Source organism: Pseudomonas sp. N2-3-1-14, assembly GCF_041228395.1.
Lineage (GTDB): Bacteria > Pseudomonadota > Gammaproteobacteria > Pseudomonadales > Pseudomonadaceae > Aquipseudomonas.
Genome location: NZ_CP166199.1, coordinates 5,564,026 through 5,677,004 on the forward strand (window position 1 = coordinate 5,564,026; position 112,979 = coordinate 5,677,004).

At 57.4% G+C, this 112,979-nt stretch carries 116 protein-coding genes and 3 pseudogenes (2 of these 119 only partly in view); 36 read left to right on the top strand and 83 right to left on the bottom strand.

Translation table 11 applies throughout. The features are described from left to right. Both AB5I78_RS25765 and AB5I78_RS25770 read left to right on the top strand, forming a co-directional pair. Positions 1-271, top strand: partial view of a nucleotide pyrophosphohydrolase gene (locus AB5I78_RS25765; RefSeq protein WP_369302430.1) — the 3' portion only. 113 nt of this gene lie to the left of the window's left edge; only the last 271 of its 384 coding nucleotides appear in the window; its start codon lies off the left edge, out of view; it ends in the stop codon at positions 269-271. Positions 272-295: 24 nt separating this feature from the next. Beyond that, positions 296-2,167: a DNA/RNA helicase domain-containing protein gene (locus tag AB5I78_RS25770; protein WP_369302429.1), complete on the top strand. Its 1,872-nt coding sequence runs from the start codon at positions 296-298 to the stop codon at positions 2,165-2,167. Between the two features lie 46 nt (positions 2,168-2,213). Here the strand turns inward: AB5I78_RS25770 and AB5I78_RS25775 are convergent, their stop codons facing one another. Then, a complete protein-coding gene (locus AB5I78_RS25775) occupies positions 2,214-2,450 on the bottom strand; it encodes a hypothetical protein (protein ID WP_369302428.1) in 237 nt (78 codons plus the stop codon). A gap of 298 nt (positions 2,451-2,748) precedes the next feature. Here AB5I78_RS25775 and ycaC point away from each other — a divergent pair, with 298 nt between their 5' ends. Next, entirely contained in the window at positions 2,749-3,381 is a 633-nt protein-coding gene (gene ycaC / locus AB5I78_RS25780) for an isochorismate family cysteine hydrolase YcaC (protein ID WP_242201397.1), read from the top strand. A 155-nt stretch (positions 3,382-3,536) separates the two neighbouring features. Here the strand turns inward: ycaC and AB5I78_RS25785 are convergent, their stop codons facing one another. The 7 genes from AB5I78_RS25785 to AB5I78_RS25815 form a co-directional block, all read right to left on the bottom strand. Next, positions 3,537-4,694: a glutathionylspermidine synthase family protein gene (locus AB5I78_RS25785; RefSeq protein ID WP_369302427.1), complete on the bottom strand. Its 1,158-nt coding sequence runs from the start codon at positions 4,692-4,694 to the stop codon at positions 3,537-3,539. A gap of 12 nt (positions 4,695-4,706) precedes the next feature. Then, positions 4,707-5,420, bottom strand: a complete 714-nt coding sequence (locus tag AB5I78_RS25790) for a DUF1190 domain-containing protein (RefSeq protein ID WP_159960212.1) — start codon at positions 5,418-5,420, stop codon at positions 4,707-4,709. A gap of 18 nt (positions 5,421-5,438) precedes the next feature. Continuing rightward, positions 5,439-5,867 (bottom strand): DUF350 domain-containing protein, encoded by a 429-nt coding sequence (locus AB5I78_RS25795; protein WP_106580265.1) that lies wholly within the window; start codon positions 5,865-5,867, stop codon positions 5,439-5,441. 15 nt (positions 5,868-5,882) lie between these two features. Then, positions 5,883-6,557 carry a DUF2491 family protein gene (locus AB5I78_RS25800; protein ID WP_369302426.1) on the bottom strand — a complete coding sequence of 225 codons (675 nt, stop codon included), beginning with the start codon at positions 6,555-6,557 and terminating at the stop codon, positions 5,883-5,885. 160 nt (positions 6,558-6,717) lie between these two features. Then, positions 6,718-7,278, bottom strand: coding sequence for a rhomboid family intramembrane serine protease (locus AB5I78_RS25805; protein WP_369302425.1), 561 nt, complete (start codon positions 7,276-7,278; stop codon positions 6,718-6,720). 57 nt (positions 7,279-7,335) lie between these two features. Next, complete coding sequence (locus tag AB5I78_RS25810) at positions 7,336-8,034, bottom strand: PspA/IM30 family protein (RefSeq protein ID WP_145162567.1); 699 nt, start codon at positions 8,032-8,034, stop codon at positions 7,336-7,338. A 17-nt stretch (positions 8,035-8,051) separates the two neighbouring features. Next, a complete protein-coding gene (locus tag AB5I78_RS25815) occupies positions 8,052-8,633 on the bottom strand; it encodes a YjfI family protein (RefSeq protein WP_145162716.1) in 582 nt (193 codons plus the stop codon). A gap of 606 nt (positions 8,634-9,239) precedes the next feature. Between AB5I78_RS25815 and AB5I78_RS25820 the strand changes: the two genes are divergently transcribed. The 13 genes and pseudogenes from AB5I78_RS25820 (at position 9,240) to AB5I78_RS25880 (ending at position 22,562) form a co-directional block, all read left to right on the top strand. After that, positions 9,240-12,407 (top strand): hypothetical protein, encoded by a 3,168-nt coding sequence (locus AB5I78_RS25820; protein WP_369302424.1) that lies wholly within the window; start codon positions 9,240-9,242, stop codon positions 12,405-12,407. A gap of 277 nt (positions 12,408-12,684) precedes the next feature. Beyond that, positions 12,685-13,329 carry an NAD(P)H-dependent oxidoreductase gene (locus AB5I78_RS25825; RefSeq protein WP_369302423.1) on the top strand — a complete coding sequence of 215 codons (645 nt, stop codon included), beginning with the start codon at positions 12,685-12,687 and terminating at the stop codon, positions 13,327-13,329. After that, positions 13,268-13,648, top strand: coding sequence for a MerR family transcriptional regulator (locus AB5I78_RS25830; RefSeq protein ID WP_369302422.1), 381 nt, complete (start codon positions 13,268-13,270; stop codon positions 13,646-13,648). The genes AB5I78_RS25825 and AB5I78_RS25830 overlap by 62 nt, the downstream gene beginning before the upstream one ends. A 136-nt stretch (positions 13,649-13,784) precedes the next feature. Continuing rightward, positions 13,785-13,928: a hypothetical protein gene (locus tag AB5I78_RS25835; RefSeq protein WP_369302421.1), complete on the top strand. Its 144-nt coding sequence runs from the start codon at positions 13,785-13,787 to the stop codon at positions 13,926-13,928. A gap of 120 nt (positions 13,929-14,048) precedes the next feature. Further along, on the top strand, positions 14,049-14,402 hold the full coding sequence (locus tag AB5I78_RS25840) for a hypothetical protein (protein WP_369302420.1): 354 nt from the start codon (positions 14,049-14,051) through the stop codon (positions 14,400-14,402). Positions 14,403-14,589: 187 nt separating this feature from the next. Next, a pseudogene (locus tag AB5I78_RS25845) lies at positions 14,590-14,715 on the top strand (RHS repeat domain-containing protein); the annotation flags it as partial. A gap of 14 nt (positions 14,716-14,729) precedes the next feature. After that, entirely contained in the window at positions 14,730-14,876 is a 147-nt protein-coding gene (locus tag AB5I78_RS25850; protein WP_369302419.1) for a polymorphic toxin type 47 domain-containing protein, read from the top strand. 652 nt (positions 14,877-15,528) lie between these two features. Further along, the gene (locus AB5I78_RS25855; protein ID WP_262208837.1) at positions 15,529-15,942 is read left to right on the top strand and encodes a hypothetical protein; all 414 of its coding nucleotides are present in this window, start codon (positions 15,529-15,531) and stop codon (positions 15,940-15,942) included. 226 nt (positions 15,943-16,168) lie between these two features. Beyond that, positions 16,169-17,299: a Fic family protein gene (locus tag AB5I78_RS25860; protein WP_369302418.1), complete on the top strand. Its 1,131-nt coding sequence runs from the start codon at positions 16,169-16,171 to the stop codon at positions 17,297-17,299. A gap of 85 nt (positions 17,300-17,384) precedes the next feature. Further along, positions 17,385-17,627: an exodeoxyribonuclease VII small subunit gene (locus tag AB5I78_RS25865; RefSeq protein ID WP_003176346.1), complete on the top strand. Its 243-nt coding sequence runs from the start codon at positions 17,385-17,387 to the stop codon at positions 17,625-17,627. Then, complete coding sequence (gene ispA, locus AB5I78_RS25870) at positions 17,624-18,511, top strand: (2E,6E)-farnesyl diphosphate synthase (protein WP_369302417.1); 888 nt, start codon at positions 17,624-17,626, stop codon at positions 18,509-18,511. Before AB5I78_RS25865 ends, ispA begins: the two co-directional genes overlap by 4 nt. 110 nt (positions 18,512-18,621) lie before the next feature. Then, the gene (gene dxs / locus AB5I78_RS25875) at positions 18,622-20,520 is read left to right on the top strand and encodes a 1-deoxy-D-xylulose-5-phosphate synthase (RefSeq protein WP_242201379.1); all 1,899 of its coding nucleotides are present in this window, start codon (positions 18,622-18,624) and stop codon (positions 20,518-20,520) included. Positions 20,521-20,660: 140 nt separating this feature from the next. Then, positions 20,661-22,562, top strand: a complete 1,902-nt coding sequence (locus tag AB5I78_RS25880; protein ID WP_369302416.1) for a TonB-dependent receptor domain-containing protein — start codon at positions 20,661-20,663, stop codon at positions 22,560-22,562. Between the two features lie 106 nt (positions 22,563-22,668). On the opposite strand, the gene AB5I78_RS25885 is transcribed toward AB5I78_RS25880, so the two are convergent. From AB5I78_RS25885 to nrdR, 12 genes are all read right to left on the bottom strand, one after another. Continuing rightward, positions 22,669-23,028 (bottom strand): transcriptional regulator, encoded by a 360-nt coding sequence (locus AB5I78_RS25885; RefSeq protein WP_145162603.1) that lies wholly within the window; start codon positions 23,026-23,028, stop codon positions 22,669-22,671. A gap of 127 nt (positions 23,029-23,155) precedes the next feature. Further along, positions 23,156-23,956 carry a cobalamin-binding protein gene (locus tag AB5I78_RS25890; protein WP_369302415.1) on the bottom strand — a complete coding sequence of 267 codons (801 nt, stop codon included), beginning with the start codon at positions 23,954-23,956 and terminating at the stop codon, positions 23,156-23,158. Next, a complete protein-coding gene (locus AB5I78_RS25895; RefSeq protein WP_369302414.1) occupies positions 23,953-24,372 on the bottom strand; it encodes an MFS transporter in 420 nt (139 codons plus the stop codon). The genes AB5I78_RS25890 and AB5I78_RS25895 overlap by 4 nt, the downstream gene beginning before the upstream one ends. Continuing rightward, positions 24,369-24,986, bottom strand: a complete 618-nt coding sequence (ribA, locus tag AB5I78_RS25900) for a GTP cyclohydrolase II (RefSeq protein ID WP_017135999.1) — start codon at positions 24,984-24,986, stop codon at positions 24,369-24,371. Before ribA ends, AB5I78_RS25895 begins: the two co-directional genes overlap by 4 nt. Positions 24,987-25,115: 129 nt before the next feature. Further along, positions 25,116-25,841 (bottom strand): substrate-binding periplasmic protein, encoded by a 726-nt coding sequence (locus AB5I78_RS25905; protein WP_369302413.1) that lies wholly within the window; start codon positions 25,839-25,841, stop codon positions 25,116-25,118. Between the two features lie 57 nt (positions 25,842-25,898). Then, on the bottom strand, positions 25,899-26,864 hold the full coding sequence (gene thiL, locus AB5I78_RS25910; RefSeq protein ID WP_369302412.1) for a thiamine-phosphate kinase: 966 nt from the start codon (positions 26,862-26,864) through the stop codon (positions 25,899-25,901). Positions 26,865-26,882: 18 nt separating this feature from the next. After that, positions 26,883-27,383 (bottom strand): transcription antitermination factor NusB, encoded by a 501-nt coding sequence (gene nusB, locus AB5I78_RS25915; RefSeq protein ID WP_017135996.1) that lies wholly within the window; start codon positions 27,381-27,383, stop codon positions 26,883-26,885. Then, positions 27,380-27,856: a 6,7-dimethyl-8-ribityllumazine synthase gene (ribE, locus tag AB5I78_RS25920; protein ID WP_003194576.1), complete on the bottom strand. Its 477-nt coding sequence runs from the start codon at positions 27,854-27,856 to the stop codon at positions 27,380-27,382. Before ribE ends, nusB begins: the two co-directional genes overlap by 4 nt. A gap of 88 nt (positions 27,857-27,944) precedes the next feature. Beyond that, positions 27,945-29,036 (bottom strand): bifunctional 3,4-dihydroxy-2-butanone-4-phosphate synthase/GTP cyclohydrolase II, encoded by a 1,092-nt coding sequence (gene ribBA, locus AB5I78_RS25925; RefSeq protein ID WP_242201374.1) that lies wholly within the window; start codon positions 29,034-29,036, stop codon positions 27,945-27,947. A gap of 15 nt (positions 29,037-29,051) precedes the next feature. After that, the gene (locus tag AB5I78_RS25930) at positions 29,052-29,714 is read right to left on the bottom strand and encodes a riboflavin synthase (protein WP_145162620.1); all 663 of its coding nucleotides are present in this window, start codon (positions 29,712-29,714) and stop codon (positions 29,052-29,054) included. Positions 29,715-29,762: 48 nt separating this feature from the next. After that, entirely contained in the window at positions 29,763-30,899 is a 1,137-nt protein-coding gene (ribD, locus tag AB5I78_RS25935) for a bifunctional diaminohydroxyphosphoribosylaminopyrimidine deaminase/5-amino-6-(5-phosphoribosylamino)uracil reductase RibD (protein ID WP_369302411.1), read from the bottom strand. Continuing rightward, the gene (gene nrdR, locus AB5I78_RS25940; protein WP_164487963.1) at positions 30,896-31,366 is read right to left on the bottom strand and encodes a transcriptional regulator NrdR; all 471 of its coding nucleotides are present in this window, start codon (positions 31,364-31,366) and stop codon (positions 30,896-30,898) included. Before nrdR ends, ribD begins: the two co-directional genes overlap by 4 nt. Before the next feature lie 139 nt (positions 31,367-31,505). Here nrdR and AB5I78_RS25945 point away from each other — a divergent pair, with 139 nt between their 5' ends. From AB5I78_RS25945 to trxA, 3 genes are all read left to right on the top strand, one after another. Continuing rightward, entirely contained in the window at positions 31,506-31,961 is a 456-nt protein-coding gene (locus AB5I78_RS25945) for a YbaY family lipoprotein (protein ID WP_145162626.1), read from the top strand. Then, entirely contained in the window at positions 31,958-32,614 is a 657-nt protein-coding gene (locus AB5I78_RS25950) for a methyltransferase (RefSeq protein WP_369302410.1), read from the top strand. The genes AB5I78_RS25945 and AB5I78_RS25950 overlap by 4 nt, the downstream gene beginning before the upstream one ends. A gap of 126 nt (positions 32,615-32,740) precedes the next feature. Next, a complete protein-coding gene (gene trxA / locus AB5I78_RS25955) occupies positions 32,741-33,613 on the top strand; it encodes a thioredoxin (RefSeq protein ID WP_145162632.1) in 873 nt (290 codons plus the stop codon). On the opposite strand, the gene AB5I78_RS25960 is transcribed toward trxA, so the two are convergent. Beyond that, entirely contained in the window at positions 33,610-33,951 is a 342-nt protein-coding gene (locus AB5I78_RS25960; protein ID WP_369302409.1) for a hypothetical protein, read from the bottom strand. The genes trxA and AB5I78_RS25960 overlap by 4 nt on opposite strands. 130 nt (positions 33,952-34,081) lie before the next feature. Between AB5I78_RS25960 and AB5I78_RS25965 the strand changes: the two genes are divergently transcribed. From AB5I78_RS25965 to AB5I78_RS25985, 5 genes are all read left to right on the top strand, one after another. Beyond that, on the top strand, positions 34,082-34,687 hold the full coding sequence (locus tag AB5I78_RS25965; protein WP_369302408.1) for a DUF2796 domain-containing protein: 606 nt from the start codon (positions 34,082-34,084) through the stop codon (positions 34,685-34,687). A 149-nt stretch (positions 34,688-34,836) separates the two neighbouring features. Further along, positions 34,837-35,547, top strand: coding sequence for an ABC transporter ATP-binding protein (locus AB5I78_RS25970; protein WP_369302407.1), 711 nt, complete (start codon positions 34,837-34,839; stop codon positions 35,545-35,547). A 1-nt stretch (position 35,548) separates the two neighbouring features. After that, a complete protein-coding gene (locus tag AB5I78_RS25975) occupies positions 35,549-36,814 on the top strand; it encodes an ABC transporter permease (RefSeq protein ID WP_262208822.1) in 1,266 nt (421 codons plus the stop codon). An 11-nt stretch (positions 36,815-36,825) separates the two neighbouring features. Further along, the gene (locus AB5I78_RS25980) at positions 36,826-37,347 is read left to right on the top strand and encodes a DUF3299 domain-containing protein (protein WP_242201336.1); all 522 of its coding nucleotides are present in this window, start codon (positions 36,826-36,828) and stop codon (positions 37,345-37,347) included. A 95-nt stretch (positions 37,348-37,442) separates the two neighbouring features. Continuing rightward, complete coding sequence (locus AB5I78_RS25985) at positions 37,443-38,141, top strand: OmpW family protein (protein ID WP_145162650.1); 699 nt, start codon at positions 37,443-37,445, stop codon at positions 38,139-38,141. A gap of 168 nt (positions 38,142-38,309) precedes the next feature. Here the strand turns inward: AB5I78_RS25985 and AB5I78_RS25990 are convergent, their stop codons facing one another. Beyond that, a complete protein-coding gene (locus AB5I78_RS25990; RefSeq protein ID WP_017135982.1) occupies positions 38,310-39,194 on the bottom strand; it encodes a sugar nucleotide-binding protein in 885 nt (294 codons plus the stop codon). A 166-nt stretch (positions 39,195-39,360) separates the two neighbouring features. On the opposite strand from AB5I78_RS25990, the gene AB5I78_RS25995 reads away from it, so the two are divergent. Beyond that, positions 39,361-43,608, top strand: coding sequence for a DEAD/DEAH box helicase (locus tag AB5I78_RS25995; protein ID WP_369302406.1), 4,248 nt, complete (start codon positions 39,361-39,363; stop codon positions 43,606-43,608). A 119-nt stretch (positions 43,609-43,727) separates the two neighbouring features. On the opposite strand, the gene AB5I78_RS26000 is transcribed toward AB5I78_RS25995, so the two are convergent. Next, entirely contained in the window at positions 43,728-45,857 is a 2,130-nt protein-coding gene (locus tag AB5I78_RS26000; RefSeq protein ID WP_369302405.1) for a mechanosensitive ion channel family protein, read from the bottom strand. Positions 45,858-46,034: 177 nt separating this feature from the next. Between AB5I78_RS26000 and AB5I78_RS26005 the strand changes: the two genes are divergently transcribed. The 5 genes from AB5I78_RS26005 to AB5I78_RS26025 all read left to right on the top strand — a co-directional run bounded on the left by AB5I78_RS26005 (position 46,035) and on the right by AB5I78_RS26025 (position 51,352). Then, a complete protein-coding gene (locus AB5I78_RS26005) occupies positions 46,035-47,237 on the top strand; it encodes an MFS transporter (RefSeq protein ID WP_369302404.1) in 1,203 nt (400 codons plus the stop codon). A gap of 210 nt (positions 47,238-47,447) precedes the next feature. Next, positions 47,448-48,374, top strand: a complete 927-nt coding sequence (locus AB5I78_RS26010) for a DUF72 domain-containing protein (protein ID WP_369302403.1) — start codon at positions 47,448-47,450, stop codon at positions 48,372-48,374. After that, entirely contained in the window at positions 48,371-49,147 is a 777-nt protein-coding gene (locus AB5I78_RS26015; RefSeq protein ID WP_242201324.1) for an endonuclease/exonuclease/phosphatase family protein, read from the top strand. The genes AB5I78_RS26010 and AB5I78_RS26015 overlap by 4 nt, the downstream gene beginning before the upstream one ends. Then, positions 49,144-50,406 (top strand): cardiolipin synthase ClsB, encoded by a 1,263-nt coding sequence (gene clsB / locus AB5I78_RS26020; protein ID WP_369302402.1) that lies wholly within the window; start codon positions 49,144-49,146, stop codon positions 50,404-50,406. Before AB5I78_RS26015 ends, clsB begins: the two co-directional genes overlap by 4 nt. Further along, positions 50,396-51,352, top strand: coding sequence for a lysylphosphatidylglycerol synthase domain-containing protein (locus AB5I78_RS26025; protein ID WP_369302401.1), 957 nt, complete (start codon positions 50,396-50,398; stop codon positions 51,350-51,352). Before clsB ends, AB5I78_RS26025 begins: the two co-directional genes overlap by 11 nt. A gap of 110 nt (positions 51,353-51,462) precedes the next feature. Here AB5I78_RS26025 and AB5I78_RS26030 read toward each other — a convergent pair whose 3' ends face one another. Both AB5I78_RS26030 and AB5I78_RS26035 read right to left on the bottom strand, forming a co-directional pair. Further along, positions 51,463-52,218, bottom strand: a complete 756-nt coding sequence (locus tag AB5I78_RS26030) for a S9 family peptidase (protein ID WP_145162677.1) — start codon at positions 52,216-52,218, stop codon at positions 51,463-51,465. Further along, positions 52,208-53,317: a DUF3182 family protein gene (locus tag AB5I78_RS26035; protein ID WP_369302400.1), complete on the bottom strand. Its 1,110-nt coding sequence runs from the start codon at positions 53,315-53,317 to the stop codon at positions 52,208-52,210. The genes AB5I78_RS26030 and AB5I78_RS26035 overlap by 11 nt, the downstream gene beginning before the upstream one ends. A 239-nt stretch (positions 53,318-53,556) precedes the next feature. Between AB5I78_RS26035 and AB5I78_RS26040 the strand changes: the two genes are divergently transcribed. Beyond that, positions 53,557-54,120, top strand: a complete 564-nt coding sequence (locus AB5I78_RS26040; RefSeq protein WP_369302399.1) for a cysteine hydrolase family protein — start codon at positions 53,557-53,559, stop codon at positions 54,118-54,120. Between the two features lie 21 nt (positions 54,121-54,141). Here AB5I78_RS26040 and tam read toward each other — a convergent pair. Continuing rightward, a pseudogene (gene tam / locus AB5I78_RS26045) lies at positions 54,142-54,895 on the bottom strand (trans-aconitate 2-methyltransferase). A 101-nt stretch (positions 54,896-54,996) separates the two neighbouring features. Between tam and AB5I78_RS26050 the strand changes: the two are divergent. Continuing rightward, positions 54,997-55,905, top strand: a complete 909-nt coding sequence (locus AB5I78_RS26050; RefSeq protein WP_369302397.1) for a LysR family transcriptional regulator — start codon at positions 54,997-54,999, stop codon at positions 55,903-55,905. A gap of 432 nt (positions 55,906-56,337) precedes the next feature. On the opposite strand, the gene AB5I78_RS26055 is transcribed toward AB5I78_RS26050, so the two are convergent. The 4 genes from AB5I78_RS26055 to AB5I78_RS26070 all read right to left on the bottom strand — a co-directional run bounded on the left by AB5I78_RS26055 (position 56,338) and on the right by AB5I78_RS26070 (position 63,729). Further along, entirely contained in the window at positions 56,338-58,212 is a 1,875-nt protein-coding gene (locus AB5I78_RS26055; protein WP_369302396.1) for a UvrD-helicase domain-containing protein, read from the bottom strand. Then, a complete protein-coding gene (locus AB5I78_RS26060; protein ID WP_369302395.1) occupies positions 58,209-60,518 on the bottom strand; it encodes an AAA family ATPase in 2,310 nt (769 codons plus the stop codon). The genes AB5I78_RS26055 and AB5I78_RS26060 overlap by 4 nt, the downstream gene beginning before the upstream one ends. Positions 60,519-60,740: 222 nt before the next feature. Further along, entirely contained in the window at positions 60,741-63,170 is a 2,430-nt protein-coding gene (locus tag AB5I78_RS26065; RefSeq protein ID WP_369302394.1) for a DEAD/DEAH box helicase, read from the bottom strand. Positions 63,171-63,423: 253 nt separating this feature from the next. Beyond that, the gene (locus AB5I78_RS26070; protein WP_369302393.1) at positions 63,424-63,729 is read right to left on the bottom strand and encodes a DUF3732 domain-containing protein; all 306 of its coding nucleotides are present in this window, start codon (positions 63,727-63,729) and stop codon (positions 63,424-63,426) included. A gap of 36 nt (positions 63,730-63,765) precedes the next feature. Here AB5I78_RS26070 and AB5I78_RS26075 point away from each other — a divergent pair. Further along, a pseudogene (locus tag AB5I78_RS26075) lies at positions 63,766-63,849 on the top strand (AAA family ATPase); the annotation flags it as partial. A 297-nt stretch (positions 63,850-64,146) separates the two neighbouring features. On the opposite strand, the gene AB5I78_RS26080 reads toward AB5I78_RS26075, so the two are convergent. Then, entirely contained in the window at positions 64,147-64,446 is a 300-nt protein-coding gene (locus AB5I78_RS26080) for a hypothetical protein (protein ID WP_369302392.1), read from the bottom strand. Positions 64,447-64,986: 540 nt separating this feature from the next. Between AB5I78_RS26080 and AB5I78_RS26085 the strand changes: the two genes are divergently transcribed. Further along, a complete protein-coding gene (locus AB5I78_RS26085) occupies positions 64,987-65,982 on the top strand; it encodes a hypothetical protein (RefSeq protein ID WP_369302391.1) in 996 nt (331 codons plus the stop codon). A 157-nt stretch (positions 65,983-66,139) separates the two neighbouring features. Here the strand turns inward: AB5I78_RS26085 and AB5I78_RS26090 are convergent, their stop codons facing one another. The 3 genes from AB5I78_RS26090 to AB5I78_RS26100 form a co-directional block, all read right to left on the bottom strand. Beyond that, positions 66,140-67,069 (bottom strand): hypothetical protein, encoded by a 930-nt coding sequence (locus tag AB5I78_RS26090; RefSeq protein WP_369302390.1) that lies wholly within the window; start codon positions 67,067-67,069, stop codon positions 66,140-66,142. Next, positions 67,066-68,514, bottom strand: coding sequence for an AAA family ATPase (locus tag AB5I78_RS26095; RefSeq protein ID WP_369302389.1), 1,449 nt, complete (start codon positions 68,512-68,514; stop codon positions 67,066-67,068). The genes AB5I78_RS26090 and AB5I78_RS26095 overlap by 4 nt, the downstream gene beginning before the upstream one ends. A 233-nt stretch (positions 68,515-68,747) precedes the next feature. Next, positions 68,748-69,224, bottom strand: a complete 477-nt coding sequence (locus AB5I78_RS26100; protein WP_369302388.1) for a hypothetical protein — start codon at positions 69,222-69,224, stop codon at positions 68,748-68,750. A 521-nt stretch (positions 69,225-69,745) separates the two neighbouring features. Between AB5I78_RS26100 and AB5I78_RS26105 the strand changes: the two genes are divergently transcribed. Next, positions 69,746-70,021, top strand: coding sequence for a helix-turn-helix domain-containing protein (locus AB5I78_RS26105; protein WP_369302387.1), 276 nt, complete (start codon positions 69,746-69,748; stop codon positions 70,019-70,021). Position 70,022: 1 nt separating this feature from the next. Here AB5I78_RS26105 and AB5I78_RS26110 read toward each other — a convergent pair whose 3' ends face one another. From AB5I78_RS26110 to AB5I78_RS26140, 7 genes are all read right to left on the bottom strand, one after another. Then, positions 70,023-70,487, bottom strand: coding sequence for a hypothetical protein (locus tag AB5I78_RS26110; protein WP_369302386.1), 465 nt, complete (start codon positions 70,485-70,487; stop codon positions 70,023-70,025). Then, entirely contained in the window at positions 70,480-71,124 is a 645-nt protein-coding gene (locus AB5I78_RS26115) for a hypothetical protein (RefSeq protein WP_370004166.1), read from the bottom strand. Before AB5I78_RS26115 ends, AB5I78_RS26110 begins: the two co-directional genes overlap by 8 nt. Next, positions 71,121-72,548 carry an integrase gene (locus AB5I78_RS26120; RefSeq protein WP_370004168.1) on the bottom strand — a complete coding sequence of 476 codons (1,428 nt, stop codon included), beginning with the start codon at positions 72,546-72,548 and terminating at the stop codon, positions 71,121-71,123. The genes AB5I78_RS26115 and AB5I78_RS26120 overlap by 4 nt, the downstream gene beginning before the upstream one ends. Beyond that, a complete protein-coding gene (locus tag AB5I78_RS26125) occupies positions 72,541-74,103 on the bottom strand; it encodes a site-specific integrase (protein WP_369302384.1) in 1,563 nt (520 codons plus the stop codon). The genes AB5I78_RS26120 and AB5I78_RS26125 overlap by 8 nt, the downstream gene beginning before the upstream one ends. Then, positions 74,096-75,382: a tyrosine-type recombinase/integrase gene (locus AB5I78_RS26130; protein WP_369302383.1), complete on the bottom strand. Its 1,287-nt coding sequence runs from the start codon at positions 75,380-75,382 to the stop codon at positions 74,096-74,098. Before AB5I78_RS26130 ends, AB5I78_RS26125 begins: the two co-directional genes overlap by 8 nt. A 132-nt stretch (positions 75,383-75,514) precedes the next feature. Next, positions 75,515-76,042, bottom strand: coding sequence for a single-stranded DNA-binding protein (locus AB5I78_RS26135; RefSeq protein ID WP_010467282.1), 528 nt, complete (start codon positions 76,040-76,042; stop codon positions 75,515-75,517). A gap of 9 nt (positions 76,043-76,051) precedes the next feature. Beyond that, positions 76,052-77,446 carry an MFS transporter gene (locus AB5I78_RS26140; protein WP_369302382.1) on the bottom strand — a complete coding sequence of 465 codons (1,395 nt, stop codon included), beginning with the start codon at positions 77,444-77,446 and terminating at the stop codon, positions 76,052-76,054. A 178-nt stretch (positions 77,447-77,624) separates the two neighbouring features. Between AB5I78_RS26140 and uvrA the strand changes: the two genes are divergently transcribed. After that, a complete protein-coding gene (uvrA, locus tag AB5I78_RS26145) occupies positions 77,625-80,459 on the top strand; it encodes an excinuclease ABC subunit UvrA (RefSeq protein WP_369302381.1) in 2,835 nt (944 codons plus the stop codon). Between the two features lie 66 nt (positions 80,460-80,525). On the opposite strand, the gene bfr is transcribed toward uvrA, so the two are convergent. From bfr to secE, 42 genes are all read right to left on the bottom strand, one after another. After that, positions 80,526-80,990: a bacterioferritin gene (bfr, locus tag AB5I78_RS26150; protein WP_015886133.1), complete on the bottom strand. Its 465-nt coding sequence runs from the start codon at positions 80,988-80,990 to the stop codon at positions 80,526-80,528. Positions 80,991-81,145: 155 nt separating this feature from the next. Beyond that, a complete protein-coding gene (locus AB5I78_RS26155; protein ID WP_145162697.1) occupies positions 81,146-82,594 on the bottom strand; it encodes a catalase in 1,449 nt (482 codons plus the stop codon). Positions 82,595-82,835: 241 nt separating this feature from the next. After that, the gene (rplQ, locus tag AB5I78_RS26160) at positions 82,836-83,222 is read right to left on the bottom strand and encodes a 50S ribosomal protein L17 (RefSeq protein ID WP_003176402.1); all 387 of its coding nucleotides are present in this window, start codon (positions 83,220-83,222) and stop codon (positions 82,836-82,838) included. A 41-nt stretch (positions 83,223-83,263) separates the two neighbouring features. Continuing rightward, a complete protein-coding gene (rpoA, locus tag AB5I78_RS26165) occupies positions 83,264-84,265 on the bottom strand; it encodes a DNA-directed RNA polymerase subunit alpha (RefSeq protein WP_003176403.1) in 1,002 nt (333 codons plus the stop codon). A gap of 22 nt (positions 84,266-84,287) precedes the next feature. After that, positions 84,288-84,908 carry a 30S ribosomal protein S4 gene (rpsD, locus tag AB5I78_RS26170; RefSeq protein WP_003210056.1) on the bottom strand — a complete coding sequence of 207 codons (621 nt, stop codon included), beginning with the start codon at positions 84,906-84,908 and terminating at the stop codon, positions 84,288-84,290. 18 nt (positions 84,909-84,926) lie between these two features. Continuing rightward, positions 84,927-85,316, bottom strand: a complete 390-nt coding sequence (gene rpsK / locus AB5I78_RS26175) for a 30S ribosomal protein S11 (protein ID WP_002555466.1) — start codon at positions 85,314-85,316, stop codon at positions 84,927-84,929. A 30-nt stretch (positions 85,317-85,346) separates the two neighbouring features. Then, positions 85,347-85,703, bottom strand: coding sequence for a 30S ribosomal protein S13 (gene rpsM, locus AB5I78_RS26180; protein ID WP_024077676.1), 357 nt, complete (start codon positions 85,701-85,703; stop codon positions 85,347-85,349). Between the two features lie 129 nt (positions 85,704-85,832). Continuing rightward, the gene (gene rpmJ / locus AB5I78_RS26185; protein ID WP_002555468.1) at positions 85,833-85,949 is read right to left on the bottom strand and encodes a 50S ribosomal protein L36; all 117 of its coding nucleotides are present in this window, start codon (positions 85,947-85,949) and stop codon (positions 85,833-85,835) included. Between the two features lie 27 nt (positions 85,950-85,976). After that, positions 85,977-87,305 carry a preprotein translocase subunit SecY gene (gene secY, locus AB5I78_RS26190; protein WP_016969470.1) on the bottom strand — a complete coding sequence of 443 codons (1,329 nt, stop codon included), beginning with the start codon at positions 87,303-87,305 and terminating at the stop codon, positions 85,977-85,979. Continuing rightward, positions 87,306-87,743: a 50S ribosomal protein L15 gene (gene rplO, locus AB5I78_RS26195; RefSeq protein WP_003176407.1), complete on the bottom strand. Its 438-nt coding sequence runs from the start codon at positions 87,741-87,743 to the stop codon at positions 87,306-87,308. A 3-nt stretch (positions 87,744-87,746) separates the two neighbouring features. Next, entirely contained in the window at positions 87,747-87,923 is a 177-nt protein-coding gene (rpmD, locus tag AB5I78_RS26200; RefSeq protein WP_003176408.1) for a 50S ribosomal protein L30, read from the bottom strand. A 2-nt stretch (positions 87,924-87,925) separates the two neighbouring features. Then, a complete protein-coding gene (rpsE, locus tag AB5I78_RS26205; RefSeq protein WP_003176409.1) occupies positions 87,926-88,426 on the bottom strand; it encodes a 30S ribosomal protein S5 in 501 nt (166 codons plus the stop codon). A gap of 3 nt (positions 88,427-88,429) precedes the next feature. Then, a complete protein-coding gene (gene rplR / locus AB5I78_RS26210; protein WP_003186037.1) occupies positions 88,430-88,780 on the bottom strand; it encodes a 50S ribosomal protein L18 in 351 nt (116 codons plus the stop codon). 10 nt (positions 88,781-88,790) lie between these two features. Further along, positions 88,791-89,324 carry a 50S ribosomal protein L6 gene (gene rplF, locus AB5I78_RS26215; protein ID WP_003176412.1) on the bottom strand — a complete coding sequence of 178 codons (534 nt, stop codon included), beginning with the start codon at positions 89,322-89,324 and terminating at the stop codon, positions 88,791-88,793. A 12-nt stretch (positions 89,325-89,336) separates the two neighbouring features. Further along, positions 89,337-89,729 (bottom strand): 30S ribosomal protein S8, encoded by a 393-nt coding sequence (gene rpsH / locus AB5I78_RS26220; RefSeq protein WP_010566853.1) that lies wholly within the window; start codon positions 89,727-89,729, stop codon positions 89,337-89,339. Between the two features lie 208 nt (positions 89,730-89,937). Further along, positions 89,938-90,243: a 30S ribosomal protein S14 gene (gene rpsN, locus AB5I78_RS26225; RefSeq protein WP_003176414.1), complete on the bottom strand. Its 306-nt coding sequence runs from the start codon at positions 90,241-90,243 to the stop codon at positions 89,938-89,940. A gap of 13 nt (positions 90,244-90,256) precedes the next feature. Beyond that, entirely contained in the window at positions 90,257-90,796 is a 540-nt protein-coding gene (gene rplE / locus AB5I78_RS26230) for a 50S ribosomal protein L5 (RefSeq protein ID WP_003194642.1), read from the bottom strand. Positions 90,797-90,818: 22 nt separating this feature from the next. After that, a complete protein-coding gene (gene rplX / locus AB5I78_RS26235) occupies positions 90,819-91,133 on the bottom strand; it encodes a 50S ribosomal protein L24 (RefSeq protein ID WP_007896770.1) in 315 nt (104 codons plus the stop codon). An 11-nt stretch (positions 91,134-91,144) separates the two neighbouring features. Continuing rightward, positions 91,145-91,513 carry a 50S ribosomal protein L14 gene (gene rplN, locus AB5I78_RS26240; protein ID WP_002555479.1) on the bottom strand — a complete coding sequence of 123 codons (369 nt, stop codon included), beginning with the start codon at positions 91,511-91,513 and terminating at the stop codon, positions 91,145-91,147. 23 nt (positions 91,514-91,536) lie between these two features. Then, positions 91,537-91,803: a 30S ribosomal protein S17 gene (gene rpsQ, locus AB5I78_RS26245; RefSeq protein ID WP_003176419.1), complete on the bottom strand. Its 267-nt coding sequence runs from the start codon at positions 91,801-91,803 to the stop codon at positions 91,537-91,539. 2 nt (positions 91,804-91,805) lie between these two features. Next, entirely contained in the window at positions 91,806-91,997 is a 192-nt protein-coding gene (gene rpmC, locus AB5I78_RS26250) for a 50S ribosomal protein L29 (protein ID WP_002555481.1), read from the bottom strand. Then, positions 91,997-92,410, bottom strand: a complete 414-nt coding sequence (gene rplP, locus AB5I78_RS26255; RefSeq protein WP_003232424.1) for a 50S ribosomal protein L16 — start codon at positions 92,408-92,410, stop codon at positions 91,997-91,999. The genes rpmC and rplP overlap by 1 nt, the downstream gene beginning before the upstream one ends. Before the next feature lie 12 nt (positions 92,411-92,422). Next, complete coding sequence (gene rpsC / locus AB5I78_RS26260) at positions 92,423-93,109, bottom strand: 30S ribosomal protein S3 (RefSeq protein ID WP_003176422.1); 687 nt, start codon at positions 93,107-93,109, stop codon at positions 92,423-92,425. A 13-nt stretch (positions 93,110-93,122) separates the two neighbouring features. Next, positions 93,123-93,455 (bottom strand): 50S ribosomal protein L22, encoded by a 333-nt coding sequence (gene rplV / locus AB5I78_RS26265; RefSeq protein WP_003103908.1) that lies wholly within the window; start codon positions 93,453-93,455, stop codon positions 93,123-93,125. A gap of 11 nt (positions 93,456-93,466) precedes the next feature. Then, positions 93,467-93,742 carry a 30S ribosomal protein S19 gene (rpsS, locus tag AB5I78_RS26270; RefSeq protein WP_002555486.1) on the bottom strand — a complete coding sequence of 92 codons (276 nt, stop codon included), beginning with the start codon at positions 93,740-93,742 and terminating at the stop codon, positions 93,467-93,469. Positions 93,743-93,758: 16 nt separating this feature from the next. Beyond that, complete coding sequence (gene rplB, locus AB5I78_RS26275; protein ID WP_003210080.1) at positions 93,759-94,583, bottom strand: 50S ribosomal protein L2; 825 nt, start codon at positions 94,581-94,583, stop codon at positions 93,759-93,761. A 14-nt stretch (positions 94,584-94,597) separates the two neighbouring features. Beyond that, on the bottom strand, positions 94,598-94,897 hold the full coding sequence (gene rplW / locus AB5I78_RS26280; RefSeq protein WP_002555488.1) for a 50S ribosomal protein L23: 300 nt from the start codon (positions 94,895-94,897) through the stop codon (positions 94,598-94,600). Next, positions 94,894-95,496, bottom strand: a complete 603-nt coding sequence (rplD, locus tag AB5I78_RS26285; protein WP_017135963.1) for a 50S ribosomal protein L4 — start codon at positions 95,494-95,496, stop codon at positions 94,894-94,896. The genes rplW and rplD overlap by 4 nt, the downstream gene beginning before the upstream one ends. 12 nt (positions 95,497-95,508) lie before the next feature. Continuing rightward, entirely contained in the window at positions 95,509-96,144 is a 636-nt protein-coding gene (gene rplC, locus AB5I78_RS26290) for a 50S ribosomal protein L3 (protein WP_003194649.1), read from the bottom strand. A gap of 81 nt (positions 96,145-96,225) precedes the next feature. Beyond that, positions 96,226-96,537: a 30S ribosomal protein S10 gene (rpsJ, locus tag AB5I78_RS26295; RefSeq protein WP_003186070.1), complete on the bottom strand. Its 312-nt coding sequence runs from the start codon at positions 96,535-96,537 to the stop codon at positions 96,226-96,228. A gap of 159 nt (positions 96,538-96,696) precedes the next feature. After that, the gene (gene tuf, locus AB5I78_RS26300; RefSeq protein WP_003176426.1) at positions 96,697-97,890 is read right to left on the bottom strand and encodes an elongation factor Tu; all 1,194 of its coding nucleotides are present in this window, start codon (positions 97,888-97,890) and stop codon (positions 96,697-96,699) included. Between the two features lie 30 nt (positions 97,891-97,920). Then, positions 97,921-100,026, bottom strand: coding sequence for an elongation factor G (fusA, locus tag AB5I78_RS26305; protein WP_106580215.1), 2,106 nt, complete (start codon positions 100,024-100,026; stop codon positions 97,921-97,923). Positions 100,027-100,056: 30 nt separating this feature from the next. Further along, on the bottom strand, positions 100,057-100,527 hold the full coding sequence (gene rpsG, locus AB5I78_RS26310) for a 30S ribosomal protein S7 (protein ID WP_002555493.1): 471 nt from the start codon (positions 100,525-100,527) through the stop codon (positions 100,057-100,059). Between the two features lie 118 nt (positions 100,528-100,645). After that, positions 100,646-101,017, bottom strand: coding sequence for a 30S ribosomal protein S12 (gene rpsL / locus AB5I78_RS26315; RefSeq protein ID WP_002555494.1), 372 nt, complete (start codon positions 101,015-101,017; stop codon positions 100,646-100,648). Between the two features lie 213 nt (positions 101,018-101,230). Next, complete coding sequence (rpoC, locus tag AB5I78_RS26320; RefSeq protein ID WP_015886137.1) at positions 101,231-105,430, bottom strand: DNA-directed RNA polymerase subunit beta'; 4,200 nt, start codon at positions 105,428-105,430, stop codon at positions 101,231-101,233. Positions 105,431-105,494: 64 nt separating this feature from the next. After that, positions 105,495-109,568: a DNA-directed RNA polymerase subunit beta gene (gene rpoB, locus AB5I78_RS26325; RefSeq protein ID WP_053258275.1), complete on the bottom strand. Its 4,074-nt coding sequence runs from the start codon at positions 109,566-109,568 to the stop codon at positions 105,495-105,497. Between the two features lie 220 nt (positions 109,569-109,788). Then, positions 109,789-110,154, bottom strand: coding sequence for a 50S ribosomal protein L7/L12 (rplL, locus tag AB5I78_RS26330; RefSeq protein ID WP_010566858.1), 366 nt, complete (start codon positions 110,152-110,154; stop codon positions 109,789-109,791). A 78-nt stretch (positions 110,155-110,232) separates the two neighbouring features. After that, entirely contained in the window at positions 110,233-110,733 is a 501-nt protein-coding gene (rplJ, locus tag AB5I78_RS26335) for a 50S ribosomal protein L10 (RefSeq protein WP_010174464.1), read from the bottom strand. A gap of 199 nt (positions 110,734-110,932) precedes the next feature. After that, the gene (rplA, locus tag AB5I78_RS26340; RefSeq protein WP_003232403.1) at positions 110,933-111,628 is read right to left on the bottom strand and encodes a 50S ribosomal protein L1; all 696 of its coding nucleotides are present in this window, start codon (positions 111,626-111,628) and stop codon (positions 110,933-110,935) included. Next, positions 111,628-112,059, bottom strand: coding sequence for a 50S ribosomal protein L11 (rplK, locus tag AB5I78_RS26345; protein ID WP_003176435.1), 432 nt, complete (start codon positions 112,057-112,059; stop codon positions 111,628-111,630). The genes rplA and rplK overlap by 1 nt, the downstream gene beginning before the upstream one ends. A gap of 117 nt (positions 112,060-112,176) precedes the next feature. Beyond that, positions 112,177-112,710 (bottom strand): transcription termination/antitermination protein NusG, encoded by a 534-nt coding sequence (gene nusG, locus AB5I78_RS26350; RefSeq protein WP_003176436.1) that lies wholly within the window; start codon positions 112,708-112,710, stop codon positions 112,177-112,179. 9 nt (positions 112,711-112,719) lie between these two features. Continuing rightward, on the bottom strand, positions 112,720-112,979 hold the 3' portion of the coding sequence (secE, locus tag AB5I78_RS26355) for a preprotein translocase subunit SecE (protein ID WP_003194658.1). Its footprint extends 109 nt past the window's final position; only the last 260 of its 369 coding nucleotides appear in the window; its start codon lies off the right edge, out of view; it ends in the stop codon at positions 112,720-112,722.

The window sequence follows — 112,979 nt, forward strand, 5'->3', positions numbered from 1 at the left end:
CCTTCTATTGGCACTGACGGGTGAAGTGGGCGAACTCTGCGAGATTTTCCAATGGATGAGTGAGGCCGACTCCGTGGAAGCGGCAAAGCGTCCTGAAACAGCACAAGCCGTAAAAGACGAACTCGCAGACGTCCTTATGTACCTGGTCCGCCTGGCCAGTGTGCTGGATGTCGATCTGAACGAGGCCACCAAAAGCAAACTCGCGCTTAACGGTTTGAAGTACCCAGTCGATAAAGCCAAAAGCTCCAGCAAAAAATACGACCAACTCTGACATACCACGCGCTAAGGATTTCTCGTGATCGTTTACGCTGCGACCAAACAGCAATTCCTCAAAGACAACGATAACGACGACATCGAAGAGGTCATTCTCAGGCACTACAAAGAAGCCACGGGCAAGCGCGTTGGGGCATCGGAGATAAAATCCTGGCAGGGCTCGCTGACGTACATGGCGAAGGTGCTCCGGGATGAGGAACTACCGAATGACGCCGGATTGGCTATTGAACTGCACATTCCCCAATCCTCTAAGCGTATCGATTTTTTGATGACTGGCAGGGATGCAAATCAAGGTAAGAACGCTGTCCTGATTGAGTTAAAGCAGTGGAGTAAATCGACAGCGACCACTAAGGACGCAATCGTCAAAACCGCCTTGGGTGGCGGCATAGTGGAAACCATCCATCCTTCTTACCAGGTCTGGTCGTACGCCGCATTGCTGGAAGGCTTCAACGAGGCGGTCTATGACAAAAGCATTGAGGTCCGTCCCTGCGCTTATCTTCACAACTATGTCAGTGACGGAGTCATAAATTCGGCGCATTACGAGGCGTACATAAGCAAAGCTCCGCTCTTCCTCAAAGGACCGGATGAGCTAGAAAAGCTGCGCGCTTTTCTCAAGACACACATCCTTCACGGTGATAACAAGGAAATACTCTATGAGCTTTCCAACGGAAAAATTCGCCCGTCGAAGGCTTTGGCTGACGCACTTAAAGGACTTCTGAAAGGTCAGCCGGAATTCATATTGATCGATGATCAAAAAGCGACGTTTGAATCCGCACTTGCAGCGGCGAGCACTGCTTCTGAGGCTGCGCCGAAGGTGATTATCATCGAGGGCGGCCCAGGGACGGGCAAAACAGTCCTGGCAATCAACTTGCTCGTGAGGCTCACAAGCCTTGGGTTACTCAGCAAGTACGTATCAAAGAATGCTGCGCCAAGAAAAGTCTATGAAAGCAAATTGGTGGGTACGGTAAAACGTAGTCACTTCTCGAATCTATTCTCAGGCTCAGGCGCCTTCATCGATACCGCCCCCAACACCTTTGATGCGCTCATTGTCGACGAAGCCCACCGGCTGAACGAAAAAAGCGGGCTTTACGCAAATTTGGGTGAAAACCAAATCAAGGAATTGATCGAGTCGGCCAAGTGCTCAGTATTTTTCATCGATGAAGATCAACGAGTCACCCTGAATGACATTGGCAGCAAACAGGCCATCCGCGCCTTTGCAAAAGCAAAAGGGGCTGAGGTCGAGGAATACACGCTGTCATCACAGTTTCGTTGCAGTGGGTCCGATGGCTACTTGGCTTGGCTGGACGACGTACTGGATATCCGTGCAACTGCCAACCCACTGCTTGATAACAGCGAATATGAATTCAAAATATTCGACACGCCTCAAGCCATGCATACGGCCATCGAGCAAAAGAACCACGGCAACAAAGCCCGAGTGGTAGCCGGCTATTGCTGGCCGTGGCGCAGCAAGAAGGATGCTCGAGAGTCCGACATCGTCATAGGCAGCGACTACGAACGCCAATGGAATCTGGACCAGGATGGCAGTTTGTGGATCATTGCGGAGAATTCGGTTGATCAGGTCGGGTGTATCCATACTTGCCAGGGTCTGGAAGTCGATTACATCGGCGTGATTATCGGCCCAGATCTCATCGTACGGGATGGACACGTTCTTACCTCGGCTCTTGAGCGAGATAAAAATGACAAGTCCATTCGAGGATGGAAAAAGATGATGAAGGAGCAACCCGATCTGGCCAAAGGGGAAACGGACCTGATCATCAAGAACACGTACCGGACCTTAATGACTCGGGGAATGAAGGGCTGCTACCTCTACTGCACAGATCCTGAAACTGCTCAGTACTTTGCGGGCCGGCTGACAAATCAAAACCACAATTGATAGCTCGTTGGCGCTTGCTTCGATTACACGAAGCAAGCGCCTCGTATCACCTCAGCTGCAAACACTCCACAGCCCGATCCGCCACCAGCTTCGCCATCTCCACCAAATGCGTCACCGCCCGATGCGGCGCTCCCAGCGGTTCACCAAGCACTTGCGACGTAGCCACCGCACACTGCAGCAACTCAGCCACCCGCACCCAGGCATCCTCGAAGCTCAGCTCTTCATTAACAGTAAATGGCTTAGTCACAGCCGATGAGGGCAAACCCGAAACAACATTTTCCATGGCACAACTCCTATCAAAAAGTGTGTACCAATCGATTCCGGGCGACTAAACCCGATCACTGAATAGGCAGTGACGGTCCGCAGCCTAGTCGCGGGATTTTGCTGGCGCAAGCCGCTCGGATTCTCTAGGAAACGTCCTGCAAATGAAAGGGACCGGTACTGCTGGCTCTTCAACCACTGTCACCTTTGAGTTGACAGTAAGACTCACCCCACCCGATTTATCCCCCACGCCCCACCCATTAATCTGTGCCCATGTTGAACGCAACGCCAACCAACCCAACCAAAAAAGGATTTCAACCATGAGCACTCCAACCCTCAGCCGCTTGAACAAAGACGACGCCGTAGTTCTGCTGGTCGACCACCAAACCGGTCTGATCTCGCTGGTGCAGGACTTCTCCCCCAACGAGTTCAAGAACAACGTGCTGGCCCTGGCCGACCTGGCCAAGTTCTTCAACTTGCCGACGATCCTCACCACCAGTTTCGAGCAAGGCCCTAACGGCCCGTTGGTGCCGGAGCTGAAGGAAATGTTCCCGGAAGCGCCGTATATCGCTCGCCCTGGTCAGATTAATGCGTGGGATAACGCGGACTTCGTTAAGGCGGTCAAGGCGACTGGGCGCAAGCAGATCATCATTGCGGGTGTGGTGACGGATGTGTGTGTGGCGTTCCCGACGTTGTCGGCGCTGGCGGAGGGGTTTGAGGTGTTTGTGGTGACGGATGCGTCGGGCACCTTCAATACCACGGTGCAGCAGGCGGCGTGGAGCCGCATGACGCAGGCCGGTGCGCAGTTGATGAATTGGTTTTCGGTGGCGTGTGAGTTGCAGGGTGACTGGCGCAATGACATGGAAGGGTTGGGGAATTTGTTGTCTCAGCGGATTCCTAACTATCGGAATTTGATGAATGGGTATGCGGCGGTGACGGCGCGTCAGGGCTGAGGTTGAGAGCCCCCTCAAAAAACTGTGGGAGTGGGTTTGCCCGCGATGGCGGTGAGTCAGTCGATATATTCGGCGGCTGAGACACCGTCTTCGCGGGCAAGCCCGCTCCCACATTTGTTCTTTGCTGCTTTGAGTATTGGGGCAAGCCCGCGCGATCAGTCGAGGATCAGGTGCGGGAGAAACCGGCTAGAGTCCTTGGTGATCAAACTGTTGTCTTCGCGCACGCCGATGCCGGCGGCTTGATCGCCGATCACCCAGGAGCCGATCAGCGTGTAGCTGTCACCAAAGCGCGGCAGCGGCGCAAACTCCTGGAGGATAAACGGCGCATCCGTGTAGGGGCCGTCTTCTTTTACGATCAGGCCGTCGGCGGTGTGCAGTTCAATGTTGGCGCCTTCGCGGGAGAAGAACGGCTTGCGCACCCAGCCCTTTGGCACGGCTTTGCCGGGGTCGGTATCCAGGTGGGACGCGAGCAGGTTAGGGTGGCCTTTGTTGAATTCCCACAGCAGCGGCAGGATGCCTTTGTTGGAGAGGATGGATTTCCAGGCGGGCTCGAAGAACTGGGTATCGCACTGGGCAATCGCGGCGCCGAAGGGCTCGTGGAAGATGAATTCCCAGGCGTGCAGTTTGAACAGGTGCGGGATCCAGCGATCTTCGAGGTCGACGAAACGGCCATCACTGGTCAGGCCGATGTCTTCGATGTCGATGTGGCGTGATTCGATGCCGACTTTTTCTGCGACCAGGCGCAGGTAGTCGGTGGTGCCTTTGTCTTCGACCGAGTCTTTCATCGAGGCGAAGTAGAACGGCTGGTTGACCTGCAATTGGGCGAAGGCCTGATGCAGTTTGGTGTCGATGCTGTTGAACTGGTCAGCGTGCTTGGGCAGCAGGCCGCGTTCGATGCATTGTTCCAGCCAGCCCCATTGAAACGCCGCCGCCTCGTAGAGGCTGGTCGGTGTGTCGTAGTTGAGTTCCAGCAGCTTGGCGGGCCCGGTGCCGTTGTAGGAGAAGTCCATGCGCCCGTACAGGTGCGGGTGGCCTTCGAGCCATGAGGTTCGGATCATGTCGAAGAACGGCGCGGGAATGCTCAGCCGCTCAAGCAATTCTTCGCTCTGCACCACGCGTGCCACGAGGTCCATGCACATGTCATGGATCTCGGTAGTCGGGTCTTCGAGGTCGCGCTCGATTTGCTCGAGCGTGAATTGGTAGTACGCGCTCTCGTCCCAGTAGGGTTCGTCGTCGATGGTGTGGAACAGGAAGCCGAGGCTGTCGGCGGTCTGTTTCCAGTCATCACGCTCTGCGCAGTGGATCTTTTTCATGGCCCGGTTTCCTTAACTGCTCGACCCGCCGCCGCCCCAGCCGCTGCGGGCGCTGGCTTTGCTGCCAAAGCCGCCACGGGAGGTCGAGGACGCCACGGACACCGGCTTGCTGGAGGAGCGCAGCGTGTTGGTGTAATTGCTGCTGCCGTACCTGGCCTGGTTGGACCGGCCGAATGTCGCCCCATTCGAGACCCGCTGGTTGAGCGTCGAAGAACCGTAATCGCCGCGATCATCGCGGTAGCGGTACACCGGTTCGGAGCGGTAGCTGTTGCGATTGTTGCTGAGCATGTTGCCGATCAAAAGGCCCGTCAGCAGACTGCTGGTGGAGAAGCCTGAGCCGCCGCTGTTCGCTTGGGCGCCGCCGACTTGCGCGTTGGCCGCATCGACCTGGGATTGCGTCACCTGGCCGGCGGCGGTCAGTTCGAAACCGCCCAGTTTGGGGATGAACTTGCCGTTGGAGTCCTGCTGACACCAGTTGGCGACAAAGTCGGCATCGCAATCGGCCTGGCTGTCGTACACCGGGGCAATGCGCCGATGCTCGGCCATGGCCGTCATGTAGGCGTCCGAGCACACGTCCACTGGAAGCTTTTCATCGGCGCATTGCTGAACCGACTGGAAGTTGTACTTCTTTTGCAAATCGTAGGTTTTTTCGGTCGGCCCGCAGCCGGATATCGCCATCGCGACCGACGCTGCCAGCGACAACTGGACGTACTTGCTTCGTTTCATCGGGAGCTCCGTGCGCGATCAGTTCTGGGTAGGCGTCATGCACGCGGCATTCAACATGCCGACGCTGATGGACACGGCGGCCACGTAGATGCCGGCGGCGAGTTCGCCATTCTTGATGCGCTCGGACGTGCCTTTGAGCACCAGGCTGGTCAGCAGAAACGCCAACAGTTGGACGACGGCGGCAATCACCGCCCAGACGACGAAGTCGAGGAGGCTGATCGAGTAGGCAATCACGTTGCTGGCCGGAATGGCGAAACCGATGATAGCGCCGCCCAAGGCGACCGCAGCCGACACGTTACCCGCACGGATCAGTTCGAACTCCTTGTGTGGCGTGATGCGGGTGTAGATGAACTGGAAGAGTGCGAACAGCACAGCCGCACCGAGGATGTAGGTGACAAAGCCAAACACAGCAGCTTTGTTCAGGGAGATAGAGAGAGCTTCCAGCATGGGGGTTTTCCTTTTTTAAAGCGTAGTCAGGTCGGTTGTGTACAGCGAAATGCCCAGCGACGTACTCAGGCTGACGGTGCCCTCTGCGTCTTCTTCGACGGAAAACAGCAGAAACTCGCGACGATCAGTCAGACCGGTGTCGCGGGCGTACAGCATCGAACGGTGCTCGACGCTGTAGGCGTCCTCGGGGTTTACAACCTGTTCGGTCATCGCCACCAACTCTGTCTGGCCAGCCTCGCTGCCCCACACACGGGTGTACTCCACGCCGTTGTGGGTGTAGGTCGGCAGCCCGATCAGGCTTTGTGGCCCGGCCAGCCGACGCAGTTCCGCTTCACTGCTGATGGTGACGACACTGAGGTAATTGAACAGGATCACCGACTCGACCTGCCCGGCGATCTCGCCGGTGGTGTGCACCTGCAGCCAGTAATCTTCGTCGTTCATGTAATAGCGCGACAGCCAGGTCGACTGGCCGAGATCAACGGTGCCGTTGGCCCAGATTTCCTGGGAGCCGGGGATCACTACCGTGGTTTTTTCATCGAGCAACAATTTCAGGCGCGCGTCGAACATCACGCCTTTGCCGGGTACCAGGCCCAGTGGGCCGGTGACCGGCTGGGTGTTGCCGGCTGTCCATTGCGACGCTGTATTCGCTTTCGGGGCCTCAAGCCCCATCAATTGTTTAAACCATCCCATTGGAGATTTCCTTGAGGCGAGCGGAGGCGATGCGGAAGCGGGGAAAGAGGGAGGCGGCGCGCAGGCGCAACAAAAGAAACATCGACATTTGGCCCCTGACTCCCTGGGTATTTGATTGCGGATGACAAGATCGCCTGGGCGTGTGGAGGCTCAAGTGCGTTCACCCGGCATTAAACCTGCTGCGCGGCGAGGATAGAAGTACCTTGGCTGCAATAAACCCGGCGAACGCGCCAAAGAAGTGCCCCTCGAACGAGATCCCCTGACGAGGCAGGAAACCCACGACCAGGCCACCATACAGCACCGCTACAACACCGGCCGTTATCAGGTTGCTCCAGCTTCGGTGGAACCAGGCGCGAGACAAAAGGTAAGCCCATAGGCCGAATACCCAGCCGCTGGCACCGATATGTACGCCGCTGAAACCGAACAGCCAGACCAGCGAACCGCCCAGCAAAATAATGATCGCACTGACGGCAATGAACCGATGGATTCCTTCGACAATGACCAAGGTGCCCAGGACCAAAAAGGCAATCAGGTTTGCGCTCAGATGAGCAAACGACGCGTGCAAAAACGGTGAGGTGAGGATGCCGAGCAGCCCCTGCACCGTTCTCGGGATCAGGCCGAATGCCATGAGGCTGTAACCGGTCGCCACATTGACCAGTTGCAGCGCGACCATCAACAGCGCCACGCCTGCGATTGTCTTGAAACCCTTCAGGGCATCCATCCTGACCTCGATGTAAAAAAAGAAGGGCAGCGCCTGCCCTTCTTGCTTCGGCGCGGCTTACTCAGCCGACTTTTGCTTCAGGCGTTCCAGAATCGCATTGGCGCTGCCTGTGTCCGGCGTGATGCCGGCGTCGCGCAGCTTGCGCTCCAGGTCGGTGCCCGTGGATGCCTCAGCCAGTTCATCCTGGGCTTGCAGTTCAGCGGCACGTTGCTGCTGTTTGGCCTGCAAGCGATTCAGGGTACCGACGGCGGTTTCCAGCTTGCCGTTGGCGCCACCACTGGCGATGGACGCACTGACCTGGGCCTTCTGTACGCTTTCGCGCGCCTTGGCCATGTCCACTTGCTGGCGCAGGCTTTTGATCCGGCTTTCGGCTTTGGTGATGTCCTTGCGCATGCCGTCGGCGTAACCGCCGAACTCGGTGGCCTGCTTTTGCTCGACGTCACGTTCGTTGGTCAGGGTCGAAATGGCTTCGGCCACTTCCATGGCCAGGTCTTCACGATTGGCCTGGATAGCGGCCATGGCCTTGGACTCCAGGTCCTTGATCTTGGCGTCGTACTCGCCAACGCGATCAGTCGCCAGTTTGTGCTTGGCCATGATGCTCACCAGCTCACGCTTGGCGTTGGCCAGCGCCGTGTCGGCGTCGCGAATTTCCTGGTCGAGGATGCGCAGGGCTTGTTGGTCGACGATCGATTCGCCGACTTCGCTGGCACCGCCACGCAGCGCGGTGAACAATTTGCTCCAGATGGACTGAGTCATTGGATACTCCCGAATACTTAATTGAAGAAACGTTCGAAGGCTTCGCTGGCGCGCTGCACGTTGTCGACCAGGGTTTTCACCTCAGTCACGATGTTGGTCAGGCTGGAGTCGGAGCTCAACGCACCGAACATGTTGTAAACAACTTGGCCGTTAGGCATGGACTCGATGCCGATCGACGAAAGCGGGAACATTTCGCGGCTGCGCAGCACCGCGTCATTGAATGCCGTTACGTCATTGATGGACTCGACGTCGACCAGCACGGTGTCCACGATGATCTGTTCGCCGACCACCGCGATGTAAATCGGCAAGCCACCGAAGTCGTTCATTTCCAGCTTGATGCTGGACTCGGCGCCCTGAACGAGAGAAAGCGTAATGTCGTTGGAAACCACTTCATCCAAGGCCTGAAGCGCTGTGAAGAGGCGATCGATATTCCAGTTAGTACCTGCGCTCATGAAATTCTCCGACATGAATGAGCCAGCCAGAATCGGTTGGCGAAGCTGTTTCTCCATTTGCTTGAGCAGGCTTCGGTTTTCGGGAAGCACCCAAGTCTCGTGTTTCACATAACCGGCGGCCGTCAGGCCCGCGCGCATCTGCTTCATGTAAAAGCTCGATGGTTTTTTCGCGGGCGACTTCAAGCGCTCTCCCTTGCGGCTTGCTGAATCAGGATCGGGCCCTGCTGGCGGGCTCGATGGAGAGCTGCTTTTCATGGTGCTGACCTCGTTGTGAAAAACTCACGCGTGAGAAAATCTACAGGCAATGTTGGCGATGCTCAATAGCTCACGCGTGAGATTTTTCCTGGTTCGTTGTGCCTGTCAAAAAGTACCCTCCGCTTAAGAATGTCTCTGCCGGCATTGAAATCTGATGAACGGTTCTTTGGCGGGAGCGGCGCACCACCACCCAGCTTGCCGCGCTCTACGTTAAGCCCGCGTTGAACGTCAGGCTCTTTTGCCAATACCCGCCCTACTCCATAAATGTTCCGAAATAACCTCGCCGTTGTGAATTGTTGTGAAGGCTTTGCGAATGGGCTAATAGTCCGTGCTAAGTTCCGTGACGTCATCTTTCACAGCAGCAACGCCCAGCGGCCAACCAACTAAGGCCGCCCTCTCGTTATTCAATAAACCGCCTCGGGTAAGTTACCTTGGAAGTTGTGCGGCCCTGCGCGTTTTAAAAGTGGCAGGCGTAATAATTAGATCAGGAGAAGTACCATGGTAGCGAAGGTAGAAACGACCCCAAAGGACGCAGCGGTCACTCAAAAAAGCTCCGTCGCTGCCTGGGAAAAATCCGTCGAAAAAGCATCAGCACCCAAGGACGAGTTGGGTAAAGGCCAGAAACGCCCCGAAGGTGATACCCGCTCGGCCCAGCAAATTATTGATGACAAGCCGCTGCTCGCCCAGCTCGGTAATCAAAGCGGGGTGAAGGACAACCTTAAAAAGCAGGTCGGCGATTTTGAGAAAGACGCGGACGCCGCCTATCGCGCCTCCAAAGTGCTGGAGCATGTCGAATACATCGACGAAGACGGCAAGCTGACCGATGGCAAGGATGTGGGCAACAACAGCATCGACGGCTTCACCAAAGATGGCGAGGCGCGGCATGGCACTGAGGCGGGCCGGCTGCAGGATTTCGGCAAGTATGGCTATTCCAGCCTGCGCGGCGAGGTGGTGAAGTCGGATTTGGGCGACCAGCAGAAGCGCCCCGACGGTGACACGCGCTCGGCCAAGGAGATTATCGACGCCACACCGCTGCTGAAAAACCTCGGCAATCAGAGTGACGTGAAGGATAACCTCAAGAAGCAAGTGGGCGATTTCGAGAACGACGCCGACGCCGCGTACCGCGCCACCCAGGTGCTGGAACATGTGGTGAGCATCGATGAAAACGGCCATTTGCTCACTGGCGTCGACGCCAGGAATAAAGACAACGACAGCATCGACGGTTTCACCAAAGACAAGGAAGCCCGCCATGGCACCGAGGCCGGGCGCTTGCAGGATTTCGGCAAGTACGGCTATTCGAGCCTCAAAGGCGACCTGATGCACGTCAAAGACGCGACGCACACCGACAAGGCCGCGCCGCCCGATGAGCCCGAAGACGTGCAGGCCCTGCGCGACAAGTACAACATCCCGACCTTCGGCGCCGAAGGCCTGATGGACATGGAGTTGCCCAACGACAAGACCGTGGGCGGCCAGACGGCCGAGAACTTTGTGCAGGGCATCCGCGATGACATCAAGAGCGGCAAGCTGGCCGAAGACTCGGATGAAGCCAAGATCGTCAAGCTGATGGACGCCCAGGCCGCGCTGGACAACGGCTACGACCTGTACGGCTACGCGGAGAGCATCAACCTGGGCAGCGGCACTTACCGTGAGACGGATAAGACGCCGACGCAGTTGAACGGCAAAGACGTCAAAGAGATGGTCGACGAGGACAAACTCGCCAAAGAAATTTCCACGTTGATGGGCAAGGAAGGGATTAAGGATCGCTACGACGCAGAACTACAGAAAAGTGTCGGTAGTTTGTCGCAAGATCGGTTGAATGAAGTGCGCGAACAAGTATTCCCGGCCCTCTTCAAAGACGGCACCCGTGATGCCAACTTGAACTTCGAAGAATATGTCATCGCGATGAACGACTCGGGCGATCCGAAGAAATCGGAGATGGCCGAGTTGGACGTAGACCGCTATTTCGAGTCGCTGCGCATTCTCGAACCGGACAGCTACACCGCACGCAAACAGACGTTCGACCAGAACATGATGACGCACCAGCTCAACACCTACATGGAAAACCCCGATAAGGTCTCGCCGGAAAATACCGAAAGTGGGCTGAAGGCCTCGTTCACGATGATCAAGGGCGGTATCAACGCCGCCCTGGGTGGCCTGGACAAGGGCGACAAAGCCTACGACATGTACAAAAAGATGAAGGATGAGATCGACATCCTCGACGGCCATATCAAAGGGCTGACACCGGCAGAGAACAAACAGATCGCAGCGGCCATTCGTCTCGCGGCTGCCAGCGGCGACCCGAAAGCCATCGACAAGGTGGTCGACACTCAATTGAAGGGCCTGGGCGCTAATCGCGAAGCGGCCGCTGGCTCCCTGAAGACAGTGCTGCACACCGCCAGCTCCACCGGCGGGCTCAGTGCCATGGCGGGCACCATGAACCTGGTCAGCGGCGCGCTGCAGCTCGCCAATGGCGGCGGCAACATGACCGACGACCAGAAGATCGCCGCCGCGAAAGACCTGGTCGCCGGCTTGAGCTTCACCAACGACTTCCTCAAGTTCGGTTCGAACATTGTGGAAACCCTGGGCGGCACCAAACCCTATGAACCTGACGTGGACAAAGACGGTAAAGGCCCGGCAAAAATCAAGGCCACTGAATGGCTCGGCCTGATCGATGAGAACCTCCCGGACATCTGGGGCAAGAAAACCACTGAAAAATCTGACGCGCTGGCCGCATCCATCAGCACCCGCGTCAAGGAAGCTTCCGACACCCTCAAGAAACTCGACGTGGGCAACCTCTCGGCCGATGAGGTGAAGGAGTACGACAGCGCCGCCAAAACCCTGGGCGAACACATGGGCGTCAAGGACCTCCCCGGCAAAGGTACGCCGGCTTCAAAATCCGAAATTGCGATCGCCTCCGGGCGCTCGTTCCTGCGGTTTATGGGCGGCTCCGGCCTGGACTTGACCGGCGGCGTGATGGACATCGTTTCCGGCGCGCGCAAACTGAAAAACGCCAAGACCGCACTGGAAAAAACTGACGCTGCCTTCACGCTGGGTGGAGGTGCGTCCGGTACGGGTATGGCGATCGCCAATACCATCGCGATGTTCGCCCCCAAAGGTGCTCACCTGGCAGGCAAACTGGCCGGTGATGTTGCCGCGACGGTGATACGCGGGCTCGCCATCGGCGCGCGAGTGGCGGGTCCGGTTTTCGCCGTGGCGGGTGTGATCTTCGGGGTCGCAGGCACCCTGATTGCCGAGGCGGTCGAGCATGCCAAAATGCAAAAACTCACCGACTCCCAAGGCAAGTTCTTCAAAGACCTCGCCGACGCCGGCGTGACCAAGGACGACTGGGGCGACAAGCTCGAATACGCGCGCTATGCCACCTACATGTACGGCGGCCGCGACACGCCGGACGACAAGTCGATGTTCGAGTATCAGTCGGACGAGTGGAAACACTTCCAGGAAACCGAGGACAAAAAAGGCAGCTCGCTGGCGCGACTGGCGCCCTACCTGCACAAAGACAGCGACCCGGACAGCAAAAACCTGTGGGAAAAATTCCTCGCAGGCGGCACCAGCTCCAGCGGGCCGCATGGCAGTGAACGGCACACCGACGACTGGCGGCCTTGGGGCAGCACGGACATGGAAACGGGGAGCAAGCACACGGCTTGATGTTGCGTAGGCATTTATCAGCCAAGCCCATGCTGTTCAATCAAGCGTAAATCCCTGTGGGAGCGGGCTTGCCCGCGAAAGCGCTGGCTCAGTCAACATCATTGTTTGCTGGGCCGACGTCTTCGCGGGCAAGCCCGCTCCCACAGTTGATCTTCGCTGCGTGGCGTATTGCGTTCGCCTAACTGAGCGGCCTTGAGGCGCGGTATGGTCCGGCGCTTGACTCTCCCCTATACGGCACACCCTACCCTGAAAGCCCCCATTTTCAGGACCTCACCCCATGCCCCAGCGCATCCTGGTCATCCTCGGCCACCCTTGCGGCACGAGCTTCTGCTCAGCCTTGGCCGATGCCTACATCCACAGTGCAAAAATCGCCGGCCACCAGGTACGCGTTCTACCCTTGGGCGACCTCACTTTCGACCCCGTGCTTCACCACGGCTACACACAGATCCAACCATTGGAACCTGACTTGCTCAGCGCCCAGTCCGACATCCTCTGGGCCACCCATCTGGCATTCGTTTTCCCGATCTGGTGGGGTGGTATCCCGGCGTTATTGAAAGGGTTCATCGACCGTATTTTCCTACCCGGCTTTGCCTTTAAATACCGCGAAGGCAAGTCGTTTCCTGACAAGCTGCTGCTCGGCAGAACCGCGCACGTGTTGGTGACCCTGGACACACCGCCGTGGTATTACCGCTGGTTCTACCGCATGCCCGGCATTCATCAGGTGCGCAGCACCACACTGGCGTTTTGCGGCATCAAGCCGACCAAGACGTTGATGTTCGGGCCGGTGTTGGGCTCTACGCCAGCGCAGCGGGCAAAGTGGCTGACTCAGGCGGGCGGACTAATGGGAAAAGGGAGTTTTCATGTACATCGGCAAAGCCGCGCAACTGTCGGGCACGACCATCAAGGCGATTCGTCACTATGAAGCGATAGGCCTGTTGCCAGCGCCGCAGCGGGAGGGGCGTTATCGGGTCTATTCGGCGCAAAGTGTCGAGCTGCTGGCGTTGATCAAGTGCGCCCAGCAGTTGGGGTTCAAGCTCAAGGAGTTGCAGGGAATTCTGCACGGGCACGAGGGCGATGTTTTGCCTTGGGAGCGTGCAGACCAGGCTATCGCCAGCAAGAAGCGCGAACTGGCCGGGCAGATTGCCAGGTTGCAGCAGATGCAAGCGGAGTTGATGGCGTTTGAAGCGCAGCTCAAGGGCGCGCAGGGGCAGTGCCCGTCAATAAGCATTTTCGCTAGTTGAGGTAGCCGTTAGCCTTGAGTTGACACCGACTTTTTCGCTCTCTGCGCAGTCCCTTTCTGATTTTTCCAGCCGTTCATCCAGGCGCTTTTTCCTGCGGCATGCTCCGACGCCTTGCCCTTTTGCCGAGACGTCACGGATGACCCACGCCGCCCACATTGCCTTTATCGAACATGAGCTCAATGGCTTCCATCAGAGCCTGGCGGAGTATCGCCGGCAGATGGGCGCCTGGTATGCGCGGGCGCTGGATTCGGTCAGCCATGCAGAGGACAGCACCAATTAACATGGGAAAGATAATCGGAGAAGGATACAAACGGGACGGCTACGAATATGGAAAACAGAAAAAAGCCAGATTTTTTTTGAATGAAGACGGAAACCCCATAACAGCCTTTACGGATTTCGAATGAAAATTAAACCAAGCCTTTCAACAATCCAAGGTCTGCTTTTTACATATTGCATCGAAAATGCAAGAAACCCTGACAGAGAGGAGCTTATTGCTTTCACAGATGTTAACAACTCGAAAGAGCTTAAAGACCTGTTTGACAAGCTGACCAGACCAGAATTTATCAGATATAAACATGAAGAAAGACAGCGACACATCCAGACCCTAGAATACTTTTTAAATACTGAGGAAACATTCGAAGCTGTTTTTTACCTTTTTGACACTTACTTCAATGAAGAAATCATTGATAAAAGACAGTTCATGAAAGTATTGCTTGAGTGCCTTATACGTTACAACTTAGAAGCAAACGCATAAACCGTAACGTTGTTGGCGAGCGAGCTTGCTCGCGTTGGGCTGCGAAGCAGCCCCAATAAACCCTACGCGTGTCCCAAGCCAAACCCAGGGCAAGCCTGCTCGCCACAATAAGCCTGCTCATCACAACAAACCTACTCACCAGATACCAAGGTTCACCCTCAAAAAACGAGTGAACCCGGCGCCCAATCAATTCGTCACCGAATATCGCGACAACTGTCAGCACCGGCTAATTAGTATCCCCCAACCCAACGGGCAAACAGCCAGCTACCGCTATGACCCATTTGGTCGGCGCATCAGTAAAACCGTCGACAACATATAGATAACCCTTTGCTGGTCCCGAGTACCAACGGCCCACGCTCACCTCATATTGGCTACCAGACTGCCGGAAAGCGCGGTAACGGAGGTGCCAAAAGAGGCCATATCTTGCTGAACCTAACCCCCGTCAACCGCTACAGGATTGGTATTGCACAATGAGTTACCTAGAAGCAGAGATCGACGAAAGCTTAGAAAACTTAGGTATTCAGAGTAGAAAACTTGCCCCCAAAGACTTAGATATATTAATCGCATCTCTTGGCAACGTGTTTTTCTGAAAGAGTGCCAACCATCTTGATCCAACTCAGTTACGGGTTAACCGCACGGAGTACAACCCTGATTTCTGGCAAGAGGTATCAAAGCACATTCAAAGTGATCAGTTGATTTTCGTTGTGTTCGACACGTCCTATAGAGCATGGGAAATCGCCTCTCCCCAACAACTTGAGCGTATTTTATCTGATACCACTGGATACCCATTCTGGATGACGGACATGAGCTTTGGATTTTTGATCTACATGGACGACCATGATTGCGTTAGTTGGGCTTATCCCTGGAAAAACAACTTTCCCTCACGCAGCCATCAGCAACCCCGACACCGAACAAAACGGCAAATGAAAATACGTATCCAACCGCACCAACCTCCACCCGCCCAGTTTTTTAAACACCTCTCCAGCACCGAATCGCTGATCGCCCAGGCAAACATCACCACTACTATCGCGCGGTCCTCCAACGCAGGGTTCATATGAGAGCCGGCGAGAAATAAAACAAACCGTATCCCCCTCTTTATGCCAAAAAGACTTCTGAAGGACGACAAATGATTACTCTACTGAAAAAGTCATCAGACCCTATAACAAACCACTATAAAAAAGGAAAAGTGATAGCACTCAATAAGCATGCAAATGATGATGTGATATTTCTCATTGAGGGAACAGCTATAAACTGTTTTGTCAGCCACTGCCCCTACACTATCGAAGTTGGAGAAACCTACGACATAGAACTCACCCTAAACCTTTCCGACGACTACGAGATTGAACGGGTTGAACCGAGAAAAATACTGGTTGAAAAGGCGAATTATGGTTATTGCTACTTCCTCTACGGAGAGCTACTCAATGAAACTTTTCTTACTTTCACTTCGCTGAGCGATGAAGATATCCACTACGAACACCCCGAATGTAACGAGCACTTTATTAAATTAAAAGTTCAAAGAATTGACGCTAGCTTTCGCTGAGCCCGACAGTGAGATCAGCCCCCATCGCCTTTTTGTATTCAAAAAAAGGCGTCCAGCGCAAAGCTCTAGATTTTGAAGCATATCCACGCCGAGGCTTGGAGCAAGCGGCTAATGACTCTCTCGAATAGTTTGAAAACAGCACGATGAGCCGAATAGAATGCACAATCGGCTCACTGAATGAGCCGAATAGCCCATTTATTCGGCTCACGCACCTAGGCACGCCTTCATGGATTCTCCTTCCTGGATCTGGCAACACACTGACTGGCCTCACTTCCATTGGCAGCCCGGACGCCTGGCTGTCTTGCTGCGCGAGTGCACGCAAGCCCAAGGCAAGCTGCTAGGCATGCTCGGCGCCGTTAGTCAGGCGGTCAGTGCGCAGAATGAGCTGGATGCTTTGCTGCAAAACATCCTGACGTCTTCGGCAATCGAAGGCGAGCAGCTGAATGTCGGCTCCGTGCGATCCTCTCTGGCGCTCCGCTTGGGCCTGGAGGCACAGCAAGATGGCCAGGTGAGCCGCCGCAGTGAAGGCCTCGCCGAATTGATGATGGAGGCCACCAAACAATTCGCACAGCCGTTCACCCTTGCGCGCTTATTGAACTGGCATCACTGGTTGTTCCCGACCCCGGAAGCGGGCTTTGCCGCGCGCGCGCTCAATGTCGGCGCTCTGAGGGGAGATGAGCCCATGCAGGTGGTCTCGGGGCGACTGGATCGACCGAAGGTCCATTTCGAGGCGCCACCGCGCCGGGGACTGGAGCAAGCGCTGGATGACTTCCTCGAATGGTTCGAAACCAGCCGCAACCAGCCAGAGCTGGACCCGTTGGTTCGCGCAGGCGTCGCGCACTTCTGGTTTGTCACGCTGCATCCGTTCGATGACGGCAATGGTCGCCTGACCCGCGCAATCACTGACTTGGCATTGGCACAAGGCGAGCATCAGGCCATCCGTTTTTATGCCATGTCAGCCAGCATTCTTGAGGATCGCGCCGGTTACTACAACGCATTGGAATCCAGCCAGAAGGCCACACTGGATATCACCGCTTGGCTGGAATGGTTCCTGAAAACCTTGCTGCGCACCCTGGAGCAGGCGATGGCGCGAATTGACCGAGTTCTGGCCAAGACCCGGTTTTGGCAGCAGCACCGCGACCTCTCGTTATTTGCCGAACAGATCAAGGTACTCAACCGCCTGCTCGACGGCGCTGAAAAAGGCTTCGAACACGGCATCAACGCCGCGCAGTACCAGGCAGTGGCGAAGGTGTCCAAGGCCACCGCAACCCGGCATCTTACTGATCTGTTGGAAAAAAACTGCCTGGTCCGTTTGCCCGGCGGAGGCCGTAGTACGCGCTATCAAATCAATAGCTGAAGCGACTGAAGCCACCCGCTCATTTGCCCACAATCCCCATGTCTGCTAGTGTCGCGCCGGTTTACCGTCTACCGGAATAGCCGCCATGGCCCGCAAAAAAGTTGCACTCGATTTCGAACAATCCCTCGCTGACCTGCAAACACTGGTCGAGCGTCTGGAGAACGGCGAGTTGTCGCTGGAAGACTCGTTGACGGCGTTCGAGCAAGGCATCGGCCTGACGCGCGACTGTCAGAGCGCGTTGGCGCAGGCGGAGCAGAAGGTCCAGGTTCTGCTGGAACGTGACGGGGAGTTGGCCGAAGAACCTTTCGATGCGGAACAGCCGGAATGATCGACGCGTATCAGGCCAGTAGCCAAGCCCGGGTCAACGCGGCGCTCGAGCCCTTGTTTGTTGCGCCAAGCCCGGAAATGAAGCGTCTCTACGATGCCATGCGCTACAGCGTGATGAATGGCGGCAAGCGTGTGCGCCCGTTGCTGGCGTATGCGGCGTGTGAAGCGCTGGGCGCGCCGGCCGAGCAGGCCAATGGCGCGGCGTGTGCGGTGGAGCTGATTCACGCCTACTCCCTGGTGCATGACGATTTGCCGGCGATGGACGACGATGATTTACGTCGCGGCCAGCCGACTACCCACAAAGCCTTTGATGAAGCCTATGCCATTTTGGCCGGCGATGGCCTGCAGAGCCTGGCGTTCAGCGCCCTGCTCGACCCGCGCTTAAATAGCGTGAACGCAGAAAACAGCCTGCGCATGGTGACCGCACTCGCCCTGGCCGCAGGCCCGGCCGGTATGGTCGGCGGGCAAGCGATCGACATGGGTTCGGTCAGCCTCAAGCTGGATCAACAGGCCCTGGAACATATGCATCGCCACAAGACCGGCGCGCTGATCGAAGCCGCCGTGCACTTGGGTGCGTTGGCCAGTGGCCGTGCCGACGCTGCGCAATTGGCCGCCCTGCAGACCTATTCCCGGGCCGTCGGCCTGGCGTTTCAGGTGCAGGACGACATTCTCGACGTCGAAAGTGACACCGCGACCCTGGGCAAACGCCAAGGCGCGGATGCCGCACGCGACAAACCGACCTATCCGGCCTTGCTTGGCCTTGAAGCGGCCAAGGCGTATGCCCTGGAACTGCGCGACCAAGCCCTGGACGCCCTGCGACCTTTCGACGCGGCGGCCGAGCCTCTGCGCGACCTGGCGCGGTATATCGTCGAACGCCGCCACTGAGAATGGCGGCCATTGCAGCCGCATATCGGCCAAGTTCGGCGCTCCGCGTGGGCAGTTTGCACCGCTTGAGGTAAACTGCCGCCTCTTCTATACCTATAACGATTCGCCTGATGCCCACGACGTTTCAAGAGATTCCCCGCAAACGCCCGTCCACGCCACTGCTCGACCGTGCTGCCACGCCGGACGGCCTGCGTCGACTGGGTGAAGCCGAGCTGGAAACCCTGGCCGATGAGTTGCGCCTGGAATTGCTCTACACGGTCGGTCAGACCGGTGGGCATTTTGGTGCCGGCCTGGGCGTCATCGAGCTGACCATCGCCCTGCATTACGTGTTCGACACCCCGGACGACCGGCTGGTGTGGGACGTGGGCCACCAGGCGTATCCGCACAAAATTCTTACCGGCCGTCGCGAGCGCATGGGCACCCTGCGCCAGAAGGACGGCCTGGCCGCCTTCCCGCGTCGCGCCGAGAGCGAGTACGACACCTTTGGCGTCGGCCACTCCAGCACCTCCATCAGCGCAGCGCTGGGCATGGCCATTGCCGCCCGCCTGCAAGGCAGCGATCGCAAGGCAATCGCGGTGATCGGTGATGGCGCGTTGACCGCCGGCATGGCCTTCGAAGCCCTGAACCATGCGCCGGAAGTGAACGCCAACATGTTGGTGATCCTCAACGACAACGACATGTCGATTTCGCGCAATGTCGGTGGCCTGTCGAATTACCTGGCAAAAATTCTTTCCAGCCGCACCTATGCCAGCATGCGCGAAGGCAGCAAAAAAGTGCTCTCGCGTCTGCCCGGCGCGTGGGAAATTGCCCGCCGCACCGAAGAATACGCCAAGGGCATGCTGGTGCCCGGCACCCTGTTCGAAGAACTGGGCTGGAACTATATCGGCCCCATCGATGGCCATGACCTGCCAACCCTGATCGCCACGCTGCGCAACATGCGTGACCTCAAGGGCCCGCAGTTCCTGCACATCGTCACCAAGAAAGGCAAAGGCTTCGCCCCGGCCGAAGTTGACCCGATCGGCTACCACGCGATCACCAAACTCGAACCGCTCAACGCCCCCGCCGCCGCGCCGAAAAAGGCCAGCGGGCCCAAGTACTCCGGTGTGTTTGGCGAGTGGCTGTGCGACATGGCCGCGGCCGACTCGCGCCTGGTGGGCATCACTCCGGCGATGAAGGAAGGCTCCGACCTGGTGGCGTTCAGCGAGCGTTTCCCGCTGCGCTATTTCGACGTGGCGATTGCCGAGCAGCACGCCGTGACGTTCGCCGCCGGCATGGCCTGTGAAGGCGCCAAGCCGGTGGTCGCGATCTACTCCACCTTCCTGCAGCGCGGTTATGACCAACTGGTTCACGACGTGGCGGTGCAAAACCTCGATGTGCTGTTTGCCATTGACCGCGCCGGCCTGGTCGGCGAAGACGGCCCGACCCACGCCGGCAGTTTCGATTTGTCCTACTTGCGCTGCATCCCCGGCATGCTGGTGATGACGCCGAGTGATGAGAACGAACTGCGCAAGATGCTCAGCACTGGCCACCTGTACAACGGCCCGGCCGCCGTGCGTTACCCGCGCGGCAATGGCCCGAATGCAGTGATCGAGAAAGACCTGGAGCCGATCGAGATCGGTAAAGGGATCGTGCGGCGCCAGGGCAGCAAGACGGCGTTTCTGGTGTTTGGCGTGCAATTGGCCGAAGCGCTGAAAGTCGCTGAGAAGATCGACGCCACCGTGGTCGACATGCGTTTCGTCAAACCGTTGGACGAAGCCCTGGTACGCGACATCGCCGCTAGCCATGAGCTGCTGGTGACCGTCGAAGAAAACGCCATCATGGGCGGCGCGGGTGCGGCAGTCAGCGAGTTCCTGGCGCGGGAGAATATCCTCAAGTCGGTGCTGCACCTGGGCTTGCCGGATGTGTACGTCGAACACGCCAAGCCGGCGCAGATGCTGGCAGAGTGTGGGCTGGACGAGGCGGGTATCGAAGCGTCGGTGCGCGCGCGCATGGCACTGCTAGGCCTGTAGAAACCGGCTCAAAAAATGTGGGAGCTGGCTTGCCTGCGATAGCATCACCTCGGTCTTACTGACAAACCGAGGTGCCTGCATCGCAGGCAAGCCAGCTCCCACATTGGTTTTGTATTGCTGATAAATGCTATGGACAGCCCATGAACCGCCTTCACTTTGCCCTGCCCTTGCTGCTGCTGCCTGCCCCTGACCTGCTGGCCGACAGCTTCGAGCGTGACGACGCACTGAAACTCCCCGATGTAGTCATCAGCGCCAACCGCCAGGTCCAGGCGCGCAACGACAGCAGCGCCGCCAACACCGTGTTCACCCGTGATGACATCGACCGCCTGCAACCCACCAGCGTGACCGACCTGCTCAGCCGCGTGCCCGGCGTACAAGTGGCACCCACCGGCGGCCGTGGCAGTTTGCCGGGCATCTATATTCGTGGCACCAAATCCGCGCAAAGCCTGGTGCTGGTCGATGGCCAGCGCATCGCCAACACCACCTCCGGCGACAGCGGGCTGCAATACCTGAACGTCGATCAGATTGAACGCGTGGAAGTGCTGCGCGGCTCGCGCTCGGTGATCTACGGCAGCGACGCGATTGGCGGCGTGATCCAGATATTCACTCGGCGTAATGCCGAGCAAGGCCTGCAGCCACGCTTGAAACTGGGGTTTGGCAGCCACCAGACCTGGGAGCGCAGCGTCGGTCTTTCCGGCGGTGATGAACACACGCGTTTCAACCTGGGCGCGAGCCTGGATGACACGGCGGGTATCAACTCAACGCGTGAGTCGTTTCCCAGCGACGGCGACCATGATGCCTATCGCAACCAATCCATCAGCCTCAACCTCAGCCATGCTTTCAGCGACGAACTGGAGGTTGGTTTCAATCTGTTGGATAACCGCGGCAAGTCAGAGTACGACAACAGCTTCGGCCGCTACGACGCGGCTTCCGGGCAAACTGTCGGGCAGAAACCCTACACCGATTACACCGTGAGCAGCGCCAGCGGTTATGTCGACGCCAAGCTCAATGCGCACTGGCAGTCGCGCCTGGAGCTGGGTCACAGCGAGAACCTCGATACCAAGCGCGATACGCTCAGCGATGATTTCAGCGTGTTCAATACCTATCGCGACTCGGTCAACTGGCAAAACGACCTGACGCTGAATGACCAGAACAGCTTGATCGTCGGCGGCGACTGGTACGAAGACCGTTTCCACGGTTCAACCACCTTCACCGAAAACAGCCGCTGGAACCGGGCCGCCTTTGTGCAGCATCGCTTCCACGGCGAGTGGTTCTCCACCGAACTGGGCCTGCGCCGCGACCAGAACCAGCAGTTCGGCGGCCAGAACAGCTGGAGCGGCACCCTCACTGTGCCGATCAACCCCGACAATGACGCGCTGCTGAGCTACAGCGAAGGCTTTCGCGCGCCGACCTTCAACGACCTTTATTACCCTGACACGAAGTACAGCAACCCCAACTTGCAGCCCGAAACGTCAAAGAGCTACGAGCTGCAATGGCGCAGCCAACTGAGTGACAGCACGCGCCTGGAAGCCTCGCTGTATCGCACCCAGTTAAGCAACGCGATCATCCTCGACAGCACCAGCAAGCCGCAAAACGTGGCGTCGGCGCGTGTCGATGGGTTTGAAGCGGCGCTCAGGCAGGAGCTGTTTGGTTGGCAGAGTAACCTGGGCGCCGCCTTCATCAACCCGCGCGACCGTGACACGGGCCACACCCTGGCCCGTCGTGCACGCCGCACGTTGAACCTGGATCTGGATCGACAATTTGACAAGTTGGGACTGGGGGCCAGTTGGCAGGTCATCAGCAGCAGCTACGACGACGAAAAAAACCGCAACCGCCTGGGTGGATACTCACTGCTGGGGTTGCGCAGCAGTTGGGCGGTGAGCCGTGAAATCCGTATTTCACTAAAGGTCGACAACCTACTGGACCGCCAATACGCCCGCGCCCGCTACAGCTATAACGCTTCGGACTTTTCCAATAATCAGGACTACCGCGAAGCGGGACAGACCTGGCTGCTCGGGCTGACCTGGACCCCGAAGCTGTAACCAACGCCCCGGCGCTTCGACCTATCGATTGACCTTTCAGGCAATGGCTCGCTGTCGGAACGAGCATTGCAGTGGCAGGGTCATGTGCGCCGCTCCCCTTGGCGCCTCAACGACGCTCGCGCATGGGCTCATTCGTACTCAGATACCCGGCCTTGATGGCCTCGGCGCAGTCTATAAACCCATAGGCGTTAACACGGCCGGCCTCGGTAAAGCCGACGTAGAAGTCCTTTTTTTTGCCTTGGCTTTCCAGTTCATAGTCAAAACACTGTGAGCTGCCACTACGAATCGGGGTGATGCGCTTGGGCTGCTGGATAGCGAGAATGTCCTGCTTGGAGGTTCTTTCGCCTCGCCCAGCCTTCTCTACCAGCGGATCAGCCCAGAAATTCATCAACGTTGAGACACCTTCCAGCGTCGCGCAGCCGGTCAGCAAAAGGGCAGTAGAAACACCGATGATCAAACGACGCATGGCCACCTCCTGTAGTGGAATTAATCGCCATGCGGCACGCATCGCGGGCCATAGAGTAATCCGCTGCTGGCCGAGCCACTCAACGGAAGAATCTTATTAATCGGTAGGACAACACGCCTCTCGCACGCTAGCGTTGCGGGGCAATCAACGCGCAGAGCTCGGCCACCGCCTCGACCATCTGCCCGCTGGGCCGCTCCAGGCCTTTATCCGGCACCAATAACAAACGCCCCTGCGCCACGGCGGTCACCTGCGGCCAGGCCTTCCAGGCGTCCAACTGCGGCTGATCCCCGGCCAGAATCACTTCGGGATTGCGCTGCAACACCGACTCGATGCTGACCTGCGGCGCCGGCAGCTTCAGGTCATCGAACACATTGCGCGCGCCGCACACACTCAGCGCGTCGCTGATGATCTGCCCGCCGCCCACGGTGTACAGCGGCTGGTTCCATACCTGATAAAACACCCGCAGCGGCTCGGCACGCTGATAGCGTTGGCGCAGTTCGGCCAGGCGCAGACGCAACTGCGCGGCTAATTGCCGACCGGCGTCGGCGCGGCCCAATTGCTCGGCGATCGCTTGAACCTGGGTGGTCAGTTGTTCGAGGCTATGGGGTTCGGCGACATACACGGGGACATTCAGACGCTGCAATTGCTCGCGCTGCGCAGTGCCGACGCTGCCGGGCCACAACAGGATCAGGTCCGGTTTGAGGCTGAGCAGGCGTTCCATGTTCAGTTGTCCGTAATGCCCAACCGACGGCACTTCGGCCAGCACCGCCGGGCGTTCGCCGCCGTCAAGCACGCCCACCAGCAAATCGGCAGCGCCCAGTTCAACCACGATTTCAGAGAGCGAAGGCGCCAGGCTGACGACGCGCTGGACCGCCAGCGCCTGGGCACTGAATGCCAGCAGCAGCACCGCCAGCCAGTAGCGCATCATCCCAATTGACGCGGGATGCGGTAGAGGTAAAACAGCACGAGGGTGGACAGCGCCAGCAAAAACAGCGGCACCGCTTCCAGGCCGACAAACACCGCCAACGCGCCGATCCAGGCCGGTAGGGCCGCCACCAGCAAGGCCGTGCGACGACGGGCCGCGAGGGTGATCCAGGCAGCCGGTTCTTCGGCAGTATCGAGGGCTTTGGCGGTGGCGATCAGCGCGTGTTTATAGCCGTTAAAATAACGCAGGCTCAAAAACATCGAGGCCACGCCGCCAATAAAGAACGGCATGGCCAATACGGGAAGCAGGGACTGGGCCTGGCCGAACACCAGGTTGATCACGAATAACGGCAGCAATGCCAGGGCCAGGTACTGCCACCAGTTGAAGGACAGTCGCCGTTTCACCTGGCCACGGGTCACGCGCGGTCGACCTCGCCCTGGTGCTCGTTGCCCATCATGTGGTCGAGCTTGCTGGCTTTGGTCGCCAGGTAGAGTTTGTTGTGCGGGTTTTGCCCGGTGTGCAGCGGCACGCGCTCGGCCACGGTGATGCCCATCTCGGTCAAGGCTTTGACCTTGCGCGGGTTGTTGGTCATCAGGCGCAGGGATTTCACGCCCAGGTGCTCGAGCATCGGCAGGCAGATCGCATAGTCACGCTGGTCAGCGGCAAAGCCCAGGCGCTCGTTGGCTTCGACGGTATCGGCGCCGCCGTCTTGCAGCTCGTAGGCGCGGATCTTGTTCATCAGGCCGATGCCACGGCCTTCCTGGCGCAGGTACAGCAGCACGCCACGGCCTTCGCGGGCGATGGCGCGCATGGCGGCTTCCAGTTGCGAACCGCAGTCGCAGCGTTGGCTGAACAATGCGTCGCCGGTCAGGCACTCGGAGTGCACACGGCCAAGCACCGGCGCGCCGTCGGCGATGTCACCCAGGCTGAGCACGACGTGCTCACGGCCAGTGGCCTCTTCGAGAAAGCCGTTCATGGTGAACGTGGCAAAAGGGGTAGGCAGCTTGGAAGCGGCGACGAAAACGACGGGCACCGTGTGCTCCTGATTTCAGATTTCACAGAGGGCGCCATTGTAACAGCAGGTTCCTACAGACGCTTAAGCTGAATTATCGCTGATAAAGATCAATCGGTTCGATTGGCCTTCGTCCCGGTTCTATGCAGGTCAGAACGGATAAGGCTGCTTCCAGTGTCCGAAAATCGGCTTCAGTTCGCCGCTTTTGACCAAAGCCGCCATGCGCTGGTCATACACCGCCATCAAGGCCCGGCCGCGCTCAGTGTCGGCAAAGCCTATGTAAAGCGGCAGCTCGGCGATAGGCGTGAGCCTGAACTGCGAAGGATCGTGCGCCTGGCCAAGCACGTACCTGGCTTCGGTGAGCGAGTCGATGTAGAAGTCGGCGCGGCCGTGCTGCAGCATCGGCAGGATGCCGTCTCGGCGTTCGATCTGGTTGAAGTGACGCAGGTTGGGCAAGTACTCCTCGTACTTGTAGCCGCGTACCCAGGCCAGGCGGTAATTGCCCAGCGTGGCAAGGCTTGGCGTCGGCGTCGTTGCCAGCCCGAGGGCGTAGATGTGGTCCGAGTCGAAATTCCAGTGCGGGTACAACACGCCGCTGGCTTCATCGCGATAGGCACCGACCCAGCCATCCACCTCGCCGCGCTGGGCCAGGCCGACCGAGCGGGTATAGGGCTCGCTGCGGGTTTGCAGGGTGATGCCGGCGGGCTCGAAGATTTGGCGCAATAAGTCCCAGGCCAGGCCGCTGCCATCTTTGTTGGTGTAGTCGTTCCATTCCTCACTGGCCAGCGTGATCTTGCCGGGGACCGGGCCTTCATCTGCTTGGACCAGCGAGGCAAGTGCACACAGCACCACCAGCAGCCAACGACGTACATCCATAACGACACAACCCCACACACCGTAATATCCGTATAGAGGGTAGCGCAGGTCGCTGGCTTACGGTGTTTCGTGAAAATGCTGATAGCCACGCACGGCCGGTGTGATGTCTTGCCCAGTGGCATCGAGCAAGGTGACGCCCTGCCCCGCCTCGACCCGACCGATCACGTGGATCGGCCAACCAGCAGCCTGCAATGGCGCCAGCTCGGCCGGCGGCAACGTGAACGCCAATACGTAGTCGTCGCCCCCGCTCAGGGCTGCCACGCGCGCTTGGTCATCACCGAGAAACGCCAGCAAGGCCGCCGACAACGGCAATTGCTGACGCTCAATCACCAGGCTGACAGCCGACGCCTTGGCGATATGCCCGCAATCGGCCAACAACCCGTCGGAGATATCCATGGCCGATGTGGCCTTTGCCCGCAGCGCCAGGCCCAACGCCAGTTGCGGTTGTGGCGACCAGTAGTGCGCCAGCAGCGGCTCGGCGACAGCGGCGTCTGCCGTGCGTTGGCCCAGCACCAGCGGCAACGCACCGGCAGCATTGCCCAGCTCACCGCCTACACACAGCAAGTCACCCGGTTGCGCACCGCTGCGCGTCAACGCCTGCCCAGCCGGCACACGGCCAAACACGGTCAGGGTCAGGCTCAGCGGCCCGCGCGTGGTGTCGCCACCCACCAGGCCGACGCCGCAGCTTTGCGCCATGGTATTCAAACCCTGGGCATAGCGTTGCAGCCAATCGGCATCGACCGTCGGCGTTGTCAGGGCAAGGGTAAAGGCAAGCGGATGGGCGCCCATGGCGGCCAAGTCGCTCACTGCCACGGCCAGCGAGCGCTGGCCGAGCAGGAACGGGTCACACGGGTCGGCAAAATGCACGCCGGCCACTAACGTATCGGTGGAGATTGCCAGCTGCTCCCCGACGGGGAGCGCCAGCAAGGCGCAGTCGTCGCCGATCCCAAGGGCAATGCCTTCGCCGCCCTGCGCACAGGGCGCGGCGGCGAAGTAGTTGCGGATCAGCTCGAACTCACCCATTGGGAAGGTCAGCGCGACTTAGCGCTTGTGTTCCTTCACTTCGGCTTCACGCAGGCGCGGGGCCAGCTTGTCGAGCACGCCGTTGACGAACTTGTGGCCGTCGGTCGAACCGTAGACTTTGGCCAGCTCGATCCCTTCGTTGATCACTACGCGGTACGGCACGTCAACGCGCTTGAGCAGTTCCCAGGTGGACAGGCGCATTACGCACAGTTCAACCGGGTCCAGCTCTTCGATCGTCAGGTCCAGGCAAGGTGCCAGCGCCGTGTCGATCTCGGTCAGGTTGGCATGCACACCGTGCAGGATGTCGTGGAAGTAGCTCTGGTCGGCAAACGTGAAGTCGTTGTCGACGCGGAACTGCGCTTCGATTTCGTTCAGCGAAGCGCCGGCCATCAGACGCTGGTACAGCGCCTGAGTCGCGAGTTGACGCGCTTTACGGCGCTTCTCGCTTTTGGACGGCTTGCCGGCATCCGCAGGGCGCGGGTCTTGGGGGTTGAACTGATCGCTCTCGTCGGAAATCACTTGGCCTCCAACTGCGACAGCAGGCTGACCATTTCCAGCGCGGACAGGGCCGCTTCAGCGCCTTTGTTACCGGCCTTGGTGCCGGAACGCTCGATGGCTTGCTCGATGGAATCCACGGTCAGCACGCCGAAAGCGACGGGCACGCCGAACTCCATGGACACCTGGGCCAGGCCCTTGGTGCATTCGCCGGCCACGTATTCGAAATGCGGGGTGCCGCCACGAATGACCGCGCCCAGGGCGATGATCGCCGCGTATTCACCCTGCTGAGCAACTTTTTGCGCAACCAGTGGAATTTCGAAGGCGCCAGGGGCACGGATGAGAGTGATATCGCTCTCGCTCACACCGTGGCGAACCAGGGCGTCAACGGCACCGCTTACCAGGCTTTCAACCACGAAGCTGTTGAAGCGGCCAACCACCAGGGCATAGCGGCCTTTGGGGGCGATGAAGGTACCTTCGATGGTCTTCAGGGTCATTCGACAAATCTCTTAAAGAGCCGGGACGCGAAAAGTGCGTCCCTCAGTGATGATTTAACCGCGAACAAGGGGCAAAAATCGCCGGCCTTTATTCGGAGGGCACGTATTCTACAACTTCCAGGTCGAAACCGGATATCGCATTAAATTTCATTGGCGCGCTCATCAGGCGCATTTTGCGTACGCCCAGGTCACGAAGGATCTGCGAACCCGCACCGACGATGCTGTAGGTGGTCGGTTTTTTCACCGGCACGTGGTCGGCGGTTTCGCGGATATGCGCCAGCAATACATCGCCGTCCAACGGGTGGCCGAGCAACAGCACCACACCGCTGCCTGCCTCGGAGACCGCAGCCATGGCGGCGCGCAGGCTCCAGCGGCCGGGCTGCTTGACCATCAGCAGGTCGCGCAGCGGGTCCATGTTGTGCACACGCACCAGGGTCGGTTCTTCGGCGCAAATGTTCCCCAGCGTCAGGGCCATGTGCACGTCACCTTCCACTGAATCACGGTAGGTCACCAAATTGAATTGGCCCAGTTCGCTGTCCAGTGGCTGCTCGGCAATCCGCTGAACGGTACGCTCATGGATCATGCGGTAGTGAATCAGGTCGGCAATCGTGCCGATCTTGAGGTTGTGTTCAGCCGCAAACGCTTCAAGTTCAGTGCGACGAGCCATGGTGCCGTCGTCGTTCATCACTTCGCAGATGACGCCGCTAGGCTCGAAACCGGCCATGCGCGCCAGGTCGCAGGCGGCTTCGGTGTGGCCGGCACGCGCGAGGGTGCCGCCCGGCTGGGCCATCAGCGGGAAGATGTGGCCGGGGCTGACGATGTCTTCGGCCTTGGCGTCTTTGGCGGCGGCGGCTTGCACGGTGCGCGCGCGGTCGGCCGCAGAAATACCGGTGGTCACGCCGGTGGTCGCTTCAATCGATACGGTGAACTTGGTGCCGAAACCCGACCCGTTGCGCGGCGCCATCAAGGGCAGCTTGAGCAACTCGCAGCGTTCGCGGCTCATGGGCATGCAGATCAGCCCACGCGCGTGCTTGGCCATGAAGTTGATGTGCTCAGCCTTGCAGGCCTCGGCGGCCATGATGATGTCGCCTTCGTTTTCACGGTCTTCGTCATCCATCAGGATGACCATCTTGCCTTGGCGGATGTCTTCAACCAGTTCTTCGATGCTATTGAGCGCCACGCGGCACCCCCTTGGTCAGGATTTAAGGTAGCCGTTAGCGGCTAAAAAACTTTCAGTGATGTTCCCGGCAGTAGGCTCTGCGGCCTTATCGCCCAACAGCAGGCGCTCCAGGTAACGGGCAAGCAAGTCGACTTCCAGGTTCACCCGGCGACCTGGCTGGTACGAGGCCATGATGGTTTCGCTCAGGGTGTGGGGAATGATGGTCAGTTCAAATTCGGCGCCATTCACGGCGTTCACGGTCAGGCTGGTGCCGTCGACGGTGATCGAGCCTTTGTGGGCGATGTACTTGGCCAGCTCTTTGGGTGCGCGGATGCGAAATTCCACGGCCCGCGCGTTTTCGCTGCGCGAAACCACTTCGCCGACGCCATCGACATGGCCGCTGACCAGGTGGCCGCCCAGGCGCGTGGTCGGGGTCAGGGCTTTTTCCAGGTTGACCGGGCTGCCGGCCTTGAGGTCGTTCATCGCGGTGCAGTCCAGGGTTTCCCGGCTGACGTCGGCGGCAAAGCCGTTGCCAGGCAGCTCGATGACGGTCAGGCACACGCCGCTGACGGCGATGCTGTCGCCCAGCTTGACGTCGCCCAGGTCCAGCTTGCCGGTTTCAACCAGCAGGCGGATGTCGCCGCCTTTGGGAGTCATTGCACGGATGCTGCCGATGGATTCGATAATGCCGGTGAACATTTCGTTCTCCTGAAAACGAGGGGCTGTCGCTCAAGCGCGGGCCGGGAATTATACGCTCGCTGCTGGCATAGGGATGGCAGTGACTCGCCAGTCGTCGCCTACAGCGCGCATGTCAGTGATCTTGAGTGGGGGGGCATCGGCCAGTTTCTCAAGCGGCCAGTCCAGCAGAGGCCGCGCGGCGGAGCCGAGGAACTTGCCGGCGACGAATATCACGTACTCGTCCACCAGCCCTTGCTGGGCAAACGCACCGGCCAGGCTCGGGCCGGCTTCCACCAGCACGTCGTTGACGCCACGGGCGGCCAGGGCCACCAGGGCCGAGCGCAGGTCGACCTGACCGTCAACGCCCGGCACCACCAGGCATTCGGGGCCACGGGGGAACTGGTTTTCCGCGGTCACGCAGGTGATGACCAACGCCGGGCCGGCCTTGAAGAACGGCGCGTTGAGCGGCACCCGCAGGCGCCCGTCGATCAACACGCGCAAGGGCGGGCGCGACATGGCAAGTGCGGTGGTTTCATCGTCCAGGCCCAACTCGGCGGCGCGTACCGTCAGACGCGCGCCATCGGCCAGCACCGTGTCGGCGCCGGTCAGCACCACACTGGCCTCGGCACGCAGGCGCTGTACGGCGGCGCGGGCGGCCGGGCCGGTGATCCATTGGCTTTCGCCGCTGGCCATCGCGGTGCGGCCGTCCAGGCTCATCGCCAGCTTGACCCGCACAAACGGCAGACCGTGCTCCATGCGCTTGAGGAAGCCCGGGTTCAGCGCGCGCGCTTCGCTTTCCAGCACGCCGCTGCGGGTTTCGATACCGGCTTGCGCCAAGCGCTGCATGCCACGCCCGGCCACTTCCGGGTTCGGGTCCTGCATCCCGGCCACCACGCGCGCCACACCGGCAGTCACCAGTGCATCGGCACACGGCGGCGTGCGTCCGTGGTGGCTGCACGGCTCCAGGGTTACATACACCGTGGCGCCACGCGCCTTGGCACCGGCAGCGCGCAGGGCATTCGGTTCGGCATGCGGTTCGCCGGTGCGCTCGTGCCAGCCTTCGCCGACAATCTGCCCGTCACGCACAATCACACAGCCCACACGCGGGTTGGGGTGGGTGGTGTACACGCCCTTGCGCGCCAATTCGAGGGCGCGGGCCATGTAATGGGCGTCGAGGACAGCTTGTTCGGCAGACGGAGGGTTCATTTTTTGGCAGGCTCACGGGCCAGGCGGTCGATTTCTTCGCGGAACTCGTTGAGGTCCTGGAAGCGTCGATACACCGAGGCGAAACGGATATAGGCGACTTCGTCGAGCTTTTGCAGCTCGCCCATCACCAGCTCTCCAACCACCAGGCTCTTGACCTCGCGCTCGCCGGTCGCACGCAGCTTGTGCTTGATATGCACCAGCGCCGCCTCCAGCCGCTCGACACTCACCGGGCGTTTTTCCAGGGCGCGCTGCATACCGGCGCGCAGTTTGTCTTCGTCGAAAGGCTGGCGGCTGCCGTCGGACTTGATCAGACGTGGCAATACCAGTTCGGCGGTTTCGAAGGTGGTGAAACGTTCACCGCAGCCAGAGGCCAGGCATTCGCGCCGGCGACGTACTTGATCGCCCTCGGCGACCAGACGCGAGTCAATGACCTTGGTGTCGTTGGCACCGCAGAAGGGACAGTGCATGGTGGCAGACAACAAAAAAAGGGAGGGCCATGGTAGCGCATCCCTGTGGCAAGACAAGCCATAGCCTTTACGGTATATAGGCAGGCTTATATGTTTCTTTATTTTAAAGCCACGGATTTTGCCCTTTCTGGAGCCGTACATGCAGTTACGACCACTTGTTTTACTCGCCCTGTTCAGTTTTCTGGTCGCCTGCAGCAGCGAAGCCCCCAAGCCTTCGGCGCCTCAACCGACGCCCGCCCAAGAGAAAAAAGTGCCCGGCATTGAAGACCTCGGCCCGCTGCCGGCTTATCAGCGCGAAATCAACGGCACCCTCAACGGCGTGCCGGCCAATGCCGAAGTCGAACTGGCCCTGCTGGTGATTGACGAGCGCAACCGCCCGCAACAGCTGCTCGCCAGCAGCGTGTTGACCGGCAACGGCAAGCCTCTGGCGTTCCGCCTGCGCTTTAACCCGGAAGCCTTCCCGGCCGGTGCGCGGGTTGAATTGCGCGGTCGCGCCAGCCAGTCCGGTCAGTTGATCCTGCACCTGCCCGCCGTGCGCATCACCCAGGCAATTACCCAGGCCACCGGCCCGCTGCAACTCGTCCCGGCGCCATGACGCCACCGCTGGACCTGCAACGCGCCCTGAGCGAGCTGATCGGCGACGCGCAACTGGTGCCCTGCCCGCTGCCGGGCACCGAGCTGTCGTTGTGGCTGCTGGACGCGGACAATATGGACCGCGCCTTCAGCCCCGAAGAAACCCGGCGCATCCTGCATGAGCCGCCCTATTGGAGTTTCTGCTGGGCCAGCGGTCTGGCGCTGGCGCGCTACCTGGCGGCGCACCCCGAGTGGGTTGCCGGCAAGCGCGTGCTGGATTTTGGCGCAGGCTCTGGCGTGGCCGGGATTGCCGCCGTCAAGGCGGGCGCGCTGGAAGTGGTCGCGTGTGATTTAGACCCGCTGGCGTTGGCATCCTGCAGGGCGAATGCCGAACTCAACGGTGTGACCCTGGGTTATTCGGCCGATTTTTTCGCCGAAGCCGATCGCTTCGACCTGATCCTGGTGGCCGACGTACTTTACGACCGCGCCAACCTGCCGCTGCTTGATCAATTCCTGACGCGCGGCCGTGAAGCACTGGTAGCAGATTCGCGCGTGCGCGACTTCCAGCACCCGGCTTATCAACGCCTGGAGATCCTTGAGGCGCTAACGCTGCCGGACCTGGCCGAGCCTTGGGAGTTTCGCAAGGTGAGCCTGTACCATTCGCGGCGCGCTTGAGGCCATCGCGGGCACGCCCGCTCCCACAAGGGAACGCGGTCAAGTGTGGGAGCGGCTTGCCCGCGATAGCGATCTGGACTCCATCACCTTATAGTTGCCCCATTCCCGCTTTATTCGAGACGCCCCATGAGTGAGCCCACGCCGTACATCTTCGACGTCACCACCGCCAACTTCGACCAGGCAGTGATCCAGAACTCCTTCGAGAAACCCGTGCTGGTGGATTTCTGGGCGGAGTGGTGCGCGCCGTGCAAGGCGTTGATGCCAATGTTGGCGAAAATTGCCGAGAGTTATCAGGGCGAGTTGCTGCTGGCCAAGGTCGATTGCGAGGCGGAGCAGGATATCGTCGCGCGTTTTGGCATTCAGAGCCTGCCCACTGTGGTGCTGTTCAAGGACGGCCAGCCGGTGGACGGGTTTGCCGGCGCGCAGCCGGAGTCGGCGGTGCGCGCAATGCTGGAGCCGCACGTGCAGATGCCACCACCGGCGGCGGCTGATCCGCTGGAGCAGGCCCAGGCGCTGTTTGCCGAAGGCCGCATCAGCGATGCCGAAGCGGTCCTGGTGACGATGCTGGGCGAAGACAACACCAACGCCGGCGCGCTGATCCTGTACGCGCGCTGCCTGGCCGAGCGCGGTGAACTGGGCGAAGCCCAGGCCGTGCTCGACGCCGTGAAAAGCGATGACCACAAAGCCGCCCTCGCCGGCGCCAAGGCGCAAATCACCTTCCTGCGCCAGGCCGCCGAGCTGCCGGACGCCGCCGACTTGAAAAGCCGCCTGGCGCAAAACCCACAGGATGATGAGGCGGCCTATCAGCTGGCGATTCAGCAACTGGCACGCCAGCAATACGACGCGGCGCTGGAAGGCTTGCTCAAGCTGTTTATCCGCAACCGCAGCTACAGCGAAGGCTTGCCGCACAAGACCTTGCTGCAGGTGTTTGAACTGCTCGGCAATGACCACCCGCTGGTCACCGCGTACCGCCGCAAGTTGTTTGCTGCGCTGTACTAATCGCCGATCCAGCTGTACAGCGGCGTATCCCCGCCGCTGGTCACTTTCACCTTGGCGTTATGGCGCAAGCGCACCAGCAGACGCTTGCCTGATGCGGCGTCACCGGCCAAGCCTTCCAGCTGATCGAGCAGTTCCAGCCCGTTGAGTTGCCCGGCCTTGCGCAACAGGTCCTGGGCGTTCTGCCACAGATCATCATTGTGTTTGACCGGCGCGGCAGCGGGCGCGCTCGGCGTAGGCGCGGCCTGCAACTGGGCGCCCAAGCGCGCCCAATCGCCGTCATCCAGCTCCAGGGTCAAGTCCACCGGCACGTCGCCGACCGTTCCACGAATTCGCAACATCGTCCTTACTCCTGCACTTTTCTGACGGGCATGCTCCCACGCGGCTTGCGCAACGCCAAGCGGGCGGTCAAACTCTGTCACTATTGTTATAAGATCACATAACAAAACTTTCATGTTCTGGAGCCTTCTCATGCGCCGTCTGCTGCTTGCTTTGCCGTTTGCCCTGCTGCCACTGGCAGTTGCCCATGCTCACGATGATCACGAACATGAGCACGGCAGCCTCGGCGCCCACGAGCATGGCGTCGGCCGTCTCAATGCGGTACTCGACGGTCAGGCGCTTGAGCTGGAATTTGACAGCCCGGCCATGAACCTCGTGGGTTTTGAACACCAGGCCAGCACGCCCGCCGACAAAGCCAAGGTTGCCGCAGCCCGCAAGTCACTGGAAAACCCACTGGCCCTGTTCAATGTGCCCAAGGCCGCCGGTTGCGTGATCAGCACCCAGGAACTCAACAGCCCGCTGTTCGGCGACAAGCCTGAAGCCGATCATGATGATGACGACGATGACCACGCCACCGACGGCAAAGGCGCAGCCGCCCACGAACATCATCATGACCACAGTGAAATCCACGCCCACTACCAGTTCACCTGCGCCACGCCGATGGCCTTGAGCAACCTCGACCTGACCCAGGTGTTCAAGACCTTCCCCGCCACTCAGAAGATTCAGGTACAACTGATCGGCCCAAGCGGCCAGCAAGGTGTTGAAGCCACGGCCACCGCAGCCACCCTGAAGTTCTGATTTGAAACACGGTCAATGTGGGAGTTGGCTTGCCTGCGATAGCGGTATAACAGACACATCCATATTGAATGTGCCGCCGTCATCGCAGGCAAGCCAGCTCCCACATTGGATCGGCGCCACGCTCTACAACCAGGCGATATTGATTTCACATGACCCATGCACTGATCGAACTGTCTGACCTGGGCTTCAACTGGCCCGGTCACCCACAGTTGCTGGACATCCCAGCGTTTAGCCTGCAAGCAGGCGAAACCCTGTTTCTCAAAGGCCCGAGCGGCAGCGGCAAAACCACGCTGCTCGGCCTGCTCGGCGGCGTGCAGAAACCCAGCCGGGGCAGCATCCGCCTGCTCGGCCAGGAGCTGACCGAACTCTCGGCCGGCGCCCGCGACCGCTTTCGCGTGGACCACACCGGCTACATCTTCCAGCAGTTCAACCTGCTGCCGTTTCTGTCGGTGCGCGAGAACGTCGAGCTGCCTTGCCACTTTTCCAAGCTGCGCGCGCAACGCGCGATTCAGCGCCACGGCAGCGTCGACCAGGCCGCCGCGACCTTGCTCGCGCATTTGGGTCTCAACGACAACAACCTGCTCGAGCGCCGCGCCGACTCACTGTCCATCGGCCAACAACAACGCGTCGCCGCCGCCCGCGCGCTGATCGGCCAACCGGAACTGGTGATCGCCGACGAGCCCACCTCGGCGCTGGACTACGACGCCCGCGAGGCTTTCATTCAGTTGCTGTTCGCCGAATGCCGCGACGCTGGCGCCAGCTTGCTGTTTGTCAGCCATGACCAGAGCCTCGCGCCGCTGTTCGACCGCCACCTGTCGCTGGCCGAACTCAATCGCGCCGCCACGCCCGCAGAGGTTTGAGATGTATTTGTTTCGTCTAGCCATGGCCAGCCTGGCTAACCGCCGCTTTACCGCGATCCTCACCGCCTTTGCCATCGCGCTGTCAGTCTGTTTGTTGCTCGCGGTGGAGCGCGTGCGGGTTGAGGCGCGCAACAGTTTTGCCAGTACCATCAGCGGCACCGACCTGATCGTCGGCGCGCGTTCGGGCTCGGTCAACTTGCTGCTGTACTCGGTGTTCCGTATCGGCAACGCCACCAACAACATCCGTTGGGACAGCTACGAGCACTTCGCCGCCAGCCCGCAGGTGAAATGGGCGATCCCGATTTCCCTCGGCGACTCGCACCGCGGCTATCGGGTGATGGGCACCAACCAATCCTACTTCGAGCACTACCAGTACGGCCGCAAACAGAACCTCGAACTGGCCAGCGGCCGCGCCTTTGCCACCGACCCGTTTGAAGTGGTGCTCGGCGCCGAAGTCGCCGAGGCGCTGCATTACAAGCTGGGCGACAAGCTGGTGCTGGCCCATGGTGTCGCGGTGGTCAGCCTGGTCAAACACGATGACAAACCGTTCACCGTGGTCGGCATTTTGAAACGTACCGGCACGCCGGTGGACCGCACGCTGCACATCAGCCTCGGTGGCATGGAAGCCATTCACATCGACTGGCACAACGGCGTGCCGGCCCAGGGCAAAGGCCGCATCAGCGCCGATCAGGCGCGCAACATGGACCTCACGCCACAGGCCATCACCGCGTTCATGCTCGGCCTGAACAACAAGATTTCCACCTTCGCCCTGCAGCGCGAAATCAATGAATTTCGCGGCGAGCCGATGCTGGCGATATTGCCAGGCGTGGCCCTGCAAGAGTTGTGGAGCATGATGGGCACCGCCGAAAAAGCGCTGTTCGTGATCTCGCTGTTCGTGGTGCTGACCGGTTTGATCGGCATGCTCACGGCGATCCTCACCAGCCTCAACGAGCGCCGCCGCGAAATGGCCATTTTGCGCTCGGTGGGCGCGCGGCCGTGGCATATCGCAACGCTGCTGATCTTTGAAGCCTTCGCCCTGGCGCTGTCTGGCGTGGTGGCGGGCGTTGGTCTGCTGTACCTGTGCATCGCCGCCTCGCGCGGGTATTTGCAGGCCAATTACGGGCTGGACCTGCCGATGTCATGGCCGAGCGAATATGAATGGACCTTGCTCGCCGGCATTCTCGCCGCGGCGCTGTTGATGGGCAGCGTGCCCGCGTGGCGCGCCTATCGACAATCACTGGCCGATGGCCTGTCCATACGTTTATGAGGAAGGCTTCGATGCGTCGTGCCCTGTTTGCAATGTTGATGTTGGTGGCAGTGCCCATCTGGGCCGAAGACCAGCCGAAGGATCTGTCATGGCAGGAGATGATCCCGCCGGACGCGCCGCCGGAAATCCCCAACATGAAACCGCTGCACGACCTGTCGAACATGGCCGACGCGCTGTCGGTCGAGTCGGCGCCGGCCGCCAAGCAAGACTTGCCCAACGCGCCGGTGGTGCAAAGCCTGGACGGTAAGCACATCCGCTTGCCGGGTTACATCGTGCCGCTGGAAGTCAGCGAAGAAGGCCGCACCACCGAGTTTTTGCTGGTGCCGTATTTCGGCGCGTGCATCCATGTACCGCCGCCGCCGTCGAACCAGATCGTGCATGTGAAAAGCGAAGTCGGGGTGAAACTCGATGAGTTGTATCAGCCGTATTGGATCGAAGGCGCGATGCAGGTCAAGCCGTCATCCAGCGAGCTGGCCGACGCCGGTTATCAAATGGATGCCGACAAGATTTATGTCTACGAGCTGCAGGAATAGGGGCTGATCGTCCTTTCATTGAGCTGAGTCAAAGGATCGAACGGAACGATCTTTACCATTGGACGTACAACTTTTAACGTCCTTTTGGAGCTCCCATGAACAAGTCTCTGCTCGGCGCGTCCCTCTTCGCGCTCGCCCTCGCCGCCCCGGTCGCACACGCTCACGAAGCGGGCGAAATTCTGATTCGCGCCGGTGCAATTACCGTGAATCCGGAAGCTGAAAGTGGTCATGTGAAGGTTGATCAGGGCCCATTGGCGGGCACCAACCTGGGCGGCAAGGCGACCATGAGCAGCGACACCCAACTGGGTTTGAACTTCGCCTACATGCTGACCAACCACGTCGGTATCGAACTGCTGGCGGCCACGCCGTTCGAGCACGATGTGAAGATCAAGAACACCGCCCTCGGCGCCGCCAACGGCAAGCTCGGCACCCTCAAGCACCTGCCGCCAACCCTGAGCGTCGTGTACTACCCGATGGATAGCAAATCCGCCTTTCAGCCGTACGTGGGCGCCGGTATCAACTACACCTGGATCTACGACGAGCACGTCAGCAGCCGCGCCGAACAAGCCGGTTTCAGCAACTTCAAGGCCGAAAACTCCTGGGGCTGGGCCGCGCAGATCGGCGCCGACTACATGATCAACGACAAGTGGATGATCAACGCCCAGGCGCGCTACATCGACATCAGCACCAAGGCCACCGTGGACAACAATGCGCTGGGCCAGGGCACACGTGCCAAGGTCAATGTGGACGTTGACCCGATGGTTTACATGGTGGGTATCGGCTACAAGTTCTAAATCCGGGTCAACTAACACTACATAACCCCTGTGGGAGCGGGCTTGTGTGGGAGTCGGGCTTGCCCGCGATGCAGACACCTCGGTGTATCAGTGATACCGAGGTGATGCGATCGCAGGCAAGCCAGCTCCCACACAAAACCCGCTCCCACATTTTGGTTTTGTGCGGTGTCAGCTGTGGCGGTAGAACCGATCCAGCAACGCCGGTAACCCCGCCCGCCACGCCCGAGGCTTGATGCCGAAGGTGTGCAGGATTTTCTTGCAGGCCAGCACCGCGTGTTGCGGTTCATCTGCCGCATCCGGGCGTGCCGCGTGAGCCTGGGCGGTAGGCGATTCGATCGCCAGCGGGTGGAAATTACGCGCTTCGGTAAGGATCGCCTGGCCCAGCGCCAACGGTGTGGTCGCCTCGTGCCCGGCGTAGTGATACGTGCCCCACAGCGGCGCCGCGCAATCAAGTTGCTTGAGCACCGAGATGATCACCCGCGCGGCATCGTCCACGGGCGTCGGGTTGCCCCGGCGATCATCGGCCATCAGCAACTCGTCCGGCTTCTCGGCCCGCGCCAAAAAGCGCCCGAGCGTGCCGTCGACGCTGTCATCCAGCAGCCAACCAAAACGCAGCAGCACATGCTGCGGGCAGGTGGCGCGCACGCTTTGCTCGATGCGCCACAACGCCTGGCCGCGCAGGCCCAGGGGCACCGGCTCGTCTTTTTCGCTGTAGGCGGTGGCGCGGGAGCCATCGAACACGCGGTAGCTGGACGGTTGCAGCAAGGTAATGTTGTGGTGCTGACACAACTCGGCCAGGCGCTCGATGGCGAATTCCTGAGCGGCCAAACGGGTTTCGCTGACCGCTTCGGCCTGAAACCAGTCGAAATAGTAGGCGAGGTTGATCAACGCATCGGGACGGGTGTCGTCGAGCAATTGGGTAAGGCTCGCGGCATCCCAGCCGTCTTGGGGCGGTTTGGGTGCGAGGAAACCGATGTCTTCCTCTGCACCGAGGCGAATCAGCGCTTGCCCGAGGGCATTCCCGCCGCCCAGTAACATAAGGCGCATTCGCATAGAGTGTGCAGGCCCGGTCTGTTTGGAACGATGGTTATTGTCGGCCGGCGGATGAAGCCGGCCGTAGGTTTATTCCAGAATCGTTGCATTTTGCGGGTTTGTAGCGCAACCGTCACGGATAAAGTGCGGGGTTGCAACTTGGCACCGCCGGTTGCATATAAGGGGTATGAACCTTCCTGAAACCACGGACACGGTCTTGAACGGCTTTCACCCCGCTGTCAGCGCCTGGTTCCGCAACGCTTTCCCCTCGGTGACCAGCGCCCAGGCCCAGGCGTGGCCGCTGATTCGCCAGCGCCGCTCCACCCTGATCGCTGCGCCCACCGGTTCCGGCAAGACCTTGACGGCGTTCCTCGCCGTGCTGGATGACCTGGTGCACAAAGGCCTGGCGAATGGCGGGCAACTGCCGGACGAGACGCTGGTGGTGTATGTCTCGCCGCTCAAGGCATTGTCCAACGACATCCAGATCAACCTGCAAAACCCGCTCACCGGCATCACCGCGCAGCTGCAGGCGATGGGCTTGCCGCCCTTGGTGATCCGCACCGCCGTGCGCACCGGCGACACCCCGCAAAAAGACCGCGCACAGATGCGCAAGCGCCCGCCGCATATCCTGGTGACCACCCCGGAATCGCTCTACGTGCTGCTGGGTTCGGACTCCGGCCGGCACATGCTCGCCAGCACGCGCACGGTGATCGTCGATGAAATCCACGCCATTGCCGCCAGCAAGCGCGGCAGCCATATGGCCCTGAGCCTGGAACGCCTGCAAGGCCTGTGCGCCGAACCGCTGACCCGCATTGGCCTGTCTGCCACGCAAAAGCCCATCGAGGCGGTGTCGCGCTTTTTGGTCGGCACCGAGCGCCCCTGCGCAATTGTCGATATCGGCCACGCCCGCCCGCGTGACCTGGATATCGAAGTGCCGCCGGTGCCGCTCTCGGCGGTCATGGCCAACGACGTGTGGGAACTGGTCTACAACCGCCTCGCCGAGCTGGCGCGCGAACACCGCACCACGCTGATTTTCGTCAACACCCGGCGCCTGGCCGAACGCCTGGCGCGGCACTTGAGCGAGCGCCTGGGCAAAACCGCCGTGGCCGCGCACCACGGCAGCCTGGCCAAAGAGCTGCGCCTGGACGCCGAGCAACGGCTCAAGGCCGGCGAGTTGCAAGTGCTGATCGCCACTGCGTCCCTGGAGCTGGGGATTGATATCGGTGACGTCGACCTGGTGTGTCAGATCGGCTCGCCCGGCTCAATCAATGGTTTCCTGCAACGCGTTGGCCGTTCCGGGCACCAGGTCGGCGGCACGCCCAAGGGGCGCCTGTTCGCCACCACCCGCGACGACTTGATCGAGTGCGCCGCCCTGCTCGACTGCGTGCGCCGGGGTGAGCTGGACACCTTGCAGATTCCGGTCGCGCCGCTGGATGTACTGGCCCAGCAGATCATCGCCGAAGTCAGTGCGCAGGAATGGTCGGAACCCGCATTGCTCGATCTCATTCGCCGCGCCTCGCCCTACGCCGCGCTGGACGAACGCCATTACCAGGCGCTGTTGCAGATGCTCGCCGAGGGCTATAACGGCCGCCAGGGCATCCGTAGCGCCTACCTGCACCGCGACGCCGTGACCCACACCCTGCGCGGCCGCCGTGGCGCCAAGCTGACCGCCGTGACCAGCGGCGGCACCATTCCCGACAACGCCGACTACAGCGTGCTGCTGGAGCCGCAGAGCCTGAACATCGGCAGCGTCAACGAAGACTTCGCGGTGGAAAGCATCGCTGGGGATATCTTCCAGCTCGGTAATACGTCCTACAGAATTTTGCGGGTCGAAGCCGGCAAGGTGCGGGTTGAGGACGCCCATGGCCAGCCGCCGACCATTCCGTTCTGGCTGGGCGAGGCGCCGGGGCGCAGCAACGAATTGTCGGCGGCGGTGGCGCGGTTTCAAGGCCAGCTCGACGCGCTGCTCAGCGCCACCCCCGGCGACTTGCAAGCGGCCCTCGACTGGCTCACCGGCACCCTTGGCCTGAACCACGCCAGCGCCGAGCAGATCCTCGATTACCTGGCCCGCGCACGCCTGGCCCTGAGCGCGCTGCCGTCCCAGGACACGTTGATCATGGAGCGGTTTTTCGACGAGTCCGGCGGCACCCAACTGATCATTCACACGCCGTTTGGCAGCCGTATCAATCGCGCCTGGGGCCTGGCGTTGCGCAAGCGTTTTTGCCGCACGTTCAATGTCGAATTGCAGGCGGCGGCCAGTGAAAATGCAATCGTGCTGTCGCTGTCGACCAGCCACAGTTTCGAGCTGGATGACGTGTGGCGGTATCTGAACAGCAACAGTGCCGAGCACGTCCTGATCCAGGCTGTGCTGGACGCGCCGCTGTTTGGCGTGCGCTGGCGCTGGAACGCCGGTGTGGCACTGGCGTTGCCGCGTTATACCGGCGGGCGCAAAGTGGCGCCGCAGATCCAGCGCATGAAAAGCGAAGACCTGATCGCCAACGTGTTTCCCGACCAGATCGCCTGCCTGGAAAACCTCGCCGGCGAGCGCGAAGTGCCCGAGCACCCCTTGGTGGAGCAGACCCTCGACGACTGCTTGCACGACGCCATGGACAGCAACGCCTGGCTGGCGCTGCTGCGGCGCATGGAAAGCGGCGAAGTGCGGCTGATCAGCCGTGACCTGCCGGCGCCCTCGCCCATGGCCGCGGAAATTCTCAGCGCGCGCCCCTACACCTTTCTCGACGATGCCCCCTTGGAGGAACGCCGTACCCAAGCCGTGCTCAACCGGCGCTGGAGCGACCCGCACAGCACCGACGACCTCGGCGCGCTGGATGCCGAGGCCATCGCCGGCGTGCGCGAGGAAGCCTGGCCGGCGCCCAATGGCCTGGACGAAATGCACGAAGCGCTGATGAGCCTGGCCTGCATTGCCACTCATGAGGTCACGCCGCAATGGGCCGAGTGGCTGCAGGCCTTGGCCAAGGGTGGGCGCGCCTATGCATTGAGCAATGGCCTGTGGGTGGCGGTGGAACGCTTGAGCTGTTTGCAGGCTATTTATCCCAACGACTTGCCGTTGCTGCCGGGCTTCGATGAACCCTGGACCACTGATGATGCGCTGGTCGAAGTGCTGCGCGCCCGCCTCGGCGGGTTCGGCCCGCTGAGCCTGATCGAGATCGCCGCGCCGTTGGCCCTGCCGGTGGCAGACGTAACCCAGGCACTCGCTCGCCTGGAGCAGGAAGGCTACGTGCTGCGCGGCCGTTTCAGCCCTGGCGCCAGCGAAGAACAGTGGTGCGAACGGCATTTGCTCGCGCGCATTCATCGCTACACGGTCAAGCGCCTGCGCCGGGAAATCGAGCCCGTGGCGCTGCAGGATTTCATGCGTTTTCTGTTCGATTGGCAGCACCTGTCCGAGGGCACACGCGGCCAGGGCAGCGCCATGTTGCCTCAGATTGTCGCGCAGTTTGAGGGCTACGCCGCCGCCACCTCGGCCTGGGACACTGACCTGCTGAGCGCGCGCCTGAAGGATTACTCATCCACCTGGCTCGACGACCTGTGCCGCAGCGGCAAGCTGGTGTGGACGCGGCTGAGCAACAAGGCTGGCGCGATGGCCCTGCGCAGCACACCGGTGGTGTTGCTGCCGCGCAGCCAAGTGCCGCTGTGGAGCGGGCTGACCGAGATGACCGACAGCACCACGCTGTCGCCCAAGGCGCAGAAAGTCCACGTGGCGCTGCGTGAACATGGCGCGCTGTTTTTCGACGAACTGGTGCACGAAGCCCATCTGCTGCGCAGCGAACTGGAGACGGCGCTGCAGGAACTGGTGGGCGCAGGGCTGGTGAATGCCGACAGCTTCGCCGGCCTGCGCGCGCTGACCACACCCGCCAGCAAACGCCAGGCGCGCAGCAGCCGGCGCGGACGCGGGGCGTTTATCGGCGGCATGGACGACGCCGGGCGCTGGGCTTTGTTGCGCCGTTCACCGAGCGCCGCCGGGCCACACTCGGCCGAGACGCTGGAGCATGTGGCGATGACCTTGCTGCGCCGCTATGGCGTGGTGTTCTGGCGGTTGCTGGAGCGTGAGGCGGATTGGCTGCCGAGCTGGCGCGAATTGCTGCGTACTTTCCATCGGCTCGAAGCGCGCGGGGAGATCCGCGGCGGGCGGTTCGTCAGTGGGCTGGCGGGCGAGCAGTTTGCGTTGCCGGAGGCAATTGCGTCATTGCGCGAAGTCCGCCGCCGGCCGCATGACGGCAGTTTGATTGCGGTGTGCGGGGCTGATCCGCTGAACCTGGTGGGCACGCTGCTGCCGGGCAGTAAAGTGCCGGCGGTGAGTGGCAATCGGGTGGTGTACCGCGACGGGCTGCCCGCGGCGGTGATGGTCGGCGGCAAGCAGCAGATATGGGTGGAGGTGGATCAGTTGGCGGTGCAGGAGAAGTTGATCAGGCATTAAGTCGCAGTGACTTCAAGGGCCTCATCGCAGGCAAGCCAGCTCCCACATTGAACGGGTTCACACGGTCAAAAGGTGGGAGCCGGGCTTGCCCGCGATGGGGCCAGCCCAGACACCTTCCCTCACTGGGTACGCGGCTGCTCGGTCAACACCACCGAAGCCGGCGCTTCCTCATCCGGCTCATCCACCTGCGCCGTGCGCTTGGGCAGCAAGACCTGCTGTGGATAAGTTTGCGCGAAGTGCACCTCATCACAGTTATCCACAAGCTTTTTCAAGCGCTGGTTGAACGCGCGGCTCACCGCGTATTGCCCGCCCGACACCGTGCGGAACTGCGCGGTCAGCACCACGCCGTTGAGGTCCATCTTGTCGACGCCAAACACCTCCAGCGGCCCTTGCAGGTTGTACTTGAGGAACACGTCATCGCGAATCGATTGCCCGGCCTCGCGGATCAGGTCCACGGCCTTGTCCACATCGGTGTCGTAGGTGAACTGCACCGAGAAGAACGCATAGGCAAATTGCCGCGACTGGTTGGTGACCGCCTTGATCTGCCCGAACGGCACCGAGTGCACAAAACCCTTGCCGTCACGCAGGCGCAACGTGCGGATGGTCAGGCCTTCGACGGTACCGGCGTGGCCGGAGTCGAGCACGACCCAATCGCCGATGGACAGCGTGTCCTCGATGATAATGAACAGGCCAGTGATCACGTCCTGCACCAATTGCTGCGAGCCAAAACCGATGGCCAGACCAACCACACCGGCACCGGCCAGCAGCGGCGCAACGTTGATGCCAAGGTTGGCCATGGTGGTGATCGCGCAGATCACCACCAGAATGATTTTCACCGCGTTACGCAGCAGCGGCAGGATGGTTTTGACCCGCGTACTCGGCTGACGGCTGGAGCGTTTATTGACCGGCGGTTTCAGCGCTTCCTGAATCGCGGTGTCGAGCACCACCCAGAACAGCCAGGTCATCAGCAGGATCAGGCCGATGCTGCTCAGGGAGTCGCTGATCGCGCGGCCCACCGAGTTGCGCTGGGCAAATTCGAACAGCGAGATGCCCCAGATACGCCCCAGAATTTCGATAAACGCGATGGCCATGGCGATGCGCAAGATCGCGTGCAACAGGCTCAGGAAGCGCTCCTTGTAGGCGCTGCTGCGCTGGATCGCCACCTGGCTGCGGGACTTGAACAGGTGTTGCAGCACCGTGCTGAGAAACACCGTGCCGATCAGCAAGATCGTGGTGAACAGCGCACAGCGCAGCGCCTTCTGGTTATCGTCGCCGGCACCGATCAGGTTGATCGCCGAGACCAGCACCATCAACAGAATCGGCCAGTACCACAGCCCGGAAAACACTCGCAGCGATTGCTGCAGCGCAGGGTGTTTGAGGCGCTGGGCCAGTGGCCGATTGCGGATCAAATGCGCCACCGGCCGGCGCAGGCGCACCACCAATACACCGAAAATCACCGCCGCGAACAGGCCGGTGAAAACCGCGATGCTGCTGGTGATATTGCCACCCAACTGCCGGGCGATCTGCGGGCTGGTCAGCGCGTCGCTGAGGGCGGCCAGGAAGCCGATCAGAAACAGCGGCTTGGGGCAGTAGTTGCGAATGATCTGCACGGCCGGGCGCTTGTGGCCGAGATTGAACATGACGATCACGCACAGCAACATCGACGTGGAAAAGATGCCGCTGCTGGTGGCGTAGGCAAAACACAGCGCCAGCGCGCGACCCACCGACGAGGCCAGGAAGTGGCTGACGTAGAGGGTCAGCGGCAGACAGATGAGCGCGGGGATGGTGTAGGGCACCACATACCCCAAGACTGCCAGCAAGCGTTCGCGTCGTTCGACGAAATGCCGCCGACTCAAGCGCTGCACAACAAAGTGCCCCAGCAGGGTCAACACCGCAAAGGCGCCAACCCAGACGCCGGACAGCAGCAGGAAGTCGCCGGCCACGCTCCACGGCGAGCGTTCAGCCGTCTGGTCGACCAGGCGCCCCACCTCATCCGCCGCGCGATCGGCACGCAAGCGCCAGGCGTCGATGAGGTTCTGGTTGAGGTCGAGCTTGTCTTGTACATCGTCAATGCTGGAACTGATGGCGCCCAGCAAGCCGCCCTCGACCAGCAACTCCGGTTTGGCCGGTTCAGCCGCTGCGGCAGGCGTGGCCGGCGCTGCGGCGGCCGCAGACGTAGCAGCTTGCAGTGCGCCATTGCCACACAGCAGCAGCGCACCAAGCAGTAATACAGTCTTTAAATTCAGCAAAACACCGGGCTCCATCAGCAGGGTCTGTAAGGAACTGACGGGTTTGAGCCTTGATCGTTCCCCGCCATTGGGCATCTTTGCGTACCGGTCAACTATCAAATGCCGATCCCTGTCTTTTTCCGCACAGGCCAAATCCCGACACTGCGCTCCAGAATCACAGCCATCGGAGTTGCAGCCATGCCCATTGCCTTGCTCGCGCTGACCCTCAGCGCTTTTGCCATCGGGACGACCGAGTTCGTCATCGTTGGCCTGTTACCCACCATCGGCGCCGACCTGGGCGTCGACCTGCCGTCCGCCGGCTTGCTGGTCAGCCTGTACGCCTTGGGCGTTGCCATTGGCGCGCCGGTGCTCACCGCCCTCACCGGCAAGGTGCCGCGCAAACTACTGCTGTTGTCGCTGATGGTGCTGTTCACCCTTGGCAACCTGTTGGCCTGGCAGGCGCCGAGTTATGAATCGCTGGTGCTGGCGCGAATCGTCACCGGCCTGGCCCACGGGGTGTTTTTCTCGATTGGCTCGACCATCGCCACCAGCCTGGTGCCCAAGGAGAAAGCCGCCAGCGCGATTGCGATCATGTTTACCGGCTTGACCGTTGCACTGGTCACCGGCGTGCCACTGGGCACGTTTATCGGCCAGCACTTCGGCTGGCGGGAAACGTTCCTCGCTGTCTCGGCCCTGGGGGTGATCGCGTTTATCGGCAGCCTGATCTATGTGCCGAACAGCATCGCCCACAGCAAACCCGCCTCGTTGCTGCAACAACTGCAAGTGCTCAAGCAGCCACGCTTGCTGCTTGTGTACGCCATGACCGCCATCGGCTACGGCGGCTCGTTCATCGCGTTTACCTTTCTGGCGCCGATCCTTCAGGACATTTCCGGCTTCAGCGCCGGCACCGTCAGCCTGGTGCTGCTGGTGTACGGCATCTCGGTGGCGGCGGGGAATATCTGGGGCGGCAAGCTGGCCGATAAACGCGGCCCGATCAGCGCGTTGAAAATCATCTTCGCCCTGCTCGCGGCGGTGCTGTTCATCCTCACCCTGACCGCCAGCAACCCCTGGCTGGCGCTGGCCACCGTGCTGGTGTGGGGCGCGGTCGCCTTCGGCAATGTGCCGGGCCTGCAGGTGTACGTGGTGCGTCAGGCTGAACGTCACACCCCGCAGGCGGTGGATGTGGCGTCGGGCTTGAACATTGCGGCGTTCAACCTCGGAATCGCCGGCGGCGCCTGGGCTGGGGGCTTGATCGTGGCGCACATGGGCTTGATCCACACCGCGTGGATCGGCGGCTCAGTGGTGTTGGTGGCCCTGGCACTGACGGCGTGGAGCGGCCGACTGGACCGGTTGGGGCCGGTGTATGCCGACAGCTCGACGCGCACGGTAGTCGGACACTGATTCAGCACGCCACACATCCAATATGGGCGCTGGCTTGCCGCGATTGCGGTACGCCAGCGTCGCATTCATCGCCTAACCTACCGCTATCGCAGGCAGCCCGCGCCCACATTCTTTACCTTGTACCGTCTGTAGGAACGGCGAAACTTTCCGACAAAAACCGCAGTCATCCCAAAACGGAGGTCACTTGACCCTACATCCACGGGAGCAATTATGGCGGCGATTCACATCGGCATTTCCGGCTGGCGCTACACGCCCTGGCGGGGGGATTTCTACCCCGAGGGCCTGACCCAGAAACGCGAATTGCAATTTGCGTCACGCGCCGTCAACAGCATCGAAATCAACGGCTCGTTTTACGCCCTGCAAACACCCAAGCGTTATGCCGAGTGGTACGCCGACACGCCTGATAATTTCATGTTCAGCGTGAAGGCACCGCGCTATATCACCCACATTCTGCGCTTGCGCGATGTGCACAAACCGATGGCCAATTTCTTTGCTTCCGGGGTGCTGGAACTGAAAGAAAAGCTCGGGCCAATTCTCTGGCAATTCCCGCCCAGCTTCACATTCGACCCGCCGCTGTTTGAAGCCTTTCTTCAGCAACTCCCCACCGACACCCAACAGGCCGCCGCCCTCGCCCGCGAGCACGAGCCGCGCCTGAACGGCAAGGCGAGCATGCAAGCCCATGGCAAAAAGCCGTTGCGCCATGCGGTGGAAATTCGCCACAAGAGTTTTGCAGTACCGGAGTTTGTGCAGATGCTGGACAAGCACGGCGTGGCACTGGTGGTCGCCGATACCGCCGGCAAGTGGCCGTATATCGAAGACGTCACCGCCAACTTCCTGTACCTGCGCCTGCACGGTGACAAAAAGCTCTACGCCAGCGGCTACACCGCCGAGGCAATCAAGCGTTGGGGCGACCGCATCGATCGCTGGCGCCAGGGCAAACAACCGGCGGATGCGCAGTTGGTCGACCCGAAACGCACGCCACGCGCGCGCAAGCAACGCGATATTTTTTGCTATTTCGACAACGACATCAAAGTGCGCGCGCCCTTCGATGCGCGCCAACTGTTGCAGCGCTTCGAGCTGGATAAACACTTGGCCACCGAGCCCGGCAAGTTGCCGGAACCCGGAGTGCTGCCATGACCCATCCGGAATTGATCCCCGCCACGCCCACCACTGCCATCACTCGCTTCAAAGTGCTGACGGTCAACATCCACAAGGGTTTCACCGCGCTGAACCGCCGCTTCATCCTGCCCGAGCTGCGTGAGGCGGTGCGCAGCGTGGGCGCCGACATGGTGTTTTTACAGGAAATCCACGGCACTCACGAACGCCATCCCCAGCGCTACCAGGACTGGCCGAAGATGCCGCAATACGAGTTCCTGGCCGACAGCATCTGGCCGCAGTTCGCTTACGGGCGCAACGCGGTCTACCCGCATGGCGACCACGGCAACGCGTTGTTGTCCAAATTCCAGATCGTGCGCTACGACAACCTCGACATCTCGCAAAGCGGCCATGAAAGCCGCGGGCTGCTGCATTGCGTATTGCGCCTGCCCGGCACGGGCCAAGAGGTGCATGCGATCTGCATGCACTTGGGCCTGCGCGAGGTGCATCGTCAGCAGCAATTGCGTTTGCTGGAACAGCGCATCAGCGAAATCCCGGCCGACGCGCCGCTGGTGGTGGCCGGTGATTTCAATGACTGGCGCCAGAAGGCCGACCTGAGCCAGAGCGGTCTCAAAGAAGTGTTTGTTGAAGCCACGGGCAAGCACGCGCGCACGTTTCCGGCGCGCCTGCCGCTGTTACCGCTGGACCGCATCTATGTGCGCAACCTGAAAATTCACAACCCCAAGGTACTGACTACCCGGCCGTGGTCGCATCTGTCAGACCATGTGCCATTGTCGGTGGAGATCGAGTTATGACCGTCGCGGTAGAGCACATTGCCACCGACCAGCCGCCCGATGACGCCAAGGCGCGTGATGTCGATTACGGCTGGCAGAGTGGCAACCGTCTTGAGTTGCTGGAGAACGGCGAAGCTTACTTCCCCAGGGTCTTCGACGCGATGCGCGAGGCCCAGCGGGAGATCCTGCTGGAGACCTTTATTCTGTTCGAAGACAAGGTCGGCCATGAGCTCAAAGGCATCCTGATTGAGGCGGCGCAGCGCGGCGTCAAGGTGGTGGCCAGCCTCGACGGGTTTGGCTGCGGCGAGCTGAGCCCAGCGTTTCTCGGTGAGCTGGCCGAGGCTGGCGTGCTGGTGCAGATGTTTGACCCGGCGTCGAAAACGCTGGGGATTCGCACCAACTGGTTCCGTCGCCTGCACCGCAAGATCGTGGTGGTGGACGCTACCGTGGCGTTTATCGGCGGGATCAATTTTTCTGCCGACCATCTGGGCGATTTCGGCCCCGAAGCCAAGCAGGATTATGCCGTGCGCGTGACCGGCCCTGCGGTCGCCGACCTGCATCATTTCGCCCTGGCCCAAAGCGGCCGCCAGGTGCGCACGCGGCGCGGCTGGCGACGGCGCCAGCAACGGCCGACACCGTGGACAACGGCCAATGAGGACGGCCTGGTACGTTTGATTTACCGCGACAACGTGCAACACCGCGACGATATCGAAGAGGCCTATATCCACGCCTTGAGCAAGGCGCAAAAACGCGTGGTGATTGCCAACGCCTACTTCTTCCCCGGCTACCGCCTGCTGCGCGAGATTCGCAATGCCGCGCGCCGTGGCGTGCACGTGCAGCTGATCATGCAAGGCCAGCCCGACGTGCTGTTGGCCAAGCTGGCGGCGCGCATGCTTTATGACTATTTGCTCAAGGACGGCGTGGTGATCCATGAGTATTGCCAGCGCCCGCTACACGGCAAAGTCGCGTTGGTGGACGACGAGTGGAGCACCGTAGGCTCAAGCAACCTGGACCCATTGAGCCTGTCCCTGAACCTGGAAGCCAACGTGTTGATTCGCGACCGCGCGTTCAACCAGCAGCTGTACGAACGCCTGGAACTGCTCGCCCGCGAGCACTGCCAGACCATGCCGGAAAACCGCAAGCCACGCCTGTGGTTATGGCGGTTGACCGTGGGTTTTTTGGTGTTTCATGTGATGCGCCACTTCCCCGCGCTGATGGGCTGGCTGCCCGCGCATAAACCGCGTTTGAAACCCTTCGAGAGCCAGGCCCATGACCTCTGAAGCCGGTGGTTCACGACTCAAACGCTGGAAGAAGCCGCTGACCGTCGTCTTCTTCCTGGTGTTGATCGCGCTGTTCACCCTGCTCGCGCGGCGCATCGACTGGAGCGAAGTGCTGCAGACGCTCGGCGACTTCAAGCTGCGCACGTTGTTGATCGCCAGCGCGTTGACCCTGTGCAGTTTTCTCGTCTACGCCAGTTTCGACCTCATCGGCCGCACCTACATCCGCCAACCGCTGGGTTGGAAGCAAATCCTGCCGGTGGGAATCATCAGCTACGCGTTCAACCTCAACCTGAGCGCGTGGGTCGGCGGGATAGCCATGCGTTACCGGCTGTATTCGCGGCTCGGGGTAAGCACCGGCAATATCGCCAAGATTCTTGGGCTGAGCCTGGCCACCAATTGGTTCGGCTATATGGCGCTGGCCGGTGTGGTGTTCAGCAGCGGTTTGGTGACGATGCCGCCCGGGTGGAAAGTCAGCACCCTGGCCTTGCAAGGCATAGGTGTGTTGCTGGTGTTGGTCAGCCTCGGCTACCTGGCAGCCTGCCGGTTTTCAACAAAGCGCGCGTGGTCGATCAAAGGCATCGAGATCAACCTGCCGTCGCTGCGCATGGCCTGTTTACAGCTGGCAATGGGCGCGCTGAACTGGTCACTGATGGCGGCGGTGATCTTCACCTTGTTGCCGGCCAAGCTGGACTATCCACTGGTGTTGGGCGTGTTGCTGATCAGCGCGATTGCCGGCGTGGTTACGCATATCCCGGCGGGGCTTGGGGTGCTGGAGGCGGTGTTTATCGGCTTGCTGCAGCACGAGGCGTCGCGCGGCAGCTTGCTTGCCGGGTTGATTGCCTACCGCGCGGTCTACTTTATTTTGCCGCTGCTGATTGCATTGGTGATGTACCTCGCCGTTGAGGCTAAGGCCAAGGCGTTGCGGGTTAAAAAGACACCGGCCTGATGCAGTGTTGGCAGGACCGGCGCCATCGCGGGCAAGCCCGCTCCCACATTGGGAATGCATTCCACTGTGGGAGCGGGATTGCCCGCGATGGCGCTTGAGAGGGCAACGCTTTATCGGGCCTGGATGATGCTCAACCGCTCGCCCACTACCATCTCGGTAATCCAGTCCACCAGGATTGAGGTGTAGGCCTGCTGAGACACCGGATCACTCAACGAGTGATCGGCGCCGTCGATGATGCGGTGGGTCAACGAATGTGTCTGCTGGCACGCCGCGCGGTAGCTCATGATGGTGGCATGCGGCACGTGATCGTCGGTCTGCGACTCGACGATCAGCACATCGCCGGTGAATTGCGCGCAGGCATGCAGGGCGCGATTGGTTTCGGCGTGTACCAGCGTGCTGCGGTAATCCATCAGGTCGGCCTTATCCAGGTCGCGCTTGGGCTTGAGCCATTCCTGGTCGCGGTACAGCGCCGGCACGCGCAGCGCCAGCCAGCGCACCGGGCGCAGTGAGGTGAGGATCGCCGCCAGGTAACCCCCATAACTGGTGCCCACCACCGCCACGGCCGAGGTGTCGATGGCCGGGTGCGACAGCAAGCGGTCGTAGGCCGCCAGCAAGTCGCGCAGGTTGTCTTCGCGGGTAACGCGCGACAACGGAATACCAGTGCCGGCGTGGCCGCGCAAATCAAAGGTCAGGCATACGCAGCCCAGGCCGGCAATGCCTTTGGCGCGCTCAAGGTCGCGCTCCTGGCTACCGCCCCAGCCGTGCACAAACAACACGCCTGGCACTTTGGATTTGGGGCTCAGGAATGTCCCGCTCATTTGCTCGTCGTCGATGTCGATCGCAATGCTTTCACTTCTAGCCGTCATAAGATTTAACCGTCACGTACTTGAGAAGAAAGTCGCTGTTGTCTGCAGGGCCGCGGTACACCTCGATGGCATCCGCCGGCAGCGGTTGGTCCACGTAGGTTTCCACCGATGAAACGTGGATGGCGCGCAGGCTCGGGTTATTGATGAAGCTTTGCAGCGCCGCGACTTCCGCGCTGCTGGCGCCGCCCATGCGCCAGGATTGTTCGAGCACGCCGCTGCGGCGTTGGCCGTCACTGTCCAGGCCTTGGGCAATGTCGTAGTTGCGGCGCGAGGCATAGAAACCAGGGTAGGCCTCATCGGCGGCGGTGTCGAAAACCTGGGCTTGTTCGATGGCCTCGCGCACATCGTCGGGCAGGTCGAGCTTCAACAGGTCTGCGTAGGAGCCAGGCACGACGAGTAAGTCGGAGCCGCCGTAGACCGCTTCGCCCTGCCCGTCTTCAGTGAGGTACTGCTCGCCGCAATAGCTGATGACGTGACCGCCGATAAAACTCTGACCCACGCTGTGGGTGATCACCTCGTGCAAGTCCTGCTCGAGCACCACGCCTTCGGTAAAGAGCGTTGCCACGTCGGGCCGCGCCAGCAGCGCTTCGAACTCGTCGAGACTGTGGATAACTTCCTGCCCCCGACCGGCGCAGGCATGCACGGGCTTCAGGCGGATAGGCCCGCTGTAAAGCAAGCGCGTGGCGGCGGGCAATGCATCTTCAAGGGCAAAGACGCTAAGGCCATCAAGGACGACCGGGCGCACCCGCTCGGCAAACGCCGGCGACCAGCCTTCCGGCGCTTTCGCTTCGGGGCTCAACAGGCCATGGGTGATGGCTTTGGTGCAGATGAAATCGTAGTCGACGTAACCGCCCCACACATCCTCTGGGCCTTTTACCTTCAGCGCCAGCGCCTGGGCGGCGCCCACCAGGGTTTGCGTTGGCAGCACGTACACGTCACGCCCGGCATGTTGCTGCGGGTCGTAACTGCCGCCGAATTTCAGCCCCAGAATCTGTGCCAGCCACCGCGCCAGCGCGCGGTTGGTTTCAACCTCGTGCTGCGGCGCGCCCGCTCGCGTGGAATGAGCAACCACCAGCTTCTTGCGTTGAGTCGGGGTCATGCGTCCCCCTTGGCTATCCCGCCATGTGTGTACATGAATGGTTGCAGGGATCAGGCCAAGGCGGTTTCAGAAAAGAGCGTCTTTAAATCAATCAGTTGCTTAAAAAGCGATGGCAGTTGGCCTGTCTTATTCTGCACGACAGGCGGTTGAACAGGCGGCGTTCTGCACGATTCCCTCAGCCGCTGTGGCTGGCGCCAGCTAAGATACCGGGCCCATTCCTCTGCAACGAGACATCACCCATGGCCAAGCAAGCGCTCATCCTCATCGACATTCAGAACGACTACTTCCCTGCGGGCAAGTGGCCGCTCGACGGCGTGGACGCGGCGGCAGACAACGCAGCGCAGGTGCTGCAGGCCTTTCGCCAGAAGGGCGACGTGGTGATTCACGTGCGCCATGAGTTCACCTCCGAGGACGCACCCTTTTTCACACCGGGCTCCGAGGGCGCGCACCTGCATGCCAAGGCCGTGAACGAGGCGAATGAACCGGTGGTGCTCAAGCACTTCGTGAATGCGTTTCGCGGGACGGATCTGCGGGCGTTGCTGGAGCAACGGGCCATCACCGAAGTGGTTGTGGCGGGCAACATGAGCCATATGTGCATCGACGCTGTGGTGCGGGCTGCGGCGGACCTGGGCTACAAGGTCACGCTGCTGCATGACGCGTGTGCGACACGGGACCTGGAATTTAACGGGCAAGTGATTCCGGCAGCCCAGGTGCATGGGGCCTATATGGCTTCACTGGCTTTTGCCTACGCAGAAGTGGTGTCGACGGATGAGTACTTGAAGGCACAAGCGGCGACGGCATGACCGCCACTTGTGTACCGAGCTTTAACGAGTCGCGATGATGAAAAGGCGAGGGAACGGCAGCAACACAGTGCCATCACCCAGTGCTGGATACGCCTGGGTAATCCGCGCCTGATATTCATGCAGGAAGGCGACTTTTTCGCGCTCGGTCAACGGTGCTAGAAAGGGCCGTAATGCCGACCCCTTGAACCATTCCACCACGGCGCCGTGATCCGTCAGCGGGTGGAGGTAGGTGGTGCGCCACACATCGACAGTGCTGCAGTGCTTGCTCAACAGCTCGTAGTAATAGCTCGCCGTGTGCCGTTCATTGTGTTTGACCGAACCGATCTTCGCCGCCCATGGGCCCTGGGCAGCAACTTCGCGCGCCAAGCGGTGGGCAGGCTCGTCCAGGTTGTCGGGGGTCTGTACGGCCAGGGTGCCGCCGGGCGTCAGCTGATTGACCAAGTGCGGATACAGCGAGGCGTGGTCCGGCAGCCATTGCAGCGAAGCGTTGGCCAGAATCACATCACATGGCTGCTCCGGTACCCAAGTGCCGATGTCGGCCAATTCTCACTTTCAGGCGTTTGCGTGCATCGATCAGCATGTCGCCGGAACTGTCCATGCCGGTGACATGCGCCTGTGGGAAACGCTCGGCCAGCACCTCGGTGGAGTTACCGGGGCCACAACCGAGGTCGACCGCGGTTTTTACCGGGCTATCTGGAATGGCCGCGACCAGGTCACGAACCGGGCGGGTGCGCTGCTGTTCAAACATCGTGTATTGCTTGGCTGACCAGGTCATCACGGCTTTCCTTCTTTTCGAGAGTGGCCACAGCCTAAATCTTGTGAGCCATGAGAACAAATGCCAGGATTGGCAACCTCCCATACCTTGAAAGTATCCCTATGCTGGAACTTCGCCAACTCAGAGCCTTCGTGGCGATTGCCGAGGAAGGCTATATCACTCGCGCGGCGCAACGCTTAGGCATGCAACAACCCCCGCTGACCCGAATGCTGCAAAGCCTTGAGGCCGAGCTAGGCGTGACATTGATGGAGCGCTTGCCGCGCGGGGTGCGCCCCACGAATGCCGGCCTGGCGTTGCTGGATGAAGCACGAGAAGTCTTGGCGCGTGCCGATGGGGTCGCCGATATCGTGCGGCGCGCCGCCCGCGGTGAGCGTGGTCGGTTGGCTATCGGTTTTACCAGTTCGGCGGCATTGCACCCGTTCGTGCCCAGCGTTTTGCGCGTGTTTCGCGAAACGTTTGTCGGCGTCTCGGTGGCCCTGGAAGAAGCGGGTACCGGCGAGCTGCTGGACGCGCTGGCCCATGAAAGACTCGACGCGGCGTTTATCCGCTCGCCGCTCAGCGGCAGTCAAACGCTGCAGGACCAGCCCATTCTGGTGGAGCCGATGCTGCTGGCGCTGCCTACCGACCACCCGCTGGCAAACGACGCCGCAACTCCCCTGCCCCTGGCGGCACTGGCCACCGAAGCCTTCGTGCTCTATCGGCGTCGCGTCGGGCTGGGTTTGTATGACGCAATTCTGGTGGCCTGCCGTGAAGCGGGTTTCAGCCCGCAGGTGGTCCAGGAAGCGCCGCGCATGACCGCGACATTGAGCCTGGTGGCGGCGGGCCTTGGCGTCTCCATCGTGCCAGCGTCCATGCAGCGGCTAAGGGGGGATGGCATTGTTTATCGCGAACTGACGGACTGCCAAAGCCTGGTGGCGCCATTGCATTTGGCGACGCGGGTCGGTGACAGCTCGGCGGTGTTGCAACGCTTCAAGCAGATGGTGATCAGCGCCGCCGCGACGGACGCCTGAACGTCGGCGGCAGAACCTTTGCCGCCAAGCGGCTTGGGATCAGTGTTGAGGGCAAAGAAAAAGCCCCGAGAGCATGGCTCGCGGGGCTTTCAGCGAAGACGTTACCGATTAGAACGGTTCTATTCACCAAAAAACGTCAACAACTCAGATTTTCCTTATGAGTCAATGCATTGAAAATCAGGTATGCACCACTGTCCAAAAAAGCGTAAACGTCAACAGGTTTTGAAACATCGTTGTTTACACTTTTCTACCATGCTGAAGCCAGTCGAACACCAGGGTTAAGACCAGAAAGGGCGGGCCTCCCAGCCCAGGACTAGACCCAGCTCTGCCGTGGTTAAGCCGGCCTTGGCCAACACCGCCGTTGGTAGGCGTTGCGCCCAATCGGCGGCGTTGCAAGGTTGAGCACTTGTACCTGCTCCCTCAAGAGCTGCTTTAAAGCACTATGACCTCTTCGGCTGTCAACCAGCCAGCGTCAATGACTCTATCCCTCGCAACCTCTGGCTGGGCGCTGTAGACCACGATGGCCAAGCTCTCCTCTGCACGACTGCAGGTGACGTACAGGAGCCTACGTGTGCGTGATAGCGAGGTGTCTTTGCCCTCGCTCTCATTCTTCATATCTGTGGCGGAGGCAGGTGTAACACCGAGCAATTTCTCATAGCTAAACAGAAAGCCACCGGCTTCTTCGTCGTTCAGGATGACCATCACCCGGGGAAACTCCAGGCCTTTGACTCCCTGGTGGGTACCGTAGGGCGAGAGGCCATTTGCGTAGCCTGCGAACGCCGCCATCTCTGAGTAACGACGCCCCAGGACAACCCGATAAGCATGGATTTCAAGCGCCTCACGATCGGACGTTTCTGGTGCTCGGTCTGCAGTGGCACCTTGAGCCATTGCAGCAACGAGTCGATCAGGCAGCGCAAGCAAACCCGAACTCTGGAGGATTTGAGCCACCTCTTCAATCAAGGGATTGTTATCTTTGAGCACCTCGCAGAGTGCATGGGTCGCGACTCCAGCAGACTCCAGCAGCTCGAATTGATTGTTGCCAGCCGCCTCCAGGTGCTTAGGATCAAGCAACGGAGAGCGCAGCCGCACCGCCTCCATGAGCGTGAAATCATCCGAACGGGCTGCGGCGACGATTGGAGCGACCCCATCGAAGAAAACCTTGAGGATGGGTAGCGTACCGTCCATCAGCGCGGTATTCAGATGTGCAACTGCATAGAGCGGAGCGAACACGCCTTCAAACCCCATCCGACGGGCAGCCATCTTGTGCTCTAGGATCAGCGTCTTGCGGCCATCCCTGCCGGTGGCCCACTGAGCATCACCCGTGATCTCTACCATTTGCTCAGCGATCTGGTCTTCCAAGCTGAAATCCAGCCCGGGCGCTTGCCGGGTGCAGAACATACGTACGGAACCTTGGGCAGCTTCCGGCTTTGGTATCTGCAGATGATCATCAGCGCCGGCGCGGATATCGTTGATCAATTTGACAACTCGAATCGGACAACGGCGATTGATACGTTTTTCAGGCTTGGCCCAATCTGGTGGTATCGCCTCATCAAGCCCTGGCTTCCCGTCGTTATAGATACGCTGCATCGTGTCGCCGAGCAGTCCTAAGCAAAATCTCCCAGGAATCGCTGCCTGAGCTTTCAGAAATGCATCCATGAGCGCGCCATTCGTATCTTGGCTTTCATCGATGAGCAGCACCGGGTGCCGATCCGCCATAACATCGAGTAAAGGCGGCTGAGGTAAAAACGCTGCAGCCATCTGGATGACTTCACTGTGGTTCAGCGATTGCCTACTTACGTTATCTCCCGTCGGACTGTAGGTAAATTCAGGAATTTCATCTAGGGCCGCCAAACGACGAGCTTTGCTATCCCGGCTCGCCTGGTTAGCCTGGGACGTCTTGTTCACTGTTCTCGCCCGACCGAGCCTGTCGTCCAATTCAGCGATGTCGCTCGCAAGTTTGATACGTAACCATTCACGAATATCGTCGTTGAAGCCCTTGATCATCTTCCAAGAAAAAGCATGAATGGTTGAAACCTCAACCAGCGGATCGTGCTCAAGGCGACGTGCGATTTCCTCACAGGCTGCGTTGGTGTAAGTGATGATCGCTATTTGCCGCCCCTCAAAGGTGAGGCGTTGACGCTCACGTTCCTTGAGTGATTTCACCGCTACGACGAGTGAGTGGGTCTTACCTGAGCCGGCACCGGCGTATAGGAAGAAGCTGCGTGGCGTCTCCAGGTTCAGGCATTCCTGGATAACGTCATCCGCATTCAGCGTAACTTCATCGGCGACATCCTTTATTGAACTCATTCGGGAGTCACCTCGACACTGGCCGTCGGGACAATCAAGAGCTCCTTACTCTTCTTTTGCAGCTTTTCCTCTAACCAGACGAGCCCTTCCCGGATGTACTCTGGAACAGCAACCTTGGCGAAGTCGGGATCTCCAAGCACCTGTAGCGCGAACTCCGCCTTGTCACCCGACCTGAGAGCGTCGAACAAAGCCTTACCTAGGTCGTCTGCAGTTGCACAATCACGCAGCGCTTTGGCGAAAGCCTTGGTCAGACCCCGCCCCTGCTTCGTTGCAAAGTGCTGCACATTGGTCAGCACCAGACTGTCCTCAAACGTGTTGGGCAGCGCCTGGGCTTCACCTTTAGTCTTAGGCAGAACGATGTTGATGGGTGTCTGATACGCAATGCGGATTGCAAACAAATGGTCTATCTGCTGCGATTTTTGCTCCCCATCCAGATCCAGCAGTGTGTCGACATCGTGCCCTATTCCCAGGGCGGTCACCCAACTACGCAGGGTGGGGTTGTTGGTTTCTTGTTTAGCCTTACGCTTGACGGGTACCGCTGTTTTCTTCAGTCCGGCGTCCAAATCCGTGATGACCAGGGTCACAATTCCCAGCGCATCGACTAATGGCCTTAGGCGATGTGCGTGACTGCCTCCAATATCCAGGATGGTAATGTAGCAACGATCAAGGAACGGAAATTGACTGCGTAAAAAATGCGGCAACATCATTCGCTCCGCAGCGCCTTCAACCAAGATCACTGCGTCAGCGAAGAAGAGATCGGCATGCTGCGCCCGCAGGTAACGAGTCACGAACTCCTTGGTTTGCCTGTGACGGTTTTTGTCGCCAAACACGGTGCTCAAGTTAGAGACGGTGGACACTGGGATAGGCACACCGGCCATTCCTGCGGGTAGCCTTCGGAAATACCGAAGGTTTGCATAATCCGTCTCATGAGCAACATGACTGGAGTGGGAGCTGACCACCAGCTGTGTTTTGAGCCTTGGGTATTTCTTGAGAAGCGGGTCATTACATAGGACGTGATACGCGTGCTTGATAAAGGCCTGCTGCACTTGGACATGAAGATGAGCCTCTGGCTCCTCAACCAGCACAAGGTGGATCGGCTCGATGCCGGCGTCGGACTGCTCCTCGGTGTTTTTGTACTTCCTCAGCCACTCATCCCGAAATGCCATCAACTGGAAAATCATCGAGATCAGGTTCTGGTAACCGAGGCCGTTGGATGTTTCGGGCAGACGCATGGGAGGAGCACCAGGTGCACCTGCGACTGAATCCAACTCGAACAGCACCGCAGCTTCATGGTTCATGCCGTCCGTAGGGGAAAGCCGGGTTTCCACCCTGATCGCCGGGTCAGTAGTGTTCGGATAGCCCAGACCTGCGACCTCTACAAGGGCGGGAGCGAAACTGGAGGTTAGTCGGGAATCGAACGCCGACTGTGCAGCTTGAATGGCTGTCAGCGCTTCCAAATCTGAAATATCAGGGCTGTCTCCGGGATCGAGATGCCGACTGTAGTAAGCACGCAGTTGCTCAGTTAGTTTTTTCCCTGAACCACCTCGTCCCTCAGTGACGGACTCCTCGGCGCTATCACCGAATCCGCGCTGGGCATTGATCTCGTGCACACGTATGAGATCGGTCAGCGGATTGCTCTCCAGCGCAAGTGCATTCGCAGACAGTGCTTGCAGGCGTGCATGACGAGTTTCGGGATCTGGGTCGCAGAGCTGCGCCGGGTCAAGACGATACCAGCGTATGGTGAACATCGCCCCCAAGCGCCGGTTGAGGTAGTCATGCAGGCTTTGCGGCCAAAGTGAGAGCGTGGGCGGTTTTTTTCCTTCCTCGGTCTTGCTCAAGATCTCCTGCAACAGCGTTTTGACCCGGTTACGCTCTTTCCGGTAATCGGTGAAGAGTTTGGCCATGTCCTTGGGCTCAAGTCGAAAACGCATCCCGACGCAGCCACCTTTCCAGGCAAAATTGGGAATCAGATCCTTGATGTAGTGCAGCTCCCCTTTCGAGGCTTCCACCCATAGATCGAGAGTGGGTAACCAATGCGTCCACTGGTTTGCCACTGGTATCTCGAAGGTTTCGTCAGCCTCTTCCCACTCGGCACCAATGTCATTAATGATCGTGAGGTGAGCAAGCGTTAAATCCTGGAGGCGAAAAGCAGTCGATTTCGAGAGCAGGAATTTACGCAACGCCAACATTGCGGAGGACTTACCACTGTTGTTGGCCCCAACCAATAGGGTGGTAGTGCTTGCCAGGTCGATTCGAACGGACAGGAGCTTGCGGAAATTCGCGACCTCCAGGTACTGGATCTGCATAGCCTCTTCCTTGTGACAGCTTAAGATAATTCGCCGGGCCGATGGATCCTGAAACTCTAGCCCAGCACCTGCAGCGCTCCAATAGACGTAATGAGTTTTGGCAACTGCATTCAAGCAATGGAGCCGCAGCGATCAGAAGCCAGGTTCAATTAGCGCACACATGCACGGCTGACGCAGCTTGTGCCAGCCGTACCCAGATGTCAGACGCGCTTTGCCTGGACGCTACTGGGCATACACGAAAGGCACCAAGTAGTTGACCAATCTGTCTGCCCGTATCGGCGAGTGCTCGATTGAAAGCTGACACTGCCCTTCAAGCTCGATGTCGGTCAACTGAGACTCACAAAGCTCTTTTAGCAATACCCGGGACTCAGCAACCAGTTGGTTCAACCGATCAAGCGTGAGCGCATAGCTCTCGTTCGCTGACGCTGCGGCGGTTGCCTTGTTACTGGGGTGCACCACCACTCGATGACTTGAGTAGCCGGGGTAGTTTCGGACAAACCACTGTTCTGCGACCAGAAGCTGACCATGCTCCTCCTTGGTCAACGGATTTTTGTCCTGTTTGCGACTTTTTGCTTCCAGGATCAGAGCAGTCTTGTTGGGGAGAAGCCAAAGCACATCAGGCCCTTCCCCACTGACATCATGGCGCTCTGTAGTAAGCCCGATCAAGCTACCAAGCTCTGCAAGCGCTTGCTCGAACTGATTGGCAGACGCGCCGCCGTGCAACTTGGACACCACCTCCTCAAAGCGTTGAAGCAGGCCGCGCCTGATCCGGTATCCACGTAGCTGAACAGCAATTGCTGCGCCTTGTGCGCCGGGAGACGCTAAGGGCCGGTAGGGAGGAGCGGTGCGTGGACGCAAAAGGTTGCGGTTCGCGGAAAATGCCGATCGTTGGAGCTCGTCACTGCGCTCGGCTTGCCCCCAGTTTTCCGCGATGCGGCCTGCCAATTGGTACAACCAACCACGTGTCTGGTCATCCACCGCGCCTTGGGCACCTGCTACCTGATCCAAACGTTCGATAGCTTTGTCATAAAAACCATCGGCCCACAGGTTAAAGGCCTTGCGTTCCGTTGAGGCAGTATTGAACCGCTTCGGGTCTGCCGCCTCTGGCCCAACGTTTTCCGCAAGGGTTGCGGCATGGTACTCAATCCATCCGATGTCCCGATTGATGCTGAGCGCGATTGTATTGTTCAAATCGTTGACATCACTGACTTCTTTACTGACCGTCGACCCCATTTCGAGCTGTGCCCGAGTCGCGCTCGTGAGCAGCCTGAAGTTCGCGTCCTTGGCAATCCAGCCAGCTAAGTCCGAGCCAAGCAGCAGGACTACGCAATGGTCGCCAGCCCCACGCGCTCCGCGTCCGATTCCCTGTTCAATGCGCTGAGCGAGCATGCGACTGATGGTAGCTCCACCGTAGAGGGTCGCAGCACGTAACAGCTCATAATCAGACGTGCCGGAGGGAAGCCCTTCCATCACCAAGACTCTGCAAGAGTCACCGGGTAGATCGATTCCATCGTAACGATTGGCAAATACGAATGGCCCATTGGTTCTACGCGACTGCAACGCCTCGATCGCAATCTCCACCTGGTCTGAGCCTTCCGCGAACTGCGCAGTGTCAGTCCATGCCTGCGCGGCATAGTTGGCGTGCACCAAAGCAACAGCCCCCAGGTTCATCCCAGCCACTTGCTTGAGCGTTGACTTAGCGACCTGTTGCGGATCGAAATCGAACGGCATCAGGCTTGGGATCAGGATCATCCGCTCACTGATCCCCGCGAGAGACCTGGAGGTCAAAGCGTTGTTTACAAGCTGGGGATCGGCGTCGAATGTGCGGACAATTTCGCTATCGTCAGCGATGGTCGCCGACATGTAGATACGCCGGGGCGCATCAGCGAATGTGGGGAAATTGTTTACCTGGGGCAGAACACTTGTAATGGTGAAGGCTTTGCCGCTGATCAGCGCATGGCACAGATGCAGATTGTCTCGCAGCAATGGCCAAGCATAAGGAACGTTCGCACCGTCGGGTCGCAACATTCCCCTTACGGTATCCAACTGCTCATTCCAGGCCCAATAAGGCACTTCAACTACGCCGCTGTTGAGGCCTGAAACGGTATCGTCAAAGGTGCCTAGTCGATCAATGTCTCGAAAAGCATTACGGAACAAAGTGCACAGCGCCTCGTACGTTTCCTTGTCATCCGCAGAGGAAACCTCAAGGGTGAACGATTCGCGCACCACAGAGAATGCTACGTGGGCGTCATCAAGGATAACGGCGCCCACTCTAATGGGCGCTTTCAACCCACGAACGCCAAACTTACTGTGGCCGTTGAATAGGGCGTTGTAGGAAGCGACCATGACAGCCTTGCCGTTCACAAAGTCGTCGTGCAGGGGCTGACCTCGGGTATATGGGACAGCGAGAATCCCCAACGATTTCGCTTTCTCCAAGGTCTGTTTAACTAACTGAGTGGTCGGAGCCAGATACAGAACGGGCTCTTTGAGGTCATTCAGGGTCGACTGAGCAATCAGCAGACCAACCAGAGTCTTGCCGCCCCCGGTGTGGAGCTTGACCACCGTGTCACGCTCATCCTTTCGCTCGAACCATGCCTCCAGCACCTCCGCTTGACTGGTATACAGATCATTGATGCCCTGAGGCTTGGGCATGCGCCTGAAGATTTCCAGGGGATCTATCGGTGCAGGTCGCTGAGACTGCGATCTGAGTTTGTTGAAGTCCACCATCCTTGTTTACCTCGCAGTCGTCGTTGAGCTTCAGTTGCTCATGATCATTGGGTTGAATCTCATCATTAACGATTACTTGTTCTACTGTGCCATGATGGAAACCCGCGATCCAGCCACGGGACTATTCCCAGCATGGGCTACCAAAGCGTTCGCCGCATGACGGCGCATTCTCGGCCTGTCAAATAGTGTCTGGTCGCGTAGGCCAATTTCGAGGAATCAGAGCATCCTCTGACTGCTTGTTCCATCGCATACGAGTGGCCTTGACGTACCGGGGGTCGTCACCGAAGAACGCGTGCTCGATCAGCAACACCTGTAAACCCTTTTGAGCAGCTGTCTCATCGAAAAGGAAGTCGAGGTGCCGGCGCATGGCTGAGACCTCTTCGTTCTCCTCAATGGTCGACTCATCCTTTGAATCGCTCCGGGTTTCGTAGACACCTCTTTGCCTTAAACTAAGGCCAATTAGGAGGTGCCATGAGCAACCCACGTTACCCTGAAGAATTCAAAATCCAGGCGGTCAATCACCCTGGCTGACCAGACAAAGATCAAGACACGAGAACGTAAGCGTAAGGAAGAAGATGCAGTTGAGGACGATGAGCCATTTTAATCCCCATCGGAAAATGCCCTGTCACATGCGCACATGTGGTGGGGCTTTCGACCTTTTGAGATCGGACAGAACTGCTACGCTAATCCACAATTGCTGATGACAAATCGGCAATCTGCTCTGGATCATTTTTCAATCGGCAGTGTGGGTAAGTTTTCAATCAGCGCCGACAGTTAGATGCATAAAAAATTTGATTTAAAACGATTTAAAGTGATAGTGGCATTTTATGATTTATTAATTGCCTTGTCCGGGAATATCGTTAATTAAAAAAGCCACCTGAGTTAGGTGGCTTTTTAAAGATTAGATATTTTTTGGGAGCAGACCTTGTTGTTGCTGGATCTGAGGAATATTCAATTGCAAATGTAGCAAGATCCCTAATCCATTTCCTGTTTCTAAAGCGTCCGACCAGCCAGATGCGAATGCTTCGGCAATGAACCATTCCTTAGCACGCTGGCAATAATTTGTGACTTGAGTTGTCGGGTTGGCCTGATTGTAAATAGCTACAACAAGCTCTTTCGAAGCTAAAAATGTTGGATTCCCAACAGTTACATTTCGTGGATCAGGGAAGTTGAAAGGTCTTCCCAGCTGAGATGTAGTCATGATTCGTCCTTTTAGATTATTTTTTCTCTTGTCGCAATCCTACGGACTTGTGTAATCGTCCAGAGCGGACTTTCCCAAGCCCGCGCACTGCGCCAGCTATTAGTTTAATTAAAAACGCCTAAAAATTGGTGATTTTTAGCGCCTTGTGCTGGATGAAATGATAGGGCACTGGATGATGTGGGGGGGGAGTCACGATGCCAATTACCGCAATGGCCCTGCACCGCCGAAAAAACCGTCCAGCACCGATCGAACTGCCGCCTATCCTTTATGAGAATCCGTGGCGCAATTTTGCTGCGTTTCTGCGTGAGCTACCGGTTGTAGTGGTCGACTAATCCCGAACACGACCCGAGCTGGGGCCAGCCTACCGCTGAACCGGTGTGATCGAATCCGGCTATATCGATGCATAGGTAGCCCTGATCAAGCGGGAGGGCTGCGACGGCATGCGAACAAACCGGAAGCACGGCATAAAAACAAAATGCTGCATTTTGAGGTCATTTTGTTTTATGCTTGAATTCCATCTCTTGTTTACCGGTCCCTAAGATGTTCAATAGCGATGCCCCCGCTGGGAAAATAACGGTTCGGAATCTACCACCAGAGGTCCTAAACGCCTTGAGTCGATTGGCTGAACACCATGATCGCTCCCTCGAGGCGGAGGCCCGGCAAGCTATACGTACATGGGTGCAACCGCAAATTGCAGGCGAGGAACGTAATTCAAGAACCGCCTCCATAGGTCAGCGCCTACGCTATCTGCAAACTGAAATAAGTGAATTACGGCCTTCAAAAGTGGCAACGCCTTCTAGACTCGCAGAAGCGTTAGGGTGGACTCACGCAGGGAATGTTGAGCGTTGGTTCGCAGGGGAAGAAGAGCCGTCGCTGACGGAACTCTCGCAAATTGCCGATCTGCTAGGGTGTAAAAAAGACTGGCTCCTACATGGCGAGGGTAGCCCATATTCTTCCATTTATACGCGCATACCTGAAGATGCCTTTTTAGGTCCGGACTGGCTTCTAACTCCATCTGAGGCGGGGGAGACCCCAAAAATCCACTTGATCCGCAACAAAAGCGAAGCTGGAGAATTCGCTTTTGTGAAAAGTTTCTCTGACTGGAACTCCCAAACCTTCTCAACCCCATACCATGTTAGCGAAGTCATTGGGGCAGGAGGTGAGTCAAGTTTGGCCTCGCTTAGCCTTGTACTTCAAGGCCTGTACAAGCGCTGGACAGGTAAAGGCGGTAGCAGTGTATTTGTTGAAGGCTACTTGGTTAGCGAGAGCGCATACTCTTCACTGTTAGCCGGAAAACGCCACCCCATTAACATTCTTCGATATGAGGAGAAAAGTTGCTGGTGGGAGGACTTTTGGGATGAGAACCAGTTTCGAGACCATAATTACTGGCCCGGATGGAAAAATATTACGGAACGCATTTTTCGTGCTATTGAAGGGCGGCCTACGCTGAAAGAGCAGCGTGACAAATTAAACGGACGCAAACCGCTCTTGGAATCACCTCAAGAACCGCAGAAGGATTCAAACACTCTCGAATGACAACCGAGCCGCGAAACCTGCTGGCTACCTATCGGTAGCCAGCAGACATAATTTTCAGATATCTAATGACTTACTGAAAATCCGAAAAACGATTTAGCCGTCACCACTATGAAAGTCTGCTTAAAAAATATGCATCATTAAAAGCGCACAAGTTTCGTCACTCTGGTATTGCACCATATTGTTTTGCAATACACACCCTTGCCTTTCCATAAGGAAAGCTTTTGTAGGCATCCAGCTCAAACTCTAGATGATCATTGAGCGTAAGCGGAAAATCTAATGCCGCATCAAGCATAGCTTGGCGCGCGGTGTAGCCCTTCATTTTTCTTGCGAGATAAAATGCCTGAGTAGAATAATCTTCGTAACGACTCTTTAACTGAAAAGTATTGATTGACGCACTAGACGCGGCATAATTTTTTCTAGCCTCGACACTCAACCGGTAACTCGTCGAAGGTAGCGCTAACGCAAGAGCTTCAGCAACTTTCTCCTCAGCAACTACTATAGGACGAAGCTCAAACTCGATAGACTCTTCATCAACAAATGGATTTAAATGAATGTTTTTTGCAAAATCGACCGCGTGTTTCATCTGGCTGCCGTTACATTTTTCACAACATGGTATAAAATTTGAGAGGGTCAACGCTAGAAAGGGATAATCTGACTTCGTATAGTAATGATCAATCGGTGGCCTGTATCCCTTTAACCCCTCATCAGGGAGGCAAGTTCCGGTGCTTACCATATGACAATAACAACAAATCTTGTATTTTGCCTGAAGACAAAGATGATACGCCGTCCAAGGCCTTTGGGATTTTTTTGAGAACTCAGAAAAATCAAAAATATCTTTGAGCCTCTCAGAAGCACATTCACGTAGAAAACCACCACCAAAGCGACTTTCATAATCTGCAATGCACACAGGTAACTCTAACGGAGTTCCACCCACTATTACCCTTCTATTTGTTTCGACAAATTCACAAATAGCAACATCTAAAAATGAATCGCTTAACGCAAGCAATCCTTTATCGATTTCAGCGTTGAGAAATATTGAGTGATGGGCTACGGCGTCATCCCACACATCAGAGATATTTATAATCACTCTTGAAAACTCCGTCTTAGAGCTAATTTAATAGCCACATCCCCAATAACTTCCACTACATTGCGATCCTCGCCAGTAGTCTTTCCACTTTGCGCCCTTTTATATATCTCATTAATTTTACCAGCAGCAAATTCTCCTAGAGAGTTAGAACCAAAGGCCCCAGCAATGACCTCCTCCAAAGGTGCAGCAAATGAATTTATGGAGGAGCTAGAGTCAAGGCTAGTAACCAGTTCACCCGGAATATCCGCTGCTAGCAAAGGAGAGTGCGTCGCCATAATCAATTGTAAACTTCGTAGATTATGCTTTCGCTTGAGGCCACCAAGAAATTTATTCAGCATAGAAAAATATCGACGCTGCCAATCCAAATGCAAATAGGCGTCACCCTCATCAATCAATAACAAGATAGAAATGCGCCCCTGTGCAGCAGCCTTGCCTATCGCTTCATCGATTAATGAAAATTGCTCCACTAAGGCCTGCAACCCTGAACTCAGATTTGACCACTCTATTTTTATAGGAGTCTCATGCCGCCGAACTATCTCCGACTGGCTAATGCCGTCAATTTGAAATCTGTGAGTTCTTTGACTCCAATCAAAGTCCTCCTTATAAGCATAATTGGCCAGCACGACCTTCGTGCCACCCACTATACTCTCTAACTTTTTAAACGATGATATATCCGAAGGGACAAGGATGAGACCCACATGAACTAAAAACGCAAGCGCCGCTGACTTTTCGTCATAGTGCTTGTCTTTCGAATACATATACTCTAATGCCGACAAAAATAAACATCGATCGGTCTCTCCAATCCGAAAGTCTATCTCCTGCTCCAAAAGCTCCTCAAGCCGTTTTAATATCGATTCTCGCTTACCATCTAAAACCTTATAGTCATCCAACTCTGCAGAATCAAGCTTATTCACTAAGCTATTGAGATCAAAAATGGTGCGCTCCAATTCTGATGACAATATATCCCTAGAGCTCTTTAGAGCGGGAATGAGAACCGCTCGAAAAACAGTTCTGGAATACCCAAAAGTACCGATTAACCGAGTATCTACTTTTAACACTTCGGCCACTTCACCCAACTGCTCAATTCTTCGACTATCAGTATAAGGCTTAATGCTAGGAGATGCGTTTATAACCCCAGGCTTCCGGACAAACTTCCGCCTGTACGGCAACGCTGAGTAGTAGATCGCACAAAGATCTTTATTGTACGGGGCACTGGGCTCGTAGTTTCCGTTAGGAGTGCCCTGAAAATAGAATTGGACAGAGTCATCTTGAGAAGAGCCAACAGCATTCGCGAGGGACAACAACATCCGCGTCTTTCCCGAGCCATTGGTCCCCAATAATAAACTGACGCTATCAATTTCAAACAATCTACCGAGACGATCGACACCTTGTGGTAGCAGCTCGATCAGTCGATCCTCAACTCTTATCGCTTGAATTTTTGACATATCCTCGTCCTAACCACCTTGAGCGTACCTGCAGAGTATTGAGCTTACTGTTATCGGAAAAAAATAGCATTTGGCCATGATTACCGATCATCTTAACCTTTTCGAAGCTTGACCCCCGCAAACGTGTCCTATCAAAATTTGCCTTATGAGCTACTGTGCCTGAACGAGTACCGTATACCGAGGCGTTGAGGATCAGAACGTAGCAGCGGGCAATCGGATAAGGTCGGGGGAGCTTAGGGCTCGGAGTATCCAGTCAATTTCCCCAGGGATGCTGCATAGTGACGAGTCTGATACTTCAGCACCAATTTCATCTGCGGTGTTATGTCCTCTTCTAGACCCCATTCAAAAGCCTTCTTATCCAGCATGTGCCGGGAAGCTAACCCGACAGCATATGAAGTTGGTTGAACTGGCTTCAGCCCAGCCCATTCCTTCAAAAAGGCCCTAAGTTCAGCGGCCTTCGAACGCAGCATGCAGGGGTAGCAGGTCAGCCTATCTACAACGTAGAGTAGGCGGCGCCTTGACTCATCTGCGACGCCTGTCTGCACCAAACTCTCCCTAAGCAGAGGAGCCAGATCCAGCTCTCCATACCAGACCTGCTTTGCGAAGTCTGCTAGCGTCTTTTCAGAAACCTGTCGTGGGCACTGCGAACCAATGGCATCAATTAGCCGAAGGATCGACGCCTCATTCTGCTGGTTTAAACTCATAGCCATCTCGCAAAATCACCTCCGAGCATAAATTACTCGAAGAGCCGTATGGTGCTGATTCTGAACATATCCGTCCCAATAGGTGCTCCCGCTCTCCAACTTATAAACATAGGCCACGTGCTCGCCCGAGGAACCAATTGCCTCACATAGTTCTATGAGTCCCTCCATCAGCCAATCAGAGCTCCGATTTAGATGCCTTGGGCTAACGAGCAGCACGCGCTCTACGCGCAGCCCCTCGGTCTGCTGGGCCAACAGTCCTTCGAACAACGAGATGTCTGCGATCAGCAGCATGCTATGAAGGGTTTCCTCCCCATACGCCTCTGCACAGCACACATAAAGCCAAGGGCATTGGAGACTTTGCTCCACATAGCGCCAAACCTGCAGGCCATCACCGAACGCAAGGGCTCCCTTCACCTCAGCCTGTAAATGTGTTCTGAACATGCCTTAGCTCCGGCCAATGAACACTATAGATTGTAGCTCTAAAGAGCTCATCAAGGCCTTATCGTTCCTTTTGCGAGATTGGCGAAATGGAACTGAAAAAGGCCTTCGGCCAAGCTCTAAAACAGATGAGAACCCACAAAGGATTGACTCAGGAGGATTTTTCAAACGTAAGCAGTCGAACCTATCTCAGCACGCTAGAAAGGGGCCTCAAGAGCCCAACGATCGACAAACTCGGCGAAATTGCATCTGTCATGGAGGTGCACCCCGTGTCGATCCTTGTCCACAGTTACTTACTCCGCGACAGATCAATGACCATCGAGCAACTGTTCGAGCGTGTCCAGGAAGAGCTTGGAAGCATCTGACTTAACCCTTATCGCCTGCGAACCTCTTTGTGCGGGCAAGTTTAGTCAGTTCTCTATCCACTCGAGGAAGGGGCGTGCTCAGATACTCTTTCGTCATCCCTTTCAAATATGCGTTATAGGCCCACGTGACGAATTGCTCGAGCAGACTTTCGTTCTCCACTTTTAGGCGAGCGTTCTCGGCCTCCAATCGCTTAAGACGTTCTGTAAGCGCTCCAACCTCTACAGTAGATAATTTTTGAAGGGACTCCGAACCAGGCACCTTGCTAAGACGCGTCTTAGTAGCCTGGTATGCCGATTTAATCCGGGCGTGCTTGTCGAGTGCCTGACGCGTGTAACGAACACCCAGGCGATTCTCAATCGCCTCAATGAGCAGATCCCAAGAAAGCTTGCCTGACCACCCATCCAACACACCGACAATGCGTTCGATGGCCTGATCATCGAGGTTTCTTGCTCGCCTTTTAGCCATGCTTGCTCCGCTTAATTCGGCTAGCGTTAGTCGGCGCCAAGCGCTTCAGCGTCGAATAACCATCCAATGCGGCTCGATCCTCCAGCGCTTGCTCCACTCCCGTCGAAGAAATGATCGGAACATCCGCTAGCTGAATAACAGAGCCAATCGCGACTGAGGGATGATCGAAAATCTCTGTAAGTTGGGTTAGTCGCAGAACCGTCTTCTTGTGGTGCTCCATCCAGCGGTCGGCGCCGTAATAACCCTGTGTCGTTGCCTCCTCAGCACGTGTGAGCAGTTGCTTCGCATCTTCCAGCCGACGCCTCACCCTCATAGTCTTGCCTTCATCGCCTTTCACGCATAAGTGCTCGCCGCAGTTGATGCAGTCGGCATGCCGGTCACAGGGCATCATCGTGTAGTCATGGACGCAAAAACCAAAGTCAGTCGTATGGGCTGTAGGAATTTTAAGTCGTGCAAACTCATCACGTGAAATAGGGATATTCTTCGGCAGATTTGCCAGCGGACCGAACATTTGAGATTCGTCGCCAATGGACGCGCGAATCTTCGCCACCATTTGATCTGCGCTTACATGGTCATAAACCTCATTCTGCCGAATATCCACGCGCCCCGACCACTTCGCAATGTCTAACTGACTCATCCCCCCGCCTGGGCCAAGGTATTCAAGTAGTGACGGAACTGATGGGTAGATACTCGGATATGGCTGCCGTCTGGCTCAGTGAAACCAAGGCGCCCAAACATCGACTCAAAGCCATGTTCACTTCTGGTGCCGAGTGCGGTGTTCACCTGATTGATGGTGACCGGTTCAACGACACAGCCAAATGTACCTTTGGCAGAATGCAGTTCATTACGCCGCACTACTATCAGCGCCTCTGAAAACTTAAGGCCCATCTCCGCGTTTAGCAGTGGGAATCCCGCTGGAAGTAGAGCTATCGCGGCTCTTTCGACATCAGCAAATCGCGCACAAACTCTGCGGCCGTTTTTTATCAACAACACATCATTTGCGGCGCACCAAAGTCGAGCAAATGAAGCCGCGCCCTCATCCAGCAAAATCACTTGCTGAACTTCATCCATTGTCAAAAGCTCTTGGCTTCTCAGGTATTCCAAATGCTGAGGTAGATAAAGCTTTTCTGGGTTCAACTCGTACCATTGAGCAATACGTCGAGCGCCTTCCGTCAAATGCCTGATTTTGGCAACGGCCTCAGCGACAACGAGAGCCATTGAGGGAATGATCCATTTAACCATTGGATCAGCCCCCTTTGCCGGCTGCCATCGCAGGCCGTAGACATCTTTACCACCTAACGTTTTGTCATAAATCTCACAGCTCTCGGTAAGCAGTAACACCTCATTGATGCGATCAGGCGCAGAGCAGAGAATCGCGGCAATCGACGAGAACATAACGTCATTAGGTTGGGACGCCATGTAGAACGTCTTGGGAAGCGCTTCCAATGCGGCTTGAGATGGCATCTTTTCGTTCCGGCGCTTGTCAAACTCCTGCCCCACACGAACCGTATCGAGCGGCCGATTGATAGGACTACGCCACGATAGCGGAATCACTGTGAGACGGTGCTCTGACATAAACCAGGCAATCAACTCGAGCTGAGAACCTACGCGATAGGCCGTAGATCCTGAGAGGCGCTCAGCGATAATTCGCGCAGCTCGATTAAACGTGTCGCCATCCATCATCACCGGGATCAAATGACCGCTCTTCCTAAAAGCCGCATCAAGGGCGCGCAGCGCAGTGACTCGAAAAGCAGGATTCTTCGTTGGCCGCATACCCTGCATGTAGCGGACGTATGCTTTTGCAAAAGACACAAACGGCTCAGCCATCTGAGTTGGCAGTATGGCGTCTACCGTTTCTTGAGTAGAGAAGCAGATGCGGACCCGGTTCTTACCATGCGCCTTCAGCTGCGTGGTGTCGGTGACATCCCATGTCATATCGCTAAAACTAAGACCAGCACCGAAAATGGTCAGTTGAGACCGGCTCATCGCGATAAACTCGCCCAAGTTTTCTGCAGCATCCCGCTCTGCCCTGGGGGTGAACACTACGAGGCTGTCAGGCATCCTTCGTCTCCCCACGCTTCTCACGAATGAGCTCAACCACCTCGGCAACGGCCAGAATCGTTCGGTCATTCACTGCTGCGATGCGGGCATCTGCCACTGCGATCAGACGTTCACGCTCGACCATCAGGTAGTCCAGCACCGCTTCATGAGGACCATCGACCCAGGCTTGGAAGTTTTTACAGGTGTAGCACGCGATAGGCGCCATAAAACCACAAGGTCCGCCGCGACCACAGTTCCCCATCGGCTTCATCGTTTCGTCAAAGCGAGGATCGACAATCCGACTCGTTGGGTCACCGCCACGGATCGCCGCCGACTCCTCACTAATGACGACACCAGCAAACGCATGAGCAAGCGGCGCCATTCGAAGCGCCACAGCACGATCGATCCGCTCAATGATTTCCGGTGTGGCCTTCACATAGATTCCGACATTTTGAGTGTCGCTGTGATCTAGCAATTCAGCGATGATCAGCTCGCCGCGTCCCTCTCTGGCCGCGGACGTAGCCATCGTATGTCGCAGCCTTTTAGAGGTAACCTTGATGGGCTCGCCGGTCCTCTCTGAATAAACCTGTAGAGCTTCAAATACCGAACTGATTCTGCTGCCAATCTCATCAGGCGATGTGTGATGGTGAAATCCTGGACGAATCCTTTTCGTCGCCTTCCTTTGAGGAAACAAAGGCGCTTGCGACGGCGCAATGGAGAATTTTTCGTCAAGCCCGAATCGTTCGCGAACACTGCTCGCGTAGCCTATAAGCAATTTTCCGATGCTGGGGGTTATCAATCGCGCCTTAAATTGCTCCCGTCGCGCCTCGCCCCCGCCTTGCTTTACCCTGGGCACTCGAAGCACATACTCGTGGTTACCATCAGCCTTCACAATTTCTTCGACATCACACACTTTCAACATCGCAAACTGGATGTTTCTCTGCCCCAAGAGCAAACAAAGCCACGTCAAAAGATAGTCATCCAGAGCGATCTTCTTGGCGGCAAAAGCATCGTTAAGTGCCGCTTGCGTAGCCGAGCGTTCAATATCCGTAAGCGGCCCCTTGAGCGGATCCATAGTCAGGACTGCTGCGCCCTTGCGGTTCCCTTTGAGGCGAATACTTTTGAGAAAGCGCACGGCAGCGTTCGTTACGCCTGGCACGCCCAAACTATTCCACTTTTTAATAAAGGCGCTTAAGGCCCCCAGCCTCCACTCGGTATCCGATGTCAGGGAAGCTCGAAAGTTAGCGAGCAGCGGCGCATCAATGACGCTGACTGGCTTTCCTTGTGCATCCGATATCGATTCGAGTAATCGCCTCATAAGGTCAAACTGTGAGACGACAGTCGTCGCTTCCGTGTTTTCGGCATACCAAAGCAAGGGAAACTTCGTTGCCGCGATTAACTCATCAGTCGCACATCCTCTCAGTCTTTCGAAATTCACACTGATTGAATGAAGGCCATCATGGAACGCCCATCGTTTGGCGCTCGGATCGAACACCGCTCCGCTGAGCGCCCTCACAGTAGGCGGCAGAGTCAGATCGCCCAACGACTGACGGGTAATTGCTCGTTTTTCAGTCATCACTCGACATACCGTCTACTTGCTTCGCTTGCATCGCCAAAGACACTTGCTGAGCTTTCAGTCGGACGTGCCGACGGGTGTAATTGACAGAAGTCTTCGAGGTCGGTGCCCACCCCATCAAGAACGATCGCATGCGCTCTTCTTCGGCTTCAGAGACTTTCGCATTGTCCATAATGTCCGAGAAGCGGTCGTTCCACGTGTGGCGCAGAACATGCGGAGTTACAGCATCGAACTCGCCATCGAAGGTATTCCGAAGCTCGGCGAAAATAGCATTCACAGCACTGAGCGACAGAGGCGCCCCGGTGCACATGGCGATGAATAGGTATGGGTGCCGCCTTGCACCTTCAGTGGCTCGGCGTGTGATGGCTATGTATTCGTGGGTCAGCTTGCAAAGGCCTGGGGATAATGGAATCTTTCGGTCACGCGTCTTTACCAGTGGCTGATCCTTTCGGGGGTCTTGCGGATCGTCTGCTCGCCTGACAACCGTGAGCTCCTCCGACTGAAAGTTAATGTCGGGAATCGTCACGTTCAAAACTTCGCCACGCCGTAGGCCAAGCTCGTAAAACCAGCGCACTAGGAGAGCGTTTCGAATGCGTGTGTTCTCCCCCCTCCAGGGATTCTCAGGTGATGTTGGCGACGTAACATTGAGGAGTTTCTCCGCCAACTCTGGCTTAAGCCCTTCCCGCTGCCCAATAGTATTCCGACCTTTGTGGCGCGGCAGTCGCGCGTTCAACGCATCCTTGCAAGACGTCCACTCATTCCAAAGCCGCTCTGCCTCAGTTGCACCCGGTTGATGCCGAGCCATGTGGTATCTCACGAGCCATTCAAGATAGTCCCGGATGACCCGAATACGGTTAGCTGCGGTATGGCCCGCCACCTCTATTGGTGCAAGTTTTCGTTGAAAAAGGCGCACACTTTCAGCGGCGCTTCTACGAGCGGATTGATGGGAAGGGGAAATTGAATCGCAATTCAGTTGATCAGCGACAGGCCGCCTGCAGTGCCGGACAAGCTCATCAAGTTCACTCAGGCGAAAAACTCCGCCCTGTTGGATCCGCTGCTCAATATCAATTGAGCTCGAGTCGAGGAATAGCTGCAATACCATGATCGACCGCAAGACCTGGTCAATCGTATTGCTCGCTTTGTTGGTAGCGCGAATCTCGCTGAGCACGTAAATAGACGGCTCGAATAGGGGGACTCCCGTGGCCAGAGCAATCAGCACCGGCAACCGCTCTCCGGAACTCAATACGAGCGTCTTTACCGCGTAGGGATTGAGGGCCATTTGTTTACACCTTTGAAAGGTAAACGCTTAACAAATGTAGCCCTTAATCCGCAAAAATCTGTAAACAATAAAAAAGCGAAGCCAAATCAATGGCTTCGCTTCTAATGTTTATGGTTCTGAAAAAGCTACACTTCAGAACGGGATATCGTCATCAAAGCTGTCGAAATCCGGAGCAGGCTGTGGGGCGGCCTGTTGTGGAGGCGGCGCCTGACGCGACTGCTGCGGTGCCGACTGCTGCGGACGCGGAGCCTGCTGGCGTGGGGCCGGAGCGGACTGCTGGTAGTTGTTGCCCCCGCCTTGTTGGTCGCCCTGCTGTGGACGGCCGCCGAGCAGTTGCATGGTGCCTTGCATGTCGACCACGATTTCAGTGGTGTAACGCTTGATGCCGTCTTTTTCCCACTCGCGGGTTTGCAGTTTGCCTTCGATGTAAACCTGCGAACCTTTGCGCAGGTACTCGCCGGCGATCTCTGCAACCTTGCCGAACATCGACACGCGGTGCCATTCGGTTTTCTCGACCTTCTGGCCGGTCTGCTTGTCAGTCCACTGTTCGCTGGTCGCCAGACTCAGGTTGGTCACGGCGTTACCGTTAGGCAAGTAGCGAACTTCGGGATCCTGGCCGCATGTACCGACCAATATGACTTTGTTAACCCCACGGGCCATAACGTTCTCCTAAGCTGGGCGCGCTGTCGGCACTGGGTTGACCAGTTGCTCGAGCGTCGCGCGATCCAATAATTCGGTGTCCAATTTGATGTAAATGGCCGCCTCTTCAGCGACCACCACTGCATCTGTTACCCCGACGACGGCCTTCAGGCGCTCTACCAGGCCAGCTTCACGAATTGCTTCGGGCGACAGCGGCAGGCGCAGGCTTGTGACGTACGGAGGTTCGCGCATGGTAACAGCAAAGACCAGCCAAAGTGCAGCCAGCCCGGCGCATCCGAGGAACACAACCGACAAACCGCCATGCTGGAACATCCAGCCGCCCATGATGCCGCCAAGCGCGGAGCCGAGGAACTGGCTGGTGGAGTAAACCCCCATCGCCGTGCCCTTGCCACCGGCCGGTGAAACTTTACTGATCAGCGAAGGCAGCGAAGCCTCCAGCAGGTTGAACGCGGTGAAGAACACCACCGTGCCGATTACCAGCGCCCGCAGGCTGTCGCCGAACTCCCAGAAGAATAGCTCAGTGAGCATCAATGTCGCGACGGCGCCCAGGAGAACTCGTTTCATTTTGCGTTTCTTCTCGCCGTAGATGATGAACGGGATCATGGCGAAGAACGAAATGAGCAAGGCTGTCAGGTAGACCCACCAGTGCTGCTCCTTGGGCAGGCCGGCTTTTTGTACCAGGGCCAGGGGCAGCGCGACGAAGCTGCACATCAGCATCGCGTGCAACACGAAGATACCTAAATCCAGACGGAGCAAGTCCGGGTGCTTGAGCGTCGGCAATAATGCCTTGCGTGCGACGCCGGACTCACGGTGCTGCAAGGTGCCGGTGGAGCGCGGCACCATGAAGGCCACGATCACGATCCCGAACAACGCCATGCCGCCCGTGGCCAGGAACAGCCCGTGCAAACCAAAGGCGCGCGTCAGCAATGGACCCACCACCATGGCCACCGCGAACGACAGGCCGATGGTCATGCCGATCATGGCCATGGCCTTGGTGCGATGTTGTTCGCGGGTCAAGTCCGAGAGCAGCGCCATGACGGCCGCAGAAATTGCGCCGGCGCCCTGCAGCACGCGCCCGGCGATCACGCCCCAGATCGAATCCGATTGCGCGGCAAGCACGCTGCCGAGCGCGAACACGATGAGCCCCAGGTAAATCACTGGGCGCCGGCCGATGCGGTCGGAGATGATCCCGAACGGAATCTGGAAAAGCGCCTGGGTCAGGCCATAGGCGCCAATCGCCAGGCCGATCAGGGCGGGGGTCGCGCCTGCGAGATCCATTCCATAGGTCGCCAGCACCGGCAACACCATAAACATGCCAAGCATACGGAAGGCGAACACCAGGGCCAGACCGCTTGCTGCTCGGGTCTCGCCGCTACTCATGCGTTCGCTGTGGGGATCGTGCATGGAAAAACCTCGTGTGAACCGGCGGCGATTCTACCAGTCCCATCGATTGAGAGGGTATATGCGGCGCTTTGCCGCGCAGCTTTCATGTAAGGCTGCAACCGGCACTTTGACAGTGTATATTCATCCAGTCTTTAGCCGTATACTCCTGCATTATTTACGCCCGCCGTGCGAGGCCATCTTGGACAAGATCCTGATTCGTGGGGCTAGAACCCACAACCTGAAGAACATCGACCTGACCCTGCCCCGGGACAAACTGATCGTCATCACCGGCCTGTCCGGCTCCGGCAAATCGTCCCTGGCGTTCGACACGCTGTATGCCGAAGGTCAGCGTCGCTACGTGGAATCGCTGTCGGCCTATGCCCGGCAATTCCTGTCGATGATGGAAAAGCCTGACGTCGACACCATTGAAGGCCTGTCGCCGGCAATTTCCATCGAGCAGAAGTCAACCTCCCATAACCCGCGCTCTACCGTGGGCACCATCACCGAAATCTACGACTACCTGCGTCTGCTGTATGCGCGTGTGGGTATTCCGCGCTGCCCGGACCACGATATTCCGCTGGAAGCCCAGACCGTCAGCCAGATGGTCGACCTGGTGCTGGCCCAGCCGGAAGGCGCCAAGCTGATGTTGCTGGCGCCGGTGATTCGCGAGCGTAAAGGCGAACACCTTTCGGTCTTCGAAGAGCTGCGTGCGCAAGGTTTTGTGCGCGCGCGCATCAACGGCAAGCTGTATGAGCTGGATGAAGCGCCGAAGCTCGACAAGCAGAAGAAGCATTCCATTGATGTGGTGGTCGACCGCTTCAAGGTGCGCGCCGACTTGCAGCAGCGTTTGGCCGAATCGTTCGAAACCGCGCTGAAGCTGGCGGATGGCATTGCGCTGGTTGCACCGATGGACGACGAGCCGGGTGAAGAGGTTATCTTCTCCGCGCGCTTTGCCTGCCCGATCTGCGGCCACGCCATCAGCGAGCTGGAGCCCAAGCTGTTTTCCTTCAACAACCCGGCTGGCGCTTGCCCGACCTGCGATGGCCTGGGCGTTAAGCAGTTCTTCGACATCAAGCGCCTGGTCAACGGTGAGCTGACTTTGGCGGAGGGCGCGATTCGCGGCTGGGACAGGCGTAACGTCTACTACTTCCAGATGCTGGGGTCATTGGCCTCGCACTATAAGTTCAGCCTGGAAGTGCCGTTCAACCAGCTGCCGGCCGAGCAGCAGAAGGTCATCCTGCACGGCAGCGGCTCGCAGAATGTCGACTTCAAGTACCTGAACGACCGTGGCGATATCGTCAAACGCTCGCACCCATTCGAAGGCATCGTGCCGAACCTGGAGCGTCGTTACCGCGAGACTGAGTCGGCGAGCGTGCGTGAAGAGCTGGCCAAATTCCTCAGCACTCAGCCTTGCCCGGATTGCCGCGGCACGCGTCTGCGTCGCGAGGCGCGGCATGTGTGGGTGGGCGAGAAGACACTGCCGGCCGTGACCAACCTGCCGATTGGCGATGCCTGTGACTATTTTGGTGGACTCAAGCTGACCGGGCGTCGTGGGGAAATTGCGGACAAGATCCTCAAGGAAATCCGTGAGCGTCTGCAGTTCCTGGTTAACGTTGGCCTGGACTACCTTTCGCTGGATCGCAGTGCGGACACGCTGTCTGGCGGTGAAGCTCAGCGGATTCGCTTGGCCAGCCAGATTGGTGCTGGCCTCGTGGGCGTGTTGTACATCCTCGATGAACCGTCGATTGGCCTGCACCAACGGGACAACGACCGCCTGCTGGGAACGCTGAAGCACCTGCGGGATATCGGCAACACCGTGATCGTGGTCGAGCACGATGAAGACGCGATTCGCCTGGCGGACTACGTGGTCGACATCGGTCCGGGCGCGGGTGTGCACGGTGGCCATATTGTTGCCGAGGGCACGCCTGCCGAGGTAATGGCTCACCCGGACTCTTTGACCGGCAAGTACCTGTCTGGCCGCGTGAAGATTGAAGTGCCGGCCAAACGTACGCCACGCAACAAGAAAATGGCGCTGCACCTGAAGGGCGCACGCGGTAACAACTTGCGCAACGTCGACCTGGAAATTCCGCTGGGTCTTTTGACCTGTGTGACCGGTGTTTCCGGCTCGGGCAAGTCGACACTGATCAACAACACGCTGTTCCCGCTGAGTGCCACCGCCTTGAACGGCGCGACCACCCTGGAAGCGGCCGCGCACGACAGCATCAAGGGCCTGGAGCATCTGGACAAAGTCGTCGACATCGACCAAAGCCCGATCGGCCGTACACCACGCTCCAACCCGGCGACCTATACAGGCTTGTTCACCCCAATCCGCGAGCTGTTTGCTGGCGTACCCGAATCCCGCTCGCGGGGTTATGGGCCGGGCCGGTTCTCGTTCAACGTCAAGGGCGGGCGCTGCGAAGCGTGCCAGGGCGATGGCCTGATCAAGGTAGAGATGCACTTTCTGCCGGACATCTACGTGCCGTGCGACGTGTGCAAGAGCAAGCGTTATAATCGCGAAACCCTGGAGATCAAGTACAAGGGCAAAAGCATCCACGAAACCTTGGAGATGACCATCGAGGAAGCGCGGGTGTTCTTCGACGCGGTTCCAGCGTTGGCGCGCAAGCTGCAAACGTTGATGGATGTGGGCCTGTCGTACATCAAGCTGGGTCAATCGGCGACAACCCTGTCCGGCGGCGAGGCGCAGCGGGTGAAGTTGTCTCGTGAGCTGTCCAAGCGGGACACTGGCAAGACTTTGTATATCCTCGATGAGCCGACCACGGGTCTGCACTTCGCCGATATCCAGCAATTGCTGGACGTACTGCACCGCTTGCGTGACCACGGCAATACAGTGGTGGTTATTGAGCACAACCTGGATGTGATCAAGACTGCCGACTGGCTGGTGGACCTGGGGCCGGAAGGCGGCTCCAAGGGCGGCCAGATCATTGCGGTGGGCACACCGGAGCAGGTTTCCGAGATGCCGCAGTCGCATACCGGTTATTACTTGAAGCCGTTGCTGGCACGCGATAAAGCCTGATTTTTTCGGGCGCATTAAAAAGCCCCTGTCACTTTGCGGTGACAGGGGCTTTTTTGTAGCCGGGAATCAGAACTGCGATTGCAGGTAATTCTCCAGGCCAACCAGCTTGATCAGGCCCAACTGCTTTTCCAGCCAGTAGGTGTGATCTTCTTCGGTGTCGTTGAGCTGCACGCGGAGAATTTCGCGGGTCACGTAGTCGTTGTGTTGCTCACAGAGCTCTATGCCCTTGCAGAGTGCGGCACGCACCTTGTACTCGAGGCGAAGATCGGCTGCGAGCATGTCAGGCACCGTAGTGCCCACATCCAGGTCGTCGGGACGCATACGCGGCGTGCCTTCGAGCATCAGGATACGGCGCATCAGCGCGTCAGCGTGCTGTGCCTCTTCTTCCATTTCGTGGTTGATACGCTCGTAGAGCTCAGTAAAGCCCCAGTCTTCGTACATGCGCGAATGGATGAAATATTGGTCACGAGCTGCCAGTTCGCCCGTCAGCAACGTGTTGAGGTAATCGATTACGTCGGGGTGACCTTGCATCGCCCTACATCTCCCTGCTTGAAAGTCTGTAGTTTGAACCATGATGACCCTAAGGTCACGGGACCAACGGCAGAAAAGTGAAGATTTCCGGAGAAAAGTGGCTGAAATAACGCAAAAACCGCCCAAATGAGGGCGGTTCTGCTTATCGTTTAGACTTAACTAAGCGTTACACCCAATGCCTTTGCGATTGCGTCTCCATAAGCCGGGTCAGCTTTGAAGAAATGCTGCAGTTGGCGCTGAACCACATCGCTGGTGACGCCGGCCATTGCACCGGCAATGTTGCTGACCAGCAGGGCTTTTTGACTCTCGTCCATCAAGCGAAACAGTGCGCCGGCATGGCTGTAGTAATCAGTGTCTTCACGGTGATCGTAGCGATCAGCGGCACCGCTCAAGGCCAGCGCGGGTTCTGCATACTGTGGCGCTTGCTTGGGCGCATCAGCGTAACTGTTTGGCTCATAGTTAGGCGCTGCGCCACCATTGCTGCCGAAGGCCATCGAACCATCACGCTGGTAGCTGTTCACCGGGTTGCGTGGGGCGTTCACCGGCAATTGCTGGTGATTGGTACCCACGCGGTAGCGGTGAGCATCGGCGTAAGCGAATACGCGGCCTTGCAGCATGCGGTCTGGCGACAGGCCGACACCCGGCACCATGTTGCTTGGGCCAAACGCGGCCTGCTCTACTTCAGCAAAGTAGTTCTGCGGGTTACGGTTGAGCTCCAGCTCGCCGACTTCGATAAGGGGAAACTCTTTCTGCGACCAGGTCTTAGTCACATCGAAGGGGTTCTCGTAGTGAGCGTTAGCTTGGGCTTCAGTCATGATCTGAATGCAGACACGCCATTTCGGGAAGTCACCCCGCTCAATCGCACCAAACAAATCACGCTGTGCGTAATCAGGATCTGTACCAGCCAGGCGCGCGGCTTCAGCGGGTGCCAGGTTCTTAATCCCTTGCTTGGTCTTGTAGTGCCACTTAACCCAGTGACGCTCACCACGAGCGTTGATCAGGCTATAAGTGTGACTGCCAAAGCCGTGCATGTGACGGTAGCCGTCAGGAATGCCGCGATCCGAAAAGAGGATGGTGACTTGATGCAACGCTTCCGGAGAGTGCGACCAGAAATCCCACATCATCTGCGCACTTTTCAGGTTGCTTTGCGGCAAGCGCTTTTGGGTGTGGATAAAGTCCGGGAATTTCAGCGGGTCACGGATGAAGAACACAGGCGTGTTGTTGCCCACGATGTCCCAGTTACCTTCCTCGGTGTAGAACTTGAGGGCGAAACCGCGAGGATCGCGCTCAGTGTCGGCCGAACCGCGCTCGCCGCCGACAGTGGAAAATCGCAGAAACGTCGGTGTTTGTTTTCCGACGGACTCGAACAGTTTCGCGCTGGTGTACTGAGTGATGTCTTGAGTAACGGTGAAAGTACCGTAAGCACCCGAGCCTTTGGCGTGCACGCGGCGCTCAGGAATGTTTTCACGGTTGAAGTGTGCGAGCTTCTCGATCAGGTGGAAATCGTCGAGCAGCAAAGGACCGCGCGGGCCGGCGGTACGGGAATTCTGGTTATCGGCAACGGGCGCACCGCTGGCGGTAGTAAGGACTTTACTCATGCTCAATCTTCCTCAGGTCAGACTCGGAACTGCCGGCTAATCGGCTTGGAGGAAGTATCGACCATCAAGATGACACCATCAAATGCATTAAATCATGGTCTTTGATAGAGAATAACTAATGAGCCATTCGCGCAAACGGCGATGGATTGATAGAAGCGCGGGCAGCGACGCAGGAAATACAGGTGGTTTTTTAGACGAGCACAAAAAACCGGGCACTAGGCCCGGTTCTTCGTTGCAGACTGTCGTCTTACTCGGCGGATACAGCTTCGCCGGCAGTAGCACGATCAACCAACTCGACGTACGCCATAGGCGCGTTGTCGCCAGCGCGGAAACCGCACTTGAGGATGCGCAGGTAGCCACCCTCACGGGTAGCGTAACGCTTGCCCAGGTCGTTGAAGAGCTTACCAACGATAGCTTTCGAACGAGTACGGTCGAAAGCCAGACGGCGGTTAGCCAGGCTGTCTGTCTTGGCCAAAGTGATCAGCGGCTCAGCAACGCGACGCAGTTCTTTAGCTTTCGGCAGTGTAGTTTTGATCAGCTCGTGCTCGAACAGCGACACCGCCATGTTTTGGAACATGGCCTTGCGGTGCGAGCTGGTACGGCTCAGGTGACGGCCACTTTTACGATGACGCATGGTTCATTCCTTACCAAACTCACGTTCGGTGATTACGACGATCAGGCAGTCGCCTTGTCGTCCTTCTTAAGACTTGCAGGCGGCCAGTTGTCGAGGCGCATGCCGAGGGACAGACCGCGGGAGGCCAGAACGTCCTTGATTTCAGTCAAGGATTTCTTGCCCAGGTTCGGAGTCTTCAACAGTTCTACTTCGGTACGCTGAATCAGGTCACCGATGTAGTAAATGTTTTCCGCCTTAAGGCAGTTAGCCGAACGTACAGTCAGTTCCAGATCGTCAACCGGGCGAAGCAGGATCGGATCGATCTCGTCTTCCTGCTCGATTACCACTGGTTCGCTGTCACCTTTGAGGTCGACGAACGCAGCCAACTGCTGTTGCAGAATGGTTGCAGCGCGGCGGATAGCCTCTTCAGGATCCAGAGTACCGTTGGTTTCCAGATCAATAACCAGCTTGTCCAGGTTAGTACGCTGCTCGACACGGGCGTTTTCCACCACGTATGCGATACGGCGAACCGGGCTGAACGAAGAGTCAAGCTGCAAGCGACCAATGCTGCGGCTTTCGTCTTCATCGCTCTGACGCGAGTCGGCCGGTTCATAACCACGACCACGAGCTACAGTGAGCTTCATGTTCAGGGCGCCGTTAGACGCCAGGTTAGCGATTACGTGATCGGGGTTAACGATCTCGACATCATGATCCAGCTGAATATCGGCAGCGGTAACCACCCCCGAACCCTTCTTCGACAAGGTCAGCGTAACTTCGTCACGGCCGTGCAGCTTGATAGCCAGACCTTTAAGGTTCAACAGGATTTCAATTACGTCTTCCTGTACACCTTCGATGGCGCTGTACTCGTGGAGCACACCGTCAATCTCGGCCTCGACTACTGCACAGCCGGGCATTGAGGACAACAGGATGCGGCGCAGCGCGTTGCCCAGGGTGTGGCCAAAACCACGCTCGAGAGGCTCGAGAGTGATCTTGGCGCGGGTTGGACTGACAACCTGCACATCAATGTGGCGGGGTGTCAGGAACTCATTTACCGAAATCTGCATGGATGCACCTATTTTCTAGCCCTTACTTGGAGTAGAGCTCGACAATCAGGCTTTCGTTGATGTCGGCGGACAGATCACTGCGAGCAGGAACGTTCTTGAAAACGCCCGACTTCTTCTCAGTGTCTACTTCTACCCATTCTACGCGGCCACGTTGGGCACACAGATCGAGAGCTTGGACAATGCGAAGTTGGTTTTTTGCTTTCTCGCGAATCGCGACCACGTCACCAGCACGAACCTGGTAAGACGGGACGTTAACGGTTTGGCCGTTTACGCTGACGGATTTGTGCGATACCAGCTGACGGGATTCGGCACGAGTCGAACCAAAGCCCATACGGTATACAACGTTGTCCAGACGGCATTCGAGCAGTTGCAGCAGGTTTTCACCGGTTGCACCTTTCTTGCCAGCAGCTTCTTTGTAGTAGCCGCTGAACTGACGCTCGAGAACGCCATAAATACGACGGACCTTCTGCTTTTCACGCAGTTGGGTGCCGTAATCGGACTGGCGACCGCGGCGTTGGCCGTGGATACCAGGTGCTGCTTCAATGTTGCACTTCGATTCGATCGCGCGCACGCCGCTCTTCAGGAAGAGATCGGTGCCTTCGCGACGAGCGAGTTTGCATTTTGGACCAATGTAACGAGCCATTCTTTACAATCTCCTGGATTACACGCGGCGCTTCTTCGGCGGACGGCACCCGTTGTGCGGGATTGGCGTCACGTCGGTGATGCTGGCGATCTTATAGCCACAGCCGTTCAAAGCACGGACAGCAGACTCACGACCTGGACCTGGACCTTTGACGTTGACGTCGAGGTTTTTCAGGCCGTATTCCAGCGCAGCTTGACCAGCACGTTCAGCAGCTACTTGAGCAGCAAACGGGGTGGACTTGCGGGAACCGCGGAAACCCGAACCACCAGAGGTAGCCCAAGACAGCGCGTTACCTTGACGGTCGGTGATGGTCACGATGGTGTTGTTAAAAGATGCATGGATGTGGGCGATGCCATCAACCACTGTCTTTTTAACTTTTTTACGAGGACGAGCAGCAGGTTTTGCCATGATAATTTTCCTGTCGATTCGCTGGGGCGATTACTTGCGGATCGGCTTACGCGGACCTTTACGGGTACGCGCGTTAGTCTTGGTACGCTGACCGCGTACTGGAAGACCACGACGATGACGCAGACCGCGATAGCAACCGAGGTCCATCAAACGCTTGATTTTCATGTTGATTTCGCGACGCAGGTCACCTTCAGTGGTGAACTTCGCCACTTCGCCACGCAGCAATTCAATCTGCTCGTCGCTCAGATCCTTGATCTTAGCGGCTGGGTTTACCCCAGCAACTGCGCAAATTTTCTGCGCAGTAGTGCGACCAACACCATAGATGTAGGTCAGCGAGATAACAGTGTGCTTGTTATCTGGAATGTTAACGCCTGCAATACGGGCCATTCAGTGGGACTCCAATTGACAGCTACCTACGCCCCGGAAGCCAAGAAATAGGGCGCGAGATAATATCGCTGTAATAACAAATAATCAACCCGGCAGCGCACTAGCTGCCGGGCTTCAAGCGGATCACACTCAGCCTTGGCGCTGTTTGTGACGCGGTTCCGCGCTGCAAATTACTCGAACAACACCTTCGCGGCGAATAATCTTGCAGTTACGGCACAGCTTTTTCACCGATGCACGAACTTTCATCACCAACTCCTCGAACCTTATGGGTACTCAGCGCAACATGCCGCTGCCGTAACCCTTCAGGTTGGCTTTCTTCATCAGGGATTCGTACTGGTGCGAAACGAGGTGCGATTGTACTTGGGACATGAAGTCCATCACAACCACGACCACGATCAGCAACGAGGTCCCGCCAAGGTAGAACGGAACGTTTGCTGCAACCACCAGGAACTGGGGCAACAAGCACACGGCCGTCATATATAGAGCACCGAACAGGGTCAAACGAGTCAGAACGCCATCAATGTAGCGCGCAGACTGCTCACCTGGACGAATACCCGGAATAAAGGCACCGGACTTCTTCAGGTTTTCCGCTACGTCTTTCGGATTGAACATCAACGCCGTATAGAAGAAGCAGAAGAAAATAATCCCTGCACTAAACAGCAGAATATTCAACGGCTGACCAGGAGCGATCGACTGAGAGAGGTCCTGCAGCCAGCCCATGTTTTCAGACTGACCAAACCAGGTACCCAACGAAGCCGGAAACAGCAAAATGCTGCTCGCGAAAATTGCCGGAATAACACCGGCCATATTCACTTTCAGCGGCAAGTGGCTGGTCTGCGCAGCGAAGACCTTACGGCCCTGCTGACGCTTGGCGTAGTGAACAGCAATACGACGCTGGCCACGCTCAATGAACACCACAAAACCGATAATCGCTACTGCCAGCAAACCGATAGCAACCAGAGCGAAGATATTGATATCACCCTGACGTGCAGACTCGAAAGACTGCCCAATTGCTCTCGGAAGACCGGCGACGATACCTGCGAAAATCAACATCGAGATACCGTTACCAACACCACGCTCAGTAATCTGCTCACCCAGCCACATCATGAACATCGCACCAGCCACAAAAGTGGATACCGCGACGAAATAGAAGCCAAAGTCACCAGTGAACGCAACGCCCTGCCCTGCCAGGCCAACGGACATGCCGATAGCTTGAACCAGGGCGAGGACGACAGTGCCGTAGCGGGTGTACTGGCTAATCTTGCGACGGCCAGCTTCACCTTCCTTCTTCAACTGCTCCAACTGCGGGCTGACGGCGGTCATCAGTTGCATGATGATCGATGCCGAAATGTACGGCATGATCCCCAGTGCAAAGATGCTCATCCGTTCCAGCGCGCCGCCGGAAAACATGTTGAACAAGCTAAGAATGGTCCCCTCATTCTGTCGAAACAGGTCTGCGAGTCGGTCCGGGTTGATACCTGGAACCGGGATGTGTGCGCCTATTCGGTAGACGATAATCGCCAGGAACAGAAAACGCAGACGAGCCCAAAGTTCAGACATACCGCCTTTGCCGAGCGCTGAGAGAGCACCTTGCTTAGCCATTTATTCCTCGAACTTGCCGCCAGCTGCTTCGATAGCCGAACGCGCACCTTTGGTGGCGCCGATTCCCTTGCCGATAGTGACAGCGCGAGTCACTTCACCGGACAGCATGATTTTCACACGCTGTACGTTGACGTTGATCACGTTGGCATCTTTCAGGGTCTGCACAGTAACGATGTCGCCTTCCACTTTAGCCAGCTCGGACAGACGCACTTCTGCGCGGTCCATAGCCTTCAGGGAAACGAAACCGAACTTAGGCAGGCGACGATGCAGCGGCTGTTGGCCGCCTTCAAAGCCTGGAGCGATGGTGCCACCGGAGCGGGAGGTTTGACCTTTGTGGCCACGGCCACCAGTCTTACCCAAACCGCTACCGATACCACGGCCCGGACGATGCTTTTCGCGACGGGAACCCGGCGCTGGACTCAGATCATTGAGTTTCATCGATTAACCCTCTACACGCAGCATGTAGTAAGCCTTGTTGATCATCCCGCGATTCTCGGGAGTATCCTGGACTTCTACAGTGTGACCGATGCGACGCAGACCCAAACCCTTAACGCACAGTTTGTGGTTAGGAATGCGGCCGGTCATGCTTTTGATCAGCGTTACTTTAACGGTAGCCATGATCAGAAGATCTCCTTGACAGTCAAACCACGCTTGGCAGCGATGGACTCAGGAGATTGCATAGCTTTCAAACCTTTGAAAGTGGCGTGAACCACGTTTACCGGGTTAGTCGAGCCGTAGCACTTGGCCAGAACGTTCTGAACGCCAGCAACTTCGAGGACAGCACGCATAGCGCCGCCAGCGATGATACCGGTACCTTCAGAAGCAGGCTGCATGTACACCTTCGAAGCGCCGTGAGCGGACTTCATTGCGTACTGCAGAGTGGTGCCGTTCAGATCAACTTGGATCATGTTGCGACGAGCAGCTTCCATTGCCTTCTGGATCGCGGCAGGCACTTCACGTGACTTGCCACGGCCGAAGCCAACGCGCCCTTTACCATCACCAACCACGGTCAACGCGGTGAAAGTGAAGATACGGCCGCCTTTAACGGTTTTGGCTACGCGGTTAACTTGAACCAGCTTCTCAATGTAGCCTTCGTCGCGCTTTTGGTCGTTATTTGACATAACTTAGAACTCCAGCCCAGCTTCACGAGCAGCATCAGCCAGCGCTTTCACGCGACCGTGGTACTTGAAGCCAGAGCGGTCGAAAGCCACTTGCGAGACGCCAGCGGCCTTAGCACGCGTAGCGACCAGCTGGCCAACCTTTGTGGCCGCGTCGATGTTGCCAGTGGCACCATCACGCAGTTCTTTATCCAAAGTCGAGGCGCTTGCCAGGACTTTGTTGCCGTCGGCCGAGATGACCTGGGCGTAGATGTGCTGCGACGAGCGGAACACGCAGAGACGCACGACTTCGAGTTCGTGCATTTTCAGGCGTGCTTTGCGAGCGCGACGCAGTCGAGTAACTTTTTTGTCGGTCATTTGCTATGCCCTACTTCTTCTTGGCTTCTTTACGACGGACGACTTCGTCCGCGTAGCGCACACCTTTGCCTTTGTACGGCTCTGGTGGACGGAAGTCGCGGATCTCAGCGGCCACCTGACCTACCAGCTGCTTATCAATACCCTTGATCAGGATATCGGTCTGGCTAGGGGTCTCAGCGGTGATGCCTTCCGGCAGTTCGTAATCCACTGGGTGCGAGAAGCCAAGGGCCAGGTTCAAAACCGTGCCTTTTGCTTGCGCTTTGTAACCAACACCGACCAGCTGGAGCTTACGCTCGAAGCCTTGGCTTACGCCTTGGACCATGTTGTTTACCAACGCACGCGTGGTACCGGCCATTGCGCGAGTTTGTTGATCGCCATTGCGAGCAGCGAAACGCAGCTCACCAGCTTCTTCAACGATCTCAACGGACGAATGGATGTTCAGTTCAAGAGTGCCCTTGGCACCCTTCACCGAAAGCTGTTGGCCTGCGAATTTTACTTCGACACCGGCTGGCAGCTTAACGGGGTTCTTAGCGACGCGAGACATGCTTATCCCCCCTTAGAACACAGTGCAAAGAACTTCGCCGCCGACACCGGCAGCGCGCGCAGCACGATCCGTCATCACACCTTTGTTGGTGGAGACGATAGACACGCCCAGACCGCCACGAACTTTCGGCAGATCTTCAGCGGACTTGTACTGACGCAGGCCTGGACGGCTAACGCGCTTCACTTCCTCGATGACCGAACGGCCTTCGAAGTACTTCAGCTCGATGGACAGCAGTGGTTTTGTTTCGCTGCTGATCTGATAACCCGCAATGTAGCCTTCGTCTTTCAGGACTTTGGCAACAGCTACCTTCAACTTGGAAGATGGCATGCTTACGACGGACTTTTCAGCCATCTGGGCATTACGGATACGAGTTAGCATGTCCGCTAACGGGTCCTGCATACTCATGGGCTAGACGCTCCTAATACAAAAAAATTAGCCTTGCGGCTACATATGTCGCCGAGAATCTCCGAGCATAGAAAACACGGGCTCAGGCGAGCCGGGTATTCTAGACACACTCCGGAAATGAAACAAGCCCCAAAAGGGGCTTGTTCCAGATTCAAGGTCACCGGTGGTCAGTATCTTGCGACGCAGACCACCCGGACTTCGAAAGTACTTACCAGCTGGCTTTAACCAGACCTGGTACGTCACCACGCATTGCCGCTTCACGCAGTTTGTTACGGCCGAGGCCGAACTTGCGGTAAACGCCGTGTGGACGACCGGTCAGGCGGCAGCGGTTACGCATGCGCGAAGCGCTTGCGTCACGTGGCTGCTTCTGCAGAGCAACTGTAGCTTCCCAACGTGCTTCTGGACTTGCGTTCAGATCAACGATGATTGCTTTCAGTGCTGCACGCTTCTTGGCGTACTTGGCAACCGTGAGCTGACGCTTCAGCTCGCGGTTTTTCATGCTCATCTTGGCCATGGTCCTACTCCAATCAGTTGCGGAACGGGAATTTGAAAGCACGCAACAGGGCGCGACCTTCATCATCGTTCTTGGCAGTGGTGGTCAGGGTGATGTCCAGACCGCGGAGAGCATCGATCTTGTCGTAGTCGATTTCCGGGAAGATGATCTGCTCTTTCACGCCCATGCTGTAGTTACCACGGCCATCGAAGGACTTGGCATTCAGGCCGCGGAAGTCGCGAACCCGAGGCAGGGAGATCGACAGCAGACGATCCAGGAATTCGTACATACGCTCACGGCGCAGAGTCACTTTGACGCCGATCGGCCAACCTTCACGGACTTTAAAGCCAGCGATGGATTTCCGAGCGTAAGTCACAACGACTTTTTGACCGGTGATCTTTTCCAGGTCAGCAACAGCGTGCTCGATGACTTTTTTGTCGCCGATCGCTTCGCCCAGACCCATGTTCAGGGTGATTTTGGTAACGCGCGGAACTTCCATCACGTTCCCGAGCTTAAGTTCTTCCTTAAGCTTGGGGGCGATTTCCTTCCGGTAAATCTCTTGTAGTCGTGCCATGGTCTTATCTACCTAGCAGTGTTCAAGCATCAACCGCTTTTTGGGTCGACTTGAAGACACGAATTTTCTTACCGTCTTCTACTTTGAAACCAACACGATCAGCCTTGTTGGTTTCGCCGTTGAAGATGGCGACGTTAGAAGCGTGCAGTGGCGCTTCTTTCTCGACGATACCGCCTTGTACGCCCGACATCGGGTTAGGCTTGGTATGACGCTTGACCAGGTTCAGACCACCAACGACCAGACGGTCATCAGCAAGAACCTTCAGCACCTTACCGCGCTTACCTTTGTCTTTGCCGGCGATCACGATGATCTCGTCGTCACGACGAATCTTTTGCATGTCGGATCTCCTTACAGCACTTCTGGGGCGAGCGAGACGATCTTCATGAACTTCTCAGTACGAAGTTCACGGGTCACTGGCCCAAAGATACGGGTGCCGATCGGCTCTTGCTTGTTGTTCAGAAGAACAGCAGCGTTGCCATCAAAGCGGATAATGGAGCCATCTGCACGGCGTACGCCGTGACGAGTGCGGACTACAACAGCAGTCATCACTTGGCCTTTTTTCACTTTACCGCGAGGAATTGCTTCCTTGACGGTAACTTTGATGATGTCACCGATACCAGCGTAACGACGATGGGAGCCACCCAGCACCTTGATGCACATAACACGGCGAGCGCCGCTGTTATCGGCCACATCGAGCATGGATTGAGTCTGAATCATATAATTTCTCCGACCCCTAGTCCTTAGACTTCCACAGCGCGTTCGAGAACATCAACCAGTGCCCAAGACTTGGTCTTGGCCAGCGGACGAGTTTCACGAATAGTGACTTTGTCGCCGATGTGGCACTGATTGGTTTCGTCGTGCGCGTGCAGCTTAGTCGAACGCTTAACATATTTACCGTAGATCGGGTGCTTAACGCGACGCTCGATCAAAACGGTGATGGTTTTGTCCATCTTGTCGCTGACAACACGGCCAGTCAGCGTACGGACAGTCTTTTCGGCTTCAGCCATGATCACTTACCTGCCTGCTGGTTGAGCACAGTCTTCACGCGAGCGATGTCACGCTTAACTTGCGAGAGCAGATGAGACTGCCCCAACTGGCCAGTTGCTTTCTGCATACGCAGATTGAACTGGTCGCGCAGCAAGCCGAGCAGTTGCTCGTTCAGCTGCTGTGCGGATTTTTCACGAAGTTCATTCGCTTTCATCACATCACCGTCCGTTTAACAAAGGCGGTGGCGAGCGGCAGCTTTGCAGCAGCCAGGGCAAAAGCCTCACGCGCCAGCTCTTCAGTTACACCCTCGATTTCATACAGGACTTTACCTGGCTGAATCTGGGCTACCCAGTATTCCACGTTACCCTTACCTTTACCCATCCGAACCTCGAGAGGCTTTTTGGAGATCGGCTTGTCCGGGAATACACGGATCCAGATCTTGCCGCCACGTTTTACGTGACGGGTCAGAGCACGACGCGCTGACTCGATCTGACGAGCGGTGAGACGACCACGAGCTACAGACTTCAGCGCGAACTCGCCGAAGCTGACTTTGCTACCGCGCTGTGCCAGACCACGGTTGTGGCCTGTCATCTGCTTGCGGAACTTCGTACGCTTAGGTTGCAACATTTGGCGTACCCCTTACTTAGCAGCTTTTTTACGAGGCGCTGGTGCTTGTGGTTTCAGTTCTTCTTGGCGACCACCAATTACTTCGCCTTTGAAGATCCAAACCTTTACACCGATCACACCGTAAGTGGTGTGAGCTTCGTAGTTGGCATAGTCGATGTCGGCACGCAGGGTGTGCAGTGGCACACGACCTTCGCGATACCATTCAGTACGTGCGATTTCAGCACCGCCGAGACGACCGCTCACTTGGATTTTGATGCCTTTGGCACCAATGCGCATGGCGTTCTGCACGGCGCGCTTCATAGCGCGACGGAACATTACGCGACGCTCCAGCTGCTGAGCTACGCTCTGCGCAACCAGCATACCGTCGAGCTCCGGCTTGCGGATCTCTTCGATATTGATGTGCACAGGCACACCCATTTGCTTGGTCAGGTCCTGACGCAGTTTCTCAACATCTTCACCTTTCTTCCCGATAACGATACCTGGACGAGCGGTGTGGATGGTGATACGTGCAGTTTGTGCCGGACGATGGATATCGATACGGCTTACGGACGCGCTTTTTAGTTTGTCTTGGAGATACTCACGCACCTTCAGATCAGCGAACAAATAGTCCGCATAAGTCCGACCGTCTGCGTACCAGACGGAGGTGTGCTCCTTGACGATTCCCAGGCGAATGCCAATGGGATGTACTTTCTGACCCATCTCTTCGACTCCGTTACTTGTCAGCAACCTTGACAGTGATATGGCAAGACCGCTTGACGATGCGATCAGCACGGCCTTTGGCACGTGGCATGATGCGCTTCAGCGAACGCCCTTCGTTGACGAAAACGGTGCTAACCTTCAGGTCATCAACGTCTGCGCCTTCGTTATGCTCGGCGTTGGCTACGGCCGACTCCAGCACTTTCTTCATGATCTCGGCGGCTTTCTTACTGCTGAAAGCCAACAGGTTGAGCGCTTCGCCCACCTTCTTCCCGCGGATCTGGTCGGCGACCAAGCGGGCTTTCTGGGCGGAGATTCGAGCGCCCGACAACTTAGCGGCTACTTCCATTTCCTTACCCCTTAACGCTTGGCTTTCTTGTCTGCCACGTGCCCACGATAAGTGCGGGTACCGGCAAACTCGCCTAGTTTGTGGCCGACCATGTCTTCGTTAACGAGAACTGGGACGTGTTGACGACCGTTGTGTACTGCGATGGTCAAACCGACCATTTGTGGCAGGATCATCGAACGACGCGACCAGGTCTTAACTGGTTTGCGATCGTTCTTTTCCGCCGCCACTTCGATCTTCTTCAGTAGGTGAAGATCAATAAAAGGACCTTTTTTCAGAGAACGTGGCACTGTCGTATCCCTCTATTTACTTGCGACGACGGACGATCATTTTGTCGGTACGCTTATTACCACGAGTCTTCGCGCCCTTAGTCGGGAAGCCCCATGGCGATACCGGATGACGACCACCAGAGGTACGACCTTCACCACCACCGTGTGGGTGGTCAACCGGGTTCATGGCAACACCACGAACGGTTGGGCGAACGCCACGCCAGCGTTTGGCACCAGCTTTACCCAGCGAACGCAGGCTGTGCTCGGAGTTCGAGACTTCACCCAGGGTCGCGCGGCATTCAGCCAGCACTTTACGCATCTCACCAGAACGCAGACGCAGGGTCACGTAGACACCTTCACGAGCGATCAGCTGAGCCGAAGCACCAGCGGAACGAGCGATTTGCGCGCCTTTACCTGGCTTCAATTCGATGCCGTGTACGGTGCTACCAACTGGAATGTTGCGCAGTTGCAGAGCGTTGCCCGGCTTGATCGGTGCCAAAGCACCTGCAATCAGCTGGTCGCCAGCGCTCACGCCTTTAGGGGCGATGATGTAGCGACGCTCGCCATCTGCGTACAGCAGCAGAGCGATGTGAGCAGTACGGTTTGGATCGTATTCGATACGCTCGACAGTGGCAGCGATGCCATCTTTGTCGTTGCGACGGAAGTCGACCAGACGATAATGCTGCTTATGGCCACCACCGATGTGACGAGTGGTAATACGACCATTGTTGTTACGACCACCAGTCTTCGATTTCTTCTCGAGCAGCGGTGCGTGAGGAGCGCCTTTATGCAGCTCCTGGTTGACCACCTTGACCACAAAACGGCGGCCAGGGGAAGTCGGTTTGCATTTAACGATTGCCATGATGCACCCCTTCCTTACTCAGCACTGCTGCTGAAATCGAGATCTTGGCCTGGCTGAAGGGAGATAACTGCCTTCTTCCAGTCATTACGCTTGCCCAGACCGCGAGCAGTGCGCTTGCTCTTACCCAGAACATTCAGGGTAGTAACACGCTCAACTTTCACGCTGAACAGGCTTTCGACGGCCTTCTTGATTTCCAGCTTGGTTGCGTCAGTTGCAACCTTGAAAACGAACTGGCCTTTCTTGTCAGCCAGAACCGTAGCCTTTTCGGAAACGTGCGGGCCAAGCAGAACTTTAAATACGCGTTCCTGGTTCATCCCAGCAGCTCCTCGAATTTCTTCACGGCCGACACGGTGATCAACACCTTGTCGTATGCGATCAGACTAACTGGATCGGAACCTTGCACGTCACGTACATCAACGTGTGGCAGGTTACGAGCAGCCAGGTACAGGTTCTGATCAACAGCTTCAGACACGATCAAAACGTCGGTCAGGCTCATGTTGTTCAGTTTGCCCAGCAGATCTTTGGTTTTTGGACTTTCAACAGCGAAGTCCTGAACCACGACCAGACGATCAGTACGCACGAGTTCAGCAAGGATGGAGCGCAGTGCTGCGCGGTACATCTTCTTGTTGAGCTTCTGAGTGTGATCCTGAGGACGAGCTGCGAAAGTGGTACCGCCGCCACGCCAGATTGGGCTACGGATAGTACCGGCACGAGCACGGCCAGTACCTTTCTGACGCCAAGGGCGCTTACCGCCACCACGTACGTCGGAACGGGTCTTTTGCTGCTTGCTACCTTGACGGCCGCCGGCCATGTAGGCCACGACTGCTTGGTGAACCAGCGTCTCGTTGAATTCGCCGCCAAATGTCAGTTCGGAAACTTCGATCGCTTGAGCGTCATTTACATTTAATTGCATGTCAGCTTCCCCTTAACCGCGAGCCTTGGCCGCTGGACGTACAACCAGGTTGCCGCCAGTAGCGCCAGGAACAGCACCCTTGACCAACAACAGATTGCGTTCAGCGTCGACGCGCACTACTTCGAGGGACTGCACGGTCACGCGCTCAGCGCCCATATGACCGGACATTTTTTTGCCCTTGAATACACGACCAGGAGTCTGGCACTGGCCAATAGAGCCCGGGACGCGGTGGGAAACGGAGTTACCGTGAGTGTTGTCTTGACCACGGAAATTCCAACGCTTGATCGTACCCTGGAAGCCTTTACCTTTGGACTGACCGGTTACATCAACCAGTTGACCAGCGGCGAAGATTTCAGCGTTGATCAGATCGCCAGCCTGGTAGTCGCCGTCTTCGAGACGGAACTCCATAACAGTGCGACCAGCTGCAACGTTTGCTTTAGCGAAGTGACCTGCTTGAGCAGCAGTCACGCGCGAAGCACGACGCTCGCCGACAGTGACTTGCACTGCACGATAGCCATCGGTTTCTTCAGTTTTGAACTGGGTGACGCGATTCGGCTCGATCTCAATGACCGTGACCGGAATGGAGACACCTTCTTCGGTGAAAATACGGGTCATACCGCATTTACGACCGACTACACCAATAGTCATGTTGTAAACCTCATGAGTGTACGGGGCTTTCACCCGCTATGGCCGCCCATTTCAGAGCGTTACACGACTAAGACCCAAGTCTTAGCCGAGGCTGATCTGTACTTCCACACCGGCCGCCAGATCGAGCTTCATAAGTGCATCAACGGTTTTATCCGTTGGCTGGACGATGTCCAGTACGCGCTTATGAGTACGGATCTCGTACTGGTCACGCGCGTCTTTGTTGACGTGCGGGGAGACCAGAACGGTGAACCGCTCTTTACGGGTAGGCAGTGGAATTGGACCACGCACTTGAGCACCAGTACGTTTCGCGGTTTCCACGATTTCCTGGGTGGATTGGTCGATCAGGCGATGGTCAAAAGCCTTCAACCTGATACGGATTTGCTGATTTTGCATTGGATTTCAGACTCCGGCTGCTATTCCCAGCGAGCGCAATACGCCCGTTAAAAGGAGGCGCAATTCTATAGACGGCCCAGATAGGTGTCAACCCAATAAAAAAGGCCCCCGCTGAGCGGGGGCCTCTTCAAAACATCAAGGCTATCTCAGAAGAGATAATTACTCGATGATTTTAGCTACAACGCCAGCACCAACGGTACGGCCGCCTTCACGGATAGCGAAGCGCAGACCGTCTTCCATTGCGATGGTTTTGATCAGGGTAACAACCATTTTGATGTTGTCGCCTGGCATAACCATTTCAACGCCTTCCGGCAGTTCGCAGTTACCAGTCACGTCAGTAGTACGGAAGTAGAACTGTGGACGGTAGCCTTTGAAGAACGGAGTGTGACGACCGCCTTCTTCTTTGCTCAGCACGTACACTTCAGCTTCGAACTTGGTGTGCGGCTTAACCGAACCTGGCTTAACCAGAACCTGGCCACGCTCAACGTCGTCACGCTTGGTACCACGCAGCAGAACGCCGCAGTTCTCGCCAGCACGACCTTCGTCGAGCAGCTTACGGAACATTTCAACACCGGTGCAGGTGGTGACGGTAGTGTCACGCAGACCAACGATTTCCAGTGGATCTTGAACCTTAACGATACCGCGCTCGATACGACCAGTTACAACAGTACCGCGACCGGAGATCGAGAATACGTCTTCGATTGGCATCAGGAACGGCTTGTCGATAACACGAACTGGATCTGGGATGTAGCTGTCCAGAGTTTCAACCAGTTTACGAACGGACGTGGTGCCCATTTCGTTATCGTCTTTGCCTTCCAGAGCCATACGAGCAGAACCGATGATGATCGGAGTGTCGTCGCCTGGGAAGTCGTAAGTGCTCAGCAGATCGCGCACTTCCATCTCAACCAGTTCCAGCAGCTCAGCGTCGTCTACCAGGTCAGCCTTGTTCAGGTAAACCACGATGTACGGAACGCCTACCTGACGGGACAGCAGGATGTGCTCACGGGTTTGTGGCATCGGACCATCAGCGGCCGAGCAAACCAGGATAGCGCCGTCCATCTGAGCAGCACCGGTGATCATGTTCTTCACATAGTCAGCGTGACCTGGGCAGTCAACGTGAGCGTAGTGACGGATCAGCGAGTTGTATTCAACGTGCGCGGTGTTGATGGTGATACCACGAGCTTTCTCTTCTGGTGCGCTGTCGATTTTATCGAAATCAACGATTGCGGAACCGAATACTTCGGAGCAAACGCGAGTCAGAGCAGCAGTCAGAGTGGTTTTACCGTGGTCAACGTGACCGATGGTGCCAACGTTGACGTGCGGTAGGGAACGATCAAATTTTTCTTTAGCCACGACAATTAACTCCTTGCCTAAAGGACTGAATCAGCCTTGTTTTTTGGATACAGTTTCAGCGATGTGCGCCGGAGCTGTGTTGTATTTTTTGAATTCCATAGAGTAGCTTGCGCGACCCTGAGACATGGAGCGAACGTCGGTCGCATAACCGAACATCTCACCCAACGGAACCTCGGCGCGAATCACTTTGCCGGAAACCGTGTCTTCCATACCCAAGATCATGCCGCGACGACGGTTAAGGTCGCCCATGACATCACCCATATAGTCTTCAGGTGTAACAACTTCTACCGCCATGATTGGCTCAAGCAACTCACCACCGCCCTTCTGGGCCAGTTGCTTGGTTGCCATGGAAGCAGCCACCTTAAACGCCATCTCGTTGGAGTCGACGTCGTGGTAAGAACCGTCAAAAACGGTTGCTTTCAGGCCGATCAGCGGATAGCCGGCAACAACACCGTTCTTCATCTGCTCTTCGATACCCTTCTGGATAGCCGGGATGTATTCCTTAGGAACAACACCACCAACTACTTCGTTCACGAATTGCAGACCTTCCTGACCTTCGTCAGCAGGAGCAAAACGGATCCAGCAGTGACCGAACTGACCACGACCGCCGGACTGACGAACGAACTTGCCTTCGATTTCACAGTTCTTCGTGATGCGCTCACGATAGGAAACCTGAGGCTTACCGATGTTGGCTTCGACGTTGAACTCACGGCGCATCCGGTCAACCAGGATGTCCAGGTGCAGCTCGCCCATGCCGGAGATGATCGTTTGACCAGTCTCTTCATCAGTCTTGACGCGGAAAGATGGATCTTCCTGAGCAAGTTTGCCCAGAGCGATACCCATTTTTTCCTGGTCATCCTTGGTCTTAGGCTCTACGGCAACCGAAATAACCGGCTCCGGGAAGTCCATGCGAACCAGGATGATTGGCTTAGCAGCGTCGCACAAAGTCTCACCCGTGGTGACGTCCTTCATGCCGATCAGGGCCGCGATGTCACCAGCGCGTACTTCCTTGATCTCTTCACGGGCGTTTGCGTGCATTTGCACCATACGACCCACGCGCTCTTTCTTACCTTTAACCGAGTTGATCACGCCGTCACCGGATGCCAACACGCCCGAGTAAACGCGGACGAAGGTCAAGGTACCCACGAATGGGTCGGTAGCGATCTTGAACGCCAGGGCCGAGAACGGCTCGCTGTCGTCTGCATGACGCTCCATTTCCTCTTCCTCGTTATCAGGGTTGGTACCCTTGATAGCAGGAATGTCGGTTGGAGCAGGCAGGTAGTCGATCACAGCATCGAGAACCAGGGGAACGCCCTTGTTCTTGAACGAAGAACCGCAAACAGCCAAGACGATCTCACCAGCGATAGTACGCTGACGCAGAGCGGCCTTGATTTCCGCGTTGGTGAGTTCTTCACCTTCGAGGTACTTGTTCATCAGCTCTTCGCTGGCTTCGGCAGCAGCCTCAACCATGTTGTTGCGCCACTCGTCAGCCAGCTCCTGCAGTTCTGCAGGGATAGGCTTACGAACAGGAACCATACCTTTGTCGGAATCATTCCAGTAAACAGCTTCCATGTTGATCAGGTCGATCTGACCCTGGAAGTTGTCTTCGGAACCGATAGCCAATTGGATTGGCACCGGAGTATGACCCAGACGCTGCTTGATCTGACCGATCACGCGCAGGAAGTTAGCACCAGCACGGTCCATCTTGTTTACGTAAACAAGACGAGGAACGCCGTATTTGTTGGCTTGACGCCATACGGTTTCCGACTGAGGCTCAACACCCGAGGTACCGCAGAACACAACGACAGCGCCGTCGAGTACACGCAGGGAACGCTCAACTTCAATGGTGAAGTCTACGTGGCCCGGGGTATCGATTACGTTGAAGCGGTGCTCGTCTTTGTACTGCTTCTCGGAACCTTTCCAGAAGGCGGTAATAGCAGCAGAAGTAATGGTAATACCACGCTCCTGCTCCTGAACCATCCAGTCTGTGGTCGCGGCGCCGTCATGCACCTCGCCCATTTTGTGACTTTTGCCGGTGTAAAACAGTACGCGCTCGGTGGTGGTGGTTTTACCAGCATCCACGTGAGCAACGATACCGATGTTACGGTAGCGGCTAATCGGAGTAGTACGAGCCATAAAGCCCTCGCAAAATTAGTGAAGCTAAGATTAGAAGCGGTAGTGCGAGAAAGCTTTGTTAGCTTCAGCCATACGGTGCACGTCTTCACGCTTCTTAACAGCAGCACCTTTACCTTCAGCAGCGTCCAACAGTTCGCCAGCCAAACGCAGAGCCATAGACTTCTCGCCGCGCTTACGGGCGAAGTCTACCAACCAGCGCATTGCCAGAGCGTTACGACGGGACGGACGAACTTCGACCGGAACCTGGTAAGTAGCACCGCCTACACGGCGCGACTTCACTTCGACCAGCGGAGCGATGGCGTCGAGAGCTTTCTCGAAGATTTCCAGGGGGTCGCTGTTCTTGCGTTCTTTAACCTTTTCCAGCGCGCCATAAACGATACGCTCGGCAACGGCTTTCTTGCCGCTTTCCATCACGTGGTTCATGAACTTGGCCAGAATTTGGCTTCCGTATTTTGGATCGTCAAGCACTTCGCGCTTGGCTGCTACGCGTCTTCTTGGCATGGATAAGCCCTCAAACGGTCTTCAGGTTCGCTCGGAATCAGTGCCCTTTCGGGACGCCTCCGACCTTACTCTTATCGACTCAGAAAATAAGATGATTCAGTTTTACAAAAAGCCGCTACTACTTAGGCTTCTTGGTACCGTACTTCGAACGACCCTGGTTACGACCTTTAACGCCGGAAGTATCCAAGGAGCCGCGTACGGTGTGGTAACGAACACCTGGCAAGTCTTTTACACGACCGCCGCGGATCAGTACCACGCTGTGCTCTTGCAGGTTGTGGCCTTCACCGCCGATGTACGAGGAAACCTCGAAACCGTTGGTCAGGCGCACACGGCATACTTTACGCAGTGCCGAGTTAGGTTTTTTCGGCGTAGTGGTATACACGCGAGTGCATACGCCACGACGTTGCGGGCAGTTCTGCAGCGCAGGTACGTCGGATTTCTCGACGATACGCTTACGCGGCTGACGTACCAGCTGGTTGATAGTTGCCATCTACTAGCTCCACTGTTGTCTTGCGACGCTATTGTCTTGCAAGAAAAGCAAAATGGCAGGAACGAATTCCCGCCAAATTTAGGGTAAAAGAGTCTAAAGAGGATCTTGTCCCCAGTCAAGGCAAGGCCCCGACCTCCCCTCTCATCGAACCGGGCAAAATTGCCTCGATCCGACGAATGGGGCTGCCAGGCCCAGACTTATTTACCGCAGAACTCAGTTACCGCTTGAGTTCAGCGCTTCGGTCAGTGCAGCTTCCACTTCACTGGCGCTTACGCGCAGCGGTTTGTCAGCATCACGGCGGCGCTTGCGCTCGCTGTGGTAAGCCAAACCGGTACCTGCCGGGATCAAACGACCCACGACCACGTTTTCTTTCAGGCCGCGCAGGTAATCGCGCTTGCCGGTTACCGCTGCTTCGGTCAGTACGCGAGTGGTCTCCTGGAAGGAGGCCGCCGAGATGAACGACTCAGTGGACAACGACGCCTTGGTGATACCCAGCAACACACGAGTGAACTTGGAGACAAATTTGTCTTCCGCGCCCAGACGTTCGTTTTCTACCAGTACGTGAGTCAGTTCCATCTGGTCGCCCTTGATGAAACTGGAATCGCCGGATTCAGCGATTTCAACTTTACGCAGCATCTGACGCAGGATGGTCTCGATGTGCTTATCGTTGATCTTCACGCCTTGCAGACGGTAAACGTCCTGGATCTCGTTAACGATGTACTTGGCCAGCGCACTCACACCCAGCAGACGCAGGATGTCGTGTGGATCGCTTGGGCCGTCGGAGATAACTTCGCCGCGGTTTACCTGTTCGCCTTCGAAGACGTTCAGGTGACGCCACTTCGGAATCAGCTCTTCATACGGATCGCTACCGTCGTTCGGGGTAATGACCAGACGGCGCTTGCCCTTGGTCTCTTTACCGAACGCGATGGTGCCGCTGACTTCAGCCAGAATCGACGCTTCCTTCGGACGACGAGCTTCGAACAAGTCGGCAACACGCGGCAGACCACCGGTGATGTCACGGGTCTTCGAAGTTTCTTGCGGGATACGCGCGATAACATCACCGATCGCGATCTTCGCACCATCCGCTACACCGACCAGGGCGTTGGCTGGCAGGAAGTACTGAGCGATTACGTCAGTGCCTGGCAGCAACAAGTCCTTGCCGTTGTCATCAACCATCTTCACAGCAGGACGGATATCTTTGCCTGCAGCTGGACGGTCTTTGGCGTCGAGTACTTCAATGTTGGTCATACCGGTCAATTCGTCAGTCTGACGCTTGATCGTGATGCCTTCTTCCATGCCCACGTAGGTCACGGTACCTTTCATTTCGGTAACGATTGGGTGAGTGTGCGGATCCCACTTGGCCACGATTGCGCCAGCGTCGACCTTGTCACCTTCTTTAACCGAGATCACAGCACCGTACGGCAGCTTGTAACGCTCACGCTCACGACCGTAGTCATCAGCGATTGCCAGCTCACCGGAACGGGACACAGCAACCAAGTGACCATCCACTCGCTCAACGTGTTTCAGGTTGTGCAGACGGACGGTACCGCCATTCTTCACCTGAACGCTGTCGGCTGCGGAGGTCCGGCTTGCCGCACCACCAATGTGGAACGTACGCATGGTCAGCTGGGTACCCGGCTCACCGATGGACTGGGCAGCGATAACGCCGACCGCTTCACCGATGTTCACCTGGTGACCACGAGCCAAGTCACGGCCGTAGCACTTGGCACAAATGCCGTAGCGGGTTTCGCAGCTGATCGGCGAGCGAACAATCACTTCGTCGATGCTGTTGAGTTCGATGAACTCGACCCACTTCTCGTCTACCAGAGTGCCGGCAGGAACGATAATTTCCTCGGTACCTGGCTTGAATACGTCACGGGCGATTACTCGACCCAGTACGCGCTCACCCAACGGCTCTACAACGTCGCCGCCTTCGATGTGCGGAGTCATCAGCAGACCGTGTTCGGTGCCGCAGTCAACTTCAGTCACAACCAAGTCTTGTGCGACGTCTACCAGACGACGTGTCAGGTAACCGGAGTTAGCGGTTTTCAACGCGGTATCCGCAAGACCCTTACGAGCACCGTGAGTGGAGATGAAGTACTGAAGTACGCTCAAACCTTCACGGAAGTTCGCAGTAATCGGCGTCTCGATGATGGAACCGTCCGGCTTGGCCATCAGGCCACGCATACCGGCGAGCTGACGGATCTGCGCAGCAGAACCCCGTGCGCCCGAGTCGGCCATCATGTACATCGAGTTGAACGACTCTTGATCGACTTCTACGCCATGACGGTCGATAACCTTCTCTTTCGAGAGGTTAGCCATCATCGCCTTCGACACTTCGTCGTTGGCCTTGGACCAAAGGTCGATCACTTTGTTGTACTTCTCGCCCTGGGTTACCAGGCCGGAGGCGTACTGGCTCTCGATTTCTTTCACTTCATCGGTAGCAGCACCGATGATCTGAGCTTTTTCATCCGGGATAACGAAGTCGTTAACACCGATGGAAACGCCGGAAATAGTCGAGTAAGCAAAACCGGTGTACATCAACTGGTCAGCGAAGATCACGGTCTCTTTCAAACCAACCACGCGGTAGCACTGGTTGATCAGCTTGGAGATCGCCTTTTTCTTCATCGGCAGGTTGACAACGTCATACGACAGACCTTTTGGCACAACTTGATACAACAGCGCACGGCCGACAGTGGTGTCGACGATACGGGTGTTGGTCACGCTGCCGCCGTCACGGTCGTTGACGGTCTCGTTGATCCGCACTTTGACCTTGGCGTGCAGTGCGGCTTCGCCGGCACGGAACACACGGTCAACTTCTTGCAGGTCAGCGAACACACGACCTTCGCCTTTGGCGTTGATCGCTTCACGGGTCATGTAGTACAGACCCAATACAACGTCCTGCGACGGAACGATGATTGGCTCACCGTTGGCTGGCGACAGAATGTTGTTGGTCGACATCATCAACGCACGCGCTTCCAACTGAGCTTCCAGTGTCAGCGGTACGTGCACGGCCATTTGGTCGCCGTCGAAGTCGGCGTTGTACGCAGCACAGACCAGAGGGTGCAGCTGGATAGCCTTACCTTCGATCAGTACCGGTTCAAACGCCTGGATACCCAGACGGTGAAGGGTCGGTGCACGGTTGAGGAGAACCGGGTGTTCGCGAATCACTTCAGCGAGAACGTCCCAAACCTCTGGCAGTTCGCGCTCAACCATTTTCTTGGCCGCTTTGATGGTGGTCGCGAGACCGCGCATTTCCAGCTTGCCGAAGATGAATGGCTTGAACAGCTCAAGTGCCATCTTCTTAGGCAGACCGCACTGGTGCAGACGCAGGGTCGGGCCTACGGTAATTACCGAACGACCGGAGTAGTCAACACGCTTACCGAGCAAGTTCTGACGGAAACGACCTTGCTTACCCTTGATCATGTCAGCCAGGGATTTCAGAGGACGCTTGTTCGAACCGGTGATAGCGCGGCCACGACGACCGTTGTCGAGCAAGGCATCGACAGCTTCTTGCAACATACGCTTTTCGTTGCGCACGATGATGTCCGGAGCGGACAGATCGAGCAGACGCTTCAAGCGGTTGTTACGGTTGATCACACGGCGGTACAGGTCGTTGAGGTCGGAAGTCGCGAAGCGACCGCCATCCAACGGTACCAGCGGACGCAGGTCTGGCGGCAGAACCGGCAGAACGGTCAGCACCATCCACTCTGGCAAGTTGCCGGAACCCTGGAAGGCTTCCATCAACTTCAGACGCTTGGACAGTTTCTTGATTTTGGTTTCGGAGTTGGTTTGCGGAATTTCTTCACGCAGACGGCCAATCTCGTGCTCCAGATCGATAGCGTGCAGCAGTTCACGGACAGCTTCGGCACCCATGCGGGCATCGAAATCGTCGCCGAACTCTTCCAGCGCTTCGAAGTACTGCTCGTCGTTCAGCAGCTGACCTTTTTCAAGGGTGGTCATGCCTGGATCGATAACGACATAGCTCTCGAAGTAGAGAACGCGCTCGATATCACGCAGGGTCATGTCCATCAGCAAGCCGATACGGGACGGCAGCGATTTCAGGAACCAGATGTGGGCAACCGGCGAAGCCAGTTCGATGTGCGCCATGCGCTCACGACGAACTTTGGCCAGCGCGACTTCAACGCCGCACTTCTCGCAGATCACACCGCGGTGCTTCAAGCGCTTGTACTTACCGCACAGGCACTCGTAATCCTTTACCGGGCCAAAGATCTTGGCGCAGAACAGGCCGTCACGCTCAGGTTTGAACGTACGGTAGTTGATGGTTTCCGGCTTTTTAACTTCACCGAACGACCACGAACGGATCATCTCAGGCGATGCCAATCCAATACGGATGGCGTCGAACTCTTCGACTTGACCCTGGTTTTTCAGCAAATTCAGTAGGTCTTTCAAGGCCTTTCCTCCTGGCGGAGCAGAGAGCGGGCTAAACAGCCCCGCTCTCGATTCGCGTCACGTGTTATTCGGTTTCCAGATCGATATCGATGCCGAGGGAACGAATTTCTTTGATCAACACGTTGAAGGACTCGGGCATGCCCGGCTCCATACGGTGATCGCCGTCCACGATGTTTTTGTACATCTTGGTCCGACCGTTCACATCGTCCGACTTCACTGTGAGCATTTCTTGCAGAGTGTAAGCAGCACCGTATGCTTCCAGTGCCCAGACCTCCATCTCCCCGAAACGCTGACCACCGAACTGAGCCTTACCACCCAGCGGCTGCTGGGTGACCAGGCTGTACGAACCGGTAGAACGAGCGTGCATCTTGTCGTCTACCAAGTGGTTCAGCTTCAGCATGTACATGTAGCCAACAGTAACCGGGCGCTCAAACTTGTTGCCGGTACGGCCGTCGAACAGCTGCATCTGGCCGCTTTCTGGCAAGTCTGCCAGTTTCAGCATGGCCTTGATTTCGCTTTCCTTGGCACCGTCGAACACCGGGGTAGCCATTGGAACGCCGCCGCGCAGGTTCTTCGCCAGATCCAGGATTTCCTGGTCGGAGAAGGTATCCAGCTCTTCGTTGCGACCGCCGATCTCGTTGTAGATCTCGTGCAGGAACTTACGCAGGTCTGCGACCTTGCGCTGCTCTTCGATCATACGGTTGATCTTCTCGCCCAGACCTTTGGCCGCGAGGCCCAGGTGGGTTTCAAGGATCTGACCAACGTTCATACGCGAAGGTACGCCCAACGGGTTGAGGACGACGTCGACCGGGGTGCCATTGGCATCGTGCGGCATGTCTTCAACCGGCATGATCACGGAGACCACACCTTTGTTACCGTGACGACCGGCCATCTTGTCGCCCGGCTGGATGCGGCGACGGATTGCCAGGTAAACCTTGACGATTTTCAGCACGCCTGGAGCCAGGTCATCGCCTTGCTGCAGTTTGCGCTTCTTGTCTTCGAACTTGTCGTCCAGCAGACGGCGACGATCAACGATGTAGGCCTGGGCCTTCTCGAGCTGCTCGTTCAGAGCATCTTCAGCCATGCGCAGTTTGAACCACTGGCCGTGCTCAAGACCGTCGAGGATTTCATCGGTGATGTCCTGACCTTTCTTCAGACCTGCGCCGCCTTCGGCCTTGTGGCCTACCAGAGCGGAACGCAGACGTTCGAAGGTCGCGCCTTCAACGATACGGAACTCTTCGTTCAGGTCCTTGCGGATCTCGTCGAGTTGAGTCTTCTCGATGGACAGTGCACGAGCATCACGCTCAACGCCGTCACGGGTGAAGACCTGTACGTCGATGACAGTACCCTTGGTACCGGTAGGTACGCGCAGGGAAGTGTCTTTAACGTCGCTGGCTTTTTCACCGAAGATGGCACGCAACAGCTTCTCTTCCGGCGTCAGTTGGGTCTCGCCTTTCGGAGTGACCTTACCGACCAGGATGTCGCCTGCGCCAACTTCAGCACCTACGTAAACGATACCGGCTTCGTCCAGTTTGTTCAGTGCAGCTTCACCCACGTTCGGGATATCTGCAGTGATTTCCTCTGGCCCAAGCTTGGTGTCACGTGCCACACAGGTCAGTTCCTGGATGTGGATCGTGGTGAAGCGGTCTTCTTGAACAACACGCTCGGACAGGCAGATGGAGTCTTCGAAGTTGAAGCCGTTCCATGCCATGAACGCGATGCGCATGTTCTGACCCAGTGCCAGCTCACCCATATCGGTGGACGGGCCGTCGGCCATGATGTCGCTACGCTGAACGCGATCACCCTTGCTCACCAGCGGACGCTGGTTAATGCAGGTGTTCTGGTTCGAGCGGGTGTATTTGGTCAGGTTGTAGATGTCGACACCGGCTTCGCCAGTTTCAACTTCGTCATCGGCAACACGAACCACGATACGGCTGGCATCAACAGAGTCGATCACGCCGCCACGACGAGCCACGACGCAAACGCCGGAGTCACGCGCTACGTTACGCTCCATGCCGGTACCTACCAGCGGCTTGTCAGCACGCAGAGTCGGTACAGCTTGACGCTGCATGTTGGAACCCATCAACGCACGGTTGGCGTCATCGTGTTCCAGGAACGGGATCAGCGACGCTGCAACAGAAACTACCTGCTTGGGCGAAACGTCCATCAAGGTGACGTCTTCCGGCGCCTTAACGGTGAACTCGTTCAAGTGACGAACAGCTACCAGCTCGTCGATCAGGACTTTCTTGTCGTTCATCGTGGCCGAAGCCTGAGCGATCACGTGATCAGCTTCTTCGATAGCGGACAGGAACACGATCTCATCGGTGACCAGAGCGTCTTTCACTACGCGGTACGGGCTCTCGAGGAAGCCGTACTGGTTAGTGCGCGCATAAGCGGCCAGGGAGTTGATCAGACCGATGTTCGGACCTTCCGGCGTTTCGATCGGGCAAACACGACCGTAGTGCGTCGGGTGAACGTCACGAACTTCAAAGCCTGCACGCTCACGGGTCAGACCGCCCGGGCCCAGTGCGGAAACACGGCGCTTGTGGGTGATCTCGGAGAGCGGGTTGTTCTGGTCCATGAACTGCGAGAGCTGGCTGGAACCGAAGAACTCTTTCACCGCCGCAGCCACTGGCTTGGCGTTGATCAGGTCTTGCGGCATCAGGCCTTCGCTTTCAGCCATCGACAGACGCTCTTTGACCGCACGTTCTACACGTACCAGGCCAACGCGGAACTGGTTCTCGGCCATTTCGCCTACGCAGCGAACACGACGGTTACCCAGGTGGTCGATGTCATCGACGATGCCTTTACCGTTACGGATGTCGACCAGAGTCTTCAGTACCGCGACGATGTCTTCCTTGCACAACACGCCCGAACCTTCGATCTCGGTACGACCGATACGACGGTTGAACTTCATCCGGCCGACCGCAGACAGGTCATAGCGCTCAGGGCTGAAGAACAGGTTGTTGAACAGGGTCTCGGCAGCGTCTTTGGTTGGTGGCTCACCAGGACGCATCATGCGATAGATCTCGACCAGCGCTTCCAATTGGTTGCTGGTGGAGTCGATCTTCAGTGTGTCGGAGATGAACGGACCGCAGTCGATGTCGTTTGTGTACAAAGTCTCGATGCGAACAACCTGAGCCTTGGCGATTTTCGCCAGGATCTCGGTGTTCAGCTCGGTGTTGCACTCAGCCAGGATTTCGCCTGTCGCCGGGTGAACGATGACCTTGGCGGTGGTGCGACCCAGGACGTAGTCCAAAGGCACGTCCAGCGACTTGATACCGGCTTTTTCGATCTGGTTGATGTGGCGCGCAGTAATACGGCGGCCGGCTTCAACGATGACCTTGCCGTTTTCATCCTGGATATCCAGGACAGCAATTTCACCACGCAGACGCGAAGCAATCAGTTCCAGGCTGAGGGTTTCATCCTTCAGGCTGAATACGTTGGTGGTGTAGAAGGCATCCAGCACCTGCTCGGTGGTATAGCCGAGCGCGCGCAGCAGTACCGAGGCCGGCAGCTTGCGACGACGGTCGATACGCACGAACACGCAGTCTTTCGGGTCGAACTCGAAGTCCAACCACGAACCGCGGTACGGAATGATCCGCGCGGAGTACAGGAGCTTACCGGAGCTGTGCGTCTTGCCGCGGTCGTGGTCGAAGAACACGCCCGGGGAACGGTGCAGCTGGGAAACGATAACGCGCTCGGTACCGTTGATAACGAAGGTACCGTTTTCAGTCATCAATGGGATTTCGCCCATGTAGACTTCTTGCTCTTTGATGTCCTTGATCGCTTTGTTCGACGATTCTTTGTCGAAAATGATCAGACGGACTTTTACCCGCAAAGGTACGGCGTACGTAACACCGCGCAACACGCATTCTTTGACATCAAATGCCGGTTCGCCCAGGCGATAACCGACGTACTCCAGCGCAGCATTGCCGGAGTAGCTGATGATCGGGAAAACGGATTTGAAGGCCGCATGCAGGCCCACGTCGCGGAACTGATCTTTAGTCGCTCCCGCTTGCAAGAATTCACGATACGAATCCAGCTGGATAGCCAGAAGGTACGGGACATCCATGACGTCCGGCAACTTGCTAAAGTCCTTGCGGATACGTTTTTTCTCAGTATATGAGTAAGCCATCAGCGTTCCCCAGCTTGGTCACCTGCTTGTTTGGCCCCTCCCGACGGGAGCAGCCAGAAAATCTCGCAAACCCCATGGTTTGCACCACCGCATCGGGTGGCTACAGCGCGTTAGTGGCGGCGACCGAGTCGACAGCCAAGAACGGAAAAAGGCCGGTGGCAAGAGCCACCAGCCATCAGCCTTCAGCTTAACGCTTGGGCTGGAGACGCAAGGTCGATGCTTACTTCAGCTCGACTTTAGCGCCTGCTTCTTCCAGCACTGCTTTGGCTTTGTCAGCGGCGTCTTTGGACACTGCTTCCAGAACCTGGGCAGGAGCGCCGTCAACTACAGCCTTGGCTTCTTTCAGGCCCAGACCGGTCAGTTCACGAACTGCCTTGATCACGTTTACTTTCTTCTCGCCAGCTTCCAGCAGCATGACGTTGAATTCGGTTTGCTCTTCAGCAGCAACAGCAGCAACAGCTGGGCCAGCGGAAGCAGCGGCAGCGGAAACGCCGAATTTTTCTTCGAAAGCTTTGATCAGCTCAACAACCTGCAGAACCGACATTTCAGCTACGGCGTTGAGGATATCTTCTTGGGAGATAGACATTACTGTATTTCCTGAATTGGGGGACGGCCTACGCGGCCATCGAAATAAACAAAAATACGCGAAAGGAGGTGCTCAGCCTTAGGCTGCGGCAGCTTCTTTTTGCTCGCGAACTGCAGCCAGAGTACGAGCCAGCTTGCTGGTAGCGCCTTGAATCACGCTCATCAGCTGCGAAATAGCTTCGTTACGGGTCGGCAGTGTTGCCAGTACGTCGATTTGGTTAGCTGCGAGGAACTTGCCCTCGAACGCAGCTGCCTTGATCTCGAACTTATCCTGACTCTTGGCGAATTCTTTGAACAAACGGGCAGCAGCGCCTGGATGTTCTTTGGAGAACGCGATCAGAGTCGGGCCGGTGAACACGTCGTTGAGAACACTGTATTCAGTGTCAGCAACAGCGCGCTTGAGCAGGGTGTTACGTACAACACGTACGTATACGCCAGCTTCACGAGCCTCTTTACGGAGTCCGGTCATAGCGCCTACTGTCACACCACGGGCATCAGCCACGACAGCGGACAGAGCAGCTTTGGCAGCCTCGTTGACTTCAGCGACGATGGCCTTCTTGTCTTCGAGATTAATTGCCACGGGTTTAACTCCTGCTTGTTACCGTTTCATCTGGCCGAAGCCGGATGTCGTTTTGGTGTCTGATTCGGTAAGGAACCGGGAGCACCATCTGCGTAGGCTTGTGGTTTAAGACTTGCGCCGCCTACGGTCTTGGATAGCCCCCGCCAGGCAGGGACCCCAATTTTTTCAATCAGCGCGATCTCTCGCGCCAACTTGTGTCTTATACGTCCAGCGAGCCTTGGTCGATGACCAGACCTGGGCCCATAGTGGTGCTCAGGGTAACGCGCTTGACGTAGATACCTTTCGAGGAAGCTGGCTTGATACGCTTCAGATCAGCGATCAGGGCTTCAACGTTTTCCTTCAGCTTGACGGCATCGAAGCCGACTTTGCCAACGGAGGTGTGAATGATGCCGTTTTTGTCGGTGCGATAACGAACCTGACCAGCCTTGGCGTTTTTAACCGCGGTAGCTACGTCTGGCGTTACGGTGCCGACTTTAGGGTTAGGCATCAGACCACGTGGACCGAGGATCTGACCCAACTGACCTACAACGCGCATTGCATCCGGGGAGGCAATAACTACGTCGTAGTTCAGGTCGCCGCCTTTCATTTCGGCAGCCAGGTCGTCCATGCCAACGCGATCAGCGCCGGCGGCCAGAGCAGCTTCAGCTGCCGGGCCTTGGGTGAAGACAGCAACACGTACAGTCTTGCCAGTACCGTGTGGCAGCACAGTAGCGCTACGAACGACCTGGTCGGATTTACGTGGGTCAACACCCAGGTTTACAGCAACGTCAACGGACTCGCTGAACTTGACAGTCGACAGCTCGGTCAGCAGGGCAGCAGCGTCTACAAAGTTGTAGGCCTTGCCTGCTTCGATTTTGCCGGCGATAGCCTTTTGGCGCTTGGTCAGCTTAGCCATTACACACCCTCCACGTTAAGGCCCATGCTACGAGCAGAACCGGCGATGGTACGCACGGCTGCATCCATATCAGCTGCAGTCAGATCCGCGTTTTTGGTTTTCGCGATTTCTTCCAGCTGAGCACGAGTTACGGTGCCAACCTTAACGGTGTTAGGACGAGCGGAACCGCTAGTCAGACCTGCAGCCTTCTTCAGCAAAACCGAAGCCGGGGTCGACTTGGTTTCGAAAGTGAAGCTACGGTCGCTGTATACAGTGATGATCACTGGAGTCGGCAGACCTGGCTCAAGACCCTGAGTACGGGCGTTGAAGGCCTTGCAGAATTCCATGATGTTCACGCCGTGCTGACCCAGAGCTGGGCCGACAGGTGGACTTGGGTTGGCCTGAGCGGCCTTCACTTGCAGCTTGATGTAAGCGGTAATCTTCTTGGCCATGAGGCACTCCAATTACGGGTTCAAACGCCTCGAAAGGCTCCCCGGTTACTTGCGCGTTTATCCCAGTGACGACAAAACCCCACAGCCTAGGGCTGCGGGGTTGGGATGCTTGCTCAGCTAGACCTTTTCGACCTGGCTGAACTCCAGCTCTACCGGAGTAGAACGACCGAAAATGAGCACTGCCACTTGGATCCGGCTCTTTTCGTAGTTAACTTCTTCGACGGTGCCGTTGAAATCAGCAAACGGACCATCTGTGACACGAACAACCTCACCCGGCTCGAACAACGTCTTCGGCTTAGGTTTGTCGCTGCCGTCAGCAACACGACGCAGAATCGCTTCCGCCTCTTTGTCAGTGATCGGAGCAGGCTTATCAGCAGTACCGCCGATGAAACCCATGACACGAGGAGTGTCCTTGACCAAGTGCCAAGTACCTTCATTCATGTCCATCTGAACCAGCACGTAGCCAGGGAAGAACTTGCGTTCGCTTTTACGCTTTTGGCCATTCCGCATTTCAACCACTTCTTCAGTGGGAACCAGAATTTCGCCGAAGCCATCTTCCATGCCTGCCAGCTTTACGCGCTCTAGCAAAGAGCGCATGACATGCTTCTCGTAACCCGAGTAAGCATGCACAACGTACCAACGCTTAGCCACGGGACACCCTTAGCCAACAATCAAGGAAACAAGCCAGCCGAGCAGGGAATCAAGCCCCCACAACAGCAACGCCATAACCAGAACAACAGCCACAACAATCAACGTGGTCTGCGTGGTTTCTTGGCGAGTCGGCCAAACGACTTTACGGATTTCTGTGCGAGCTTCCTTTACCAGGACTGCGAAAGACTTGCCTTTGGCAGTCTGCAGGCCTACAAAGGCAGCTACAGCAGCAAGGGCAAGCAAAGCAAGTACGCGGTACAGGATCGGCG

Excerpts from the sequence above, each read along its gene's own strand:
- AB5I78_RS25775 (WP_369302428.1), bottom strand. The coding sequence starts at position 2,450 with ATGGAAAATGTTGTTTCGGGTTTGCCCTCATCGGCTGTGACTAAGCCA.
- ycaC (WP_242201397.1), top strand. The coding sequence starts at position 2,749 with ATGAGCACTCCAACCCTCAGCCGCTTGAACAAAGACGACGCCGTAGTT.
- AB5I78_RS25785 (WP_369302427.1), bottom strand. The coding sequence starts at position 4,694 with ATGAAAAAGATCCACTGCGCAGAGCGTGATGACTGGAAACAGACCGCC.
- AB5I78_RS25790 (WP_159960212.1), bottom strand. The coding sequence starts at position 5,420 with ATGAAACGAAGCAAGTACGTCCAGTTGTCGCTGGCAGCGTCGGTCGCG.
- AB5I78_RS25795 (WP_106580265.1), bottom strand. The coding sequence starts at position 5,867 with ATGCTGGAAGCTCTCTCTATCTCCCTGAACAAAGCTGCTGTGTTTGGC.
- AB5I78_RS25800 (WP_369302426.1), bottom strand. The coding sequence starts at position 6,557 with ATGGGATGGTTTAAACAATTGATGGGGCTTGAGGCCCCGAAAGCGAAT.
- AB5I78_RS25805 (WP_369302425.1), bottom strand. The coding sequence starts at position 7,278 with ATGGATGCCCTGAAGGGTTTCAAGACAATCGCAGGCGTGGCGCTGTTG.
- AB5I78_RS25810 (WP_145162567.1), bottom strand. The coding sequence starts at position 8,034 with ATGACTCAGTCCATCTGGAGCAAATTGTTCACCGCGCTGCGTGGCGGT.
- AB5I78_RS25815 (WP_145162716.1), bottom strand. The coding sequence starts at position 8,633 with ATGAAGCAGATGCGCGCGGGCCTGACGGCCGCCGGTTATGTGAAACAC.
- AB5I78_RS25820 (WP_369302424.1), top strand. The coding sequence starts at position 9,240 with ATGGTAGCGAAGGTAGAAACGACCCCAAAGGACGCAGCGGTCACTCAA.
- AB5I78_RS25825 (WP_369302423.1), top strand. The coding sequence starts at position 12,685 with ATGCCCCAGCGCATCCTGGTCATCCTCGGCCACCCTTGCGGCACGAGC.
- AB5I78_RS25830 (WP_369302422.1), top strand. The coding sequence starts at position 13,268 with ATGTACATCGGCAAAGCCGCGCAACTGTCGGGCACGACCATCAAGGCG.
- AB5I78_RS25835 (WP_369302421.1), top strand. The coding sequence starts at position 13,785 with ATGACCCACGCCGCCCACATTGCCTTTATCGAACATGAGCTCAATGGC.
- AB5I78_RS25840 (WP_369302420.1), top strand. The coding sequence starts at position 14,049 with ATGAAAATTAAACCAAGCCTTTCAACAATCCAAGGTCTGCTTTTTACA.
- AB5I78_RS25855 (WP_262208837.1), top strand. The coding sequence starts at position 15,529 with ATGATTACTCTACTGAAAAAGTCATCAGACCCTATAACAAACCACTAT.
- AB5I78_RS25860 (WP_369302418.1), top strand. The coding sequence starts at position 16,169 with ATGGATTCTCCTTCCTGGATCTGGCAACACACTGACTGGCCTCACTTC.
- AB5I78_RS25865 (WP_003176346.1), top strand. The coding sequence starts at position 17,385 with ATGGCCCGCAAAAAAGTTGCACTCGATTTCGAACAATCCCTCGCTGAC.
- ispA (WP_369302417.1), top strand. The coding sequence starts at position 17,624 with ATGATCGACGCGTATCAGGCCAGTAGCCAAGCCCGGGTCAACGCGGCG.
- dxs (WP_242201379.1), top strand. The coding sequence starts at position 18,622 with ATGCCCACGACGTTTCAAGAGATTCCCCGCAAACGCCCGTCCACGCCA.
- AB5I78_RS25880 (WP_369302416.1), top strand. The coding sequence starts at position 20,661 with ATGAACCGCCTTCACTTTGCCCTGCCCTTGCTGCTGCTGCCTGCCCCT.
- AB5I78_RS25885 (WP_145162603.1), bottom strand. The coding sequence starts at position 23,028 with ATGCGTCGTTTGATCATCGGTGTTTCTACTGCCCTTTTGCTGACCGGC.
- AB5I78_RS25890 (WP_369302415.1), bottom strand. The coding sequence starts at position 23,956 with ATGATGCGCTACTGGCTGGCGGTGCTGCTGCTGGCATTCAGTGCCCAG.
- AB5I78_RS25905 (WP_369302413.1), bottom strand. The coding sequence starts at position 25,841 with ATGGATGTACGTCGTTGGCTGCTGGTGGTGCTGTGTGCACTTGCCTCG.
- thiL (WP_369302412.1), bottom strand. The coding sequence starts at position 26,864 with ATGGGTGAGTTCGAGCTGATCCGCAACTACTTCGCCGCCGCGCCCTGT.
- ribE (WP_003194576.1), bottom strand. The coding sequence starts at position 27,856 with ATGACCCTGAAGACCATCGAAGGTACCTTCATCGCCCCCAAAGGCCGC.
- AB5I78_RS25930 (WP_145162620.1), bottom strand. The coding sequence starts at position 29,714 with ATGTTCACCGGCATTATCGAATCCATCGGCAGCATCCGTGCAATGACT.
- ribD (WP_369302411.1), bottom strand. The coding sequence starts at position 30,899 with ATGAACCCTCCGTCTGCCGAACAAGCTGTCCTCGACGCCCATTACATG.
- nrdR (WP_164487963.1), bottom strand. The coding sequence starts at position 31,366 with ATGCACTGTCCCTTCTGCGGTGCCAACGACACCAAGGTCATTGACTCG.
- AB5I78_RS25945 (WP_145162626.1), top strand. The coding sequence starts at position 31,506 with ATGCAGTTACGACCACTTGTTTTACTCGCCCTGTTCAGTTTTCTGGTC.
- AB5I78_RS25950 (WP_369302410.1), top strand. The coding sequence starts at position 31,958 with ATGACGCCACCGCTGGACCTGCAACGCGCCCTGAGCGAGCTGATCGGC.
- trxA (WP_145162632.1), top strand. The coding sequence starts at position 32,741 with ATGAGTGAGCCCACGCCGTACATCTTCGACGTCACCACCGCCAACTTC.
- AB5I78_RS25960 (WP_369302409.1), bottom strand. The coding sequence starts at position 33,951 with ATGTTGCGAATTCGTGGAACGGTCGGCGACGTGCCGGTGGACTTGACC.
- AB5I78_RS25965 (WP_369302408.1), top strand. The coding sequence starts at position 34,082 with ATGCGCCGTCTGCTGCTTGCTTTGCCGTTTGCCCTGCTGCCACTGGCA.
- AB5I78_RS25970 (WP_369302407.1), top strand. The coding sequence starts at position 34,837 with ATGACCCATGCACTGATCGAACTGTCTGACCTGGGCTTCAACTGGCCC.
- AB5I78_RS25975 (WP_262208822.1), top strand. The coding sequence starts at position 35,549 with ATGTATTTGTTTCGTCTAGCCATGGCCAGCCTGGCTAACCGCCGCTTT.
- AB5I78_RS25980 (WP_242201336.1), top strand. The coding sequence starts at position 36,826 with ATGCGTCGTGCCCTGTTTGCAATGTTGATGTTGGTGGCAGTGCCCATC.
- AB5I78_RS25985 (WP_145162650.1), top strand. The coding sequence starts at position 37,443 with ATGAACAAGTCTCTGCTCGGCGCGTCCCTCTTCGCGCTCGCCCTCGCC.
- AB5I78_RS25990 (WP_017135982.1), bottom strand. The coding sequence starts at position 39,194 with ATGCGAATGCGCCTTATGTTACTGGGCGGCGGGAATGCCCTCGGGCAA.
- AB5I78_RS25995 (WP_369302406.1), top strand. The coding sequence starts at position 39,361 with ATGAACCTTCCTGAAACCACGGACACGGTCTTGAACGGCTTTCACCCC.
- AB5I78_RS26005 (WP_369302404.1), top strand. The coding sequence starts at position 46,035 with ATGCCCATTGCCTTGCTCGCGCTGACCCTCAGCGCTTTTGCCATCGGG.
- AB5I78_RS26010 (WP_369302403.1), top strand. The coding sequence starts at position 47,448 with ATGGCGGCGATTCACATCGGCATTTCCGGCTGGCGCTACACGCCCTGG.
- AB5I78_RS26015 (WP_242201324.1), top strand. The coding sequence starts at position 48,371 with ATGACCCATCCGGAATTGATCCCCGCCACGCCCACCACTGCCATCACT.
- clsB (WP_369302402.1), top strand. The coding sequence starts at position 49,144 with ATGACCGTCGCGGTAGAGCACATTGCCACCGACCAGCCGCCCGATGAC.
- AB5I78_RS26025 (WP_369302401.1), top strand. The coding sequence starts at position 50,396 with ATGACCTCTGAAGCCGGTGGTTCACGACTCAAACGCTGGAAGAAGCCG.
- AB5I78_RS26030 (WP_145162677.1), bottom strand. The coding sequence starts at position 52,218 with ATGACGGCTAGAAGTGAAAGCATTGCGATCGACATCGACGACGAGCAA.
- AB5I78_RS26035 (WP_369302400.1), bottom strand. The coding sequence starts at position 53,317 with ATGACCCCGACTCAACGCAAGAAGCTGGTGGTTGCTCATTCCACGCGA.
- AB5I78_RS26040 (WP_369302399.1), top strand. The coding sequence starts at position 53,557 with ATGGCCAAGCAAGCGCTCATCCTCATCGACATTCAGAACGACTACTTC.
- AB5I78_RS26050 (WP_369302397.1), top strand. The coding sequence starts at position 54,997 with ATGCTGGAACTTCGCCAACTCAGAGCCTTCGTGGCGATTGCCGAGGAA.
- AB5I78_RS26055 (WP_369302396.1), bottom strand. The coding sequence starts at position 58,212 with ATGAGTTCAATAAAGGATGTCGCCGATGAAGTTACGCTGAATGCGGAT.
- AB5I78_RS26060 (WP_369302395.1), bottom strand. The coding sequence starts at position 60,518 with ATGCAGATCCAGTACCTGGAGGTCGCGAATTTCCGCAAGCTCCTGTCC.
- AB5I78_RS26065 (WP_369302394.1), bottom strand. The coding sequence starts at position 63,170 with ATGCCCAAGCCTCAGGGCATCAATGATCTGTATACCAGTCAAGCGGAG.
- AB5I78_RS26080 (WP_369302392.1), bottom strand. The coding sequence starts at position 64,446 with ATGACTACATCTCAGCTGGGAAGACCTTTCAACTTCCCTGATCCACGA.
- AB5I78_RS26085 (WP_369302391.1), top strand. The coding sequence starts at position 64,987 with ATGTTCAATAGCGATGCCCCCGCTGGGAAAATAACGGTTCGGAATCTA.
- AB5I78_RS26095 (WP_369302389.1), bottom strand. The coding sequence starts at position 68,514 with ATGTCAAAAATTCAAGCGATAAGAGTTGAGGATCGACTGATCGAGCTG.
- AB5I78_RS26100 (WP_369302388.1), bottom strand. The coding sequence starts at position 69,224 with ATGGCTATGAGTTTAAACCAGCAGAATGAGGCGTCGATCCTTCGGCTA.
- AB5I78_RS26105 (WP_369302387.1), top strand. The coding sequence starts at position 69,746 with ATGGAACTGAAAAAGGCCTTCGGCCAAGCTCTAAAACAGATGAGAACC.
- AB5I78_RS26110 (WP_369302386.1), bottom strand. The coding sequence starts at position 70,487 with ATGGCTAAAAGGCGAGCAAGAAACCTCGATGATCAGGCCATCGAACGC.
- AB5I78_RS26115 (WP_370004166.1), bottom strand. The coding sequence starts at position 71,124 with ATGAGTCAGTTAGACATTGCGAAGTGGTCGGGGCGCGTGGATATTCGG.
- AB5I78_RS26120 (WP_370004168.1), bottom strand. The coding sequence starts at position 72,548 with ATGCCTGACAGCCTCGTAGTGTTCACCCCCAGGGCAGAGCGGGATGCT.
- AB5I78_RS26125 (WP_369302384.1), bottom strand. The coding sequence starts at position 74,103 with ATGACTGAAAAACGAGCAATTACCCGTCAGTCGTTGGGCGATCTGACT.
- AB5I78_RS26130 (WP_369302383.1), bottom strand. The coding sequence starts at position 75,382 with ATGGCCCTCAATCCCTACGCGGTAAAGACGCTCGTATTGAGTTCCGGA.
- AB5I78_RS26135 (WP_010467282.1), bottom strand. The coding sequence starts at position 76,042 with ATGGCCCGTGGGGTTAACAAAGTCATATTGGTCGGTACATGCGGCCAG.
- AB5I78_RS26140 (WP_369302382.1), bottom strand. The coding sequence starts at position 77,446 with ATGCACGATCCCCACAGCGAACGCATGAGTAGCGGCGAGACCCGAGCA.
- bfr (WP_015886133.1), bottom strand. The coding sequence starts at position 80,990 with ATGCAAGGTCACCCCGACGTAATCGATTACCTCAACACGTTGCTGACG.
- rplQ (WP_003176402.1), bottom strand. The coding sequence starts at position 83,222 with ATGCGTCATCGTAAAAGTGGCCGTCACCTGAGCCGTACCAGCTCGCAC.
- rpoA (WP_003176403.1), bottom strand. The coding sequence starts at position 84,265 with ATGCAGATTTCGGTAAATGAGTTCCTGACACCCCGCCACATTGATGTG.
- rpsD (WP_003210056.1), bottom strand. The coding sequence starts at position 84,908 with ATGGCTCGTTACATTGGTCCAAAATGCAAACTCGCTCGTCGCGAAGGC.
- rpsK (WP_002555466.1), bottom strand. The coding sequence starts at position 85,316 with ATGGCAAAACCTGCTGCTCGTCCTCGTAAAAAAGTTAAAAAGACAGTG.
- rpsM (WP_024077676.1), bottom strand. The coding sequence starts at position 85,703 with ATGGCCCGTATTGCAGGCGTTAACATTCCAGATAACAAGCACACTGTT.
- rpmJ (WP_002555468.1), bottom strand. The coding sequence starts at position 85,949 with ATGAAAGTTCGTGCATCGGTGAAAAAGCTGTGCCGTAACTGCAAGATT.
- secY (WP_016969470.1), bottom strand. The coding sequence starts at position 87,305 with ATGGCTAAGCAAGGTGCTCTCTCAGCGCTCGGCAAAGGCGGTATGTCT.
- rplO (WP_003176407.1), bottom strand. The coding sequence starts at position 87,743 with ATGAAACTCAATGATCTGAGTCCAGCGCCGGGTTCCCGTCGCGAAAAG.
- rpmD (WP_003176408.1), bottom strand. The coding sequence starts at position 87,923 with ATGGCTACCGTTAAAGTAACGCTGATCAAAAGCATGACCGGCCGCATT.
- rpsE (WP_003176409.1), bottom strand. The coding sequence starts at position 88,426 with ATGTCAAATAACGACCAAAAGCGCGACGAAGGCTACATTGAGAAGCTG.
- rplR (WP_003186037.1), bottom strand. The coding sequence starts at position 88,780 with ATGACCGACAAAAAAGTTACTCGACTGCGTCGCGCTCGCAAAGCACGC.
- rplF (WP_003176412.1), bottom strand. The coding sequence starts at position 89,324 with ATGTCTCGCGTCGCTAAGAACCCCGTTAAGCTGCCAGCCGGTGTCGAA.
- rpsH (WP_010566853.1), bottom strand. The coding sequence starts at position 89,729 with ATGAGTATGCAGGACCCGTTAGCGGACATGCTAACTCGTATCCGTAAT.
- rpsN (WP_003176414.1), bottom strand. The coding sequence starts at position 90,243 with ATGGCCAAGATGAGCATGAAAAACCGCGAGCTGAAGCGTCAGCTCACG.
- rplE (WP_003194642.1), bottom strand. The coding sequence starts at position 90,796 with ATGGCACGACTACAAGAGATTTACCGGAAGGAAATCGCCCCCAAGCTT.
- rplX (WP_007896770.1), bottom strand. The coding sequence starts at position 91,133 with ATGCAAAAGATTCGTCGTGACGACGAGATCATCGTGATCGCCGGCAAA.
- rplN (WP_002555479.1), bottom strand. The coding sequence starts at position 91,513 with ATGATTCAGACTCAATCCATGCTCGATGTGGCCGATAACAGCGGCGCT.
- rpsQ (WP_003176419.1), bottom strand. The coding sequence starts at position 91,803 with ATGGCTGAAGCCGAAAAGACTGTCCGTACGCTGACTGGCCGTGTTGTC.
- rpmC (WP_002555481.1), bottom strand. The coding sequence starts at position 91,997 with ATGAAAGCGAATGAACTTCGTGAAAAATCCGCACAGCAGCTGAACGAG.
- rplP (WP_003232424.1), bottom strand. The coding sequence starts at position 92,410 with ATGTTGCAACCTAAGCGTACGAAGTTCCGCAAGCAGATGACAGGCCAC.
- rpsC (WP_003176422.1), bottom strand. The coding sequence starts at position 93,109 with ATGGGTCAGAAAGTACATCCCATTGGCATTCGCCTGGGAATCGTCAAG.
- rplV (WP_003103908.1), bottom strand. The coding sequence starts at position 93,455 with ATGGAAGTAGCCGCTAAGTTGTCGGGCGCTCGAATCTCCGCCCAGAAA.
- rplB (WP_003210080.1), bottom strand. The coding sequence starts at position 94,583 with ATGGCAATCGTTAAATGCAAACCGACTTCCCCTGGCCGCCGTTTTGTG.
- rplW (WP_002555488.1), bottom strand. The coding sequence starts at position 94,897 with ATGAACCAGGAACGCGTATTTAAAGTTCTGCTTGGCCCGCACGTTTCC.
- rplD (WP_017135963.1), bottom strand. The coding sequence starts at position 95,496 with ATGCAATTAAATGTAAATGACGCTCAAGCGATCGAAGTTTCCGAACTG.
- rplC (WP_003194649.1), bottom strand. The coding sequence starts at position 96,144 with ATGACTATTGGTGTAGTCGGTCGTAAATGCGGTATGACCCGTATTTTC.
- rpsJ (WP_003186070.1), bottom strand. The coding sequence starts at position 96,537 with ATGCAAAATCAGCAAATCCGTATCAGGTTGAAGGCTTTTGACCATCGC.
- fusA (WP_106580215.1), bottom strand. The coding sequence starts at position 100,026 with ATGGCTCGTACTACTCCGATTAGCCGCTACCGTAACATCGGTATCGTT.
- rpsG (WP_002555493.1), bottom strand. The coding sequence starts at position 100,527 with ATGCCAAGAAGACGCGTAGCAGCCAAGCGCGAAGTGCTTGACGATCCA.
- rpsL (WP_002555494.1), bottom strand. The coding sequence starts at position 101,017 with ATGGCAACTATCAACCAGCTGGTACGTCAGCCGCGTAAGCGTATCGTC.
- rpoB (WP_053258275.1), bottom strand. The coding sequence starts at position 109,568 with ATGGCTTACTCATATACTGAGAAAAAACGTATCCGCAAGGACTTTAGC.
- rplL (WP_010566858.1), bottom strand. The coding sequence starts at position 110,154 with ATGTCTATCTCCCAAGAAGATATCCTCAACGCCGTAGCTGAAATGTCG.
- rplA (WP_003232403.1), bottom strand. The coding sequence starts at position 111,628 with ATGGCTAAGCTGACCAAGCGCCAAAAGGCTATCGCCGGCAAAATCGAA.
- rplK (WP_003176435.1), bottom strand. The coding sequence starts at position 112,059 with ATGGCCAAGAAGATTACCGCTTACATCAAGCTGCAAGTGAAGGCCGCT.